Consider the following 115,343-nt stretch of genomic DNA (forward strand, 5'->3'; position numbering starts at 1 on the left):
AGCAGTGCACGAGTCAGCGGAGGCCGGGGCGCAGGCCCCGTCGCAACCCTGGCCGGCAACGGTGCCCAGCTGGGCGTCGTCGGCAAGATCGGCACCGGACTGCATCTGAACGGGACATCCGCATATGCGGCCACCGCCGAGCCGATGCTCGACACCACAAAGTCGTTCTCGGTATCAGCCTGGGTCAAGCTCGACAACAAGAACGAGAACTACACGTTTTTGTCGCAGGTCGGGGACCGTGCGAGCGGGTTCCAGCTGTACTACTCGAAGTACTACGACAAGTGGGTGTTCAACCGGCACACCAAGGACGCCGACGACGCCACCATCGTCCGAGCCTTGAGCAATGATGCGGCACAGTCGGGCGTGTGGACGCACCTGGCCGGTTCCTACGATGCTGCCAAGCAGACACTGTCGTTGTCGGTGAACGGTCAGTTACAGCAGTCGGTCCAGTTCACCACCCCGTGGCGAGCCGACGGCGGCCTGCAGATCGGTCGCGTGCTCTATCAAGGCGCCTGGGGCGAATACGTCGCCGGAGCCATCGACAGCATCCGGATTTCACAGCGGAGTTCCGCCGCTTCTTGCCTCCGCACATATGCCATCGGACACCGTGGTGCCCCGGAAATCGCCCCGGAGAACACGATTGCCTCACTGGAAGCAGCAGCTGATCGTGGCGCGGATTGGGTCGAGACCGATGTGCAGTTCACCAAGGACGATCACCCCATCCTCATGCACGACGCGACCGTGGACAGAACGACTGATGGATCCGGACGCGTCGACCAGTTGACCGCGGACGAAATATCTCGATTGACGGTGAAGGGGGGCGGACACGTACCCACTCTGGAGGAGGCATTGACCTCCGTGAAGAGCCGGTCGGCTCGTCTTCTCCTGGAAATCAAGGGGCCACAGACCTCGGCAGCGGTAGAGCGCGCCCTCAGGCTCGTGGCCGAAGCGGGAATGACCGAGCGCACGGTGGTCCAGTCCTTTGATGAGGACGTGGTGCGGGATGCAGCGGCCTCCAGCCACAAGACCAAGGTCGCACTCCTCCGGTCCCAGCTTGATCCGGATCCCGTGGCTACAGCCCGCACCTTCGCTCTCAGCGCGTACGCAGTGAAATTCAGCGGCCTTTCCCCCCGTCCCGCTGTGGTGGATCAGCTCAAGAGGGCTGGGGTCGAAGTGTTCGTGTGGACAGTCGACGGCGAGAGTGAATGGCAGCTCGCGACGTCATGGGGCGTTGACGGCGTCATCACCAACCGCCCGGAGCGGTTCCTGCCCTGGCGGCAGTCCCATTGTGCTGAAACAGCATCATCCGGGTGAATGACACCCCAACCGTGGCTCGTCAGCCTTTCAACACGTTGCACGCGAATCGAGTTGCACAAGCGATGGGGGCCGCGGCCCGCGGCCCCCATCGGGCCTTCTGAACACAAGGGTTGAACTGGGGCGGCCTGCAGCCGTCCCAGTTCGACCGGGCGCCACGGTCCTTGGCACGACACCGAATTGGCCATCTCGCAAGGCATGGCCTGGGCTCCTCCTCGCCCTCGCCGCGACGGTGAACTCGTCGGCTCTGTCTGCCCGGGTCGGCGAGCACACGTCCGACATCACTGTGAAAGAGAACGATGAAGATCGCGTTCCTCATCAACAATGCGTTCGGTATAGGTGGGGCCATCCGGTCCACTCTGAACCTGTCGAGCGCCCTCGTCGCACGCCACGATGTCGAGGTGGTGAGCGTGCACCAGGTGAGTGAGACACCGGCTCTCGCCCTCGACGAACGGGTGGCACTGACTTCCCTGATCGACATGCGAGAGGACACCTCTGGCTACGAAGGGCGCCACGAGCTAACTCGAAAGCCGTGCACGATGTTCCCTGACACGGGCGCCGCCGCGAACTCCGAGCGCCTGCCGTATTCGGCCCTGCAAGACGAACGCATCGGCACGTGGCTCCGGCACACAGATGCGGACGTGGTGATCGCCACCCGCCCCGACCTCAACGGCTACCTCGCCCGCGATGGACACAGCCGCTACCTACGCGTCGGGCAGGAACACTTGAGCCTTGACGCCCACGACCCGACCCTGCGCGGCTACCAGAACCGGGCCATCACCGACCTGGACGCCTTCGTGACCGTATCCGAGGCCGACGCAGTCCAGTACCGCGTGGCCCTGCCCCGCGTATCGACGCGGATCGTTTGCATCCCCAACGGCGTGCCCATGCCCACGGTCGAGCCCTCGAACCGTCGCTCGAACGTCATCGTGGCCGCGGGCCGGCTGGTCGAAGTAAAGCGGTATGACCGATTGATCGACGCGTTCGCGAAGGTGGCCGCAGACCACCCGGACTGGACTCTGCGTCTCTACGGACGCGGCCCGGTGAAGTCCCAGCTGCGCGAGCAGATTGACCGGCTCGGACTCTACGGTCGCGTCTTCCTCATGGGCCCGGTGTCCCCGATCGAGACCGAATGGGCCAAGGGTGCCATCGCCGCAGTCTCCTCGGACATGGAGTCCTTCGGTATGACCATCGTCGAGGCCATGCACTGCGGCGTACCGGTCGTCGCCACCGATTGCCCCCACGGGCCAGCCGAGATCCTCGATCACGACATCAACGGCATGCTTGTCCCCCCGCAGGGTGGCAGTGACGCGTACGCGGATGCCCTGAGGCATCTGATGAGCGACGACGTCCTACGCGATCGACTGGGCAAAGCCGCCCGCAAACGTGCCCGCGCCTTCGACCCCGCCGTGATCGCCCGCCATTACGAACAGCTCTTCGATGACTTACGGGCCGCCAACCGCCCATCCCTGCTGAGAAGATTGCGCTCAGCACTGCACAGAGCCGAACCAGCCGAGCCGACGCAGCATCAACGCCCGGCAGAGACCGCGGCCGAGTCCACTCCCGTGACCGCACCCCAAGCATTGGCGTACACGCGGGCCCTGCCCCAGGGCGCCCTCCGCATCCGATTGGCCGCCGACACCCTTCCCGTCGGTCCCCTCGACTTCGTGATCCGGCTGCGCAAGGACCCCAAGGGCCGCGAGGTACACCTGCCCATACCTGAGGCCAGAGCAGACGACATCGCCGACCCGCACATCACCCTGCCATCCGGGGCGGCACTCGCTGAGGGCCGCTGGGACTGCTACGCCGCCCACCGTGACACCACGACCGCTGCGGACCGCGTCCGCCTCACCGCAGCGCTCACCGAACAGACCGCCCTGGTCGGACGCCCCCCAATGACAAGCCGTAACGGGGTCAGCGCCTGCATTCCCTACACCACCAGCGACGGCTACCTCGCCCTGCGCACCTGGCACCGTCCCGCCCACGCTGAGGTCCACCACATCACCGTCGACGCCACACACACCACGATCACCGCGACACTCCTCGGCCCGAACACCGACACGGACCTGACTGCGGCAACCGTCGTGGCCGTCTCCCGCACCGCGCCCGAACACGACGTCACCACCTCGGTCACCCAAATCACCGACCGAAGCTTCGAGTTCACCCTCGACTACAACGACATGCTCACCCACCGGGAAGTTGAGCACGACCTGTGGGACCTCCGCCTGCGACTGAACTCCCCAGGCGATGCCGCTATACCCATAGGCCGCATCGGCGGAGATGTGGTTGACCGTAAGAAGACGGACAAGACCCCCGCGACACACCTTCCCCACCCGAAGCGTGGCATGACCCGCATCACGCCATTCTTCACCGTCGACAACAACCTCGCGCTCAGCGCCAAAGACATACCGGAGCCGACCGGCGAGCACCTCAAACGCGCTGAGACCGGGTGACGGCGAGCCGGACCGCTGCGAGGCAAAGCGAGTCAGTGAATTTGAGTCGCGTGCTGTTGAGCCGGTCCTCGAAGAACAGCGAGAATTGATTGAGTGCCTTCTTCCAGTGTGACGCGACATGACTGACGTCGCTGGCCTCGGGGCGATCAGGCTGCGTTCATCGGAACGGTCCGGAAGTCTCTTCGCGGCCAGCACACCAGAACTCGGATCGACGCGGATTAGCACCTTAGCCGCCCGCCGCCCTCTGTCGGCGGTCCGCCGAGTCGTTGAGTAATCCAGCAATGGTCACCGCATCGGCCACGGCAACCGTGAATGCACACCCATCGGAGAAAAGGAGCCACAGACCTTTCAGAGGCGTTCAGAAACCAATCTCTGCGGCCGAGGCCACGTGCTGGCACTCGCTGAATGAGAGCGAGGAGCGGTGCAAGTTCTGGACCGCGATCACCCCATCAGGGAGCTCCGCGCAGCTGCTCATGGATGGCAGCTTGGCACACTATTTTTCCACTCACGGCATGGTCGACAGATCTCCGCACTTGTCGGGAGAGTAAAGGGATCGCCGCTGGTCAGGCAGCAGATCAGGACCATTGTGGTCGGGTTGTGGTCGTAAGAGATTTCCTTTTCTTCTTAGACGCGATCCACAATGAAAATGCCGTGACAATTCCATGTCGCCGTAGAAGGTGATCGTCATGCGCGCCCACGAGAGCGTGGGGCGCGTCTACCGCCGGTGCGGCTGCCGCGACGAGCGGCGCCGCCAGCTCGGCGTTCACTGCCCCCAGCTGATGTCCGATCCCGCTCATGGGACGTGGACCTTCGCCGTCGATCTTCCTGCCACTGAGCCCGGCGGGCACAACCGCACTGTGCGCCGGGGTGGCTTCCCCACCGAGGACGAGGCCCGTACCGCGCTGCACCGCTACCGTGCCGGCCGCCGGATCGGCGTCAGTGCCGACCCGAACCAGACCGTCGCCGACTACCTGGTCCAGTGGCTCGCGGCCAAGCGGCTGCGGCTCAAGGCCACCACGTGGGTCCGCTATCGCGACTACGTCCACCACGATCTGATTCCGGCCCTCGGTCCGGTCCGCCTGGACGAGCTCGCCTACGAGCACATCCACCACTTCGTACTGGCTCAGCTCGCCGCCGGCCGCGGACGTCCCACCGTCTGGCACATCCTCGCCACCCTCTCCAGCGCGATCGGCGACGCCGTCCGCCAGCACCGGCTCCCCACCAATGTCGTCCGGCCCACGGTGATCCCGCGCCCGGTCTCCGGCGAGCGCACTATCTGGACCCCGGCCCAGGCGATCCGCTTCCTGCGCCACTGCCATGCGAACGATCCGGACTTCGGCGACCTGATCGAGTTCCTCATCGGCACCGGCCTCCGCAAAGGCGAAGCCCTCGGCCTGCACTTGGACGACGTCCACCTCGACGCACGCACCGTCTACGTCCGCTGGACCCTCTCGGCGATCGACAACAACAAGCTCGCCCTGACCAGGCCGAAGACCCGCAAGAGCAGCGACTGGGTCGCCCTGTCACCCCGTATCCACGCCATCCTCACCCGCCGCAAAACCCAGTGCTACGCACCCGGCGAACAGGGAGGCGGGTTCGTCTTCCATCGCGAAGACGGACGTCCCCTGCACCCGGAGTACGTCTTCAACCACTTCCGCTACCTCGCCCGCCAGGCAGGCGTTCCGCGCACCAGCGTCCACGATCTGCGCCACTCCACGATCTCCACCACCGCCAACATCTACGGCCACCTCACCAAACCCGCGGCCCGCAAAGCCGTCGACGCCATCGCCAAACAGCTCGACTGCGAGGAAAAGCGCTACGACCACACAACGACCACCAGCCCACCCGCCCCACGAAGCCAGCCCCACAGCGACCAGTACACACAAGCAGCGTGAAGCAGCATCAGCGCCAGAAGCGTGCCCGGGCCCGATCTACGACCACCCAACGACCACCAACGGAAAAGGCCGCCCCCGCCTTCCGGCGGAAACGGCCTCCGACCTGCGATAACACCGTCGGGACGACAGGATTTGAACCTGCGCCCCCTTGACCCCCAGTTGCGTCGAGGCTGAGCGGCGTGCTCCGGTCCATTCTCCCAGGTCACGCTGACGCACAATCAGCCGAGTAAAGGAGTCCACCTTCTTCGGCTTCTGCGCCCCGAGTTGCCTGGAAGCTGGCATCGTGACCGAGCGTCGCATATGTACAGTATACGCCCGAAGCCACACCCAGGCACAGGCTCAAACTCTCCACCGCACGCGCTACAGCTCACCAGACAGAAACACGCTTTTCATCAGGCTAGACGTATTTTTCGGCATCCGCAGGCCTTGCGCAGGCACCGACTCCCGCACTTGTCACCACGATCTTCGACACTCCGCCGCCACGCTACTCCTGGAGCAGGGCATAGATCTCGTCGTGATCAAGAGACTCCTCGAAGACGCCCATATCGGCGTGGCCGTCGGCGTCTACACCCGCGTACGGCTCCGCCTACAACGCCAAGCGATCGGCGCCCTGGGTCGCGCCTTCAGCCCGACCGACAACGATCCCGATGATCCCGACATACCACCCGCCGCAGCAGTCTTCCGCTGACGTTGCCTCACCATTACCGTCAAGCGCCTGGAGGCCGGAATCCCCTCCGCCCCGGCCTCCAGACTTTTGCGTGAGCAGATTGCTAAGCATTCCCCATTCGGCTGATCCATCGCTGGCACAGGTCCACATTGATCGGCTCGAACAGTTCAGGACTCGACGCCTCGAAGAGGAATTGACTGAGCATCTCAACGTCCGCTTCATCGATCTCGACACGATCCAGCATGTGAACCGCTCCAGCCCATCGCGGCAATTCGAGAACGTCTAGCTCTCCGGAAATACACCGCTGCAGAACATCTCTTACGGCATCACGATCCAGACGTACACAAGGTCCCTCGCGCAGATCGCATCGGTTGGCAGCGTCGATCAGGCCATCCAGCGATGATTTCCAGCGAATCAGGCTGGTCAGTGCCTCGCAAGCATCCGATTCCATCGGATCATCCTCACTTGAACTTGATGTGCGCAATGCTGCCACCGGGGAGAAACGTCGTCTTGTAAGCCAACTCAGTGCCCCCTTCAGCGTCTACCCGCTTCCGATAAACCGCATACGACCCGGGAACCCGTCCGGGGACCTTGTAACTGAACTCCGCACCGCCTTCGGGGAGTCGAATAATTTGCGGAATCTCGGCATCCCCAGGACTCTTCTTCATAAAGCCTGTGAGGTTCTTGCGCAATGCCGGCGAAAGATCATCGACACCCGCCGCAGCAGCAACCTTTTCACCTCGTGTCAGGTCTTTTCCGCAGGCCCCGTTCGAGTTATGAACAAGGACCGGAATCGAGCCCGCCGGCACATAGTACGTGTGGATTCCGCTGACTGTGAGGTCGTAGGTGCGTTGCGGCTTCGTGAAGTGGCGCACGGAGGTGACCGTCACGGCCTTGCCCTTGTCCATGCGGAGCCGCATGCCGGTGATGACGTCGCCGGCGTCCACCCAGCGGGCCTCGCTCGTTACCCAGAACGGGTGGGTGTCGGTGGCGATGATCGACGCGGGGCGGTCACCGGTCTTCACTGTGAGGTCAGTGAAGTCCTTGTCATCGTTGGTAACGATCGTCGCAACGACCGGGCGGGCCTCGCTCTTCCCGGTTTCGGGATCGGTGGCGAGGACCTTATCGCCGACCTTGATGTCCTTGATGTCGCTGTGGCCGCCGTCTGCGAGTTGGACCTGGGTTTCTTCGGTGAAGCTGTGGCACTTCTCGACCACCTTGGCTGCGTCGACCGCATCGTCGGCCTTCTTCTCGGCCTTCCGTGCCTTCTTCCAGATCTTGACGCCCTTGAGGGCCTTCCCCGGGCCCGGCAGATCAGCCGCAGCCCAAAGGCACCCGGAGAGTTTGAAGTCCCGGATCAACGCCCTTGCCGTCGGGTGTCAGTACGCGGTCGCCGTCCATGCCGCGCAGGTAGACAGTGACGGTCCTGGACTGCGTGTTGTCGCCGGCGCCGGTTCGGTGCACGACCTTGCCATAGCCTCGCCACTCCTGCGGGTCGGCCGCATCAACTCCGACCGCCCCAGCCCAACCATCCCATCACCGACCTCTCTCAAGAACCGATCAAACGCCGTCCCGTCCTCGGAGGACTTATCAACGAGTACGAAAGGGCCGGGTAAATTGGCAGGTCAAGTCAGCGGCCCTGTTTGGGAACCCCACAGGCGTCTACGCCCACGTACGACTCCGCCTCCAACGCCAAGCCATCAACACCCTCAACGACGCCCTCAGCCCGACCGAAGACGACCCCAACGACCCACCCGCCGCAGCCCCGTCGTCCACTGACGTTGCCGTCAGCGTTGCCGTCAAACCGCTGAGGAGCCCCACCGGAATTCTGCGGTGGGACTTCTGACTTCTGCGCGACTATGCCGAGAGGAGGCAGCAGAAAAAACCTAGACGCCGTCAGCCTGATGCGCCTTGGGTAACCTCGTCGGCTTCGTTCAGGAGACGTTCCACTTCAGCCTTCCACTCATCTCCTCGACCTGCATCGATCCACAGGCCATACGCCTCGGAATCCTCTTGCAGCACCCTGGAAAGAGCCGAAACAACCAGCGAGAAGATGGAGGATGGAATCTCGGGGACGACATCCGTCAGTTCTGCCTCTTCGAGGACACTTCCTCTTCCCTTGATCTTCGCCAAAGAGACAGCCGACGCAGCTACCGCCGGCTCGCCCAGGTCGCGATCCAGAAAGTCGCCGGGCTCCACTTCAGCCGCGGCCGATAGCGCGTCACGCAGCGCATCGATCACCTCGCCCTCAGCAAGTCCTCGCAGCTCATCAAGTAGATCCATCGCAGAGTCGTTCTCGAAGGGTCCTACACCGGAAGCGCTCATGTCGTCCACTCACCTCCATTGATCCAGAAAATCACGCGCAGATTGCAAGTATTCTTGGCGTCGTGGATTGTCGGGACGGATCGCCCGTTGATTGGCCAAGATCGGCGTGTACCAATTCTCAGCCATCTCCTCCAAGCCTCGCCTTGCAGCCCGATTATCCGTCCTATAGAGGACCACGCCCGTCAGACCGGGATAGTCCCGTCGGTGCGTGGCGAGGCGAGACTGCAGGTTCGTGGCCATACCCGTTCGCATCACCGTTCCGTCCTCCGACACCAATGCGTAGATGCCACCCCTGGCATTGGGATCACCGATCGCCTGGTGCGATGGACTGAGAAGGCCCACCGTCGGGCATCCACCGGAATTGTGGACGAGCACCGGTGTCTCGCCCGCCAGCACATAGTACGTGTGGATTCTGCTGACTGTGAGGTCGTAGGTGCGTTGCAGCTTCGTGAAGTGGCGCACGGAGGTGACCGTCACGGCCTTGCCCTTGTCCGTGCGGAGCCGCATGCCGGTGATGACGTCGCCGGCGTCCACCCAGCGGGCCTCGCTCGTTACCCAGAACGGGTGGGTGTCGGTGGCGATGATCGACGCGGGGCGGTCACCGGTCTTCACTGTGAGGTCGGTGAAGTCCTTGTCATCGTTGGTAACGATCGTCGCAACGACCGGGCGAGCTTCGCTCTTCCCGGTTTCGGGATCGGTGGCGAGGACCTTGTCGCCGACCTTGACATCCTTGATGTCACTATGGCTGCCGTCTGCGAGTTCTACTTGCGTTTCTTCGGTGAAGCTGTGGCACTTCTCGACCACCTTGGCTGCGTCGACCGCATCGTCGGCCTTCTTCTCGGCCTTCCGTGCCTTCTTCCAGATCTTGACGCCCTTGAGGGCCTTCCCCGGGCCCGGCAGATCAGCCGCAGCCCAAAGACACCCGGAGAGTTTGAAGTCTCCGCACTTCTTCCATTCCGATGTGTCCGGCCCGAAGAAGTCCACCGCCAGTTTTAAGGCACTGAACAGTCCCGTGCCGGCTTTCTCATCGTGATAAGGGCCGGGCACAGGTGGAGGTCCGGGACTGGGCGCGGGCGTCGGGTAGGAAGCTGAAGTGGACGCCGTGCCCCCACCTCCACCTCTGCTGCCTCCGCCACCGCCGCCGCCACCATGGTGCCAACCCCCACCGCTGGGGTAGTGGTTCTCCGGTGGGGCGTCTTTACCTGCGTCTCCGCCGTTGGTCGGCATGCAGTGCCCGTTGCCGGGGTCTACGCAGAGGCCCGTGGGGTCCGAGTCAGTGACCGGATTCTGGTTGGCATAGCTGTAGCCGTTGAGGGACTGCCCCTGGTCGGGAGTGAGGAGCGGGTCGAGGCTGATGAATTGGCCGGTGACGGGGTCGTATTCGCGGGCGCCGATGTGGGTGAGGCCGGTGACACTGTCGGCCGGCTTGCCGAGGAACGCCTTGTCGTCCGGCCACGTGGTGGGCTTGGTACCGCGCGGAGCGCCGAAGGGGGTGGTGTAGCGCTTGGTGACCGCGCGGGTACCGGCATCGACGGCCAGGGTGCCGGTGCCGTGGTGGTCGGCGGCGAGGAAGGTCAGCTTCGTGGTGGACTGGCCCTTTGTGCCGGTGCGCTCCGCGATGGTCTGCCCGGCGCCGGTGTAGTAGCGGGTGCCGGTCAAGGTCTTCGCCGAGCCCCGGGCAGTGAGACGGACCTCGGTGGCGCCCAGGTAGAGGACCGTGTCCCCGTCAGCCGTCGTGGCACGGCGGATGAGGAGCTCGCCGTCGGCGTCGTAGAGGTAGCCGGTCCCCGTAGCCGCTTTCCCGCCCTTCGCAGGTTCTGAGGAGGCCGCGAGCCTGCCTTCCGTGTTCCAGGCCAGGGTCTGTTCGGCCTGGGTGCCCGGCCGTGTGGTCGTGTTACCCGCGGCGTCGTACGCGTACGCGGCAGTGGCGGACGGTGTGCTTCCCGGCTTGGTCGTGCGGGTCTCGGCCAAGGGGTGCGGCTGCCCCTTGGCCGTGCCGTACGCGTAGGTTGTCGTCGTATCGCCCGCTACCGCGTGCTGAGTCTCGGATTCCCGCTGGCCCGCCACGTTGTAGGTGTAGGACGTCCAGTACGGGGCGGCGCCGCCGAGGTTCGCGGTGGTCCGGCCGGAATCCGCGCAGTCCGCCGCCTTCGGTGTCCACGCCTCGGCCAGGCGCCGATAGCCGTCGTAGCCGAAGCACTGGTAGTCGGCCTTGCCCGTGCCGCCGAGGTTCGTACTGTCGAAAATCGACGTCACGTTCCCGGCGTCATCCTGCGTGTACTTCAGGTCCTGAAGCAGGTATCCGTAGGTCTCATCACGTGTGAAGCCGCGTGTCAGGCGTCGAGTCCCGTCCTCGTACTCATAGCTCGTGTACAGCTTCTTGCTGTCCGAGGCGGGGGATGTCCCCAGCTCCAACTGGCGCAGGTCCCCGACGGGGGAATAGACGGCGTCCAGCAGATAGCTGGAAGCGCCCGAGGCGGTGAGCTGCTGACCGGTCGCGTTGTATGTATAGGAGACCGACTCGCCCGACAGCCCGCCCACGGCCGGCTCTCCGGTCTTCTTGACCGTGCCATCGAGCCCGTAGTCGGTGGAGAAGGCCAGTGTGGCGGGTACGCCGGCCTGTACGAGCGGGTCGTTCCCCGGCAGGAGGAGCTGGGACCCGGTCGGCTGGTAGAGACTGTTGTATTTCGTGACTTTACGGGTGTACGCCTTGCCATCGACACCGCCTTCATAGCGGGTCGCCGAGTCCTGCTGCCCCATTGCGACGGTGTCGAAGGTCCAGGACGCCAACTTGTTGGCGGCCGTCTTGGAGGACTGCCACATGCCGGTTCTGCGGCCGAGTTCGTCGTACTCGTACAGCAGGGTGTTCTTGTTCGCGTCGTCCGTGGATGTGATGTGGTCGAGCTCGTCGTAGTGCGTGGACGTCTTGCCCTTGTCGGGGTCGTCAGCCGTGCTCAGTCGGCCGAAGAGGTCGTAGGTGTACGTCCATGTGGCGTTGTCCGGGCCGACGATGGTCTTCTGGTCGCCGTCCGGTGTGTAAGTGAACTTCGTGCTCGTGTACTTCGTGCCGGTCGGGCTGGTGCCCGGGTACTCACGGCGCTCGGTGACCCGCCCCAGGGCGTTGGTGACCTCGGCGACGGCTGACCCGCCCGCCGGGGCGGTGGTCGCGGCGGTGTCGCCGGTGTAGGTGGTCGTCGTGGTCCAGCGGTCGGCGCCGCGCACCTTGGTGACCGCTTGGACCGGGCGGCCGGCGCCGTCGTACTTCGTGTCGGTCTGGGTGGGCGCCTGACCGCCGTCGGTTTCCACCGCCTCGCCCGACGGGCCGTTCTTCTCGTCCCAGATGTCGGCTTGAGAAGAGACGGCCAGACCACGGTCGTCGTACAACGTCTGCGAGATGACCCGCCCGCCGACCGGCGAGGGCTCCTGCGTCTGACGGGGTCGCAGCAGGCTGTCGAAGATCTCGTAGGTGGTGTTGTACCCGGAGCCGTCACCCTTGAGTGTGCCCGTGGAGATCCACGGCAGGGCCGCGTTGGTGACCTTGTAGCCGTATACGTAGTTGGGCTTCTCCTTGACGGCATTGGACCGGTTGGGCAGCCACACCTTGGTCACCCGGCCGAGGCTGTCGTACTCGGTCTCGGTGATCTTCTTGTTGGGGTCGGTGACCTTGAGCGGCGAACCCCGCGCCGGCTCGACCGTGGTGATGGTCGAGAAGCCCTTGGCATCGGCGGTCACGGTGGAGGTCAGCGGACCGGCCTTCTCGGGCGTGTAGGCGGTGGTGGCGGTGGTGCGGTCGAGAGCGTCCTTGACAGTCTTCGATCGACCCAGCGTGTCGTAGGTGGTGGTCTCGACCTTCTGCCAGCTGGGGTCGTTGGTGTCGGCGTAGCCCTTGGCGCGGCCGGTCCAGCGGATTTCTCCCCGGGTGGGAGTCTGGTCCTCCGACCAGGTGGTGCTGTCGTACGCGGTGGCCACATCAGAGACGACGTCACCGCGACGCGAGGAGTCAGCGGGAAGATCGAGGTCAGCGGCCGTGACCGAGCACTTCCGCGACACGGTCTGGGCACGCGCGATCAGTGAGCTGATGCCCGCCTTGTCGTTGCGCGCGTACCAGTTGCGGGTACAGGTCTCGTCACCGCTGACCGCGTCGTCGCCACCGTCCTCGACGGTGGCGGGCATGCCGAAGTCGTCATAGGTGGTGGTCTGGGTGCGGACCCTGTCCACCGGGCTGATGCCGCTGGTAATTCTGGTGCGATCGTGGGTGGCCCTGGTCCGAACGTAGTACGCCTCGGTGTCCGCGTAGGACTTGTGCTGGGTGGCGGTGCGCTTGGACCACGGGTCGCTGATGCTGCCGGATACCTCGGCGTCGCCGTTGTAAGTCACCGACTCACGTGTGAAACCGGCGTACGGGTCGGAGTCGGTGAGCTCGGCGGCCGTGACTCCCTTGACCGTGACCGTTTTCCGCTTGTCCGGATCGACGCCCTTGCCGTCGGGTGTAAGCACGCGGTCGCCGTCCATGCCGCGCATGTAGACGGTGACGGTCCTGGACTGCGTGTTGTCGCCTGCGCCGGTTCGGTGGATGACCTTGCCGTAGCCCCGCCACTCCGACCAGGTGCGTTGCTTCGCCGGCGTCATCGGGTCGTCGTTGTAGTGCCAGGCCGCGCCTCCCTCGTACGTGTAGGAGTGGGCAACGGCTTCGGAGCCGCCCTTGGGGTCGGTGGTCCGCACACCGGTCACCGGATACTTCTGGAACCAGTCGAGTTGCGGGTCGGCCGCACCGTTGGGTGACCAGTAGACCGGGAAGCAGCGCTTGGTGTTCTCATCCGCCTTCGGCATCGTCCGGCCCGCGACGCAGTCGGCTTCCGCGTAGTCGACGACGGTCTGGGCACCGGCCTCGGAGGTGATGGTCTTCACCCGTGGCTTTTCCAGCGACAGAATGTCGTCCGTCGCACCGTCCACACGGTTCGTGAGCCAGGTGTGAGTGAACTTCACCGGGTCCAGGGAGATGTCACTACCGCGCTTTCCGGTGCGCTTGATCTCGTCCAGCCACAAGGACTGATCGGACGAGTCGCCCGTGTCGCCCGGGTCGAGATAGGTCTGCTTGAGCGCCCAGGAGTCGACGGGTTCGTAACCGGGTGTGGCAGCGTCCGCGTTCCAGAAGTAGGTGGTGATGTCCGTCAGGCGCTTGCGCGTGAAGAAGGAAGGGCCGACATTGCCGGTGCACTTGTCACCGTCCTTGCACACCGCGTCGAAGGGGACGTCCGGCCAGTTGGCACGGTGATCCTCGTTCAGCGAGTCGCAGCCGGTGCCGGAGGCCATGCAGCGTTCCGCGACGGTGAACATGACTTTGTTCGAGGCATAGGGGGTCGCGGAGAACAGGGCATCGGCGCGCTGCCCGTAGCGGATCTCCTTGAGATAGCCGCCGCGTATGTAGTCGGTGCCGGGGTCGTCTTTGCCGTTCTTGGCGTAGTTGTTGTGCTCGGCGTTGTACCAGTACGTCATGGCGTTGTTGTGGGTGTCCTCGACGTAGTCGAGGTTCCAGCGCCATGCCTGCTTCTTGTCGCGCTCGCCGAAGGACGAGCCCGAGGAGTAGCCGGGCTCTCCTTCGTCGTCGCCGAAGACCGGCACGGTCCAGACCGACTCCGTGCGATCGTCTGCGGCCGCGCCGTCCAGCTTGTTGAGTCCGAAGACGTACTTGGTGCCGTCGCCCGTGGTGACGGTCCAGTACTCGCCGTTGTCGTCGCCGTTGTCGGCACCGGTCGAGTGCTGGACGGTCGAGGCGTCGTCGTTCTTCAGCCGCCACGTGCCGCTGGTGTCGTCCTTCACCAGTTCCGTCGCCTTGCCGTTGAGCACGAGCGAGGCATTGTCGTACTTCCAGCACAGATCGAACTTGTCGTCCTGCCCGTCGTCGTTGCAACTGCCGTACTTGCGCTCGATGTACGACGAGGTGAGATCGAATCCCTCACCGATCCAGGAGCCCTGGTTGTTGGTGTTCGCCGTTCGTCCGTCGACGCTGCCGGAGTCGTACGAGATCGACAGATCCGGTGCGGGCCCAGCCGCCGCGGGAGGCATGCCCAGCGGATACGTCCAAGTGAAGGAGCCCGAGGACCCGCCCGACTCCCATGTGGACGAGGCGGAGAGCGGCGTCGCCTTGTAGTCGCCACCGCCGGACTTGGCAGCGGCGGCCACCGCCAGGACCTTCACCTCCCCGCCCGGCTTCGCGGCGAAGGTGAGCGGTGTGGAGAGCTGCTCCTTGTGCCGCTTGTTGACCGCCCGAAGGGGGCTCTGCGTGCGGCAGCCGGCCTTCTGTGGTGTCGTCAGCGCGCACGCCGGGAGCTGCAGAAGGGTCAGGCGTCCCGCCCAGTCACCGCCGTATGCCGCGGCGAAGTCCGCGTAGCTGATGCCGAGCTTCGCGCTACCCCCCTCGGCCGAGGCGACGGCCTTGAGGAGCACGCCCTTGACCCCGGCCTTCCGGGCTCGGCCTTCGCCCATCACCTGGATGCTCAGGCCGGGAGTGGAGTCGGCCTTCCTGCCCTGGGCCTTCTTGCCCGCCGTTCCGAGGGTGACCGGCAGGCCGCCCGGCCGGGCCGTGGCCGAGCCGCTGCCGGATACCGCCAGGCGTGCGGTACCGGCCTTCGGCCAGGTCACCTCCCTGGCCTGGTCGCGGCGCGCCCCCTCGGCCGCCGAGCGGTCTGCCGCCTCGCTCTCCTTCACCAGGGCGGCAGTCCTACGGTCCGTCTTCGGGGAGAGGGGTATGACCTCGTCCGCCCGCGGGGCCTCCAGCTTGGGTCTGCCGAGTCCTTTGGCCTCTGACTCGAACGTGACCGGTGACAGCAGTCCCGGCACCAGCGACAAGCCGGCCACCGTGGCGACGCGCCCCAGCCAGCGGCCTCTCCGCGCTCTACTTCTGACCAATAAGACACCACGGGCCGACACGATCCGTTTCACTCCCCGTCCCCCTCGCGTGCGGTCCGCACCGCGCTCGTTGTCCCACCCTTTCGGCCGTCCGTCACGGCGGCCGGGTATCACGAGTTCTCCAGTGGGCCGGCATCCAGGACCTGCGAGCGAATCTGTTCGGCGCTCATGGCCCCCGCCCAGATCCTCAGCTCCTCCACGGCCCCGGGCAGATAGTGGCCCGTGCTGCCGCTCCCAGTCCCCCGGCCCAGGGCCAGCTCACCGGTGCCTTGCTGTTCGGCCGTGAAACCCGCCCGGTCCAGAGACGCCTGGTCGGAATCCCCGACGTACAGGTGCACTTTCCCGTACCGGGTCTCGGTCTTCTCCGGGTCATCCGGGTCGGTCCATTCCCATGCCTCCTGGGCGTCGAAGATCCCCGTCACCTGCACCCAGGTGTCCAGCTCGGCGTTTTCCTCTCCGGGTACGGAAGCGCTCTGAGTCGCCTTGCCGGTGCCATCGACGCTTGTACGGGTGAAGCGCCATCGATAGGTGTCTTCCGCGGGCTTGGTCACCCACAGCGCCCAGGACGATTCGGTGCCCGTCCGCTGCCCGGTCACCTGGGCTTCGTAGCCGATGGGCTTGCCGGAGAGCTTGGCGCTGTCGAGGCGTACGCGAGCCGAGGCCGTGAAGGAACCGTTCTCGTCGAGCACCGGCCCGGTCGTGGAGGCGTAGCCGGAGGTTCCGTCCAGGAGAAGCGCGTTGTCGTCTTCGTTCAGTGTCGCCCCGGTAGAGGACAGCTTCATCGCGGCCGCCGGGTAGGGAGTGCCTTCGGTGATCTCCGTTCCCTTTGCCGCGGAGGCGTCCCACATAGCCACCAGCTCGTTGGGCGGCGCCTCGCTCCCCATCAGCCGGGCCTCTGTGCGGATCTCCTCTGTGGTCAGCACGCGCTGCCAGAGGGCCGTTTCGTCGATGCGGCCGTGGAAGTACTCACCGTACGTACCACCCACCTTGGACCGGCCGAACTGCAGGCCACGATTGGCGGTCCACGGCTCGTAACCGGCCGCCGCTTTCGACAGCACCACGGGGTCGCCTTGCGGCCGACCGTTGACGAACAACTGGATGGTGTCGTTCGACTTGTCAGTATCACCCTTGGTGTCGAAGACTCCGGCCAGATGTGTCCAGACCTTGAGCGGAGGGTTCTGCGCGCTGGCGAAGGAGCGGATGTACGTGGGGTCGTTGCGGTCCTTGTCCGTACGGTTGAAGATCCACTTCTTGTACGTGGAGGAGTAGTACAGGGTGAAGCCGGAGCCATCCTCTCCCGGCTCGGTCAGCACCACCCTGTTCTCGGTGGAGTCGGTGAGGTACGCCCAGGTCGAGACGGTGAATGAGTCCTGGGTGTTCACTGCCGCCGTGGAGGTGGCGGCATATCCGCTGGTGGCCGAAGAGTCGTTCAGCCACAGCGAATAGTCGGCGTCGCCCCGCCGCCCGAAGGTCGACCAGCCCGTTCCCGCCTCGTCGTAGAGGGTGGCATCATGACGGGTCCCCTCCGTGGCACTGTCGACGGCCTTGGTTACACCCGAACCCGGTGCCCCGTCCGCGAAGTGCCATCGGCCTACAGGGCCCGCGGCCGGCGCCACGGCGAAGGTGAACTCCGCAGGGGTACCCCAGCGATTGCGTACATCCTTGGCCTCCACGGACAGCACCTGGGTACCCGACAGTGGCGGAGTGACATTCAAGGTGATCCGTGCTCCGGCGCTCTGTTTGGTGTTCGCGGCCGTCGTGGTCAGCAACCGCCAGCGATAGCCTGTGATGTCCGTATCGGCGGCGTTCGGCTTGACGGAGAACGTGCCGGACACACCGGGACCGCCCACCCCCACGCACTGGTTCGGCAGGCACTCGGTGTAAGGCTTGCCCGCACTGATCTGCGGTGCCTTCGGAGCGGTGGAGTCAATCTTCAGGTAGCACCAGGAGGAGTAGGACGAGAACAGATCACCCGACCTGCCGCTGTAAGCCCAGTGCGACTGCGTCCGCGCCTTGTAGCGGTATATACCACCGTCGGCCCGGTCCGTTGTACGCATCTTCTCCAAGGTGCCGTCCGGGTCCCAGCCGCTGTCCGGTCGGTAGCCGCTCCATACCTTGTCCCATGCCCCGTCGTCCTGTTTGCGCTCCATCCAGAACTCGGCCTGGAGCGAGCCCTTGTCCTCGCCGCTCTTCGGTTGCGTTCTCGTCTGGACGCGAGCCTGGACCATCGGATCCTTGCGGGTGACGACCAGCGGATCCGAGGAGGACGTCTTGCAGTAACCGGAGGTCCCGTCCCCCGGAATCACTCCCACCGAGGTGGGCACACCGGGTCTGGGAACGTAGGTGACCTTCAGGGTCGCGTTGTCCTCGAATCGCTTCCACGCGGTGGCGTCGGTTTCGTCCTTCGCACGCAACATCAGCGTGAGCCGAGAGATCTTGCCGTCAGCGAAGGACCTGACCGTGCTCGCGAGGTTCTCGTCCGGCTCGTCCGGGTTGTCGTTGAACTCGACCCACGCGTCAGGCTGCTCCGGCCTGCAATTCTTGCCCCGCCCGGCGGAAACGTAGCGATCGCCCATCTGATCGAGTTGCCTGGGTCCCGGCCAGCGTGTGCCCTCGGAGATGTTGTCGGTGCGTTCCAAGTCCACCCAGTGCGGATCGCAATCGAATGACCATGTCTCGTGAGCGCGGAAGGTCGCATCCAGCACGTACTTCCCGACGAGTTTCGATGGCGCGAACTCGAAGTACATTCGGTCCACGTAGCCGGCCCCGCAGTAGTAGCCATTGGCGCTACCGCACTTGCCGACCCCGAGGCTGCCGTCGAACTGCCAGAACCTGTCCCCGTCGGACGAGAGCTTGGTGCGCTCCGAGGCGCCGAGGCCGACTGGCGGATCGATGTAGACCGGGTAGACAGTCTTGTCGCCGCGCAGCAACCCGAGATCCGGCTTCACGATCACCGCACCGTCCTGCACTGTGACGGGCAGTACTGCGCTGGCATCGCCATTGCCGGGCCGCGTCTGCGGACCTCTCTCCTCCGGTGCCGTCGTCACCAGGGATTTCGGGGCTTTCGGACCATCCGCGGCGAGGCTCTCGGCACCTCCGGCCGAGTCCCACATCTGGCCGGCCGGGCCCTTGAACACCGCGTTGCCGTCATCATCCATCGCACGCAGCCCGCCACCCGCGCCGGGGGCGGCTTCAAGCCCGACCCCGGAAACCGACAACTTGATCTGCTCAAGGTCGGGATTGGTGGCCGCCTGAGCCGTCCGCACGACGAGAACCTGTCGATAGCCCTCTGCGGTCGCTGTCAGCTGAAGGTCCACTCCGTCCAGCACATCCGGATACGTGGCAGTGGACCCGTCCAGCCTCGGCACAGGAAGTTTCCCAGGCCATGAAAGCCGAATCGACTTGCCAGCCGTTCCCAGACGCAGGAGGTCCTCGGCGTCACCGCCCCCGGAGAACGCCAGGTCGACCACCGCACTCCTGGGCCCGACACTGCCGTCAGAGCGGCGCTCCAGCGTGGTGTCCACATCACGCCATGATCCGTCTTCCGCCCTCACTCGCTGCGGGACCGAGGACTGCTCCAGCGTGAATGTCCCGTCCGGGTTTGCGAACGTCTGCGAGTACTCGGCTCGCTGGGCAGTCACCTCCACAGGCTCGCCCGACGCAGCTGCTCGCTCCGACGCACTCATCGCCTGTGCCACGGGTAACGCACCCGCAGATGCAACCGGTAACAAGACCAGCGATACGGCGACGATCGCCGCGGCAGACGCCCCCGCGACGGCGCGACGCGCCGCACTCATCCCACCGCCGCGCACGCGACAGCTCCACCTCAACCCCACAGTCCCCACCCCGGAGTCACAGAATCTTCATATGTGCGGCGAAGTAGATCCAACATAAAGGCACAGCGTCAAGAGTGATCCGTGTGCCTCATGGCGCCTGGGAGCGATTTCAAGCTACCCAGCGCCCACGCGGGAAGCCTTCGGCTGGCCACCACATCTTTTCGTGCGGGCGACGTGTTTGATCATGTAGGAGCACAGGCGGAACTGGTGAGCGCTGCGGCGTGACGGTCCGCCGCGCGACTGGTCTATTCGCGCGTGGCCAGCATGTTCGCGGCGATGCGCCTGAGAACCGTCCTGCCATCTCGACCGACTGAGCCGCTTGGCACACTATTTCCTGGCAGTCACATTCACCCTGTCCGCGCACACGCCGACTGGCCCACGCCGCACTCGCCACGCAAGGGGAAAGTCCAGGTCAGTCACGCCGCGGCTCCTGGGCAGTCGCATGCTGTGCGCGAGACGGAGGATGCTCAACGAGTACCCGTGTGCCGCCTGAAGCGCAGCGATAACTTCTCGAGCGGCGCATGTTGGTCTCGTGAGGGCGCATGATCAGTGATCAGGGCCCTTCGATCCAGCACCATCCGGTGTAATGCCCAGGTGGCGAAGGTGCGCTTCGGCCTCTGCTGCTCTGCCGGTATCGCCCACCACACGGGCGCAGACGAGTTTCACCCAGTGTGCGCGCACGAAAGACGGAGCCCGTTCCGCGGCGCGGACCGCTGCGGCGAGCGCGTGCCAGCTCTCGCCCAGCTCGGGTGCCAGTCGCACCGCCTTCCGTCCGGCCCTATCGGCAGTCTCCAAATGCCCTTGGCACAGTGCTCCGTTACTCAGGAGGATCTAGGCGAGGGCGCCACCCGCGTCGGCGGGACGCTCCGTCAGGAGCTGCTCCGCCTCGGCCGACCGCCCGGCCATCATCAGGCTCACAGGATCGTCGGCGCGGGTACTGTAGGACACCGAAAGGCTGCGGAACTGTCCGAAGCGCATACGCAGCGAGGTTAGCAGCCTCTCGGTCGAGGCATCGGTCAGACGCTCCCCGGCTGGCGCCCCACCGTTTCCCGGTAGGCGAGAAACGCGGCCGACGCGAGGTCGGCCATGCCGCGCCTGAGTGCCTCAGCGCGCACGTGGCGGGCGAAGTGGGCATGGGAAGGCAGCGGACGCCAGCCCTGCACCTCTGCGATCCCCGTCGCCTCCCGCAGCATCGCCTCGTCGGTGACCTCCACCAAGAGTCCGACCAGGTGGGAGTTGTCGTGGAGAGCATGTCCGACCCGCTCGTTGACGCGCTCGGCCACGGCCGAAGGGACACTCTCGACCACCCCCGCACCGCCTGCATACGAAACGCTTTCCGGGAGAGCGGTTCGTCAAGATGTCGGATCCGCACTGGAGACAGCGCACCAGTACGAAGGGCGCGCTGCTCATTACAAGTCAGTGGAAGGATGTGGGGAGACATAATCGCAGCTTTTTCGATGGCTATCTCTTTGATGTCAGCGGCGTATGCCGGAGCGGCGTACAGGCTAAGTCGTCGCACAGAATTCGCAGCCATCGAACAAAACCGCCACGACCTCTTCCTAGCCTTGCATCAGAAGATGTCCAGCACGGAGCAGCAGCGGGGGCGAACAATTCTGCGTGACCAGATCAATTCCGTTAAGGACGCCGAGAAAATGCGGGAGAATGCACGGCACGACTACGACACGATGATGAGCGCCATCGCAATACTGGACATTCTTGGCCTCTATATGAAAAAGGGCTACATAGACGAGAGGCTCGCCCTTGACGAGTGGGGCTGGCTCTACGCTCGCGCCCATTCCAAGCATGGTGAGCATGTCCTCAAGGAGCGCGAGGAAAACGATGAAGGCGGGAGAGTGCCGTGGCCGCATTTTCGTGAGCTAGGAGAAAAAGCTACTGCCCGGCACCTGCCCCCAACAGGCATGCCCGGCAATTAGCCTAATATCCATACCATGATACACGTGGGCCTGTGCGAGCGGACCCTGGAATCACGCGGAATCTGCGCAAGTTCCTACGTCGCGCCGGCGTCTCCGAGGACGTGCGGCTGGATGACCGAAAGCTGATCGAGCGGCGTGACTGCGAGCCCGGCGTGCAGTGATCGCCGTCCATCGGCTCGAAGGGGCGGCTGCCTCGCCTCATCTTTCAGGGATCTGGAGTTCGGGCGGGTCTCGCAGCTCGATGTCGTTCAGGTCGATCCCGTGGGACTCCGCGATGTCATTCATCAGTTCAAGCCGGAACAGCATCGGCAGCTCGGTGTCGATGAAGGCGCCTAGCCACTCGCCGGTCTTGCGGTTGTAGGCGAGCATGCGAGTTGCCGCGTTACTCTGCCACACGCCAGCTCGGTCAACGGTGAAGCCTGACCCTTGGGCGGCTGCACGCGTACGGGCTTCGCATTCGGCGACGAACTCCGATGAGGGCTGTCCGGCCCCCGTGTGGAAGAACGCAGCGATCGCGTTCGGCTCGAAGTTGTCCTGCTGGGCGGTGATGCCTGCTTGCTGTATAGCGCTAAGGGCCCGGTCGAAGTCTTCCGCAGGGCCGTAGAGGGTCACGCAGACTGCTCCGCGTACGTCGTCCATCACCAGAGGCTATCCGGGTGATGGCGGGCCGGGCCATGGGGCCGGCCCGCCGCTTATTGCCTTAATCCTTCGCGGGCACAGTCCACTCAGCGATCATCTCGCTGGCGCCGCCCGGCGCGTACATCGCCTTCTCGGGCCGCTGGTCGCTCGGCACCGGGAACACGGTCTTCCCCCGGACGCAGTCCCCGGCGCGGACCTCGGTCTCGATGGGGAACTCCGGCTTCGGGAAGTCGTCCCACGTCGACGAGGACGCCTCGACGCGAGCGCCGTCCTTGTACGCCAGGGTCATGTCGGTGTTCGTGACCAGGAGCTTGCCCTTGTCGGTGCAGACCTTCACCTCCAGGGCGCCCCACACATAGCCTTTCTCGCCGGTCTCTTCCGCAGCCGACCCGACGCTGCTGATCGGCTGTTCGTAGCCGAGGACGGTGGTGGTGCCGGTGAGGCTGCCCGCGTCGTTGCCCCAGTCCATCGGGGTGCCGAACGAGTAGGGCTCGTCGGTCTCGGGCGATGTTTCGGCGGTGGACTCGGATGCTGTCGGCTTGGCCGCGCTGGGGCTGGTCTTGGTCTTGGCGTTGGTGTCGTCGCTGCTTCCGCATGCGGTGAGCATGGCTGCGGCGAGCAGCACGGTGACAGTGGTGGTACGGACGTGCATGAATCCCCCCAAGGATGGTGTAGGTGTTTTCTAGCGGGTTCGGTGGGGTCTGGCACAAGTTCCGTGGCCCGACTACTCACCGTGACTTCTGACCCGGCTCAGGGTGGTGGCGAACTCGCCTTGAAATCGCTCCTCGTGCGAGTGGTGCGGCTGACATTCGGTCGCCGTGAACGAGGAGTCCTATGCGCTACTGAACCTGTTCTTCCCGTCGGTGGCCGGGATCGCTGTCGCGGCCGTGGACCCCGACGGCGAGGCGATACGCATCGAGGTCCGGTGCACGCCGTCAGGTGCTGCCTGTCCTGGATGTGGCACCTGGACAGAGCGGGTCCATAGCTCCTACCTGCGGTTTCCAGCGGATCTGCCGAGTGGGGGACGACGGGTGGTGCTGTCCTTACGCGTCCGGCGGTTCGCCTGCGCCAACACCTCGTGCCCGAGGCGGACGTTCGCCGAACAAGTGCCAGGGCTGACCCGTCGCCACAGCCGTACCACCGAGCGACTGCGCTCGGCGATGGGCACGATCGGCCTGGCCCTGGCCGGCCGGGCCGGTGCCCGGCTCGCGCGACACATCGGGATCGCCACCAGCCGCAGCACGCTGCTGCGTCGCGTCATGGAGCGCCCCGACCCACCGACCACCCAGCCGCGGGCGGTCGGCGTCGACGACTTCGCCCTGCGCAGAGGCCACGTCTACGGAACCGTCGTGATCGACGCCGAAACCCACCAGGTCCTGGACCTGCTCCCCGAACGCGACACCGAAACGCTGGCACCGTGGCTGGCCCGGCACCCAGGCATCGAAGTCATCTGCCGTGATCGTTCCGGCGCCTACGCCGACGCCTCCACCACCGCGGCACCACAGGCCATGCAGGTCGCCGACCGGTTCCACCTGTGGCAGAACCTCGTCAACGCGGCCGAGAAGACGGTGGCCGCCCACCGGCGATGCCTGCGCGACCTCCCGCCCGTCGTGCCCGCCCCGGAGCCGGAGTGGGAGACCCCGGCCGAGCCCGACCAGGAGGACGACGAGCCGACAGGGAAGTTCGCCGAACGGGCTCGCGCCCATCACGCGCTCGTCCACGAGCTGCTCGGCCAGGGCATGGGACTGCGGGAGGTCGCCCGGCACCTCGGCTGGGGCCGGCATACCGTCCAGCGGTATGCCCGCGCCGCCCGCTGGCAGGACATGATCAAAGGGCACAAGCGCCCACGCGTCAGCAAACTCGACCCGTTCAAGGGCTACTTGGAGATGCGGTGGGCCGAGACCAACGGACGAGTCACGGTCCTCACGCTGCACCAAGAGCTCGCCGAACGCGGCTTCCGAGGCAGCTACTCCACCGTGTGTGAGTGGATCCGCCGGACCTTGCCCGCCGTCGACAGCGCGCCGCCAGCACCCGCTCCCCCGTCCATCCGAAAGGTCACCGGCTGGCTCACCCGGCACCCCGCCACGTTCGACCAGGAAGAACAACTGGCCCGGAAAGCCGTTCTCGCACGGTGCCCCAAACTGGAGAAGGCAGCAGCGTTGGTCAGCTCCTTCGCGGAGATGCTCACCACGCTCGACGGAGCCCGCCTGACCGAGTGGATCACCGATGCCATGAGAGCCGGCCTGCCAGGGATCAGTTCCTTCGCCGTCGGGCTGGAGAGCGACTTCGACGCCGTGACCGCCGGACTGACCACCCACTGGAACTCTGGACCGGTGGAAGGCGCAGTCAAGATCAAGATGCTCAAGCGGCAGATGTTCGGCCGCGCTGGCTTCCCGCTCCTTCGCATTCTCTGAACTAGCGATCTTGGTCTGCTGAGGTGTCTGGCCGTCGTGGGGACGGGATTCCGAGATCGACGGGTCGGGGGGATCGGCGGTCGATCTGGGCGAGTTTGTCGTTGGCTCCGGTGAGGCTGATCTGGAGTCCTTCGACCTCGCCGAGCCAGCCTTCGCGGTGTGCCTCGTCGATGCGGGCGAGGAGGTTGTCGCGGATCTCGACGATGCGAGCACGTTGAGTGGGGTCGGGCCAGTGCATTGGACACCGTAGACAGGCGTGTTCGTGGATGCAGGGGGTGGAGTAGGCCCGGCCGCAGAGCCCGGTGGAGACCTTGCGGCGTTCGAAGTGGCCGAGGAATTCCTCCCACTCCTCGTCGGTGGGTGCCCGATACTCTTCGGAGGGTCGCTGGCTGCGGCGCCGGGCCAGGAACGCCAGGTGCGCTTGGATGGCTTCGTCCGGGTAGACGGCCTTGTAACCGAGGGTGACGTTGATGTCCTGGTGTCCGGCGATCACCTGGGCGATGTGCGGAGGCAGCCCGTTCATGACGGCGTCGGTGATGAACATCCTGCGGAAGTCGTGGGGCGTGTAGTTCAACGGACGGCCGTCACTGGGGTCGAGCAGTCCGGTGCTGGCCAGGGCGGACTTGAGCATCTTGCGGACGGTGCCGTGGCTGATGGCGCGACGCTCGGTGCGGAATCGACGCTGGAACAGCAGCGGGGCCGGCGGCATCCAGATGCATTCGTGCCAGTCGTAGGCGGCGACCAGCGGGACCGGGCCGGAGGGTTCGCGGATTCTGCTGATGATGGTGGACAGGACTTCGGCCAGTTCGGGGCTGACGACCAGCAGTCGTTCCGCGTCGGTCTTGGAGGGAGCGATTTGTAGCAGCGGCACGATCTCGCCGGTGGTCGGCAGGCGGTATTGGACCAGGCCGTGGTGGCTGATCTCCAGCAGTTCCTCGATGCGGACACCGGTGAGGCGGAGGACTTCCACTACGGCCCAGGCCCAGAACGCGTATTCCTCCTCCTGTCCGAGGTCCCGGCGCTTGCCACCGCGCAGGTCGTCCGCCCAGATCCGGGCGGTGGCCGTGCCGGAACGCAGGACGGAGCGGACCAGTGTCTGGTCACCGATGGTGAAGGTGGTCCCGGGCTCGGTCTGCCTGGCCATCTGGAGGAGGGCCTGTGCGGTCCGGCGTCGCTGGTCGACCGTGCGGACGAGCACAGGGAGGACGGGGAGCCGTTCACGAGTGCGGGCGTCCATGCGGGCCTTGCGCTGCCGCTTGTGCTTGCGGGCCCCGATGTCTTCCCGGCCGATGGGGCAGGGGGCGACCCAGCGTGCCCAGCGTCCGGGGTCCTCGATGGCCCACTGCGACAGGTCCAGGTAGAAGACCCGCACCTTGACCAGGCACTCGCGGAAGCTGATCCGGGGGACGGGGACGACGGACTTCTCGCCGTCTCGCCCGGTGACCGTCTCCGGCTTGATCAGCAGGCGCTCCCGCCAGGCGGCGGCGACATCGGCGGGCAGGTGCAGGGTGTCGATGCCCGGATGGTGGACTTCGAGATCCCTCCAGAAACGACAGCCGAGGAAGTAGGCAAGGTCCCGAAGGCTGTTGTAGTCCAGCGCCGGCTGGCGTTCTCGCAGGTAGTCCACGAGCAGATCCCGGACGGGCCGGCACTCGATCTGGTAGCGGTCGATCAGCTCCTCCGGGCTGCGTTGCCCGCCCGTGCGCAACTCGCGCCAGCCCGTTGGAGCGTCGGGGCCGAGGATCTCCAGGTCCCGTAGCGTGCGATAGAAGATGGGGAGGTCTTTGGGCCAGGACGCACGTGTGGCCGTCTCGGTGTCGGCGAGCTCCAGGACGTCGCCGAGGGTGATGTCGCTGATCAGGCCGCCCTTGGCCGCGAGGATCACGGCGGTTCGCTGCAGCATGAGGCGCCGAGACGACGCGGACAGGTCGGTGCGGCCCTCGCAGTGCGCGTGCAGTCGCGCGAAGCCGTGCGGGTCCCGGACGAGGGCGAGAACAGGGGCAAGGTCTCCCTTTAAGGAGGGCACGGACACCAGCCACTCCAGCGAGGGACGAAGGACGTCGGCGCAGATCAAGACCTTCAGGCCGTTGGACAGCTCGGACGGCAGCCAGGCGGAGCATCGGCCGCGGCGGTTGAGCCATCGCAAAGGCGCCCGCCGCCACTGGGCGCCCAGGGCTTCGGCGCCGCTGGCCAGCCATCGCTGCTGCCAGGACTCACCGGGAACCGCGTGCAGCCAGTCCAGCAGGTGAGCCAGGCCGCGCACCCGCTTGCCCTGAACCACGGGGTTGGCCAGGACGAACGGCGTGCTCGTCGTCCGCTCCCATACCTCTGTGCGTCCGAGCCGGGTGGTGGGCCAGTCGACGGGGACCTCGCGTTCGGGGAACCGGTCGCGCGGCAGCCTCAGTGCCGCGCTCGTGGTCTCCGCCTTCGACGCTGTCGCGGTGAGGGTCACGGCAGGCCGCCGAAGAGGACATTGAGCGTCTCGGCTCGGTAGCCTTCGGCTGGCGCCGGAACAGCTCTCGCTGCCGCCTGCCGGGTTTGCTCGGCGTGATGTGCCAGGACCCGGCGGATCACTTCTTCCTTCCGGGGCGTGAGGTAGATCTGCGTAGTGGTCAACTGGGCGTGGCCAAGGACGAATTGGACATCCGTGAGTGGCAGGCCCGGGTCTTCGGCCATCCGGTAGGCGGCCGTATGCCGCAGCGCGTGCAAGGTCGCCGAGGTCCCGGCCAGCGCGTTGACCCGCTCGAACATCCGGTGGGCCGCGTGATAGGTCAGCGGGCGGGACGGAGTACGCAGCGTCCACCACAGCGGCATCCGCCGCCCGCGGGGAATCGCCTCCTCCATCTCCAACTGGTAGAGCCGCAACCAGACGAACGCGTCCGTCGATGCTGGAAGCTCCTGCACCTCCCCGGTGCCCTTGCGGACCACCGCGATCAGCTGACGGCCTGGATCGGCCCCGCCCTGAGTGGCGGACAACAGCTCGCTGGCGCGGGCGCCGGTGGACACGTAGAAGGCGACCAGGGCCCGGTCCCGATGGGAGGGCAGCCGCGCGAAGATCTCGTTGAACTCCTCATCGGGGACGCTGCGGGGTACCCGCTTGGGAACGGTCGGCCGATAGAGCCCGGCCTGTTCGTTGCGATGCGGCTCCATCGGGTTGTGATGCACGTGAGCACGGCGGCCCCGGCGCGATCGATGCAGCGGGAAGGGGTTGAGGATCGGTCCCGTGCCCGCATCGAGATGGAAGTCGTAAAAGCCTCGCAGCACCGTCTCGCTGTGCGCGCGGACCGACGCCGCGTACGGCTTCCCACCCGCAGCCCACAGTCCAACACCCCGCGCTCGCCAGTGTGGACGCCTCGGCTGTCCAGCTACCAGCAGCCACCGGGAGAAGTCACGGGCCTCGATTCGCGTCGCCCGCTCCCACGGGACACCGATAGCCCACAAGAACCGAAACCAGCGCAGGAGATCCATCCCGTACGAGCGTGCCGTCGCAGACGGCTTCCCGGCCGCCTGCAAGTCCCGCAGATAGGCAGCGGCACCCTCTACAGGCTCCCCGGCAGCATCGACAAGCCGGCAGGGTTCCCACAAGTCCTTCGTGACCACCAGCTCGCCGACCAGAGGGACGAACAGGGACTCCAGCTCTCTCGATGCTTCCACGGCCAGAGCAACGACGAATCCGCCATCAGGTCACTGACCTGTAAGAACTCTCCCGGTAGTTCAGTCAACAGGTAAACGCGTTCTCCTCGCGTGACGCTACGTGTCCGCGTCACGGAACTTGTGCCAGACCCCATCAGACGCGCTCATAGACACTGTGGGTGCCGGGAATTATGTCACCCGGGCCGACCTGCTGGTTCGGATCTGTCAGACCTCAAGAAGGGACTGCCGTTCTGAGGCAGCATGCCGGCCGTGGTGATACGGCTGATCTACCTGCTCGCCTGCCAAGCCTTCCGATGGCTTGCCCTGTTCGCCCGTTCGGATGCCTCGAAGGACGCGGAGATCTTGATCCTTCGGCATCAACTGACGATCACACGCCGTGCCCAGCCACGGCCGCGCTTCTCCTGGAGTGACAGGGCCGTCATGGCGGCACTGCTCCGGCTCGTCAGCAAGCAGCGGCGTTCACAAGTGGCCTTGTTGGTCTCTCCGCGATCGGTCCTGCGCTGGCACGCACGGCTCATCGCCTGGAAATGGACCTACCCCTCCCGTCGTCCGGGCCGACCAGCGAAACCAGAGGCCCTGCGCCAACTGATCCTGCGTCTGGCGCGGGAGAACCCGGGATGGGGATACCGCCGCATCCACGGTGAGCTCCTCGGCCTTGGACGTGACGTCGCGGCCTCCACCGTCTGGTCCATTCTGAAGCAAGCAGGGATCGACCCATCGCCGCAGCGTGTGGACTGCTCCTGGGCCACTTTCCTCAAAGCCCAGGCCTCCGCAATCGTAGCCACCGACCTGTTCCACATCGATACGGTCTTCCTTCGGCGCTGGTTCGTGCTGTTCTTCATCGACCACGGCACCCGGCGGGTGCACATCGCCGGCATCACCCGACACCCGACCGGCCCCTGGATCACCCAGCAAGCACGGAACTACCTCATGGACCTCGGCGACCATGCCGAGTCGATCAAGTTCCTCATCCGGGATCGCGGCGCATACTTCACCCACAACTCCGACGCCGTCTTCCAGGCCATCGGCGTGCACGTCCTTCCAACGCTGCCCTAGGTACCCCGGATGAACGCCATCGCGGAACGCTGGATCGGCTCATGCCGACGCGAGGCAACCGACCGCATCCTGATCACGGGAGAGCGCCACCTACGCCTCGTCGTCAGTGAGTACACAGATCACTACAACCAACACCGCCCACACCGATCCCTCGGACAACGGGCGCCGGACCTACTCAGTGAGCCCGAACCACCCACCGCCACCGACAACACTCGAGTCCTTCGACTCGATCGACTCGACGGCCTCATCCACGAGTACACGCAGGTCGCATAGAGTGACACCGTTTCCGGCACCCACACGCCGACGCCGCCGCTCGGTGCTCTCAAGACCAGCAGAAAGTAGCAGTGCCCCTCCCCCGTGGAGGGGTGTTGACAGCCCGACCAGGCTCACCGCCCATCGGCACAACGCTAACCGGACCCCTTATCGATAGAGACCAAGCTCAACGCCTGACGGGCAAAGTGCAGAGCAAGGCCGCGCAGAGCCAGGGCGCAGGGACATGGCTCTGGGTCGAAGATCACGGCGCCCTTACGCACACGCCCTTCACTCGGCTCCCGCTCGCCCACAAAGTCCGGGAGCTAGCCGACCTGTTCCGCAGCGTCTTCGACGAGTATCCGCATGTGGCCGGCATTGTCTACTCGAACGCCTCCCGTCGCCGCCTGCCGCTACCTGCCCCTCAGACGGAGGACATGACTGAGGGCATCGGGCTGGTACGCGGTGTCCCGCTCGACCGCGTGCGCGAGACAATCATTCTTCACCCCATGCTCGTCCGCGCTGACCAGACCAGTCTTATGGCGCGGCTGTGCGCTGAAGAACCGAGCTGGTTCGGCTGGGCCCTCCAACAAGAGCAAGTACCAATGGGACTGAATTCGTTGATCATCCAGCCACAGCAGCGACTGTGGACGCCCTGAACAGCAGAAATGGTGACGTGAAATGGCACGCGGCATCCAGCTTCTTGTGCCGCGTCACGGAATCACGTCTCCCCCTCCTCATCTGCCATACGGTCGGCGTCGCTGTACACGCGTTCGGCGAGCAACCGGAGGATCGGAACGGTGTAGGCAGGAATCCGGAAGCCGGTGGCCATCACTCCGTTATCGTAGACCGCGACGAGCAGCTCGTTAGCGTCTCCCGTCTCGTGCCCTGCGTCATGAAGGCGGCGGGTCGCCGTTTTCACCGGCCGGGTGAAACCGCGCAGCATGCGCGACGGGTCGTAGCCACCGATCTCATAGACCCGTTCCCGGCTGATCAAGCCGTCATTCAAAGCCGCCTCCAGGATCGCCTGCGCTTGAACGTCGGCGGTCTCCAGAAGAAGATCAACAAGGGCTTCCAGGCTCTCCTGCGACCATTGATCACCATCGCCAAGCTCGACGCTTTCCAACTGCTCCAGTGCCCGCACGGAACGCTCGTCCACGCGCCCCTCGAGACTGAGGATCCGACTCGCCTGCTTCATCAAGCTGCTGGGCTCCAGCATGAACAGGCGTTGAGCAGTCTCCTCGTACATCTCGTCCATCAATTCGACGCGCGGCTGACGTGGCGACCCGGACGGCCCTTTGCGCCACCAGTCCTCCTTGAGGTCCCTGGTCACGAACAGCACATCCACGCCCCGCCGTCGGCCCTCCGCGAGAAGTTGCGTCCACACAAGGTAGTCCCCGGCAGCTTCCTCGGGCGGCTTACCCTTCTCGAAGTCGCGGTAGCCCGGTGGACGCTTATGGGTCGCCCGTGTCTGTGCGACCAAGACCGCCTGATCACGTTGATCTTCCGGCATGCGGGGACCAACTCGGCCATCGAGCAGGGACTCCAGCCTGGTGATCACCGGATCTCGGTTGGTGTCGGCGGAGTCGGGGACCTCGTCGCTGGCGGCCTGGCGGTCGATCAGGGCGGACATCTCATCAATGACGCGGCTCAGTGAAGCGAGCCCCTCGTCCAGCTGCCCACGGATTGGCGCCTCCTGCCCAAGATGCACGTCGTTCGCCCAGCGGTTGACGGCCTGCCGCATCGTCTCGCAGGCCTTGCTGAGGGCGTCTTTGGCCTGCGTCGCACGATCCTGGTGATGACCCAGCAGCCCGTCATGCTGCTGGTTCCGCCAGAACTCTTCCACGACCTGACGAGGAACCCATATCCGGTTCCGCAGGCTTTCCAGAACGGTGAGCATGTCGCTGCGCACCCGGTGATTCATCCGGTAGAGATCGAGAAGGACGTTTGTATCCAGCACGATCAATCCAGTGGTCATCAACCGCCTGTAGTCGTTTTCCGTCGGCGTTCGATATCCCTCGAACCCATCGAAGAGCCCACCTGCGGTCCCGTCTGCCCCGGCCATGCCACCGCCCCCTCACGGTCCTCCGGCACAGCCTCATCCTGGCGAAACGCGTGGGCTTGCGCAGGCATCGTTTTCAAGTCGTTGTTAAACGTCGCGGCGGCACACCACCGTGAGGCAGGTGTCCGCAGACCTCAGCAGTCCTCCGAGGCTGTCCGTCGGCGCGCGACCGGGTCGTAGATCCCCCGGCCGCGAAGTTGCGAGAGGCTCCTCCTCCCGACCCCGGGATGAGCCCGGCCTTGCCTGGTCAAACCAGATCGGCGTGCCAAGCCGTGTCGCGGGTCAAGTACCGGTAACCAACCCACTCCTGTGCCAGGCGTCGGCCTGCCACCAGGAGGCCGACAGCCTTCGCCCTGTGCGGCCCGGGCATCCATTCAGCCAGGGCGGAAGCCTCTCCCGCCTCAATGCCCTTTTCCTTCGCATCACGTGCGCGTCCGAGCCCCAGCAGCGCGCCGTAGAGACGCTCAGTGGGCTGGACAGTTGGAAGGCCCCGGTCGCTAGCTGTCTTGGATGCCGCGTACGGAATGCGGATCCCGCTGAGATCGAGGTCGCCGAAGTAGCGGATCTCCGCGATGCGGTGCTTGGCCGCGAGCGTGTTGACCGATGCGCGGAATGTGCCGCCGAGTCCCCAGGCGACGTACCCCAGCCGGTGGCTCTCGGGAAGACTGTGCACGAGAGACCACCAGGTGGCCGAGTTCTCGACCACAAGCAGGATGTCTCCGGCGCCGACAAGCTGATAGTAGCCGTCCCCGATCTCGGTCAGGAACGTTTCCGTGAGCAGCGGCGGATGCGTCGTGAACGTGCGCAATGTCGCGTGCAACCGGTCGGGGTCGCCGAAGATCGGCCCCGAGCGCAGGGTATCGAAGGTCTTTTCCGGCATGGGAAAATCCGCTTCACTTCCGTACGTTCCGAAGATCTCCAGAGCCCGCTCCCGAAGCGGCACAGGGAAGAGGTCCGGATCGCTCATCAGCCACTGGTTCACGGCCACGTACGCGGAGCGCTGCTTCGAAGTCGCCGTCGGCCACTCCCGGGCGAGCCGGTAGAGGTCGGGGTGCCAGTGCGGCATGGGTGGTACGGCGGGTCGCGGTGGAGCGGTGGGACAGAGCCAGATCTTGAGAGGCAGGGACACTCTGTCCCGGGTACGTTGTTTCATCTGCTCGATCAGGCCGTGCTCTTCGAGTTCGTCCAACAGCCGCGACATGAGCAGGGGTTCGTATTCGCCGTCCGGGTTCCGGTTGTTCACCTTTCGGAATGCCGTCCAGATGTCGTCCAGCACGACGCGCGTCCTGCGTGCGCCGTTCCAGCCCGCCTCGGTGGCACCGGCTCGCAGGTGCCGGATGAACTCACTCTGCCTGTGCTTCACGGGTGTGTCCGTCTTCCGTCTCTCGCTTGAAGAGTCTGGTGGTGGTGACGTTGCCTGTGCCGTCCGGCTCGGCCAATGCGTCGAGCGCCTCCTGGGTCCGGTCGGTCACAGTGAGGTACTTGCGCCCCGCCCGCAGATCGGCGTCGTTGCGCAACCTCAGGATGAGGGGGAAGCGTTTCAGCGTTCCGTCGTCGGACAGCCCTGTGGTGTAGATGAGTTGCACGCCCAGCGATTCGGCGACCTTGCGTTGGAGGGCGAGCAGATAGTCCGCGTTGGCCCGGCCGATCGGGTTGTCGAGGAAGAGGACGCCGGAGTGCGTGTCCCTCTCCCTGCCCCGGTTGCTCACCCGCAGGGCGGCCATGGTGCAGTACAGGAGAATGGCCGCGGTGAGGTGCTGTCCGCCGGAGAATACGTCCTTGATCTCAGAGACTCTGATGCGCTCGTTGCGCAGCACGGCATCGGGCTTGAGCATGTCGATCCGGAACCCCTTGGGGACCGCTGCTCTCACACCCGCGAGCAGCAGCGACATCCCGTCTCTGCGCACAGTCCGCCCGTCTGCGGTATGTCCCTTCGCCGCATCGTCGATGACCTCTCCGATGCGCTGGTGCGCGGTGTCGTCCTGTGCCGGAGTGAAGCGGAAGCGGAGGAATTCCTGGGCAGCCCAGTCGTCCAGGCTCGCCGGCAGTCGTGACATCCGCTGCGCCTGACGCAACGAGGCCAATGCCTTGTCGACCTGTGCTTTGAGGTTCCGCACGATCAGTGTGCGGTGTCGCTCTGTCTGGTCGATCTCCTCGTTCAAGGCGCGCAAGCGCGGCCTGAGGGCGTCGGACCATTCGGTGGCGCGGGCCGCCACCGTTTCCCAACCCGCGATACGAATCTGTGTCTGCACGCGGACGTGTAGGTCTTTGAACTCCTGGGCGGCGGTGTGGTGAGTGATCTTCTCCGTTGCCGCGCGCAGGGTCTGCTCGTCGGTGCGGGCATTCGCTTCGCGTGTCGTACGTTCCTTGGTCAGCCGGGTGACGAGGTCCTGGGCCGTGTCCGCGTCTCCTTCGTAGAGCGCGGTGTCGGCGGCGTCGCTATCGCCTTCGTGCAGGTCTGTGGTGAGTCCGTCGACGATGAACTGGAAGGCCTTCGCCGACGCCTCGGCACCCTCCAATTGGTGTCCGAGCCGCGTGTGTACTTCCTGTTGGTCCGCCACCTTGCGAGCGCTTGACGTCTGCTGTCGGCTCGCTTCCTCGACGGCCTCAGTGCAGGACTCGATATCGGCTGGATACTTGGGAAGCGCAACTCTGGTTGTCAGTCGATTCTCCGCAGTTGCCAGGTCGTCCGCGCAGCGGGACTCGGCCACTGCTGCCTTCCGTGCCCTGGCATCGGCTGCCTGCGCCGCGTGGACCGCGCTCTCCAGGGCAGTCGCTCGTGCCGCTTCGTCGGAACCTTCGGGACTCTTCAGCAGTGCGGCCGCCCTATCACGGAGTTTCTCGGGGAGCGCGAAGTAGCCTCGTTTCGCTTTGGAGGCCCGTTCGTTGGCTCGCTCACGCTCCTCCAGCAGGTCGCTCCCGACCTGGACGCGTAGGTATCGCGCCGCGGCCTGGTCGTACGTGCTCCGCAGCAAGGCTGTGGAGAGTTCGGGAACAGGATCGGAACGACGGACATCCTCGCTTCCGGGAAGCTTGGCCCGTTCGTCGTTGACGATACGCACAGTGCGTTGGTGTTCGTCCGCTCTGCGCTGATGGTCTATGACGAGCTTCTGCAGTTCGGTGGCCTCATCCTCCGCTTTCCCGGCGGCTTCCTGGCGCTCCCGCATCCTCTCCTTTGCCGCCGAGGCCTGCTCTGTCCATTCCGGCAGATGGCCGTGACGGTTGGCGAGCTCCCTGAGGCGTTCCAGCCGTTTGGCGAGCGAGTCCCGAGTCTCACGCAGGGGCGGGAGCTCTTTCTTGATCTTCTGCCGCCGTTCCTGGAGCGTCTCGAGCACTTCCTGGCGTTCGACCACCTGCGCTTCGGCAGCTGTGTGCTCCCGCACCACAGCCGCGTGTTCTTCGGTCAGTGCGGTGATGCTGCCTTCCGGGTAGCGCGACCGCCAGTCCGTGAGGGCGTAGGTCAGGCTGCCGTCCTGCTCGATGCGGGTGGACAGCTCCTCGGCCCGGGCGCTGTGTACGGCGTGCCGAGCGTCGATCGCCTCGTGCTCGGCGGCCGCCGCGTCCACGTCGTACAGGGCGGGGTGAGGCGGGATCACTGCCTCGACGCCGCCCGCCAGTTCCGCCTCGGGATCGATGAAAGACCTGGTTGTCGAAACCGACACGAAGACGGTCGGCTGGGGACGAAGGGCCGTGAGTACTTCTCGGGCCCGGTCGATGTCGTCAGGATCGTGGAGGAGGATACCCGCGGCCAGGTGCGGCAGTCGCTCCACAATGTCTCGCCGTCGGTCGGCATCGGGTATGGCAGCGAGGTAGCGCCATCCCGGGACTGCGACCACTTTGGCGTCCTCAAGGGCCGTGCAGGCGTCGGAGATTACTTGGGCGGGCGGCAGGAGGTCGCCTGCGGCCAGGGCAAGGCGTGCCTGTTCGTCGATGGACTCGGCGACCTTGAGTTCGGTCCGCTCTCGTTCGGCCTCACTGCGTGCGGTGCTCAACGCGTCCAGGAGCGAGGCGATGTCGCGTTCCAGGTCAATGTCCGGCACGTCGAGGAGCGCGGCGAGCCGGGGATTCGCCTCCAAGCGCACTGTTTGTGTGCGGACCTCGTCCAGGCGGGTGGTGAGGCGATCACGGCGCCCACGCAGGTCGCCTGCCTCCGCCTCGGCCTTCCGCAACTCGTCATGCGCGAGGGTCTCTCGATCGGCTAGCTCCGCCCATTCTCGTTCCAGATCCGTGACGCGCTGGGCTGCGTTGTCGCATCCTTCCTGAACGGTCTCCACGGTCCGAGGCAATGCAGCGGCGTCATGCAGCAGACCGTCGGCGACGGCTGCGTCGATGTCCTCGCGCAAACCTGTGATCCACTGGTGAACTGGGCGGCCTCGTGTTCGGCCTTCGTTGCGTCCCGATGCGCCTCGCGAGCACGCTCTTGTGCCGCGCTCTTCTCCTTCTCCCCCGCCGCGACGCGCTTCAGCTCGTCGGAGGCTGTTTGGGCAGCCTCGTCAGCCGTCGCCCACAGGCTGCGGGCCAGGCGGCGGGCCGCTATGTCGCGCTCTTCCAGTGCTGGGCGCGCCTTCTCCTCCTCGGCGCCAATGAGATCGGTCAGCGCCCTTACCTGGGCGATGCTGTCGTCGTACTCATGCACGGTCGAGGTCTCTCGCCATGCGGCGACCAGGGCTTGGGCCTCGGAAAGTCCCTTCTCGCTCGCCGTCAGCTCCCGCTGGGCACTCTTGTGCTTCAAATCGGCCAGGCGACGGCGCAGTTCGGTCACAATCGCCTCGGCGCGGTCGGCCGCGTGTGTCAGCTCATCGAGTTCCTCTTGCGACTTGACGACCTTTGCTCGCTGCCCGAGCACCACGTCCTGCTCGTTTCGCGCGCGTACCCAAAGCCGTCTGCCCAGTTCCGCGACGTCACGGGCGGCCTGCTCCGCTCGGCGCCGCGATAGCCGGGCTGCCTCGGCCAGTTCTATGATCGGGCCCAGGAGATCGAGCGCGCCGGCGACGAACTCCCGCTCGGTGAGGAGCAACCCACGGCCCGCGAGCCGCTCCACATGTTCGGAGACCAGCGCCGCCAGGTCGTCCATCTCCTCGGACCTGACGATCGCCCGCAGCAGGAAGTCGACGAACTTGACGTCCGAATCGAGTTTGAGCCAGTTCGCCGCTTCGCCTTCGTCGACGTTCATCTCCCGTTGGTATCGGAAGAGTTCGGGGTCGATGCCAAGCAGCTGCAGCCGATTCGTCCAGTCGCCTTGATGCCGTGTCCAGTACAGGTCCAGGCTCTGGTCGGCCGCGTATGCCTCCTGGAGCTCGTCCCGGTATGTGTCCAGGGTGCACGACTTCGTGCCGACCGCCATCGGGAGGGTTCGAAGGTTGATCTCGTCACTGGGCCGCAGGCAGTACCAGCGTTCGCTGAGGTTGTCCGAGACTTCGGAGGCGACCTGGTTGCGCCAGGCCAGCACCTTGCCGGTGAGCAGCAGATCGCCGGTGAGCGGGTTCATCCACTCCAGAACGATGTGGGACACGTCCTTGGGCATGACGAACTTCTCCAGGACGCGCGTGTTGGTCGTGCCCACGGTGTGGCGACGCCCGGGAAGGACGACGGAGAAGACGAGCTTGAGGAGAACGGACTTGCCGCCCCCGTTTTCCAGAAGGACCAGGCTGGCGGGCGAGGGCCGGTAGGTCGTGGCGGTGGCGTCGAAGAGGGCTCCCTGCTCGGCACCCACCGGGCGTCCCGCGCCACTGAGGTCCAGGGTGACGTCGTGGAAGCGGGCACCGGCCGGTCCTACGGTTCTCAGCCGGACGCGGGACAGCTCGTACATGGCACGGTTCTCCTAGTCATACAGCGTCTCGGCGCTGGTGGTCCGGAGCGTCCCGGCCCCAGCGATGGGAGGCAGCACCCCGAGTTCGGTCAGTTCCGCATAGGCACGTGTGCTGGCCAGTTCGCGCACATGGACCTGATAGCGGTGGGTGGCGACGAAGATCTTCTCCCCGTCCTCGGAGTCGGCTCTGCCCTGGTGGAACATTCCGCGGTCGACGAGGTGCGCGAGAGCCCGGCCTATGAGGCTGCGGGTGGCCGATGCCCCTGATCGTCCACCCTTGGTGGGGGCGACTTCGGGTCGGCGCTCGTAGGCCCGCCAGGCCCTTTCCAGTTCCGGAGCTTGAGCCGGTGGATCCTGCGACTCCTCGCTCTCAGCGACACGTTCCGCAAGTACTCGGCACACTGATCGCACGAGCCGGTCGATGGACGACACCCGGACCTTGCCCTGGTAGCCGTCATCGGCCAAGTCCTCGGGCCGAGGGAATGCCAGGGCAGCGACAGCCAGGTGCGTGATGCCGTACAGGATGCGCTCGGTCTCCCTGCTCTCCCGCATCCGCACGTGCCGGGCGTACTGGTCCATCCGAGTCTCGAAGGCCGACCCCAGCAGCGCGGTATGCACCATGCCAGCACGCGAGGTGACCGCCATGACCCTCAGCCCCATGCCCACCGCGTATCGGGTGACGAGCGTCTCGAAGTCCGGATCCTCGGCATAGCGCTTCACGAGTGCCGCGTAGACACTGTCACGCGCGGGTCGGATCTTGGGCCTGAAGCCGTAACCGATGAGTCTGCCCGCGGCCTCCGCGTCCTCAGCCATGGTCTCGATGGTCATGATGGTCCGCTGTTCCTCTCCCGACGGTCGGCGTCCAGAGCCGCACGGTCGAATGCCGCATACGTCAGCAACAAGTCGTCACCCTCGAACCCTTGGCTGTCCAAGGGGAACCCTGCCGACACGGCGAGGAGGACGCGGTCGGCTCCCTCGCTCAATGCCGCCCCCAACTGCGGGCTGAAGGCCCGCAGTGCCAACAAGGCCAACAGGTCAGGGAGTTCCGGATCGAGAGCAGCGGCCTCCTCCAGCAGCTCGGACAACGGCATCGCCTCGTCGGCCAGATCAAGCAAGGACTCGGCCACGCGCTGCTGCTCGTCGGTGTACCCACGCACTTCCACGACCGGGACGAGCTCCGGCTCCTCCTCCTCGTCCGTGAACCGGGCTCGTTCGGGAGACGGGGCGAGCAACGCAGGAACCAGCGTGGCCAGACAAAGCTGGTCATCCGCCGTCGGCCCTACGGACTGCTCGTAGAAGGAGCGCACCGGATGGAAGGCATCGGCCAGCGTGAGCCCGAGCACCGGCTGAAGGAGGTCGCCGTACACGTCCACCGAAGCCCTGAGGGCGGTGCCGGAGAACTGTTGGCGGTCCTGTTCGTCGAGGAAGAGCGTGCGAGCGCCGCGCAAACGGGTCTGCAGCCGGGTGTGCCGGCGAATGCAGTCCTCCACGATGTCGACCAGGTCGGCGGCCTGTCTCCTACGGACCGGATCCTCGGACTGGTCACGCTCGGTGGAAACGGACCGGGCTATCGCGGACTCTTCCTGGAGCCGGTGGTCGACGTGGTCAAGAGCCTCATTGAGGAGGTCCGGTACCTCGTCGGTCCAGTCGACCGTCGTCACATTCCGGCTCGTGGCGTCGAGTTGGGCGCGGACGATCTCCGCGTACTGAATCGTGCGGATACGGGCCTGCTCGGCCACGGCCTTCGCGTCGGCCAGCCGCCCCCTGCCGATGAGGTTGCGCAACCTCACCTCGGCGGCGATCTGAGCTGATTCCACATCTGTGTCTAACGCGCCGACCAGAACGTTCAACGCCTCGTTGGAAGCACGCAGATACAGGTCCCCGTTGCTGTCCGAACGCTCTTCGATCAGCTTGAAGTCCCACTTCCTCAGCGCGTACGCGCCCGCGCCGTCCATCTCTCCGTAGAAGCGGCTGAAGCCCCTGTCCGTGTCCCGTACGTTGATCAGGGAGTCGAGCACCCATCCAGCGACGCGTGTGTGCTCGTCGGCCGGGCGATCAGGCGCCTGCCAGCCGACGAAACCCCCGGCCCTGAGCAGGACCTGTTCGTGGTTCGCCCCTGTGTCGTAGTCCATCGCGATGGCCACGTGATCGATGATCTGCAGAGCCACCTCGGCCATCTGGTATTGAGAGCCGTCCAGCCATGGCAGGTTGGCCTTGCGAATGTCGAGGTCGTGCAAGGGCGCGGTGCAGGCCAGGGCCTTGAGCCTGCGCGTGAGCCCTTCGTCGGCCCATACTTTCCGTTCGCCCCCCTGATGCATGGCGTCACTAGACATGCTGGAAGCTGCGGATGTCACCTGATCCACAAAGCATGGCGAGAATCGCGGAGGCCCCCTCCCCGATGACCCGACAGTAACTTCTCACCCTATGGGCTCATTTGCTGCGGATTTCCTCAATAAGAGCCTTGCCGCTGATGCATCACAGTCCAGAGAACATCTCAACATATTGGCTGATTCATGACCTACCAGAAAGACCTGGTGGGTTACCCCTCTTACTCCAACGGCACCCGTAGCGGCACCCCACCTTGCCCTGGCCGAGTAGCTTGATGCGGATCAGGTCGAACAGTTCGTCGGGCCCGGTTCGGTGGTGGCAGTCGTACTCCGGGGCTGCCGAGGGTCGTAGCCAGACATTAATGGGACCCTCACGGCGCAAGGCGTGGCCACTACCCCGCGCGGCCGGTCTCGCTTTCCGTGGCCAGGGGGATCGGCAGAACGCAGTGCCAGACGGTGCCAACGTCACGCCGGAGCGCGAGCGATGCAACAACGGCACCCTTATCCGGCTTCGACTGCTTCCTGGCGCTGAGCGGCGGCCCAGCAGGAGTGGCGCTTTTCGGCTCGGCCACCAGGTAGATAGGAACGAGGGGCCATCCAAGCAAGGCCCCAGCCCGTCCGGCCAGGACGCCGTCACCAACGCCCATGGACATCACACCTAGGCCAGCTAGCCGACCAAAGTCCCCGAAGCTCGCCATCCACGCTGGTCAGCGACTCATCGCCGCTGTACCGCTAGAGACGACGAACCTGCCGGTGCCAATCGTGGGCAGCTCCCGGTGGTGGGCAACTCCACTGTTCCGAGCTGCCGCCATTGGCACCCGGCCAAGGGAAACACGCTGGCCACGGCAGGCGTGGTGGTCGGATGTGATCGCACGAGACTGGAGGTGTCGGCTTCCTCCGCCTCCTGGAGGCGATCCTCATGCGTACCACCGCCGACCGCGGCCGCGTCTACCGACGGTGCGGCTGCCGCGACACTCACCACCGCCAGCTCGAAGCACACTGCCCCCGCCTGCCCACCGACAGCCACCACGGGACGTGGACGTTCGCCATCGACGTCCCCGCGCCGCACCAACGGCTGACGGCCGTCCGGCGGGGCGGCCACACCGCCCTCTACCGGTGCCTGGCCATGCTCTCCAATGCACTGGGGGACGCGGTCCGCCAGCACCGCCTCGCCCACAACCCCGCCAGCCCACCGGCCCTGCGCCGACCGTCCGCGCCGGAGCGCCGGATCTGGACCGCCGACGAGGCGGTCCGCTTCCTCAAACACTGCGACTGAGCCGACCCGGACATGGCCGACCCGTTCGAGTCCCTCATCGGCACCGGCCTGCGCAAGGGCGAAGCCCTCCGCCTGCACTGGGACGATCTCGTCGTCGCTGACCTTGACCCGGGTGTCGTAGGTGCTCGGGTCGGGTCCGGGTTGGACTCTGCCTTTCACGATCACTTCGTGGCTGGTTCCGGTCCACAGTCTGCTGGCGGGACAGCAGGCCGACCCAAACGGTCGGGTCTGCTGTCACCGGACGCACTGGCGAATCTCCTTGCCTGTGGTTCCGCAGGCAGGCGCGCACACCTGCGGAATCGAAGTCTTGGTACCTGCGAGATTGGCCCCCACAGGCCATCACCGCGATCAAGCGTCGTGCGCAGTCGGGCAGGAGCCACAACCAGGGAGTTCTGGCTGGCCGACGCGCTCTACCAGGCCGGGCTGACAGCCGAAGGGCGATCGGAATCAGTTTCCGCCGCATTCAGCACCCTGTCGGAGCGTGATGTCATCCGCCCCGCTGCCTGCACCCGCAGCGCCGGCATCGTTGAGCCGAACCGCTCCGCAAGCCGTGGCACCTTGCGCACATGGCTGGATCACGCCCGCCCTATCATCGGGAATCGTCCCGGACCCCAGGCTTGCCGATATCGCAAGGCACCGAAGGGGAGGGATACGTACGTGGACGCTCTCGCGGCGGCAGTACATACGCTTCTGGAAGATCCGGACGCATCCACGGAAGTGGAAGTGCCGACCCGGGAAGAAGCGGCACGCGCCGTCCGGCTTCTCGATCAGGGGCTGCGTAGCGGCCGTGGGGTCCACCGCAAGATGGCCGAGGGCGCGCTGCACGGCGCCAAGACACTCTCGACCGACCGGCTCCAGATCCTCTCCGAGTTCGTCCAAAACTCCGACGATGCGGGAGCCGGACAGCTGCGCATCCTGCTGCGGTCCGACGACATCCTGATCGCCCACGACGGAGTCGGCCTGCGCCTGGCTGATGTCCTCCCGCTCGGCATGCCCTGGCTCAGCGGCAAGACGGCCGACGCCGAAGCAACCGGCCGGTTCGGCATCGGACTGTCCACGCTCAGAGCCCTCACCACGGTGTGGGAGGTGCACTGCCACCCCTTCCACGTGCGCTTCTCCGGTACCAACCTCGAACCCACGGCGCCGCCGGAACTCCCCGACGGGATCTCCGGACCCGAGTGGACCGTCTTCCGCATCCCGCTGACCCCGGCACACTGACCGCGGCCCAGCTCCTTGAGTGGTTCGAGGACTGGAACGACGCTTCCCTACTCTTCCTGCGTCACCTCCGCGGTCTCGAGGTGACGGCAGGCGGGCACAGCACCGTACTAACCCTGTCCTGGGAGGATGTGACACAGCGTCGGCTCCTGATCGAGGGCGTCGAGCACGAGGTGAATGTGCAGCACGCCCGTGCGACCGACGGAGCGCTATGGCGTGTGTACACGGCGCAGGTAGTACCGCACTCCGACTGGGAACGGAGCCACAAGGCACTGGGCCCGGTCGTGCCCGTGGGCATCGCACTACCCCTGGAGCGTGGGGCGAACGGCAGCGTCCACGCAGGCCTGCCCGTCGCCCCATTGGATGTGGCGGCCCGCGTCCACACCCAGTTCGACCCCGTCGCCAGCCGCGAGGGTTTCGCCGGCAGCCGCCTCAACACACAGCTCGTCCCCGTGATCGCCGACCTGTGGGCAGCCGGTGTACGCGACGTCCTGGAGAAGGTGGATCACACAGCGTGGCACCTCATTCCGCTTCCCTGCCCGCCAGGTTCCGCGCCAGCGAACCTGCTCCAGGACCGGATCCGCACCGAGCTGCTCACCCGCGCACGGCAGTCACTCGCCGCCGAGCTGGCCTTGCCGGTCGCGGAAGGTGGTCCCGACGCCCCGCTGGCCGATTTCGCGGTCGAGGAGGCCGTACTGTCGGGGGTTCTCGACGACACCGACATCGCCCGGCTGGGCAAAGCCCCGTATGCCTTGCCTGCCGCCGTCCGCGACAGCGGCGGCCGCTGGCGGAAGGTCTTCGCTGACTGGCGTGCGGCAGGTGCCCGCGGATCTGCGCGCGGAGGTGCAGGTCATGGACGCACTCAGCTTGTTCTCCGACGACGAGCGGCAGGACGTCGCGCGGCTCGTACGGCTCGCCGCGGTCGCCCTCGAAGCGGGCCACGAGTATGTGCTGGCCGACCGGGCGTGCCTAGTCACCGCCGACGGGCGCCGACTTCGGCCGCAGCCCGCGGAGAACGCGTTCGCTGACGCGTCCGGCGAGGCCACCGGCCCCTTGGATGTACTGGGCGTCGTTCTGGACCTGCATCCCACCTACGCGCAGGACAACGCCTGGGCGAGGACCGTCACCGCATGGCTGCGTCGGCGGGACTGCCTGGTGCGCCGCGACGACACGGCAGCCGTACTGAAGATCGTCTCCCGGCTCGGAAAAGCCGGCGGACAACTTGCCGACGCCGACGAGGTGATGGAGGCCGCCCGGCTCGTCGCCCTGCAGCAGGCGCTCGGCGAGATGCCCAAGAAGCTACGCGACCCGCTCGGTCCGGGCATCGGACGGGCCATCCTCCTCAACGGCTTCGCCTACGACAAGGACGGGGCCGAACAGTCCCACCGCGTGAAGCCCGGCGCCGCCTATCTCCCCCAGGCATTGGAGACCGCTGACGGAGACCGGTTCGAGGTCGCGGCGCGCAAGACTCCCGGTCTCATCTGGGTGCGTCGCTCCTACGCGCGATCACTGCTCTCCGCCGCCCAGGCAGGCGATTTGAGCAGAACGGCCTTCCTGCGGCTACTGGGCGTGGCGGACGCCCCCCGGCTCACTCCGGTGCGCGAGGTCTATGACCCAGCTGACACCAAGAGGTACCCGGGCGATCCCCGTCTCGGCCTCGCACGGGACTGCAGGTGGTCCGTCACAGGCCGGTGGGTGCAGACGATACACAAGGGAGCCGACCACACCCTGGACGACGTGACCAGCAGCGACCTCTTCGCCGTGGTCAAGAACATCGCGGCCGAGAAGGACATGGACGAGCGACGACGCCGCACAGCAGCCCTGCTACGCACCCTCACCGCACTGCTGAACAGTTCGGACCAGGCCTGCGTCCCAATGGCTCGGGGCCACTACAAGTGGAACGTCACGGGTGAGACGGCGGCCATCTGGGTGTGGTGGCTCCGGGAGACCGCCTGGCTGGAAGACAGCAAAGGCCGGCTCCAGCCGCCGGCCGACCTCACCCTGCGTACACCGGATACGGAGGCCCTGTACGGGCCGGAGGATCCCGGATACCTGCACCCGGCGATCCACCAAGCCCTAGCCACCCGCACGGAGGTTCTCACCGCTCTCGGTGTCTCCGGCGATCCCGACGTCCCGCGCCTGATGGAACGGCTGCGCGAGCTTCGGACCGTCAGGCCGATGACGCCGATGCCGACGTGCCGGACAGCCTGAGGGCGGAGGCACTGCTGGTCTATCAATCCCTGGCGCGGCGTCTGACGCACCTTTCGCCAGATGCAACCCGGACGGCGGTGGAGAAGCAGATCCGCCACGAGTTCCGGTACGAGGACCTCGTCCTGACCGACCAGGGCTGGATGGAGTCCCGCAAGTGCTTCCAGGGACCTGCGATCCTGCGCGGGTTCCGTCCCTTCACCCTGACCGGGGTGGACATCGCCCCTCTGTGGCAGGTGCTGGGCATCCCCGAACCTGGGGTCGACGACCTCATCGACGTACTCAAGGAGATCTCCGGGACCGGTGCGGCCCCCGACGCCGACCGCGAAAGGGTCATGCTCGAGGCTCTGCGCCGCCTGCGGGACGTGATCTCCTCCGACGACAAGCCGATGCCGCCGGGGCTGCAGAGCAGGCTGCGGAGTCTGCCGCTGTGGACCACGGCCGGATGGGTCAAAGGCAAGGGCCGATCGGTGTTCGCCGTGGCCGACTCCAAGGTCGAGCGGGCCCTGACGGACCGTCTCCCCCTGTGGAAGCCGGGAGGGAACGTGCAGCAATTCACGGCACTGCTCGGGCGGCTGCATGTCACACTCCTGGACGTCGCGGGCGCCAAGGTCACGTACGAGACCGGAGGCGTGGACGGGGTCAGGAGCGCAGCCCTGGACCAACCGGCCGACGCGAGCCTCACGGAAGACTTCCGGCGAGGAGTCGCCGCACTACAGGACCTACTGGTGCGCGACGAGCCCGAGACGGCGGAGGCTTTCACTGGCTGGACCTGGCTGGCGGGCCTGGAGGTCCGGCTACTCCCCGGCCTGCGGATCCGCCTCGATCCGGGAGGCACGTACGAGCCCATCGAGCTCCCCGTCGACGCGCAAATCGACCGCGGCCGCCACACGCTGTTCCTGCGTTCACACACGGCGCTGACCACCAAGACGGGTGCGGGCGCCGCCATCGCCAGCCACTTCGCGGAAGAACGGTCGCGCGTGGGCCACAGCTGGCGGGACGTTTGGGAGGAACGCCTGGTGGAGGCAGGAGCCGGGACCGCGCTCACATCGGCAGGACAGCGGGACCGCGAGGAACGGCAACGGCTCGCCGAAGAACTACGCCAGCGTGCACAGCTGGCTCCAGCTCTGCCGATGCCGAACGGGAAGTCGACCGCTCACCGAGGCACGGGCACCGGCGCGACAGTCTCCGCTGGCCCGATCGGCATCGTCCCGCTACCCCGCACCGGTTCAACTCCCGCACCCGCGCCCGGAAGCCCCGGACCCGGCAACCAAACCGGCCCGCAGCACGCGCCGACCGCGCGCCCCCTTGTGGACGCGGCCGCCTTCGACGTGCTGCCCGGCAAGGTCACCCGTCTTGGAACGCCGTCCACACCGGGCAGCGCCCCTGCCCGTACGCCGGGGACGGCGGGACCTTCGCCCCGCCGACTCGGGACCCCACTACCCCAGCCCAGGCCCGGAGGAGCCCCCAGCCCCGCCCCACAGCCAGGCTTCACCGCTCGGCTACGCAGACGACCACAAGGAGGAGCTCGTCATCCAGGCGCTCCGCCGGATCCTGAAAGAGCAGAGTGTCGAGCTGGACGACCAGCGGGGCGCGTCGGGCATGGGCGCCGACGCATACGACTCGACCGGGCGCTACTACGAGATCAAGGCCCACGGGCGTGCTGTCCCGGGCGAGCTGACCCTGACGCGTTCGGAGTTCGTACGGGCTTGGTCTGAGGGCGAAAACTACACTCTCGTGATCGCCTCACACCTGGAGAAGGGCGCCGAAAAGCCGACCCTCCGCCTGGTGAACGACCCCGTGCATCGCTTCGAAGTCGAACCGCCAACAGATGTCCGTCTCAAGGGCGTACGGGACCTGTCTGTGGAGTCGACCGTGTACGAGTGGCCCGGCACGGAGTAGTACCCCGCTCGCCCTCGCGTTCGCAGACTCATCCCTGCGGACGCGAGCGCAGCCAAGCCCGGGGTGTGTGTCAACTACGGCCGTGGGGTGGTCCCCCGTAGGCGGAAAGCAGGCTCGCTGACCTGGCAACAGGCGATGCAAGAGTTGTGGGCGGAGTTCGGCAACCGCCGGTAGGTCGTTCGACACCTTGGTGAGATCCTCACCCAGTACGACCGTATGGTTTCGTGATCTACCCGGTTGATTCGTTGGCGGTTCGTCGTCGGTAGTGGTTGCGTCGGGCTGTTGCCTGGTGGCGTCTGCGCCAGGTGGACCAGTGCAGCAGTCTGGCGACGGCCACGGCTGGGGGTGAAGACAAGGGTGAGGAGGTGGCGGATCTCCGGGAGGGTCAAGGTGACCGGATCGCTGCTGCGGGCGGGGGGCGGTGCGGATCAGAGCGCCGGTTGGGGGCCGTGCTGGCGGCGACGGCGGTCAGAAAGGCCAGGGCGAGCATGGACGGCGTGATGTGCCGGTGCCAGCAAGTCCAGTTGCGTACTTGGTAATGGTCCAGGCCGACCTGGCTCTTGTCGGTCTGGAAGCACTCCTCGACGCTCCCGCGGACACCGGCGGACTTCCGCCAGGAACTGACGCGCCTCTCCCCATTCCCCAACGACCAGGCGGGGCAACGGCCCGGGGAATCCATCCCACCTCACCGGGCCCACGATCATGTTGATGGGCATTGCGACAGCGGGGGTACCGAGCGCATCGTGTCAGGGCTCCGTCATGCGCCGGGCGACCTCCGCGATGTCGGCGAGGAGCCCCGTCGGATCCTGGTCCAAGTCGAGGGCGTGCTGATGGATGACGATGCCCGCGTGGCGTACCCGGTGGGCTGCATGCGAGGCGTTGCCCTTCGCGTACACCAAGTGCCCCTCACGCAGGCCCAGGGCGGTGCAGTACGCCAGCATCTGGTAGAGGTCGGCGTCCGGGTAGCCGCCCCGTTTCTCCGCCTTGTACTTCGCGTCGGCCACCGCGCAGGGGCTGCCGTGCGGCCCGTACAGCACGAAGTCCGGCTTCATACGTATGGCGGCCCCATCATCGAGGTGGCAGGGGTCCTGAAGGCGGGCTGTATGGGCCGAACCGCGGAAGGTCTCGCGCAGGGCGACCGTCACGAAATCCTCGAAGAGCTTGTTCATGTCGAACAGGAACCCATCGATGTGCAACTCGCCGGGCATGTGCTCGGCCATGGCCCCGCTCAGCACGGCACGGGCCAGGTGCAGGGCATGGTGATAGCGGGTGTTGAGACGGGTGGGTCGCCAGTCCGGAACCGGTTGTCCACGCACGATGGTTGACACGTCGGCGAGCCGGGCACGCTGGCGCAGAAGCCTGCGCCTAACGTCCCGTGGTATGCCGGGCAGGCGCAGGAGACGTTCGAGGGCAGCGCGCAGGATGCGGTTCTCTGCGATGTCGGTGGTGAACTCGTCGTACGCCACCTCCACCGGCAACGTCACGCCGAACCGCCGACGTATCTGCTCCGCCTCCCGGATCCGGCCGCGCACGACGAGACCTGTCTCCTCGATCGCTCGGTATCCTTGCAAGAGGCCTTGCCGCAGGGCCCGGTCCACTTGCCGCTCCACGGCGTGCGCGAGCACGGGCAGCAGATCGCGGTGCTCGGCCACCTCGACGTCGCCGTCGCGCCACCAGCCATTCGGGTCGAGGCTGTAGCCGAGCAGAAAGAAGAGGCGGGCGATGGGCACCTTGGGCGTGACGCGTACGATGAACGCCGCGCCGCCGCCCTGGGGGGTGGCCATCACCGCGCCCACTTTGCTGTGGGCCCGCAGCGACCAGCGGTCCGCGGTGTACGGGTCGGGCGCCGCCTTCACGATGTCTCCGGCGGAGAGAGCTCGCCCGACGCCGTCAGGCAGGGCAAGGCTGATCGCCGGTGCATACTCGACCAACGTGACGGACGCTGTCACCCCATCGGCAGCGGCCGTCACGCCAAGGACTCCCGCAACGAGGTCAGCCCGTATTGCTTCTCGATGTCCACGCCTTCTCCGTAATGGTGCTCCTCCAGCAGGGGAAGGATCTTCGTCCGCCAGGTCCGCTCGAGACCGCCCTCCCGATAGACGCCCTTCTTCATCAGGTACGACGGTCCGATGTGGAAGTCGCAGTCTTCGATCCGGGAGTTGAGGGCGTCGAGAAGGTCGGCTGGTTCCGGATCCCGGCCTTCCTTAGTCAGCCAACGGCGCAACAGGCCGGTTGTCGGCTCGGCGCGCGGCGACAGCTCGACGAACGCGAAACGGCGGCGCATCGCTGCGTCGACGAGGGCGACGGACCTGTCCGCGGTGTTCATCGTGCCGATCACGAAAAGGTTCGGCGGTAGCGCGAAGTCCTCGCCGGAGTAGATCAGCCGAACCGACTTGTTGCGATACTCCAGCAGGAAGTAGAGCTCACCGAAGACCTTGGCCAGTTTGGCGCGGTTGATCTCGTCGATGATAAGGAAGTGCGGGAGGTGCCGGTTGCCTTCGCGGGAGGCGAGGTCGGCGAGTTCGCGCAGCGGCCCTGCGGTGAGCCGGAAGGCAACCTCCCGGGTCTGTGGGTCCTCCTGGGGGCGGAATCCCTCGAAGAAGTCCTCGTACGCATACGAGGGATGGAATTGTACGAGCTTGACCTGCTCGGGGCCGCCCCCGAGGAACTCGGCGAGCTTCATCGCGAGATATGTCTTGCCGGTACCCGGTGGTCCGTACAGCACCAGCTGCCGCTCGTCCCAAAGCAGATCACGCAGCTCGCGCAGCCAGTCCGTGTCGTGCACGAGGAGCTCGGCGGCCAGCTCATCCGTCGGCGCGGGCAGCTCCAGCTCGCGCCGGGCGGTCAGCGCGGGGCTCTCGACACTCGGGTCCTGCTCGGTGGCCTCAGCTTCCTCCACCAACTCCTGGTCGGTGAGACCGAGTCCCTCGATGTGAGCCTGGACGGAGGTGAGATCCACGACGTCGTGCTGGATCGACAGCTTCTGCTGTAGTTCCTCGGGCAGGCTCTCGTAGGCATACACATTCGGCTGCCACTCCACCGGCCTCCGCAGGTTGGATCGCCGGTTCTCGGACTCAATTTGCTCAACCTCGCCGGTGATCTCGCCTACGTGCATGTGCCCGCCGGAAATGGTGCACACAGTGTCGCCGGGCTTCATCCTGGAGAGGAAGGCGTGCAGTTCCTCGACGAGTTGCTGCTTCTGACTGTAGGTAGCGGTGGATTCGTAGTCCTCCTGCACGAAAGTGCGCAGGTCTTCCTTGCTGGTGCCCTGCTTGATCCCTTGCCGGAGCCGGGAGGCGGCGAGGGTGATGCGGCCTTCCGGGATCCAGAGTCGCTGGACCAGGTCAAGGCCAGCGACGTTCGACCCGCGGACGAGCCAGGGGCGGTTGGGGCCAGCCCCCACACGGGACATGAAGTCCCCCAGTGGCCTGTCGTCGCCCGTACGCCACTCATTCCATCCGTTGCGTGGGGCACCCACCAGAAGTTCTGCGGCGAAAGAGGGGGAGCCGCAGACCACGTCCTCGGTGAGTTCCAGCCAGCCCGGTCGGTGCGAGGACGGAACCAGCACGCTGTCCTTCTTCAGCTGCTCGCGTCGGCGGTATGGGCTACTTAGCTGCCGGGCGAACGATGGCATGACGTGATTGCGTGCGGGAGATCCTGCCTTGACCAGAAACTTCCTGCTGCCGTTCGTCCCGATCTCGTCCAGCAGAACTCCTCGTGCCCGGTCGATTCCCTCACCCTTGGGCAATCGCAGCCAAAACACCGGGTATGGGGCACTGCTGTTAGCCATCGTCTCCCCCGATCACACGCAGAAAGTTCACCGAGAACGATAGGGGGCAGCACTGACATTTAGCTTGGGGCGTGGCCCTCCGGGATCTTCGGGGGCTGCGTAGGGCGCGTCGGGTCCGGTTCTTCCGGCACAGCTGGATCACTGACCGAAGCGTCTCCTTGCAGGCGACTTCTTAACGCTGATCGACGGCTGGTCGAACCTCCCGACGCACGTGCGTCCCTGTTGGGAACCCGTGGCCACGGCCAGCGTGGACCACTGCTACCGAATGTCCGGTCAGCACAACCCTGCGGAACACGTGCCGAGCAGGTCGTGGCGGAAGGTCTGGACAACGGTCGACCTGCCGCTGCACCAGACGGGAGCCCTGTTGAGACTGCATCTGGGAATCGACGTGGCCTGCCGGGCCTCACACCGGGCCACCTGCACCGACGCCACCGGAGAGATCCAGTTCTCCGGCCGGCGCTTCACCACCACACCCACAGACCTGGAACGGTTATGGGACAGTCTGCCCACCACCGATGACGTCGTCGCCATCATGGAACCGACCAGCAACGCGTGGGTCCCGCTCGCCGCGTGGTTCCAGCGCCACGGCGCCAAGGTGGTCCTGGTGCCGCCAGAGCAGTCCGCTGACCTGCGCGACTACTACTCCAAGCACACCAAGAACGACCGGCTCGACTCCCGGGTCCTGGCCCGGCTGCCGCTACTGCACCCCGAAGGGCTGCGGGAACGGTCGGACACAGGACCGGCCAACGCACTGCGCCGAGCTGTCCGCCGCCGCAGCTCACTGGTCGAACGCCGCACGGCCACCTTCTACCGGCTCGATGCCCTGCTCGAACTCCTCGGGCCCGCCTGGGCAGACGCTCTGGGCACGGGCTCGTACTCCAAAGCCGCTCTGGCCGTGCTGGAGAAAACCGGCGCCGACCCCCACGCCCTGCGGCGACTGGGCCGCAAGCGCCTGGCCGCCCTCCTGATCCGGCACAGCCGCGGCCAGTGGCGCGAGGAACACGCCGAACGAATCGCGGGCGCCGCCCAGCAGACACTTCAGCTCTGGCCCGACGGCGCCCTCGACTTCGCCGAACTCGCCGAGGACATCGCCGGTGAGGCTCACATGGCCACTCACCTGAACGCACAGATCACCACCCTGGCGGACAGGATCACCGTCCTCTACGAAGAAGCCGACCCCGGTCGGATCATCGCCTCCGGCCCCGGTCTCGGCGTCATCACCGCGGCGGGAATTCTGGGCCGGCTCGGAGACCCGAACCGCTTCACCAGCCTCGCCGGCATCCGCGCCTTCACCGGCCTGGTCCCCCGGCTCAGTCAGTCCGGACTGACCGGCCGCGACGGACCGCCCACCCGCCAAGGAGATCCTGGCCTGCGCGAGACGCTGTTCAAGGCCGCGGACATCGCCCGGCACACCGATCCCACCCTGGCCGCCCGCTACCACGACCTCGTCGTCGGCAAGGGCAAACACCACAACTCCGCCCTCTGCACACTCGCCGCAACCCTGATCACCCGCCTGGCAGCCTGCTGGCGCGACGGCACTCTCTACGAGCTCCGCGACACCGACGCACGCGAGATCACCGAAGCCGAGGGACGACAGATCTGCGCGACCCGCTACAAGATCAACAAGGATGACCGGGCCAAAGTCCACGTCCGCCGCCGCTCGCAACGGCTGAAAGACCCGACGACGAGCCGGCGCGAGAAGGAGTCGCCAAGCGCTCCGGCAACCGGCCCGTCGAGAACCACCCTACGGACCAAGCCCCGAGATCACCACGAACCGCTTGACGTCCGTTAGGAACTCAACGGCTCACCGTGGTGAGCACCCACTGGCCGCGTGGACAGCGACTGGTTCGGACCCGCGCAGAGATCGTCGGGAAGCAGCGAGAAGGCCGATTGGCCGGGTGAGTGGACTCATCTTGCGGAAGTGGCCATTGCATCGTGGGCGGCCTCCGCCGCACGGTCTGTCGCCCGGCAGGTCGGACGCGTTGACCTGCCTAGGGCGAGCCGGTCCCGCCCCGCACTTGTGGCCACGACAAGGGGATTTTCCCAGGTCAGAGGCCTATGTAGCCTGACGGTGATCGCGTGGTGTGCCCGTCGACGGAGACTGGGATCGTCGGCACATCGCACCACCCCAGGAGGCGATCACCATGCGCTCCATCACCCACCGTGGCCGAATCTACCGGCGCTGTGGATGCCGCGACGCACACCGCCACCAGATCGGAACCCGCTGCCCACGATTGGCAACCGATTGTGACCACGGAAGCTGGACCTTCGCCGTCGACCTCCCCTCCCCCGACCACCGCCGTACCACCATCCGCCGCGGCGGCTTCCCCACCCAGGACACCGCCCAAGCCGCGCTGCAACGGATCCTTGAGGGCGAGGCCGGCGGGTTCAACGGCGACCCGAACCAGACCGTCGCCGACTACCTCACGACTTGGCTGGAGACGAAGGCGTACGTACTCAAGCCGACCACTCTCGCCCGGTATCGCGACTACGTCACCGGCGACCTGATCCCCGCCCTGGGCGCCCTCAAGCTGGACGATCTCGGCCACCGCCACATCGCCGGATTCGTTCACACCCAGCTGGCCGCAGGCCGCGGCCAAGTGACCGTCTACCGGTGCCTGGCCACGCTCTCCAGCGCCCTGGGCGCCGCCGTCCGCCAGCACCGCCTCACTCACAACCCCGCACGCCCCGCCGTCCTGCCCCGCCCGGCGGCGGCCGAGCGTCGGATCTGGACGGCCGAGGAAGCAGCCCGCTTCCTGCGCTACTGCCACCACACCGACCCACTCATCGCGGACCTGTGCGAACTTCTCATGGCACTGGCATGCGCAAAGGGGAAGCGCTCGCCCTCCACTGGCACGATGTCCACCTCAACGAAGGGGTGCTCTACGTCCGCTACACCCTCTCGGCCATCAACAACGCCCGCCTGGTCATCACCTCGCCCAAGACCCGCAGCAGCAAGAACTGGGTCGCCATCTCCCCGCGCGTGGCAGCCGCTCTCACACGCCGCGCAGCCGAGGCCCCGGATTCAGCTCTGTTTGACCGCTCCTCGGATCCCTTCACCGGACTGGTCTTCTGCCGACCCGACGGACGCCCACTGCGACCTCAGACCGTCCTGGACCGCTTCCGCCGACGCGCCGAGGAAGCAGGCGTCCCCCGCATCACCCTTCACGACCTGCGGCACCTCGCCGCCACTCTGTCCATCACCGCGGGCACCCCGCTCACCGTCGTCTCCAAGACGCTGCGGCATTCCACCCTCTCCACCACCGCGAACCTCTACAGCCACCTCACCCAGCAAGCCGCCCACGACGCCGTAGACGCCATCGACACCGCACTCGCCCAAGCCGACCCGGCCGCCGGTAGTCATCCGCACTGGCCAGACTGGGTGCGACCACGCCGCGACCACCCGAACGGACACCGGGCACGCCTCACGCTGCCCTACTTCGCCGCCCCGGCCGCCAGTTCACCCAGCGCCTCCACACTCCAAGGCGTGCGTGCGACCACCATGCGACCACCACGCCGCACAACACGGAAAAGGCCGCTTTCCCATCTCTGGAAAAACGGCCTTCGACCTGCGAAAACGCTGGTCGGGACGACAGGATTTGAACCTGCGACCCCTTGGCCCCCCACGGAGTTAGTCGGTGGGCAGGCGGAAATGATCACACATGAGGGGATGATGGTGCGCTAATCCTTCCGCAAGGCGATCCATGGTGCAGTGATGAGCACCCATATATCCGGCAGGTCGCCGACTACTGGCCGCGGGCCCTTGCGGCGAGGTCCTCCAGCCAGCTCCTGATGCGCCGAGACCGCTCCTGTATCTCGAGCGCAGCCCGCGATCCTTCGCCTCCGTTTTGGTCCAGCACCGCGAAGCTCGCGTTGACCAACCGCAGGGCGTCGTCGTGGTCTCCTGCGTCAGCGAGCAGGACGGCGAGGTTGTTCAGGCTCATGGCGTGGTCCATCCAGACACGCCGCGCCTCCTCCGAAGGCAAGGCCCCATAGATCTGGACTGCCTCAGCGACGGCTCTCCGAGCCTCACCCCACCGTCGCAAGTCGCCGAGGCGGCTGCCCAGGTTCGTGAGGCTCCTCGCCAGATCGTCCCCGACCGCCGACGTATCCAACTCCGCCCTTCGGCGTCCGATGAGGACAGCCTCCTCGATAGCCTGGAGTGCCTCGCTGTGCCGACCTGCCCCCGCCAGACGGTTGGACAGGTTATTCAAGGTCATGGAGTGGCCGAGGGCGAAGTCGCCGAAGTCCCGGCGCTTCAGCTCCCGGTACAGCCTCTCCGCTTCGGAGACCGCGTCGAGACTCTCCCGTGCTCTGCCGGCTTCGCCCAGCCGCACGGAAAGATTACTGAGAGACGCTGCGAGGTCAGCTGAGAAGGGCATGGAGTAGGCGTCGTCCTCCGCCGACAGCAGTTCCTGGTTCACCTCCACGCTCTCCCGAGCTGCGGCGAGCGACTCCTCCCGCCGCCCCTGGGAGGCCAGTTGGTTCGAGAACGTATGGAGAAGGCGGGCGAATTCCAGCCCGTAGGTGCTCATGTTCTGCCGTGCCGCATTCCGCATCCGCCGGACGTCCTCGGCGACGAGTTCCACCGACGTCGGGCCGGGCGCCGGGCCTCCGGATGCGTGGGCGAACGCCCCGACCAGGAAAGCGGCGGACGGTCTGCGGGCAGGGTCGTTCTCCAGACAACGCCAAAGAGTCCGCAGGAGCACCGGGGCGATCCCGGGGTTGGTCAATGGGCCTTGTTCCGAGTTGTCAGCCCTCGGGTCGCTCCACTGTCCCGAGAGGAAGGCCAGCAGCAGCGCCCCGACGGCGTACACATCGCTCTGAGGGGTGAGCGACCGCCCGCTGTCGCTCGCCTCCAGGTAAGTGTCGCTGAGGGGGAGTACGTCGCGGTGAGCGCTGTCCACTCGGTCGACCGTCGCCGTCGCCCAGCCGATCAGCCGGACGTCGCGGTCGGTCACGAGAACGGCCCGTGGTGCTAGCGAGCCGTGCACGAGCCCCCGGGCGTGGGCGAGTGCGACGGCCTCCGTCAGGCCGAGGCCGATCCGCAAGAAGAGCTCCTCGGGGACCGTTCCCTCGTGTTCATCGAGGATGGTGCGCAGGTTCGGCGCGGGTGGTGAGGACGGATCGTCTCCGCGGCGGTGGACGCAGCGCGCCGCGACCCACGGCAGCTCCCCGGTGGTGGGCGCAGCCACACCGAGGAGTGCGGGGGCACCCGTGCCCCGCATACGCGTCAAGCACTCGGCCTCCGTGCGGACGAGGGCCCGTGCTGTCTCGGGATCGCGGGAATACAGGGGGGCCGGCGCCCGGACCGTGGCGACGGTGCCGTCCTCGTCCTCGGCCAGGTACATCGTCAGATGGGGCCAGCCCCGGGCGCTACGTGCGCGGAGCCGGAACCGACCGAGCTGTACCGGATCCTCCGGTAGGAGCTCCACCCAGCCAGCTGGCTGGTTCTCACCCGGCGCGTCGTCGTACACCTCGTCAGTCCGGGCAGCTGCAGAATCCCGGAATCCGACGGAATCCCCAGCCCCGATGGAGTCCCTAGTCTCGCCCTCGTGAGCACGGGTCCGATCCAGCACAGGCACCGCCGGCCTGGCATCGGTGGACGGGATGCCTAGCCGCGTCAGCACCTGATCCCGAAGCCAGGCGAAGGAGCGTCCGGTGTCATCGATGACGGCCGCGCCGTCCGGGTGCCCGACCCACGCCGGGAAGACAGGCGCGCGGCCGACGGCGGCCTCGATGCGACGCGTCACGGCCTCGGCGGTCCGCAGCAGTTCCCTCGGGGAGACTGCGCTGAGGAGAACGCTCCGGGCGTCGTCCGTGAAGTCGAACCGCCAATGGTGTGGCAGCCGGTCCGCTCCGTCGGCGTCGAGCCCGTGCATCAAGCCCCCCAGGAACACCTCCATGAGGTGACCGAGGTCTGTTGGTGACCCAAGGGCGGCCTGCACCAGGCGCATCACGGGCGGCGTGACGGGGGAGACGGCCGCCACGTGGGCCGCGAGCCGATATGCCTCGGCGGACGCGGCCTCCCTGAAGCGGAGTACCGCTTCGGCAGCGTCGCCGTCCCGGGCGTCGACGACGGTCCGGCTGGAGCCGGGCCGGCCAGCGTCCCACAGAGGGAGGAGCGCGGTGCCGCCGGGTGAGGCGACGAGCCACGCCCAGTCGGCGACGGCCGCAGGGGTCGGTGCGAGGACCGGGACGGGTACGGAGTTGAAGCGGACGAGGTCCGGCGGCAGCTCCGGGTCGGTGACGTGCCAGTCGCGGGTGGGGCCACCGCGACGATGGGTGGTGACCTGCCAGCGCCGTGCGCCGATGCCGGTGCTCGCCCAGAGCCGGGACGGCAGTGCCTGGATGATCGCGGTGGGACCGCAACGTCCCCAGCGGTCCGTCACCCGACGCATCCCGCCGTCCCGCCAGGCTTCGCCCACACCGTCGCTGACGACCAGGACGAGGGTGTTGCCGGTCGGGTCGCACAGAGCCTCCGGCGTCAAGATCCGGCCGCGGTGGTGGTACGGGCTGGTCCGCAGGGACGGAGTACCGCTGCGCGTGTCGAGTCCGTACACACGCACGTCTCGGAAGGCCCCCGCACGTTCCATCAGCGCCCGGACATCGGCAGCGAGCCGCTGCCAGAGCACCATGGAGACGCCGTCGTCAACTACGAGGGCCAGGGACAGCCAGCGGGTACGCACCGCACGGGTGACGGTCTCGGGCACGCCCGTATCAGCGATGGCAGCGACGGTCCGTGTGACGTCGAGTTCCTGCTGGCGCCGGTCGGGGAAGCGCTGCCGCAGCGGCCGGAGGGACTTGCCGAGCCGGAGCTGCCCGGCGCCGAGAGTACTGCTGTCCGGGGCGCGAACTGCAACCGCTGGCGACAGGCCCGCGGGCGCCTGCGCGTCTTCGTCGGAACTGGGCTGCGCCGAGGCCAGAAGCGGGCGCGCGGACGGCTCCCCCATGGACTCCGCAGCGGCCGGCTCTGGCGCGGGCTCCGCAGTCTCGGCCTTCGACGCTTTCGGCCCGTCGTGGTGGGGCTCGCTGTGCCGCTCCGAGGTCGCAGCAGACACGCTGGTGGAGCGCGCCAGGGGCCCGGAGTCCCGAGGCAGCTTCCCGGCGAGCCACATGGCGTCGAGGAGTTCCTCGTGGGAGAGCTCCACCCCGCTCTCGGCCAGAACCTTCGTCACGCGCGAGATCACGGCGTCACACGGCTCCGCCGAGACGGTGCAGGACACCCTGGAGGAGGGAAGCCGCGTCGAGGTTCACGCCGCCCTTGCGGAGGAAGACGGCGTTGAGCAGCTGATCGGTGGCCAGTTCGCCCTCGGCACGGCGTTCGAGAAACTCCCGCAGCAGATCGTCGGTGTCGTCCAGAGCGTCGGGACCGAGGTGCGCGGCGACGATCTCCCGAAGCCGCCGCTCGTTGGGCTCGGGGAGATCGAGGCGGACGCAGCGCCGCAGGAAGGCGGGCGGGAATTCCCGTTCGCCATTGCTGGTGATGACCACGACCGGGAACTCACTGCAGCGGACGCGCCCGCGCGTGACCGGGACGGTCTCATCCAGGTCGTCGGTCCGAACGTGTACCGGTGCATGGCTCGCGGGCAGCCGGGTGAGTTCGGAGATGACGAACTCACCCTCCTCGAAGACGGTCAGCAGGTCGTTGGGTAGGTCGACGTCGCCCTTGTCCAGCTCGTCGATGAGCAGCACACGGGGGCGCTCCCGGGACACAAGCGCGTTACCCAGGGGGGCGAGTCGGATGTACTGGCCAATGTCCGGTTCTGTGCCGTCGGCGTCTCGCTGCAGGGTCGCCTCGCGCAGCCGGCCGACGGCGTCGTAGTGGTAAAGGGCGTCCTGAAGGGTTGAACGGCTGTTCACTGGCCACTGCAGGACGCAGCCGAGAGCGAGTTCGTGAGCGATGGCGTGGGCCAGCGAGGACTTGCCCGTGCCTGGCTGCCCGGTCACCAGGAGGGGCCGACGCAGGTGCAGCGCCGCGTTCACCACCTCCACCTCATCGGGGCCGATGAGGTAGGGCCGCGGGTAGGGAACCCGTTCGCCGGTCGTGGTCTCCTGTTGGTCGAACCGGCGCCACGGGGGCGCGGTGGGGAACGACACCTCACGGCGCTCGCCGTCTCCGCGGAACAGCCACCAGTCGTCGCCTCCGCCGTTGGAGGACGAAAGCACAGGGCTTGTACCGGCCGGGGGTTCTGAGGTGGTCATGACGCGCGCGATCCTCTCCAAGGGTCACTCAGTTGAAGCGACTCGGTCCGTGGGAGACTGCCTTCCGGTTCCCATGCGAGGGAGGGCCGGGCCCGCCGCTCCGCCGGGCAGGCCGCCGAGTCGCTCCGAAAATCCCGGACCCGCTCGGGAAGTCCCTCCAGGTCGCCGACGGGATCCAGAATCTCCAGTCTCCCTGCGTCCTCGTAGCCGTTGGCCTCACGGTCCCACAGCACGACCGGGACGCCCAAGGCGAGACAGGTCAGCAGCCACGACCGGCGCTCATGGGCGGGGCCGTGGAGGACCACCCGCGCGGTATCACGATGCTTGGTCTTCAGTAGATTCACGAGCTGCCTGGCGTCGCCGGACGCCCGGCCGGTGACGAGCACCGACGCGCGTCCGTTCTTCCACCGTCGTTCCTGGTCACCTTCGCGTTCCGGCCTCTGATCACTGAGTTCCGGGCAGCTCAGGGAGACACGGTAGTCCGCTCCGATCGGCCATGCCGGAACGATGTCGTCGAGCGATCCGGGCTCCCATTCGTCGACGGCCAAATCGAGCCCTGCCCGGTCGACCACGACGGTCACCCACGGCACATGGTCGCCCTGCCCCGGCTCCTGGGTCGCGGTGAAGACCGCCTCGCTGAGGCTGCTCGCCACCTCTCGCGGGGTCTTGGGCTCCGACTCCGTCTCTTTGAGCACTCGGTGAGAACCGTCGTCGCGGACGAGCAGAATCCGGACCCGGTACCGGTCGTCCCCCGCGGCGGGGTCGTGTGCCAGCTCCATCACGACCCGCGACACCAGCGACGCCGCGCGCTTCGCCCACCGGGCGGCGTCTGCACGCCGCTCGACCAAGGCCCCGGCGTGGATGCCGAGCCGCCGGGCGGTCGTCCCCGACCACGCGCGCAGGTCGTCGCCCAGCCCGTCGCCTGCGGCCGCCGCCACGTACTCGACGAGCCGCAGCAGCGCCGGCACCGGCGGGGCGCCCTCGGGGCCGCTCACACCGTCAGACAGATCCTCCAAGCCCTCGACTACGCCGCAAACGTCGTTCTCGCCGAGCTGCGGACGGGTGAGGATCTCCGGAAGAACGAGGTATCGCAGCGCCTCACTGGCTGTTCGGGGTAGCAGCGCTGGCTGCTTCTCGCAGACCCTGCGCAGCAGGCCGATCAGGGCGTCGTACTCATTCACGGAGAGCAACGACCCGCAGTCGAGTGCCCTGGCCCACGAGAACAGATGGGTCAGAGCGGCGCGGGCCGTCCCCTGTGCGCTGCTCGCGAGGGCTTCGCCGAGCGACGCGAGCGCCCGCGGATGCGCCATGAGGAGTGCCACGAGGTCGGCCACAGTGGGCTCATAGCCCTTGGCCTCGTAACCCAGTTCGCGCGCTAGGGCCCGGGCGTGATCGACACGAACGCCGGGGTACGAGAACAACGGCGCGATCAGCTTCTCCAGTTCGCGCTCGGCGGGCGTGCGCTCGGCGGCGGGACCGGCCTCGGGCAGGGACGCGCCGATCGCACTCAGCTCGGGAAACCGACCGGTTTGCTCCTCGATGTGGGACACGAAGTCGCCGTCCCCGGCGAAGGAGGACACCGGCAGGGCGATCAGCCGGCGGGCTCCGTAGGCTTGGTCCTCCTCGGTCACGACGCCGACGAGGTGGCCGCCGCAGAAGATCGCCGCCCCCGATGCCCCGCCCCAGGCGTTCCCACCGTCGGTGCGGGCGGTGGGCGCCGGTCCCTGGTCGAGGACGTAGCGGTCCTTGCCTCCGGAGAGGATCGGCAGGATGCCGCGCAAGTGCTCCGGCGCCCGGGTCTCCCCTTTGGCAGCCCAGGGGTAACCGAGGCCCTCGTACGGCAGCGGCGCGGTGCCCACGGGGCAGCCCCAGCAAACGGAGCCGGGCGGATCAATCTTGCGGTCAATTCGCAGCAGCGCGACGTCCAGTCCGTCCGGGTGGGTCCAGAGCAGTTCCGCGTCCGTACGCGTCGTCTCGCCGTCGAGGTGGTGGCCTACGCGTACGGTGATGATCGGCCACAGCGCTCCCGTGCCGCGGTCCTCCAGCACATGGCGGGCGGTCAGCACGAGCTGCGGGGAGATCAGATAGCCGGAGCCGATGGTGAAGCGCCCCTCACCGATGCCTCCGCTGCGGATCAGCGCCAGTCTGCGCGGATCCACGTCACTCCTCGTCCAGCGACCCGAACTCGTCGTCGCCGATCTCGGGGCGCGCGCCGTCGAGGGCCCGGTCCTTGACCGACAGCTTCAGCACCAGCTTGTGGGTACGGATGGTGGATTGCTCGCCCCCCGCGCCGACGGCAACCACGCCGAAGGAAAGCTTGCCGTCTCCCTTGGCGGACTTGCGCAGTTCGAGCTGCAGCTCCAGCTCCGCCTCTTCGACGCCGAAGGCGAACTGCTGGTTGGCGCCAAGCCGCTGCGCCCCGTACAGCTCTTGGCGCAGCTCCTCGATGGCTGCGGCAAGACCGATAGTCGACACCTTCGTCCCGCCCCCGGTTCAAGACAGTCAGAAAACAGTACGTTGCCGGTACGGTACAACGCTGGCGAGCCACCGCAAACTCGGTCATGGACAATGACCTGTGGAAGGAGTCGTCCACCGCATGCCACCGCGCGAGAAGAAGTCCACCGAGCAGGAGGAAACGTTGAGCTCCTCCACCCCCGAGGAGATCCAGGCGATCCTCTGGAAAGCAGCCGACAAGCTGCGCGGCTCCGTCGACTCCGCCCAGTATAAGGAGTTCGTGCTCGGGCTGATCTTCCTGAAGTACGTCTCCGACGCGTTCGACGAACACCGGAACAAGCTCGCCAAGGAGCTTGCCGAGGACGGCGTCTCGGACGACCGGATCGTTGACTGCCTGGAGGACCGCGACGAGTACACCGGCGCCCACATCTTCTGGGTACCGGAGACCGCCCGCTGGTCGTGGATCGCCGCGAACGCCAAGAGCCAGGGCGTGGGCAAGCTCCTCGACGAGGCGATGGACGCGGTCATGCGGGAGAACGCGGCGCTGACCGGCGTCCTCCCCGTGATCTTCAACCGCGACAACGTCGACCAGAAGCGCCTGGCTGAACTCGTCGACCTCATCAGCGATGCCCGCTTTGGTGGCAATGAGGAGAAGCCGGCGCAGGACGTGCTGAGCGAGGTATACGAGTACTTCCTTGTCAATTTTGCGCGGGCGGAGGGCAAGCAGGGTGGTGAGTTCTACACGCCGCAGTCGGTGGTCCGGCTGATCGTGGAGATCCTGGAGCCGTACAACGGGCGCGTGTACGACCCGGCGTGCGGCTCGGGCGGTATGTTCGTCCAGGCGAGCAAGTTCATCGAAACGCACAGGGGTCGCGGCCACAATCCTGACATCGCGGTCTACGGCCAGGAGATCAACCAGCGCACCTGGCGACTGGCCAAAATGAACCTCGCTATCCACGGCATCGACGGCAATCTGGCAGGCCGTTGGGGCGACACTTTGACCGACGACATGCACCCGGACCTCAAGGCCGACTTCGTCATGGCCAACCCACCGTTCAACATCAGTGACTGGGCACGAGACGAGAGCGACGTCCGCTGGCGGTACGGGGTCCCCCCGAGGAACAACGCCAACTTCGCGTGGCTCCAGCACGCCGTGTCGAAACTAGCCGACCGCGGGACGGCCGCCATCGTCCTCGCCAACAGCTCGCACTCCTCGCCCAGAATCGAGGCCGAGATCCGCCGGGCGATGGTGGAAGCGGACCTGGTCGCCTGCATGGTTGCACTGCCACCCCAACTCTTCCGGACGACCCAGATCCCGGTCTGCCTGTGGCTCCTGACTAAAGACAAGTCCCCCCAGGGCGCGAAACGCCTGGACGATCGGCGCGGCAAAACCCTCTTCATCGACGCCCACGGAATGGGCGAGATGGTTGGCCGAACCGAGCGGGCTCTGACAGAAGCTGACCTCACGAAAATCGCCGACACGTACCACGCCTGGCGAGGCACGGCATCGGCGAGGGAAGCAAACCTGTCCTACCAAGACGAGTCCGGCTTCTGCTTCTCGGCGGACATGGCGACTGTGCGCGAGCATGCGTACGCGCTGGCCCCGGCACGTTATGTCGACACCGGTCCTCCGGTCGCCCTGGAGCCACCAGAGGTCCCGCGGAGCGGTCCCGCCGCCCTGATGAAGGACCTGTACGCAATCTTCGGCTGAGAACCGTCAGCGAGAGAGCCCCCACTGGGCGTGGCGCTTGAGGCGGGTGAAGCGAGATCCCTGGTCGCACGCCGGTCAGCGTCGGTGGACTCATGACAGTGCCAAGCGCTTGGTGGGGCAGCGGGTGGACCGGCCGGTCGCTGGAAAAGGTGCAGGCCGTCACCGATCTGCCCCAGGATGAGGAAGTCGCCACCAGGGTCACGTCGGATCAGCTGCGACTGCCGACCGTCGGGCGGGGAGCCATGCAGGACGACACGACCCGGATACTGGTCAACCGGGCTCAGTTCGACCACTCCGAGCAGACCCGGGACCGGATGCGGGAACGCACGCCGGCCGTGAGGAAGATCGAGCACTGCCCTTGCCGGAAATCTCATCCGCCCTGGTGGGGGCAGGTTCATCTGGTTTCCCGAAATCTGGCCGCGGTCGCTTGAGCTGACACTCTCGCGCAGCTGCTGTCAGCGCGTCATGATTCGCGATGCTGCGCCTGCTGCCGATGAGCGACCAGGACAAGGACGCGGAGATCCACGCTCTGCGCCACCAAATCACCGTGCTCCAACGCCAACTTGCCAAGTACAAGATCCGGTTCATGCCAAGCGATCGGGCGTTCCTGGCGGCGCTGCTGCATCGGCTGCCGCTGCACGTGCTGCGAAGGTTACGGCTGCTCGTCCGCCCGGACACGGTGCTGCGTTGGCACCGCGACCTCGTCGCACGCCGCCATGCCGTCTCCTGCCGGCCCAAACACCCGGGACGACTACACACCGTGCGCTCCATCCGCACCCTGGTGTACCGACGCCTGCACGGCGAATTGCTCGTGCTGGGGGTCAGGGTGGGCGCGTTGACCGTCTGGGAGATCCTAAAGGAGGCAGGCATCGAGCCTGTGCCCGAGCGGAACTCCAGTACCTGGGCCACCTTCCTTCGCACTCAGGCTGATGCCCTGCTGCCCTGTCGGGAGCACGGATGTACGTGCTCGTGGTGATCGAACACGGCAGTCGCCGGATCCGCATCCTGGGCAGCGCAAGCGACGAAGAACCTCGTCATGGGCCTCGAAGACCTGGGCTGCCGCGCACGGTTCATGATGTTGAAGCGTCACGCCCCTCTGCGCGCGGCGTGCACGGTCTCGCTGCCCGACGGTCGCACGGCTTGGCGTTAATCAGAGCATCTTCCAGACAGGACCCCGGTGTTGAGGGCCGAGCGCGTGTGGGTGGGGACACACTCCGCACGGAATCGCATCTTCGGGAACCTACTGCTATCTAGGGTTGAGGCAGTTCGCTGGGTGGGATTGGAGCATCCCGCCCAGCGACCTATGTGGGTGGGGGTGTGTTTTGGGCGAGGCGGAAGCGGTGGCCTTCTGCGGTGTCGCCGAAGTCGCGTTCGTCGTCGTCACGGAAGCGTGTGTAGAACCACTCGGGTACTCGGGTGGTGTCCAGGCGGGTGCGGAGAACGCTGTCCTGCACGTCCCGCGCGACGTTCCGTAGGCGGTGCCATTCGTCGTCGGGGACGGGGCCGGGGCGTCCGTTGTGTAGCTCGGTGTTGACGACCTTGGTGAGTCGGTCGCGTTCGTCGGCCACCTTGCGTTGGCCGGACCAGATCTCGTAGGCGATCTGGTAGGCCGCCAGGGACGGGACAAAGAAGCTGAGGAGGGTGTCGCCCAGAGTGGCGTCCGCGACCACCAGACCGGCGACGAGGCCGATGGTGGTCCACAGGATCGCGGTGGCGGCGATGAGGTGGCTGTAGCGGCGGCGGAGGCGGGCATCCCAGGAGAGGTTCTGTTCCTGGGCAATGAATACGTCGTAGGGATGATGGACGTCGTTGGTGGGGTCGTACCAGCCGTCGGTGATGCGCTTGTCCTTCGCCGAGCCTCGGGGGAGCTTGCGCGCGAGACGGCGGACGTCGGGCTCGGGGATGGGATCGCCTGCAACGGTGGCGCGCCACGGCAAGTGGAACAGGACGATGTCGAACATCTCCTGGAGCAGGGCGCCCTGGCGCGCGGTGTTCCCGGCGAGGCCCTTGAGCAGGAACGCGGAGACGACGAACCAGAAGAACCCGACGATCGAGACGGCTGTCCGGCCGTGGCCGATCAGCGTGATCAGGACACCGGCGGCGGCGAGCGCGACGGCGGCGGTGACGCGCACGGCTTCGAGGAACTGGCCACGTTGGTGGCTCGCCGCCGCAGCGCGCTGGAGGAGCAGCATGTCGTCGTCGAGCTGCCGCTCGTGGATGGCCCGAAGCGGGATCCCGTGGACGCCGCCGGGGTCGCTGGAGAGATTCATGGCCTGGTCATCCGGTTCCCGAACAGCTTCTTCCACTCGTCGTAGGCGGCGCGTTCCTGGCCCTCGTCCTCCAAATCGACCGCCCGTTCTGCGATGGCGCGGGCCTGGTTGAGCGCGTTGGCCGCGGCGAGTTTCTGGGTCGCGTTCATGACGGCGTTGACGTCACCGCCCAGGCCGGCGGGGTCGGGCCATTCGTCGCCGATGCGTTCGGCGGCGGTAGCCAGGAACAGCACGATCTCGTCCTGGTATCGCCCGATGGGCGGTTTCACCAGCGACTGGGCCATGACCTCCAGCAGGAAGGAGGGCGACACGGGCTCGCCGAGTTCGCGGTTGATGCCCTTGACCATCTTGACGAGGGGTACGTACTTGCCGTCGCAGTCGGTGTTCCTGGCGATGCTCAGCTCGTGGTGGCGCTTGGGGTTGGTCGCGATCCAGTCGCCTGCCGAGGGGTTGGGGATGTAGTAGCCGGCGTCGTCTCGCTTGAACGCGGGCACCACGTCGATCGACATCACTTCGTCGTCGGCGCCGTAGGGGATGACGACGGCCATGCCGTCGCGGGCGGCGGCGCTCCACTTCTGACGGAGGAGGGTCTCCAGGGCGTTGATCACTTGGATGGGTGCCTGATCGCGGAAGCCTGCCTGGGAGCCGTTGGCGTCGAGGACCACGAAGATATCGATGTCCTTGAGCTTCTTCGTCTTGGTGTCGCGCCGGTAGCTGCCGGTGAGGAAGTCGTCGGCGAGGTCCCAGTGCGACCGTACGAAGTCGCGGATGGCCTCGTGCCGTGCCTTCGCCAGGTTCTGCTCGGTCTGGGTGATCTCCAGGTTGTGCTTGAGCTTGATGAAGGCGTCGTCGATGTATCCCATAGCGGTGTGTTCCTGCTCGTGGTCTCAAGTGTGGTAATACCGCATGCCGGTCGAGGCGTGCGGGGCGGATCCGAGGGTGCCGAAGGTGATGCCGCGCAAGCCGTCGGTACTTGCCCGATGGCCGGGGCCCCAACCTGGTTGCGGGGTGCGGGGCCCGTTGAACGTGCAGAACAGCCGGTAGGTGGTACCCGTGGGCACCCGGTCGAACTTGGCTCGGAACCGGGCGGCTCGGGCGCGGGAGGCGGTGAACTCGGCGTTGCCGTCGCCGGAGGTGGTGTAGGACACCGGGAACTCGATCACCGGTGCCACGGCGCCCGAGGGCTGGTGACACTCGAGGACGACCGTGTCGAGAGAGCTCTCCTCGATCCACGTCTTGATCGCGTTCTCGTTCTGCACCCAGTCGCGGTGCAGCCGGTCCATGTTGATCCCCAGGTCGGCGAGGATGTCGGTGATGGTGCCGAGGATGACGTCGGTCAGGTGCGTGGCGGTGTGAGTGCGGGTGTAGCTGTAGGTGTAGGTGGAGGTCATCGTTGAGTCACCGCCCGCCGCAGAGCCTCACGGTCGATCAACAGACCGGAGTTGGCAACCTTCGTCTCTGGAGCGGGCGGGGCAGCGTCGGACAACCGGGCGTGACCGTCGGCGGCTGCCTTCACCTGCTCCTGGAGCGGGGCCGGCGACGGCAGGTGGATCATGAAATCATCGGCTCCCGCCGCACCGGGGACGGGGCTGAGGTTCTCCTCCAACGTCAGCGCCGCCGTGCCGCACACCGTCGTGATCTCGCAGTGCACCTTGCCAGCCACCAGGGTGATCGACTGCCGCTGCAGGTGCCCTGCAGCGATCAGTATCCGCCCGACCGCCTCGGCAGCCGACATCGCCTGCGCCGCCTCGTCGCGAGACAGCACGGAGGACTGCGCCACGGTGTCCGCCACGAGGTCCGAGATCACCGCCCAAGTTCCGCTGGCGCTGCGCACGGGAGAGGCCGCCACCCGCCTAGTACGCCGCACGGGACACCTCCGACTGGCCCGTCTCCGCGACGGCGTTGTGTACCGCTGCGGCCAGGTCGGCTTCGGTGAGGCGGCCGGGGTCCAGCACCGTGTCCAGCCGCTGAGCCAGGGCTTCGAAGACCACCTTGCGCGTACGGCGGCCGTCCAGCCCGTGAGCCGCCTCGGCGATGCGGTCCATCGCCGAGGAGCGCGCCAGCTCACCCAAGACCGGGTACTTGTCGGCCAGCGTCAGCAGCGTGGAGACCAGGATCTTCCGCAGCGCCTCCGGCTCGGGAAGCGGGACGAGGATGGCTGCGTCGGAGCGGGAGAGGAACGCCTCGTCCAGTGCGGTGGTGAAGTTGCTGGTCGCGACGAAGAACAGGTGCGGGTGCTCGGAGGCGTTCAGATCCAAGGCAGTGAGCACCGCGTCAGTGGCACGGTGGACATCGGCCGGGTTGGCGGCCAGCGACGCCGCCGAACGAGCGACCGCCATCGACTCGACCTCATCGAGGATCACCACGGTCGGCACGCCATCCGACGCGAGACCCGGCACGTACTCGCCGAGCAACTCGCTGACCCGCTGCTGCGACTGCCCGTGCTCAGCGCTCATCAACCCGTGCGGGTTGATCTCGATCCGCCGGACCGCGCCTCCGCCGACGTAGCGGGCGACCTGCGCCGGCAGACCCCGTGCCAGGGTCGTCTTGCCGGTGCCGGGAGGGCCATAGAGCGTGCACAAACCGTGCAACGCCGTCACCGCAAACGGCAGGTCAGGCCGCACAAGCAGCGACAACACCGTCTGGTTGCGCAACCGCCCCTTGATCTTCTCCGGCACCATGATGGCGTCCCACAACGCGGCCTCCGCCGAGTCGGCGGTGATCACCTCGTCCGACAGCACGCACTGCTGAACCCTCATCCCCTCAACTCCATCCCCCCGCACGCGGGTTACCTCAGATCTGAACATCATCTTCCGAGTTGTAGGTAGAGTACACGACATGGCGGAGATGTAACTCGACACACTTCACTCAGACGTGTTCCGCTGAGGCCGGGTGATTTGACCGTCCGGTAACCAAGGTGTGCCTAAGATGCGAGCGGAGCAATCAAGATCGAGATTCGTCCGCTGATCGGTGGACGTCGACTGGCGCGGAGACGAGCGACGTGAATGACCCGCAACTGGACCCCGGCGACATCGCGGCCCTGTTCGATCGCGCCAGGCTGCGAATGGCGCGCGAACTCCGTGGGCTCACCCAGGTGCAGCTGGCCCGGGAAGTCGGCTCCGTCACCGCGGCTTCGATCAGCCAGTTCGAGAACGGACACACCAAGCCCGCCGCATCGACGCTTCGCCGGCTTGCGGTCGCCCTGCGGGTACCGCCGTCGTTCTTCGCCGCTCCAGCCCGCCCCCCTGCTCAGGATCAGGTCAACGGGTTCTTCCGCAGCCTTCGATCAACCTCCCCCCGAGATCGCCAACAAGCGCTCGCCTACGTGCACCTCGCGCGGGAACTCGCACTTGAGCTTGAAAAACACGTTGCGTTGCCCGACCTCAATCTGCCGCGCGTCCCAATCGACGAAGGACAGCCTCTTCAGTCCGCCGATATCGAGCAAGCGGCAGCCCAGGTCCGTGACCACTGGAACGTCCCACGCGGGCCAGTTCAAGATGTCGTGCGCCTGTTGGAAATGAACGGGATTGTTGTTGTCCGCTTCCGTGTCAGCATCGAAAAAGTTGATGCATTCTGCGTCGACTTCGCCGACAGGCCCGTTGTTGCTCTCGGGGCCGACAAGGGTCTGCGTGACCGTTCCCGCTTCGACGCGGCCCACGAACTAGGCCATCTGGTCTTGCACGGCCTCACTGGAAAAATTGGCGACAAGGTCACTGAGAGCCAGGCACACGAGTTCGCCGCCACGTTCCTCATGCCAGCCGACGACATCAGATCCGAACTACCGGAGGGGCTCAACTGGCCTGCTTTTCTCCGTTTGAAGGCAAAATGGCACGTCTCGCTTGCCGCCCTTTTGGTCAGGGCAAAAACGCTCGGCGTCATGAGCGAACACACCTACGCTCAAGGATGGAAGGCGTTGTCCGTCCGAGGATGGAGAAAAGTAGAGCCTGGTCCCCTGGGGAATCCAGAGGCTCCCGTACTCCTGCAGCGCGCACTAGAACTCATGGAAACAACGGGTATCTCCTTCGCCGATTTCATCAATCGTTCCGGCCTTCCGGAAGCCGACGTTCGAACCCTGCTCAGTCGGGATATCAGCGAACGACCCCGCGTGGAGTTCTGACCTTAAGGGTGTCAATATTCCGATCAGGCTGCCGAGCTGGGCGTTCTCTGTCGATGGTGAGTCAATCGGAGTGGCGTGGTGTGGTACTCGTTGGACAGTCCACCGAGTACCTGGCGGCGCCTGATTGTGCCAGCAGGTAGGGGGATGATGTTCGGGTCGTCGTCTGGGGCTCGTAGGTCCAGGCTGCGGTGGGGCCGTCCCGCGTTGTAGTGCTCGGCATACGTGGTGAGGACGGTGCGCAGATGTCGTTCGCCGGTGATGAGGAGGCGGTCGGTGCACTCGGCGCGGGCTGTACGTATCCATCATTCGGCGAACGCGTTTGACCGGGGACTCTGCGGCGGTGTTGGGATGACGGCTGTGCCGTTGCCAGCGAAGACGGCGTCGAATGCGGCGGTGAACTTACTGTCCCGGTCACGGATGAGGAATCGGAAGCGCCCGGCCCCGTCGCCGAGGAGGAGGCAGCCCAGCAGCCAGCAGAGGATCAGGTAGAGCAGTCGCATACCCACGATCACCGATCGTGCCCATACTTGGACGATCGCAAAGCTCCAGCTCAATCACCCTACGGCAATATAGACACCCTTTAGACAGACTGGGAGCTCTGCCCACCGTGATCGGGAGGAATCAGCCGGTGCCGTACGATCCCAGCCCTCTGTCACGGGACGCTGCGAAGACCCTGCGCCAGATCGCGGAGGACCTTGACAGCGGTAAGGCCGAGTACGACAGCCCCCGCAGCGCGGCGCTCGTCCTGCGCTCGCCGAGCACCTACCTCAGATCCTGCTTCAGACCTCCGCTGCGGTGGACCGGATGGCTCGCGACCGCGACGACGCCACCCCGGTGGCCCGCATCATCGGCGAGGCTGCTACTACCGCCACGAACCTTATCGACCAACTCCGCCGCGCACACGAGGCCGCCCAAGGTGTCCGAGCTCGCTGATGTGTTGGGCACTGTCATTTGATCACCTCAGGCGCCTTCGCTTGGGGCAGCCTCAGGGGGTCTGCGGGTTCTTCAAGCCATCGACGCAAGAGGGGCAGCAGGACGTCAGAGTTGACTGGCTTGGCCAGGCAGGCGGACGCGCCTGCCTCGACAGCCAGCTCCTGGCCGCCGAGCGGACCCCGCGAAGTCAGCGCGATAATGGGCATTGCACTGCGCTCCGGCGTCCGGCGAATCTTCGCGATCGTCGTCGGTCCGTCCACCGCTGGCGGCATGACGTCGATTACGAGAACCTTGATGTCGTCGCGCTCTTCCAGAGCATCGAGGGCCACGCTGCCGTTCTCGGCATAGCTCACGTCCAGACCATGGTGTTCCAAGAGGTTGGCCAGTGCGAAGACGCTGCGTATATCGTGGTCGACGATCAACACCTTCTCACCGTCAAAGCGGATGTCCCGTTCCAACTCCGAAAATTTCCGATGCTGAGTCAAGCCCCCTGACTGCCCTCGGGCGTCAGACAGGTCAGGCAGTGCCGTCTGCCAATGAGGCAGGGCTGCAGCCCTTTGACGGTGACTGATGAGCGCAGCGAATTCATTCTGTGCCTCTGCTACCTTTTCGTCGTCCCGTGATAGTCCGCTCGGATGCAGCGGCAAGTACAGCGTGAACGTCGAGCCGTGACCTGGTTCGCTCCGTGCATGGATCTCACCGCCGAGCAGCCTCGCGATCTCTCGTGAAATGCTGAGCCCGAGGCCCGTACCTCCGTACTTTCGGCTCTTCATTCTGTCCACTTGCTTGAACGCGTCGAAGATGACTTCCATCTTGCTGGCCGCGATACCGATCCCAGTGTCCATCACGGTGAACGCGACGACATCGGCGTCTGGGCCTGACAGCGCCTCGGCCTCAAGAAGCTGCTGCCGGATAGCCAGCGGCACCTCTATGCCAGCAGGGTGAATGGTCACCTCGATCTCACCGGAGTCGGTGAACTTGATCGAGTTGGACACCAGATTGCGCAGCACTTGCAGCAGCCGGTGTTCGTCGGTGAGTAGCGTGGGGGGCAGTTCGGGAGATACACGTACCGAGAAGTTGAGGTCCTTTTCCGCTGCCAATGGACTGAAGAGGGCCTTCAGGTAGTCGGCGAGCTCTGCGAGTGTGGCAGGATTGGTGGAGACCTTCATCTTGCCCGCCTCAACCGTCGACAGGTCGAGGATGTCATTAATCAGCTGCAGCAGATCGGAGCCAGCACCGTGGATGGTCTCGGCGAACTCGACCTGCCTCTGGGACAGGTTCTTTTCGTCGTTGTCGGCGAGTAGCTTGGCCAGGATCAACAGCGAGTTGAGCGGTGTACGCAACTCATGCGACATGTTCGCCAGGAACTCGGTTTTGTGGCGCATGGAGACTGCGAGTTGCTCGGCACGTTCCTCCAGGACCTGCCTGGCTTCCTCGATCTCGGCGTTCTTAACCTCGACCTTGTGATTTTGCCGTGTCAGTAGCTCGGCTCTCTGTTCCAGTTGAGCGTTGGACTCCTGGAGGGACCTCTGTCGTTCCTCCAGTTCCGCCGTCTGATGGCGCAGTTTTGCGGCAATCTCCTGAGATTGGCTTAACAACTGTTGGGTTTGCTGTTGTTCCAGGATCGCTGCACTGCTGAGCTGGATGAGATTGGCGACTTTATGCGGGATGTCAGGGCGGCGTTCACCTAGCCAGCGTTGCGCCTCGGCCACTCGGGTGGCAGAGAGCAGGTCTTCATCTCGGGCGCGTTCTTCCATGACGATGAGCCACTGCTGGAAATCGGCGTCTTCCTCGACCCAGACAGAGAGTCTGTCCCATTCCCGAATTAAAGCCTCGTGTGCGATCTCTGCTGTCTCGGGTCCGTCAGGTCCCAGGATGACAAGACGTCGGTCCGGTTCGGCAAGTAGCTGGGCGATGTACCAGTCAGTGCTGAGATGGGAGCGTTCGGCGGTGACGCGAACGGCGCTGGCCGCCCCACCGCGGGCACGGATCATGGAAAGCAGGGCGCGACGGATGCGTTGCTCATCCAGTCGGAGTTGTTCGTGCAGCCAGTAGTAGGCCTTCTCTGCATGCTGGTTCAGGGCTCCGGCAACGCCTCCGAGGCCGTGATAGCTGTCGAAACTGATCTGGCGTTCACGCTGTAGGGGCCATAGTTCGGTCAGAGTGAACTCCAGGAGCGGCAGACTACCTGCCGCCCTACTGGCTTCACCCGCGATCGTCTCCGCCAGTCCCGGGCTGAAGGCCACGCCAGCAAGCTGTGCCGGCTCCACGATCACCCGCGTCAGTGCTGCCTCGTCCAGCGGGGAGACGTTCAACTGCCGATCCTGTAGCCGGGAACCGATATTGGGCAGTTCCAGCAATTCGGGAAGAAAGTCGGCACGCAGTGTGCAGACCAGACGTACGTTTGCGTCTTGCACTGTGTCTGGGGGCGGTAGCAGATGCTGCAGGAACTCCAGCGCCTTCTCCGTTTCCGGACTCCCGCTAAGCACCTCCTCGAACTGATCCCCAATGAGGGCTAGGCGTTCGCCGGTTAACAGGGCAACCTTCGAAGCTACGGGCCAGAATCCGTCCTCGCGCAGTGCCCGGGCTCGATGGTCCAACTGTTCAAGGGAGTGGTTCGCTCCAGGATGCTCAAGATCAAGCAGGGCCCGAGCAACTGATTCATAGGGGGTCACTCCCGGTCGGAAGGACGCCACGGTCCATCCGTCGGCCGAGAGCGCAGGCTGCAGTCCAGCCGCAACTAGGGACGACTTGCCGACACCGGAAGGGCCGGTGACGACAACGAGCGGCTGAGCCCTCACCATCTCCCGGAGCCGCTTGACCTCACGCTCGCGCCCCACGAAGATGCCTGCCTGAGCGTCTGCGGCTGTGAACGCCCGCAGCCCTCGGTACGGACACGGAGGAAGTACCAACCGACCCAGGACCTCGGACCATGCGGCCGCTACCTCCGACAGGGGCACCGCATACGCATCTTGCGCTGCGCCTCCTTTGCTGGCGATGGCGAGCATTCCTACTGCTGCATCGCCCCAGCGATCCGTCGCCACAACTGGCGTGCCGCTGTATCCCGGCTGAGCTCGCAAGGCGGCCTCGGCGCGGGCATCGAGCTGGATCAAACCACCACCGACTGCTCCCCGTATGGAGCAACTTGCCCAGGCCCCCTTGTCCTTTCGGTCGGGGGCACTTGGATAGCCGAACACTGATACCTGCGAATCGGGGGTCAGGCCAATACGCGCATCGACTAACCGCGCTGGCCCGGCTCCAACGGGCAGAGTGTCCCCACCCACAACGACCAAGCCGGCTACATCGCGTCCAGAGCCGCTTGGCCCGGAGGGCGGATCCCACGCCTCCACTCGACAGATACGAAGCGGTGCGCCGTCGGTGTCGCCGAGCAACACGAACTCAACCTGAACTCGTGCGTCGTCACTGGGGCGTTCAAGGTGGTGCTTGTCGCGTCCGAGCGCTGCATTGACGACATGCGCGCATGTGACGATGTGCCGGTCTCCGACGACGAACCCGAGGCCGATGGGAGCGCCCGAGCCCGCTGACCGGATCTTTACGATGAACCCTTCCCGTCGAGCATGCATGTGGGTCAAGCGCGCTTCCAGACCACCCGGACGGCGAAGTTCACCTCTGCCGTCCCCTTAGCGATGATCACGCCGCTTTCGCCACCGATCTTCAGCCCGAACTCAATCTCCATCTCATCCGGCTTAAGCTCTCGGACCGTTTCAGAGACCTGCGACAGAGCCGGCCTCACGCGGTCCAGCGCTTGGCGGAGCGAGGTTTGGGCTCGGGCTACCACGCCGTCGTCCGCTGCAAGTTCCAGGTCAGAGCCCACCAAGCCGCCGTCAACCTCGAAGACGGCAGTGCCTTCGCCATCATCGTCCACTGTCATCATGACGAGTTCCGCCACAGTGCCCCCTTGCGCTCGGCGAGCCCCCAGCCATGGGGCCAGCAACAATGTCCCTCATCCTGTGACATCCAGTACTGTCGTCGCAGGGAAATCCAGGAGAGATTCCGAAGGTATCGAGCCACTCTCACGCTGTGCGGCGTATGGAGGACGGTGGACGTCCAGCATGTGTATGCATGGGTGGGCGGAGAGTCGGGGGGAGGCTCCGCCGCCCGTCACTCGTGTCCCGGCTGTCTCCCGCTGCCCTTCTTCGTAAAGACCGGGAGATGGCGGAGTGCGTCCCGCCGGGCGCGGGGAGGTCAGCGCCCGGCAGGGGCCTCGGGACTACTCGCTGAGCAGCTGGTGGAGGAAGACAGAGTTGGCCGCCACGTCGTGGCCGAGGGCCACGGTGTGCTGGAGCAGTTTGTCCAGGTGGTAGGCAACGCTCCGCCGGGCGTCGCTGCTGCCACTGCCGCCAGTCGGAGCGAGGCCGAGGATGTCGGGGTAGCGGTCCTCGGTCACGCCGTGCATGAAGTCAGCCTCGCTGAGCGTGCGGCGGCAGCCCCCGACGGCCGGGGCGGCGTCGCGCTCGATTCGCGGGAACAGCACCGCCTGCGCCAAGCCGCCGGTGGCCAGCTTCAGGCCGAACCAGTCCGCGAACTTGGTCGGGGTCCTGCACCTTGCGTTCCCGCTTGCCGCCGGGCTCCACAGCGGTTCGCGCCGCCCGGCCAGAACGGCCTCGGTGACCTGGGCGTGCTGGGTGGGGTGGAGGGACTTCCCCGCCAGCAGGCGCTTGCGGGCGACGTCGTACCACCCTGTGGGTGCCGGAAACTGCGTCACCCGAGGTGACCTGCGGGTTCGGATCTACCCGAGCGCGGGAGGCTGGCGGGTGCTGTGCGGCATCATGCTGGGTCGTGGCGATACGTCTGATCTATCAACTAACGTGCCAGCTCTTCGGGTGGCTTGTGCTGCTTGCCCGGTCGAGTGCGGCGAAGGACGTCGAGATCTTGACGCTCCGGCACCAGCTCGCTGTCGCGCAACGCATCCAGCCACGGCCTCGGTTTTCTTGGAGCGATCGGACTGTCATGGCAGCGCTGCTCCGGATGGTGAACAAGAAGCAGCGTGCACGGCTGGCGTTGCTGGTCACACCGCGGTCGGTCCTACGCTGGCACGCACGCCTCGTCGCCCGGAAGTGGACCTATCCACACCGCCGCCCGGGCCGACCTCCGAAGCCGGAAGCACTGCGGCACCTGATCCTGCGCCTCGCGCGGGAGAACCCGGGGTGGGGATATCGACGGACCCACGGCGAACTGCTTGGTCTGGGACGCAAGGTCGGCGCCTCCACCGTCTGGGAGATACATCGTGGCCACCGACCTCTTCCACATCGACACCATCCTCTTGCGGCGCCGGTTCGTGCTGTTCTTCATCGACCATGGCGCCCGCCGCGTGCACATCGTCGGCATCACTCGACACCCGACCGGCCCCTGGATCACCCAGCAAGCGTGTTCACTCGGCGAGTGGGGCCACCTTCCGCATCCACCGCCCCCGGCGTCACGGCGTCGGGGGCGGGGATCCGGCTCAGTCCGCGTCGAGCTCGCCGAGCAGGGCGATGGTGAGCTCGTCGACCGGGCGGGCCCCGGACCCGGTCTCCTGGCTGAAGGTGTTCACCATCATCACCACCGCCGTCCCGCTCTCCCGGCTGAACGCCGCGCAGGTGCTGAATCCGCCGGTGCTGCCGTTGTGCCAGGTCATGGTCCGGCCGCTGGGCAGCGGGCTGAGATGCCAGCCGAGGCCGAGCCGCAGGTCGCGGTCGACGGTGAAGTGAGGCCGCTGGGTCAGCTCGATGGCGGCCCGCAAGGGCGAGCGCTCCGGATGGAGTTGGGCGCCCAGGAAGCGCAGCATGTCATCGGCGGTGCTGTAGATCGAGGTGCCCGCCGCGCTGAGCACCCGGTCGTGCCAGTCGGGAACGGCCTCCCCGTCGAGATGCCCGACGGCCTTGCGGGAGGCCATATCCGGCCGCAGGGTCGTCGTGGTGTCCGACAGACGGAGCGGCGCGGCCACCCGGCGCCACAGCATCGCGTCCACGGCGTCGAAGGCCAGCGCCTGGCCCAGCAGTCCGAAGCCGAGGTTCGCGTAGGCGTATGTGCTGCCCGGCTCGCTGTCCAGGGTTGTCTCGCCGAGCCCGGCGGCCAGGTCGTCCAGCGTGTAGCGGGCGTACGGATCGTGGGGATCCGCTCCGGCGAGGAGGTTGGGCGGCAGCGAGGACAGACCGGAGGTGTGGGTCGCCAGATCGGCCAGGGTGATCCGCCGGGGGCCCTTGCGCGGGACGGGGAAGCGGGCGGGCAGGACGAGCGGTGCGTCGAGGCGGGTCTCGCCCGCGCAGACGGCGCGGGCCAGGGCGGTGGCGGTGAGTGTCTTGCCGATCGAGCCGAGCTGGAACACGGTCCGGCCGTCCGGTGCCGGTGCCTCCCCGTCCTTGGCCGCGCCCGCCACGTAGGGACGTCCGCCGTGGATAACCCCGCAGACCGCGCTCGGACTGCCGGCGGCGAGCGCCCGGTCCAGTTGACGCCGTACCCGCGCGGGCAGGGTCCCGTCGGCCGCGGCGGCGGTCCCGGGCAACAGCGATACGCCCGTCGCCGCCGTCGCCACGGTAAGAAATTTCCGTCGGTCCATGGGTCACTCCCCCGTCGTTCGGTTTCCTGTCGGCACCACGGTGGACAGCAGCACGAGCAGCGGCACCACCCTGCCCGGAGGCACCTGGTAGTGGCCGCGTCCCTCGGCCTGGAGCCAGCCGGCCGCCGTGAGCTGCTTGAGGTGGTGGTAGAGCTGGCCGGTGGTGTTCAGCCCGGCGGTCTCCTGCAGCTCGGCCGCGGAGCGGGTGCCGCGCAGCACCGCCCGCAGCAGGGTGAGCCGCACCGGGTGGCCCAGCGCGGCGTACGGCGCGGCGTGTTGGGACCAGTCCGCGTCGAGCAGCCCGTGCGCCGCCGCGCCCTGCTGCCATTCGTAGTGCTCGCCGTTGGGCAGGTCGACCGCGCCGGTGAACAGCACCTGCCCCTGCCCCGTGAGCCGTCGGCGCAGCCCCTCGAGCGCCCAGAACACCTCGTCCCGGTCTGCCTCCGGCGGCGCGGACTCCAGTCGCGTCACCCGCTCTTCGAGCGCGGCGACCCGCTCATCGAGGGACTCATCGGCCATGGTTCGAGGTTACGTTATTACGGAATAACAGAGCAAGGGGATCGTTACGACAGCACCGCGATCCCATCCAGCTCCACCAACGCCGCCTCGTCCCACAGGCGTAGGACACCGATGACCGACGATGCGGCCATCACTGCTGGTCAGGGCCCTGCGGCCACGCATTGTGGGTGCCGATAAATCATCCGCGCAGTTCAGGCCGCTCGCTGGTACTCGTGGAGGGTTCCGCCGAGTCGGTCTCGTCTGCGGACGTCCAGGTGGGCAAGCTGGGCTTGTTGCGTGATGGGGGGCGGGTAGCGGGCGGCAGGGAGCGGCTTGTTCCAGGGCTCTGTGCGGGCGGTGCTCGTTGTAGAAGGATTCATACCCGCGCAGGGCGTGGAGGAGATGACCCTGGTTCCAGATCAGGGTCCGGTCCAGGAGTTCGCTGCGGCAGGTCTGTATCCAGCGCTCCATGAGCGAGTCAATCCGTGGTATCCGAATGCCGGTCGTGACGACCTTGAGACCGGCATCGGTCATCAGGGTGTCGAAGGCGGCTGTGAACTTCGAGTCGCGGTCTCGGATCAGGAACCGTGCCCTGCTGCCCGCGTCCTCGAGGTCCATGAGGAGGTTGCGTCCGAGCTGCACGATCCAGTACCCGGTCGGATGCGCGGTGACACCGAGGATCCTGATGCGACGGGTGGTGTGCTCGATGACGGCGAAAACATACAGGCGCGCCCCTGTCAGCGCTCGGACTTCGAAGAGATCGCAGGCGAGAAGGGCCTCGGCCTGGCTGCGCAGGAAGTCGGCCCAGGTGGTGCTCTGCCGTTCGGGTGCGGGTGGGATGCCGTGCTCGCGGAGTATCTCCCAGACCGTGGAGGCGGCGACCTTGATCCCCAGCGCGGCGAGCTCGCCGTGAATCCGGCGATACCCCCACGAGGCATTTTCCCTGGCCAGACGCAGGACGAGGGCGCGGATCGATCGAATGGTGCGTGGGCGTCCACGCCGCTTGGACACGCAGGTCGCGGTATGGCACCGCCTGAGCAGCTCCCGATGCCAGCGAATCACTCCACATGGAAGACCCGCTGCGCCGAGGAACTGACCGATGAGGAGACCGGTCTCGCCCCCAGGCGTAGCAGATCTGGGACGAAACCGGGCTGGCCATCGAAATCGGCCGGACCGCACCAGCGTCACACCGAACTGGGCTGGTCCCCGACCGAACTCCTCCGCCGCGCCGGCATGACCAGCCCGCCATCGCCTGCCTGGAAACCAGCATCACCCTCCCCTCCACCCGCGCCCCGCCACGCGTGGCCACCGCCCTGGGCCAGCAACTCCACATCACCATCGGCTACGCAGTTTGACCAGGGGCGACGAGTTCCGAACAGCACACATCACCTCCTGGGTGCACTCCCGTCCGTGCTGTCACCCGGGCTGACCCCGTCCCTCGCGCTCGGGTTCGATGGAAGTCGTAGGGCTGACCGTTCTCGGGACGAGCCAAGGCCACGACTGGGACAGCGTTCCGTCGGCCTCGATGCCGTGGCGCTCGTAGCTGTCCACCTCCTCCCCTCGGGAAGAGGCCAGGTCGAACAATCAGCTGTCGTCTCCGGTGTCGATAGCCGCGAGGTACAGCCGCTCCGCCTTCTCAGGGTGCCCCGACTCTGCCGCCCACTGCGCCAGCTTCCGCAATGCCTTGGAGTTCCCCAACCAGGCGGCCGCCTGGTGCAGGCGTTCGGCCTCCTCGCGGTTTCCTTTACGTTCGTGCGCATCCGCGAACAGCTCGTGCAGACTGCCGTACTCCAGGAACCAGCGGGTCACCGGATCGACGTCCGGCCTGTTGTGGCGCAGCACATAGGAGTCGACGTCCTCCAGGACGAACAGGGCCGTGTCCTCGGCCCCGGAAGACGAGGGGGCTCCAACGCCTCTCGTCGCTCCGCATTTCGATCCGCTTCCCATCGCGCCTCCCAATCGAGATGCCTTCGCGCGGACTCGTTTCCCAGCTCAGCTGCGGCCAGGTATAGCTGCCTGGCCCGGACTCCGTCCCCGGACAGTTCATGCCTGAGTGCCAGCCTCGCCAGGGTGTCCGGGCACACGGCATCAGTAGCGCCTCGGAGGATCCGGTCCGCTTGCGCAGACTCCCCCGCCTCTATTCGCCGCCACGCAAGTTCGCCCGCCGCCTGTCCGTCACCCGCGGCTGCGGCGGCCTCGATGAGCCGGTGCGCTGTCTCGTGGTCTTCGGCCCGGTCCATCCGCATTGCGAGCGCGAACAGGGCGGACGGGTCCCCGGCGTCCGCACTGGCTGCGTACAGGACGGCAGCGTGGCGCAGCCTCGCCCGCTGCTGGGCGGCGTAGGCGAGGCGGTGGAGGTCCGTGGCGTCCGTGAGGTGCTCGGCCGCGGCGTCCCAGAAGGAGGCCAGCGGGCAGACGGTTCGGCGGGTCCGGTCACCGTGCTGCTGCAGGAAGTCGGCAAGGCGCACCACGCCCGACGCAACGCCCATCCGGCCTGGACGGGCGACGTCCTTTAGCGGGCTGGTGGTCTGCTTGACGATGGTACGGGCACGGGCGAGCGCCCGGGTTGAACCACCCGGGGTCGACGGCCCTTTCATCGTCGTCTAGGTAGCCCGGGCTGCGGCCTCCAGGAAGGCAAGCAGCACCGGGTGATCTGAGCCCTGTACAGGCTCTCCACCGCACCACGTCGATGGGAGTAGACCAGGTCAAGCAAGCACTCCGCGTCAGGCCCGCCACATGCCGTCAGACCAAATTGCGTGGTCGCCAGCGTGGTACCACTAGTCGCTCGTGCTGAACTTCTATGCTGTGGCCGGTGGGGAGAGCCGAGCAAGGAGCATGGGGGACGCTGGTGCGGTGGTGCGGGACCGGCCGACGGGCGGTGTCGTGAACGAAATGCAATCGGAACCGTTAATCCGGCTGGCCAGCCTGCGCCAGCTACAGCAGGCAATCACGAGGCTCAACACAAGCCACAGCCTCGCGGACACTTTGCAGGCCGTAGCCGACGGCCTCCCGAGCGCCCTCGGCTACGGATTATCGGTCGTGCACCTGGTCGGCCCCGCAGGCGACCTCCAGGTAGCCGCCATAGCGGGTAGCCCCGAGGCCGAGGTACATCTGGACGGGCAGACCGGTCCGCGCGACTCGTGGGAGCGCCGCCTAACAGAAGGCGACCGTTGGGGAGACCTGCGGTTCATCCCGTACACCCGTAGCGCCTTCTTCGACGACGGAGTACCGGAGTGGAACCATCCCGCGCCGGACCGTCAAGGGGAAGATGCATGGCACCCGGGCGATCGGCTCTACGCCCCGATGTACGCCGTTGGCAGCCAATTGCTCGGTATCATCGCGGCCGATGGCCCGCACGACGGGCTACGCCCCGGAGCATGGGGGTGCGAGGCGCTGCAGACGTACGCCTTCCATGCCGCCATCGCCATCGGGAACGCCCGGCTGCGCGGCAACATGCAGCGCGCCCTGCTGCGCCTAGAGCGCGAGCAGCAGGCACTCCGGGCCAGTGAGGATTCCTTCCGACGGGCGTTCGAATATGCGCACAGCGGCATGGCCATCGCCGAGATGGGCGGCGATGGCCACGGTCGCCTGCTGCGCACCAACGAGGCCCTGTGCCGGCTGCTGGGTCGCCCGGCCTCTGCGATGCGTCGCTACGCGTTCGCCGACCTCGTCCATCCCGAGGACATCGGCACCCTGCTACGCACCTCCGCCGAGGGCGGCCGCTCCGAACTGCGCCTTGCTCGCCGTGACGGCTCTTACGTCTGGGTTGCGCTGCACAACTCGGTAGTCGCCGACGCCGCCGACGGCCCGCGTTTTCTGCTCACCCACATCGAGGACATCGAAGAACACAAGCGCCATGAATTGCAGCTCACCCGCCGCGCCAACCATGACTCCCTCACAGGCCTGATCAATAGCGCCGAGCTGCGGACCCGGTTCAGCCAAGCGATCTGCGCCGGCGAGCGTGACAAGGGCGCCGACCGTACACCGATCGGCCACGTCCACATCGGACCGCCCTCCGAGAAGGAGGACGCCCTGAGCACAAGTGGCCGACTCGCGGTCCTCTTCTGCGATCTCGACGGTATGAAGCACATCAACGACCGCTTCGGCCGCCACATGGGCGATGTGACGCTGATCGAGGTCGCCCGGCGGCTGACCACTCAGGTGGGAGAGGGCGACACGGTGGCGCGTATCGGCGGCGACGAGTTCGTGGTGCTGGTCGCGGGTCGCGGCGAGTCGGAGGTGAACGACCTCGTCGCGCGGCTCCGTGCGGAGGTAGCCCAGCCTATCCGGGTAGGTCGGCGCCGGGTGAACGTGGGCGCAAGCTTCGGGGTCAGTTGGGCCGCCTGCGGGACGCCGATCGAGGAGGTTCTTAAGGCTGCGGACGCGCGCATGTATCAAGACAAGCAGGCCCGCTTCGCCGAACGTCAATCCGTGCGGGAGCCGGAGTCGCACCCTGACCAAGGGAATGTAGTGGCCAGCCGCCTACGGGACCAGTCGGCAGGGGTGTGGGTTCCGCACCGGCCGCCCGTCCACTGGCAGTTCGTCAACCGGACGCGGACGCACACCGCAGCCACAGAGGAACCGAGTGTCGTCGAGGTGAGCAACGCCGAGAGCCTGTACATACTCCTCGACGCCCCGCACGTCCACCACGTGATTCTCCGGGGTGACCTGGCCGATCCAGGCCCGCTGCACCGCCTCCCCGGGATGAGGTCGCTCACGGTCGCCGACAACGCCCTGCTCACCGACCTGACGGCTCTGGATGGTTGTGAGCGGCTGCGCGTCCTCACCCTCACGGGCTGCGACGCGCTGGCCAACGTGAGTGCGCTGGCCGGGACAGGGGTGGTCTTCCTCGACATCGCGCCTCTCCCTCCGGTCGACGTCCTGGCGTCTCTGTCCGCGGCCCGCTGGCTGCGGGAGCTGAGGCTGCCGGAGCCACCGGCCGAGGGGACAGACGCGCTGAGCCGTTGGCTGCCAGAGGTACGGATCGAGATCACCGGCCCGGCCGGGGCCGGTGACGCGGCGTCTACCCGCTGAAGCGCCTGTGCGTGCTGATCATGTCCTGTTCCTGTGACGGCGTGAGGAAATCCAGCCGCACGTGCCCGGGTTCTGAAGCTCCGGCATCCGCCTGGCCATGCGCGAAGACGAACAGCAGTCTGGGAAACGCTGTCTTGAGACGATCCACAAGCTCTCGGTCGGGCTGGAGGTTCAGCACGACGGTGACGGGCCCCTGCTCGTTTTCCTCCCGCGCCAGCACCCGCTCCATCGTAACCTCGTCGCACCCCCCGTAGAAGATCTCTTCGGTAAGGAAGGCCCGTATGTCCTCCACGAGGCCGTCGAGGAAATCCACCCCCGCACGAGGAACGGGCTTGTATGACACCCAGGGCTCCGGGGCCTCGCTGGCCCTGCGTAGATACATGTCGGCAGTGCCCGGGTACTGGGCCCGCAGGATGGCGATGCGTACGTCTGCGGAGGCTCTCAGTCCGTGCAACTGCTGCGCCGCCGTGCCAGGCACCCGGGCGAACGGCACCACCACATCCACCAGGTCCCGGCGCAGCTCCTTGTCCTTGAGCAGGGGCAGAAAGCGACTGAGCGCCTTGCGCATAGCGCACTCGTCGCCGAAATCCGTTACGGGGCGCTCGCTCAGGAGTCCGGCGGAGATGACGTAGTTCATGTGGTCCGCCGCGAAGTCCCGACCGGTAACGCCCAGCAGCTCGGCGGTGTCCATCAACACCGGCGTGTCCAGGGACTCGATTCGGTCCGCGACGAACTCGGTCACCCGCGGATACGGGAGGGAACCGCACCGCTCGACCAGTACGCGCAAGGGATCGGTGAGTTTCCTCGGGGGGCACATCGGCCCGGCCTCCGACGTCCAGTCAGCCATGTCGAACCTGTCCAACCTCACAGCGGCCAGGTCGCTGTCCGCCAGCTTCCGGCGGTTGACCCCCGGTAGCGTAACCGGGAGGAGGAGAAAACTGCTGTTGGTGGCCTCACACAGATACGTGGAGACGAACGCCTCCTCCAGGACGTAGCGCGAGGTGAGGGCGTGGGGAGAGAGTAAAAGCACAGTCGCCTGACAGCGGCGCAGCTCCCGCATGAGCTTGTGATGCCACATGTCGCCTCCGGTCAGTGCCCCCGATTCGCCCGCCGTGTCGACCACCGGGAGGCAGCCCAGATCGCGCAGGAGCTCCACCGTGGCGTCACGGTACGGGACGCACATGCAGTGGATACCTTCACATGACTTGGAGCTGTGGCTGACAAAGACGCGGGGACGGGACATGGGGCTACTTCTCCTGCGAAGATGGCGTTGATCGGACACGGATCGGGGCGGTCACCCCGACGAGGGAGGCCCGGTCAGCCGGAACCACATCACGGCGCCGGCGGCCATGGTCACAAAGACACCCGAGTCAGCGGACCGCGGCACATCGGAGCCGTTGAAGAGATCCAGCAGCCGGACGGCGCCGTGGTTCAGTAACCGGGCGGTGCCATGATGCTCCCCGTCGAGGCGCACCATGGTGGACGTCCACGCCAGGTTGACCAGACATAAGACTCGTTCGTCCCCGTGACTGCGGAGCACGCCCAGGATGCGATCAGTCCCCAGATCGAGGACCTGACACACGCCCCGCGAGAGTGCGAGGTGGTTCCGCCGCAGTTCGAGCATGGTGCGGAGGGGGGCGGCTGACCTCCATTTCGCATCCTCGGCCAGCAACTCCAGCGGCAGACAGGGACCGCCCGGCAGAGACAGCAGGATGGACGCTGCCAGTCGCCGGTCCTCCGCCCGGAGCCCCGGGGGCAGCGCGTAGCTCCACTGGAACGGGGCGTCGGCCTCGGCGAGCAGCGCGAGGGTACCGGAGATGTCGTCCCGCAACGCAGACACGACCTGGGCGAATCGCGTGTCGGGGAGTTCGCGGTTGCGGATGGTGAATCCGAGCGAGGCGACGAGTTCATTCGCAGGCTCCGTGTGGAACACGCTTGCGGTGTTCTCCTCCTGTGCCACCGCGCCCCCGGCCGGCGCGTACATGAGCAGTCGCTCGTCGTAGCCGTCCAGGAGATGGCGTATGTCCTCCAGGGTCCTCACTTCGATGACCCCGTTCCCGACCAGCCGCAGCCCGTCCACGCCCCGGTCCAGCCAGCGGCGCACCGTCTGCAGGGGAGACGACGACAATGGTTCGTCCCCGAGATCGAGCACGACGCGTACTCCGCGCTCGCGGGCGACGGCGAGCAGGTCAGCGAAGTTTCCCAGGTCCTCCGGCAGTTGTCCTACGGCCACACAGCCGACTCCCCATTCCTGGAGGAACTGAATCCACCGGACGGGCGGGCCGAGGCCATCCGCGAGCGAAGCCTCCACGAAGACGCAGCCACGGGCCCACAACGGCACCGAGTCGTCCTCAGGCGCGGGCTCCGGGTCCGGCGTGACGAGATATCTGCGGCCGTCTTCCACGCTCAGCTCGACCGGTCCACCCGCCCCTGCCACCACCCAGCCGCTGCCGACCGACGCGACCCGGTCGGCCCTGAAACGCAGCAGAGTCTCCGCCGCCGGCTGGTCCTGCTCCACGAGCGACCAGTCCATCAGCCGGTGGTCGCGACCAGCACCGGCCACCCTGGCTCGGTCGTCACTGACGGCCAACGACACCACGCGCCACGGCGCCCGCCCGACCAAAAGCGGCCCCCGCGTGGTATCGGACGCGGTCTCCTGCGACCAGACACGGCCGTCGTCGGTGGCCCAGACCAGGATCGAGCCGTTCGCCGTCCCGGACACGGCTGTCACCCGTGAGGCCAGGACAGTTGCGTTCCGCTCGCCGTCGACCAACCATGTGCGCAGTATCGTCGAGGGGTCGACAACTGCCAGCCTGGCACCGTCCTGAGAGATCCACAGCAGATCGACGGCCAGCCCCTGGAACGTCCAGGTGCGCAACTGCCCCTCGGCCAATGGGGCGTCGACGCGCACCAGGGTACCCGCGCTCTCGTCCGTCCAGTACAGGACGGTTCCTGCACCGGCCGCCAGATGATGTATTGCATCCTCCGACGCCAGTCGGCCGACGGCGCTCTCCGTATGACGCACCAAATGGAACTGGCGTACGACATCGCCCTCCACCCATGAGAGCACTGTCCCGTCCGTAGAGAGAGCCAGATTCCTGCGCGCTGTCGGGTAGGCATCGGCGGATAGACGGACTATCTCCGCGCTGTCATGCCCGTGGACAACGATGGTGCCGTCCGGGAGAAGTACCGCACACTGTGCGGACGGGGAAATGGGCATCGCCGGATCGGCGGTCGAGGAGACCGCGATGCCGAGCACGGCCCCCGGGTGTGCCAGGCTCGCGTCCACCACCCCCTCCTGTGAGACCCGCTGCACCACGCTGAAGGGCAGGTGCAAGGTTTGCTCCTCATGGAGTTCCAGACGCACCGGCTCCGAAGAGTGGCCCAGCGGGCTCAACGCATCCAGCCGTACCTGGCGCGTGCCCACGGCCCCGATCGTCCTAGACCCGTGGGACGGCGGCCTGCTGACGACGATGCCGTCGGAACGTGCCCTCACCCCGAGCTGCACCGAGCGCTGCACCAGCGCCCGGGCCTCGGCGGTAGCGTAGGAGGACCGTCCCAGAGGGTCCGGGGGCGGCTCCAGCCCCAGCCGTTCACAGGAGACCACCTGGAGGCGCCAGACATCCCCGCGGCGCAGCACTGCGGCGGGCAGGCGTGGCATGTAGTGGAGCACCCAGCGTCCCGCGTCGTCCGCAGCCGCGCCGTCCGAGGAGACGGCGTTCAGGACCGCACCCATCTGCTGCGCCAGGCGGTGTTCCGGCATCGGTGTGAGGGACAGGTAGGACCACAATAGTTCCTCGTACAGTCTGACGATGGCGGGGGCGCGGGCATGGGCTGAGGTGGTGAACTCGTGGATGTCCGCCAGCCGTTGGGGAGACTGACGCAACAGCCTGTCTCGCAGTGCCTGTGCGGCCTCGGGGTCAAGCAGCAGGCTGTGCACGCCCGCCGCCTCCACCAGGAGTGAGAACCACAGATCGGCCTCGAGCCCTGCCGCAGACTCGGGAAGGAAGCGCAACCGGGCACGGCGCAGGAAGTTCCGGTCGACGCCGGCAGCCAGCGATACGCACTCCGCAAGGCGGACCAGATCAGGCTGCTGACGTGCTAACGCGTCGACGAGGTCCGCCATTCCCTGTTCTCCTCGGAGCCCGGTCATGATCTCTCCATCATGTCGCGAGCCCTGCTCGTGGCCTGCCTTACCTCACCGAGCGTGATACGGCGGTCGAAAGGCACCAACGCAACCTTCTCGCGCAGGCCCGGGGGGTACCCCTCACGGTCATACGGTGTCAGACAGATCACCGGGCACCCGGCGTGCACCACTGCCTCGACGAAACGCCGCCACTCCTCTGCCCGGGCGGCGTAGGCTCCGGTGAAGGGTGGCCGGGCCCGGCCGAGGTCGGACACCAGGACCACTGGCGTGCCCGGAACAGGAGGCCTGTAGACCTGCGGGCCGGTCAGGACGGAACGGACCACACCCTGCGCAGGGCAGCCACGGAACCTGAGTACCTCGACCCTGTCCCGTCCCGCAACGCTTTCCACCAGGTCCCGCAGCCAGGCCCGGTCGAGATGGAAGGGCGCCATCCCGGGACCATGATCGGTCAGGAGCTGGACTCCACGCCGGGCGCTGGGCCGGTGCTGCCAGGGGACCGCACGTACCACCTGCTGACTCGATACCTTCCCGATCAGCCGCCGCTGGTCTAGTGTGCGGCTCTCCACCGGGGTGGACACAGCGGCGAACATCAACCCCCGCGCCCAGTCCGTCGTCCACGGCGGCTCGAAGGGGAGGGAGGCCTGGCCATCATTGCCATCCGGCTCATGGCCGGGTGCGTCAATCGGCGGGACCGCGGGGGCGGGAGGTACGAGAGGGACCGAGGGCGGCCGCAGGACGGTGAGCGAGAAGTCGACGTCCCGTCCCGCGAGTTCCGGCGCCCGTACCCGCACCTCGCTCGGAGGGAAATCGGCGGCGCTGGTGGAGCCAGGGTCCCTGAGACATCCGGGGCGGCGCGGCACCGGCGCCGGCGCCGGGAATGATGGTGCAGGCCGGGGGCCGCCGCCGGAGTCCTCTGCGAGGACAGGTGCGGGCAGGGCAGTCGGGACCGTCTCGCCACGACGTCCGGGCCCTTGGGTACGGAGGGTGGACGTGACCGCCGCACCGACAGTCAGACCGACCGTCGCCTCGTCGGGCTCCATGCCCAAGAGCCCCGCAATAACCGAGGCGGTCTCGGTGTCCCGCGGTCGCAGCCCCGACAGCGCCTTGATCAGATCACCTATAAAGATCTCACCCCGAGCAGTCACGTGTTGCGCTCCACGCCATCACGGCGCCTGTGCGGGGCGCGGCGCTTTTGGAGAGTGACGTCCTCCAGGACAGCCCACTCAGGTGTACCCGGCACTACCCCCAACCGCTGGCTCGCCTTGAGTGCGTCCAGGTACTCCGCAGTGCTGGGGCCGGGGCCGGATCCCTCCAACTTGGCGCGGACGTCAAAGACCTGGTCGGCGACATAGCCCGCGAGTGCCTCCTCGTAGTGCGTGCCCAGATGCCCGCGCGCGACCCGAAGGAGGTGCTCCCTGTCCGGAGGACGCAGCTCGAAGACGATACAGCGGCGCAGGAAGGGGCGGGGGAGCTCGCGCTCGTCGTTCGTCGTAATGACGACCAGTGGGGCCTCGCTCTCACTCACCGTCACCTGCCGTTCGTCGTCCCAGGGGCAAGGAAAAGACAGTGAACCCAGCGGGCCCAAAAGGCTGTTGGGCAGGTCAGGGTCGGCCTTGTCGATCTCGTCGATAAGCACGACAGACCGCCTCGTTCCCCCCTCCTCGAAGGCCCGCCACAGGGGGCCCTTTGCGTAGTAGCGTGAAACATCCGGGTCGAGCTGGTGCGCCTGGGCATCGTTGAGTCGCTTCAGGGCGTCGAACCGCCAGAGGAGGTCCTCCGGCTCTGTCCTGGCGGTCACAACGTGGGTATAGCGATTCCAGCCCATGATTCGGCCGACATTGGGTGCTAGGGAGGACTTGCCCGAGCCAGGCGGTCCGAAGAGCAGCAGCGGTCTACCCGTCTTAAGCGCGACGTTGACGGCCAGCACGAGCCGGTCATCGTCGAATACGTAGACCTCGTCGTCTGTGGGATAGCCCGAGCCGTCGGTCGGGGTCGTGACTCCGTCCGAAATCGGCGCGAATTCCTTGTCGTACGTCAGCAATCGGTCCCTCCCGGCTGCAGTAGGGCAGGTCTTTGATCGTCCGGTCATTCTGCCCTCGGCGCGGTGTTGGCGAGGTCCGAATGCTGCCAACGGTCGACCGATTTTGCAGTGGTTGGCGAGAAACCACGATCGAACATAGGGAGCATGTCACCGGAGCAGGCATGCGGGACGACCAGACTCTGGTCGCAGTTCAGCGGACAAGTGGGCGTGTACATGCCATACACCTAGCAGTCGGGCTCGTGCCGTCACTCGCCCTGCCACTTCACCATCCATGCTTCGTTCTGTACGGAGATCACGCCCTCGCAGTGCTCGATCAGCCGGTCCTCGTCCTCCGGGCTCATGGGCAAGTCGCGCAGCCAGCGTTGATACGTCCGCTCCAGCTCCGACGCTGTCCGCGAGAACTCGAGTTCTTGATAGTCGTACTTGCCCGTCGCCGCGTAGGCGGTCACCGCCGTCCCGGCCGTGGCCGCCACGGCCAACCACATCCCGGCGAAGGCCACCTCGAACGCGCCTCCCACGGCAGCCAGCACCGTGGTGAGAGCGCCGAACGTGAACTCGACGCGGCGCACCACGGCGAGCCGACTACGCATCTGCTGGGCACGCGGAAGGTAGTAGTTGTTGATCTGCCCCTTTACCCGCGTCTCCATATAGGACACAAGATCCCCGATGGCAGGCAGATCCCGCAGCACCGGAGACAGCTCGGCGGTGTACCGCGTCAAGTCAGCACTCTCGAATTGCAGTTGTTCGACGCGCTCCACGAGTAGCGCGTCCGGATCGGCAGCACGATAGACCGATCCCCCTGCCAGGCGGGCATACACCTCCGCCTTCAAACCCTCGGATATCGAACGCAACCGAGTCCAGTCCCGGACACGCTGCGGTGTGGCATGCTGGCCCACCAACGGCGTCAGCCCTGCAGCGATCGCAGCGGCGAAAGCCAGACTCCTCCCCCATGCCGGACTGTCGTCCATGACTTGAGCGGACGCCGCGCCGAGGACAGCGAAGCAGACCCCCAGGAGCAAGGCCAGCAAGCGTGCCCGGCTGATTGAGGTTTTCACGCGGTTTGCCGCTTGTGACCACACGCTCTGCTGACGCCACGCCTCGACGAGTGCGGAACTGCCGTTGTTTCCCATCGCCCCATTGTCACGTGCCGTTCATCGCCTCAACGGCAACCACGCCCGATCCAGCCCACAACGGTACGGCGGTCCCGGGGGACGAGTTTCACGAGCCCCACCACCCAGCACAGCCACCGCTTCCACGGATACGGCACGAAGACGACGCAGGTGCACTCAGCGCGTTCAGGTTACTGAATGAACGCCCGCCATTCTGATGGCATGGCGCGACGGGAGCCGGAGGCCGCACCGGACAACCCCAGATCACTGAGCACGAACGCGAGTCCCGCGTGCGGGAGGTCGGAATGCAGCCCAGGACAGGTCAGTACCACGCCCGACCCCGCACAGAGGCACGTTCTCGAAATAGATGACCAACACCTGAACACCGAACAGCAGAGTGCGGACCGGATACAGCGGAACACCTACCGGTAGTTCGTTAAATCCGGCGGTAGAGGTCAATGCCGTGTCCGGTGGTGACCGCGTCGATCAGGGCCTGGAGCTCGGAGGGTGGGTCCGTGTCCGTCCATGCTCGCCACCATCGGTTGAGGGTGACGGCGGGGGTGAGCCAGGAACGGATGGCTCGTAAGGCCCTGGGCCAGCAAGGCTGTTGGGGCCGGTGGGGTTCGGCTGGACCCCCTCTCTGGCCCCTCCTCGGGACATGGATCCGGCGCGGTGGCATCCAGGTGTCTGGCTGGGGCGAACCATTGGTCCCAGCAGAAGGAGAAGGCGCAGTTGACCAGGGTCTGATGGCGGCGGATGGCGCGGTCGGAGCGGACTTGGAAGTCGGCCCAGCCGAGTTCGTCCTTGATCTGCTTGTAGCTCTGCTCGATCCAAGGCCGCAGGCCGTAGAGGCGGACGATCTCGGCGACGTCGGCGGGCGGGTGTGGGCTCGTGGCAGCGTGCGGTGCGTCAGGGTGGGGCAGGTTGGTGGCCAGATACCAGGTTGCCTTCTCCGGCAGGCTGGCCGGGTCGGTGGTGGCCACGACCATCCGGCAGGGCGAGTCGGGGCCGTAGCCGCCCAGGCGGGCATCAGCGGCCCACCAGGTCTCGGTGTGCCCGTCGCGGAAGTGACGCTGAACGGGCGTCCAGTCGCCGGGACGCTTGGCATCGCGCCAGGCCAGGGCGTGGGCCGCTTCGATGGGGGTGTGTGGCTGGTCGGCCGGAGCCCAGGTGCCGCGGTGCGGCTTGAGCGCGACCACGTAGGCCAGGCCGGCCTCGCGCAGTGCGAGGTACCAATCGTCGCTGACGGAGTAGGCGCAGTCGGCGACCACCGCCCGGCAGCCGAAGCCCGCCTCCTTTCCGCGGGCCGCGAGGGCAGCAGCCAGCTGCGGTTTCGTGCGGAAGGCCGGATCGGACCGGCCGCGGGCGAAATGATGGGCGGGCGTGTAGGGAGTCGCGTGCAGAGGGTAGTACACGCGGCCGTCGGTCCACACCGTGGTCACCGTGACGATGCCGTTGTCCGTCTTGCCCAGCCGGCCCAGCCACTGCCGGCCCACGTGCGCGGTCGCCGTGCCGTCCTTGCGGTCCCCGGAATCGTCGATCACGATGACCCCGCCATCGTGCGGAGCAGTCGCCGACTCCTCGCGCAGCAGCTCAAGCCGCCGGTCGTTGACCCGCTCGACCTCCCAGGGAGACTCGGACAGGAAGAACTGCAGCCGCTGCACCCCCGGCATCCCCGCACCCGCCACCGGCTCCGCCCCTGCCAGGCAGGTGATCGTCTTGTTCCGCTCCCGCGGCGCCAGCAGCCCGGTCAGATACTCACGAAACCCCCGTCGCTGTGCCAGGCTGAAGAAGAGGTCGTCGAACCGGGCCGCATAGTCCTCCAACGGCCCCGGCGCGGGCGGACACGGACGGCGAGCGGTCATCTTCAGCCCCCAGCAAGGCAGTTGACTCCTAGCACCGGCCTACGACCAACCCGACCTGCCGTCAACCCACACCACCACCGAATTTAACGAACTACCGGTAGAGGGCCGGTTGTGGTATCTCGCCCCATACAATATTGCCGCCTGTGAGTTGTGCGCCGTCAAAGGTGACTGAGGCGCCTCCGGCTGACGCCCGCTCGAAGGTGACCGTGCCGTCGCTGAAATGGGCTTCGTCGAAGGTGACCGTGCCGCCACTGAACATCGCGAGCTTGAAGGTGGCCGTGGCGCCACTGAAGTGAGCTCCATGGAAGGCCACCGTGGCGCCGCTGAATTGAGCGCCGGTAAAGGCGACCGTGCCGCCGGTGAACTGCGCACGCTCGAAGATGATCCCGCCGTCGTTGAATTTCGCGAGCTCAAAGATGACCGTGGCGCCGCTGAACTCTGCTACATGAAAGATGACGGCGGCACCATTGAAGCGAGCGCCGTCGAAGGTGATCGTGCCGCCTCTGAAGTGCGCGCCATCGAAGTCGACTCTGCCGTCGTTGAAGTCTGCGAGCCAGAATGTGACGGTGCCGTCATTGAATTCTGCGAGATGGAAGCTGACCGTGGTGCCGCCGAACTCTGCGAGATGGAAAGTGACAGTGGCGCCGGTGAAGTGAGCTCCGTTAAAGGTGACTGCGCGGCCGCTGAAACGAGCGCCGTTGAAGTTGACCGTGCCGCCGGCGAAACAGGCGGCGTCGAAGTCGACCATGCCGCCGGTGAAACGGGCATCGTCGAATGTGACCGTGCCAGAGTTGAACTGCGCGCCGTTGAAGTTGACCGTACCGTCGATGAACTCCGCGCCCTTGAGGGAGACGTTACCGCAGAATGCACTACCGGAAAGATCCCCGCCGTCGAAGGTGGATCCAGTGAAGTCGAAGTCGTATGTGCGCCATGAAATGAGAGGGTCCAGATGGCGCAGGTGATCGCGGATCACGCGGAGGATGGTGTAACGAACTTCGCGTTCGCCTGCCTTGTGCCCGGCGGCTGCGGGATCGGGGTCATAGGGCATGCGGAGGTAGGCGCACAGCACATCGATGCAGACCTGCCGCTGCTCTTCCCAGTCGTCGGCGAGTCGAGCGAGGGCGTAGACACCCGCGAGACGGACGGCAGCCTGATCGTGACCGAGTTGTTCAGCGGCTGTGGTGTAGCGGTCGGCGAGTTGACTTGAGTCGGCGCGATGCGCATCGCCCTCAGCAAGAAGTTGTTTGCGGTATGCATAGATGCCGGCTAGGACGGCGCCAATCAGGGTGAGGACTGTAACAGTCGTTTTGATAACATCATTAATGTTGACCGGCTTGCGCGGCTTCTCACTGTTCGCCGCATGGTCGAGAAGGTCATACACATTCCGATAGAGGAAGAAGCTGAGGGCGCCCACAGCGAAGAGGGTCAGCGGTGCCACGAGCCAGACGGACCAGAGCTTAGGGGCGTGCCTGCCTCGTGGGGCCTCGCGTCGCCGACTGGGTAAGAATGCCATCCGTAGAGCATGAGGTTGGGGGACGGCCTCCGTCAGTCCCTCAGCGAAATAGGTCCGAACCCAGGGCATACGTGTTGTATGTGGCCCGCTCCGCCCACCCTCCGGAGCAGGCCACATGTTGTCAGAGCGCAGCGCCCACCCTCTACGCGACCCAGCCCCCACCCGCACGGGCAGGGGCTCCGATCCGGGGCTTCCGTCAGACCGTGGAGTGCCGCGGGATCCGCATTTCGATGGTTGTCTCCGTGAGCGGGTCCAACAGCTTGGTCAACGGCGACTCCCAGATCCGAGCCAAGCGGGAGCCGACCGACCTGCAGCCCACTGGTGGGTGACCACATCTTCGCCCGCGTCTCCCAGCTCACCGCCGGCGCCGTCGCGGTCTACGAACAGGCCCTCGCCGACGGCCACACGCCCGAGGCCGCGATGGCGCGGGTGCTGGACCGGGTGCTGCCGCTGTACGCCGAGGAGCTGGCGCAGCGGGTGCGGGCGATGGAGGGCGTGCGCGGCGCACCGCAGTTCATCGCTAACCGGTGATGTCGGGGAGTTGAACGCCCCTTCTCGGCAGAAAGCAAAGAGCGGTCCCGCTCGGTGGGATACCGAGCGGGGCCGCTTTTGTGTGCCTCGACGGTCGAAGATCGAGGTTTAGACGTACCTTCTCTCGGAGCACCAGTCGGGACCGATTTCGTCCTCACAGACTTGGATGGACCCCACTGAGCCGAATCCATAGCTCCGGTTGCTGCACGGAGAGGCGGAGCCGTTGGCGTCTCCGAACTCTTCGTAGCCGTCGTCGAGCCAGACCTTGACGTAGACGCCGTTTCCGTCCCTTTCCCGGTCACATACGGTGACGTACTCGCCGTATACAGAAGTGTCGTTGTCCCACTCGGCGTAGTCGTCCCCCTGGTAAACCCTGGCAGAGGCCGCCTGTGCGGGTGCCGCCAGGCCACCAATGGCCAACGCCGAGCCGATGCCAACGGCCGCGATGGCATTACGGATACGCATCTGTTCCCCCTGTGGTCCTCGCCTTTCGGTGGTGGAACAACCATGCGCGGCCGGGCTTGTCGAAACCTGCAACAAACCTTGAATCTGCTGATGGCAGCCCATGTGGTGCTGGTGGCGGGGATCATCGCGGTGTTCCTGTGATGCTCGGACTACGGTGATCTGGCCGAGTGGGGCGCGACTGGTCTGGGGAGATCGTGGGCGCGCCCCGTCGTCGTATCTGGTCAAGGATGGGTGATTCGGAGGGCTGGCCGCTTCGTCTTGGCTCGCTCCGAGATGACGGTGTATCCGGCTGCGTGGAGCAGCTGGGCGTACTGGTCGAGGTGCTCGGCCTCGTCGGGACCGTCGTGCCAGATCCGGACGGTGCGGGGGCTGGCCTGTGTGGCGCGGAAGCCGGGTCGCCAGCTGGGGCCAGTGGTGAAGTTGGTGTGGCGGCGGGCGGTGAGATGTCGGGCGACGTCTGCGGCGGCGATGCTACTGGTCATGGGCCGGGGGCTCCTGTCGGTGGTGGCTGGTGCCGGGGAGGCCGTGAGCGCCCCTCCGTCATGCCTACGGTCAGGCAACCGTCCGGGCGCTCTAAGGGTGAATCCAGCGATCACGGCGCCAAGTTGGCATACCGGCCATGTCGGTACCTAGTTGTTGCGGGTCATGAGGTTGTAGACGCTGGGGCCGGTACCAAGGGGCGGGTCCTTGGGCGGCAGGATGAGAACTGCCAAGTCACCCATCCGCCGTCGCAAAGGACCCGCCTGGTGTCCCACCGTAATGCCCCGTTGTCCGTTGAAGGCCGCCGTCGCCTGGTGCGGCGGTGCCAGGAACGTCCCATCGCCCACGTCGCCGCGGAGATGGGCATCTCACGTGCCTGCGCGAGCAAGTGGGTCAACCGGTACCGCCATCACGGCGATCTTGGCCTGCACGACCGGCCCAGCACTCCGCACCATCAGCCCACTCGGACACCGGGCCAGACCGTGGGCCGCATCGAGTTGATGCGGCGTGAGCACAAGTGGTCCGCAGCCCGCATCACCTTCGAACTGTGGGCCGAGGGCACTCGCGTCAGCCGCCGCACCGTCACCCGCCACCTGCACCAGCTCGGGCTGAACCGTCGCCGCTTCATCGACCCCGCCGGCGGCACCAACCGCATACCCCGCACAATCTGTGCCCGCTGGCCCGGGCACATGCTCCACCTCGATGTGAAGAAGACCGGCCGTATCCCCGACGGCGGCGGATGGCGTGCACACGGACGCGGCAGCGACCAGGCCAAGCGTGTCGCCCGTACCAAAACCCGCGGCAACAAGCCCGGCTACATCTACTTCCACTCGGCCATCGATGGCTTCTCCACACTGGCCTATACCGAAGCACTGCCGGATGAGAAGGCCACCACTGCGGTCAGCTTCCTCCACCGGGCCCGGGCCTTCTTCGCCGCTCAGGGGATCGACCGCATCCAGCGGGTCGTCACCGACAACGGCGCTTGCTACCGCGCCGGCGACTTCGCCCGAGCCCTCCTCGGCTCCCGCCACCAGCCGATCACGCCCTACACGCCACGGCACAACGGCAAAGTCGAGCGCTACCAGCGCATCCTCACCGAGACGTTCCTCTATGCCCGCCTGTGGACCTCAGAAGGACAGCGCACCCAAGCCCTGACCACCTGGAACATCCACTACAAATACCATCGGCCCCACACTGCCGCCGGGAACCAGCCCCCAGCCTCCCGGCTCCACGCAGGCGTCACCAACCTCATGGCCTCATACACTTAGGTGCACCGTGCCCCCCCATGGACAAGAAATACGTCAGTAGTCATCATCGCTCCCGATACTGACAACGCCCGGCCCTTGAGCTCATTTGCGGTCTGAATGTTGCCCGGTTGTCCTTGTGGCGGTTGTTGCTCGACGTCCATCTGTAAGCCAGTTCCGCACCGTCTCCGGCGCGCCGACGCCCAGTTTCGCGATGTCCCCCTTCATCGCGGCCCACTCGGTCGGATGGTTCGGAATCTCCGCGACCATGCGCACTGCACGCTCACGGAGCTCAGCAGGGTCGGGGGACGGACGTGCCATGACTCGGTCCTTCCAGGGGATCGAGTGTCCATCAGACCCAGAGTGGTTCAGTTCGTGCGCGCTCTGCTGTTCCACCGTGCGAGGCCCTCGAAGGCATCCAGTGTCCGGACGTCGTAGGGGCCGAAGAAGTCCTGGCAGTCCCTGGCGAGCTGGTTGTAGAGGGCTGCTGCTCCGCGGGTGTCGCCTGACTGGCCGGTGAGGTCTGCGTGTTCGGCGCGTGCATCGATCAGCGGTTGATCGCTGGGTTGGAAGCGGAGTTCCAGCTCGAAGATGCGCGAGTCCAGTGCTTCGATGCCTCTGGAAAGACCGGCATTGCTGCCGTGTGCGTCGGGTGCGTCGGCTCGTCCGGCGAGATCGTCCGTCACGTCCAGGACGTTGAGGATCTCGCCCACCGTATGTGCGACCTTCTGAGCGCTTCCGGGACGTTCTGCTGGGGCCTTGGCCAAGAGAGCCCGAACGAGGTTGTCGAGCTGGGCGGGGACGCCGGGGCGGTGGGCGCTCGGAGGCGCCGGGACTTCGTCCTGGTGCATACGGCCCACGGTCATGGCGTCGTCCTGGGGGGTTCCGAAGGGCGGGCGTCCTGTCAGCATCTCGTACAGGACGCAGCCCACGGAGTACAGGTCGCTGCGTTCGTTGCCGGTCTCGCCGAGCCATCGCTCGGGTGCCTTGTACAGAGGGGTGCCCGCGACGGTGTGGGTCTGGGTGGCGTCGGTCAGGTACGCCAGCCCGAAGTCGATGAGTTTCACGTCCCCCTGTCGCGTGATCATGATGTTGTCGGGCTTGATGTCGCGGTGGATCACCTCAGCGGTGTGCGCGGCGCCGACTCCCTCGCAGATCTGGCGTGTCCAGCGCACGGTGCGCTCGAGCGGAAGCCTCGGCCCGGCCCTGAGGTGCTCGGCGAGGGACCTGCCCTCGACGTACTCCATAACGATGTAGAACTCGCCGTCGTGTTCGCCGCCGCCGTAGATCTGCGCGACACGCCTGTGGTTGAGCCGGGCCATGGCATGGCCCTCCCGCTGAAACATTCTCGCGGTCGACTCGGCGAACTCCGTAGGGACTCCCTGCTGCATGAGACGGCGCCTGGCAAAGAACTTCACGGCCACGGTACGGCCCAGCCTCGTATCCTCGGCTGTCCACACATCGCCCATGGCGCCACTGACGGGGCCGTCCTTGAGCCTGAGATGGCCACCGATCAGTGTGGAGCTGTCCACCCCTCACCCCTTGTGCCTTGTACGCGTCGAATCGCGTCGCCCTTGTGGTCAGCGCTGCTTTGAGGTGCCCGCCCAGAGGGCGAGGGCTGCTAGCTTCTGCATGGACTCGTGCCATTCCGCGAAGAAGTCCTCCCGCTGCTGCAGTGCGTTGGCCAGCGTCGCGACGGCCTTATGGCGCAACTGGTCGCCCTGCTCGCGCACGTGTCTCTTCCGCAGGGAAACGCCGCAGACCTCCCACAGGACCCACACGACCACGGCGAGAATGAGCAAGAGGAACACTCCCCGCGCGAGACCATCGACGAACGGCACCACAAGCGCCCCGGTGACGGTCCCGAACAGCAGGACGCCGCAGACGCGCGGCCAGTGGCGCACCACGGCGTCCGACCGGGCCTGGGTCTGTTGCTCGAGGCGCGCGGCGAGGTCGTCAATGAGTGCCCCCGACTGCACGCGCTGGTACGGATCAGTCGGCAGGTTCCAGGAGTATCCCGCCACGCTCAGGGTGATGTGGTGGGGGAGACGACGCCGGGACTCAGCGACGGCTTGGTTGGCGGCGCTCTCCAGGCTTGGCCAGATAGCGCGGAGGGCCATGCGGCGGGCCGGAGGGCCAAGCCGCGCCGCGTCCGGTGCGAAGACGGCCTGATCCAGGAGCACCATGAAGGTCACCGGCTCGGCTTCCGGGCCCAGAGACGAGTGGTGTGCCTGCCTGGCCGCTTCCAGATCTCCCTCATGTTCGATGATGCGCTCGAGCCGTCGCATCTGCTCAAGCAGGTGTGCCTCGTCAGGTTCGAGCTGGTTGATCAGCCGCTCAAGGGCGCTCTCGACGTGGCGGCCGTCACCAACGGGCCGGTCGGCTCCGTCCGGGCCGTCGGGGAACGTGCGCCGGAGGTAGTCCAGAGTGCTCCCGGGTACGGTCGCTAGTTCCCAGCCGTGGCGGAGAGCGTCCCACTGAGCTCCGCATGTCTCGCGCAGTGCCGTGTACTGGTCTTCGGATGTCCGTCGGCGTAGGTTGCGCATCTGGGCTTCCCACTTCGCGGCCGCTGACGTGCGGTGCATGCTCTGGTTCCATCTTGCCATGGCCTGCCGGGTGTAGCTGAGTGCCTTCTCTCCCAGTTCGTTGCTTGCGATGGCGTCCAGGACGACGTAGAAGTCCTGGCCGAGTTCGCCAGGGTCGAGCGTCTGGAGGTAGGTGTCCATCCAGGCAGCTGCTGCGGCCTCGTTCCCCAGGCGCGAAGAGGTCAGGGCGAAGAAGAGGTTGGCCTTGGCGGCGTCCAGGGTGCAGGCGTGCGACTGGGCGCGCTCACCCTGATCGGTCTCGTTGCGGAAATTGGCGGCCACCGCCATCATCGCCGGGGCCAGCCAGTAGGCGGGCTCAAGGAGCATCCGTTCCTCAACGCAGGCCCGTACCGTGGCGGTGTTGACCACCTTCCTGTGCACGGCGTGTGCGGTGAGGGTGTGGACGAGCCCGCGGGCCAGGGCGCGAGTCTGTTTGCGCTGGGCGAAGTCCGTTTGAAAGACGGTGGTCAGACGGGCCAGTTCGGCCTGAGCCCGGGCCACCTCCCGGTCGCGGCCGTACTGCTCGATGAAGGCGTCCAGAACCTCGCGGGTGCCGCTGACTGCGTTCTCCAGTTCCGCGACATCCTGGCGTACTTCGGTGACGTCACCGCGCAGCCGGACGACATCGGCGCGGACGCCGTGCAGACCGTCTTCGAAGGTGTCCAGCCTTCCCCCGTGGCGGGTTTGTTCTTCCCCTACGTCCTCCAGCCGTTCGGTCAGGCGGTGCAGGGCTGAGTCGGTCTCGTTCCGGTCCTCCATGACGTCCCCCGAGGTCATCGCGGCGTTGTGGCGCGTGCTTGCTCATTATCGAGCGTCCACGCACCTTTTGCGGTCAACTGGCCGGAAATGAACGGCGGTTGGGCGACGGCGGCCGGTGTCGGTGCGGGGTGGGAATATGACGTGCCATGGAGCCAGCACACCGGACGAGGATGCCCCTTGCGTGAGATCGCTTATCTGTCAGAAGGAAAGCTGAGGCAGTTCATACCTGAGCCCCGGCGTCTGCCGCGGGCGAGCGCTCTTCGTCTGACCACGCCGTTCGGCGGCATCGACGTGGACGCGCCGGCCCCGGAGGGGGAGCTGGGGCAACTGCGGCACCTGCGGGAGGTGCACCAGCATCTGGAGCTCGTTGCGGAGTGGTATACCGAGCCCCAGCTGCGTCCCGGTCAGTGGGTACAGTTCGAAGCCCCATTGCGGTGCGTGACACTCAGTGGCGCCGACCAGGATCTCGTACTGTTCGTGGACTCGGTGCGGGCATGGGGCGCAAACCGCGCGACAGCCGGAGACTGCCGGTTGTTGATGCACGGGTCGGCCCGGCATCTGCGGGGCTGGACACCGATGCCGGTGGACGGCCCCGAGCTGGAGGCAGTGAACTCCGCATCCAGTCTGGGCGCCTCCTTCGTCACCCGGGCAGGACAGGTCGTCGATGAACTCACCCGGCACCGCGAACCGCCGCCCGGGAACCAGCCCTCCCCTCGGGCAGCCGCCGACCTGCACGGTCGGGGCGTCCAGGCGCTGCTGCACGCCCTGGACGAGGAGGACACCGGCATCGACACGTCCGCGATGATGACCGGATACGCGCGCGTCACAGGGCTCCTTCCAAGCACCAACACCACGTCCCCGTGCTTGGTGGCGAGCCCGCTCGTCGTGGAGTACGCGGCGGCCATCGCTGAGCAGCGTCTTGCGTAAGGGCGTAGCGACGCCGCTAGTCGCGTCTGACAAATGATTTCTGCGAAGCTTCAGCGTCCGAGGCCGTTGGAGCAGTCATGGAGATTGAGCTGGAACTACACTCGGGACGACATCCGCGAAAGGGGCCGTCCCGGGACACCTTACTGCGGGCTCTTACGAGCACGGTAAAGCGTTAGCGAGGGTGCTGAGCACCCTCGAGTGGCATGGGTGGGGCAAGCTCTGCTGGGCCGGTCCGTACGGCGACCCGCGGGATCGTGGACTTGCCACATCGCCAATCAGGGGCGCTCTTCCAGCGTGCGACCTGACGGCTCGTCGCCCCGTCGGCTGCCCCGGGCCCACACGCTGCTGTCTGGCAGATCTGGGGCGGCCGGGCACAGTCGCAGGGCCCGGTCCGGACGGCATACACCGCACGCGGCGCCCTCTCCGCGCAGACGGAGGTGACCCGTGAGTCGACCATCCAAACCCCTCGAGTCCTGCAGCGGTCTCCGTGACAGTAGCTGATTGACAGACCTCCTTGTTGTGAAGTGGCCCGCCGAATCGGCGGGCCACTTCACTCAGGCGCGGGCTGTCGCTGTTCGCCCTCGCCGAGAAAATCCGCTCAGCTCCCCCCACCCACCCGCCTGCTCAAGACATGATCGCCTCGGCGGCATCCTCCGCGAATATCAACGTGTGGCGTGACCTACACGGATGAGGTTTCCGGCAAAGGCAACGTCGGCATAGGGTTCTCGTCGATCAGCGCGCCAAGCTCACTCACCGATGCCATCGCTCTTGCCCGCTTGGCGCACTTTTTCTTCCAGCGAGACACCTCTGCGGACTGTCTCGCTGCGGCGCCGCAGAGCCGGATACGGCGCTCACACTCTGGGAGTGCCCTATCTGCCGACGGACGCCAAGGGGCTTTGCCACCCCTTGACGCAGACCCTCCACAACGACCAGGACACCCGCACGCGAGCTGCCTGCGGAAACCGGCCCGGAGAGATCACCAGTGATCAGCCCCACCCCTGTCGCATGGGGAGCACGGTGCCGTGCTCCCACCCCGAAAGAGGGGCAGGAGCCGACAAGGGGTTCTTATGCCTCTCGATGCAGAGAGCATCCAGATCGATGGGGTGACCTCAGGGGCCTACGGTTGACGACGGCACGCAGGGGCTCGGTACGGCGCTGTAGGTCTACCGGACCGGGTGACGGACGAATCGGGCACCGTTGACACGTCTGCGAGTTGGGAGCACGAGGGCTCCCAAAGGGCTCCCACTTACTCCCAGCCCGGAAACGGTTAAGGCCGCCCCCGCTACCTGCGGAAACGGCCTCCGACCTGCGAAAACGCTGGTCGGGACGACAGGATTTGAACCTGCGACCCCTTGACCCCCAGTCAAGTGCGCTACCAAGCTGCGCCACGTCCCGGTGCTCGTTCGGCTTGGGCTTTGCCTCGCCGACCGCGCATGAAGAACAATACCGCACTTCAGGGGGTGGTCGCTGCCACCCCGGGGTGAAGATCGGGAGTGCGGTGGGACCAGCTGGGGTGTTCACCTGGCGGGGTCGAGTCGTTGCCCATTGTTACCAGAGCTCGAGTGGGGGCGGTGTGGACGGGGGCTTGACTTCAAGTTTGGTTTAAGTCGCACGCTCGCGGTATGACCTTCACCGACGTTCACACCAGGTATGGATACGACGATCTTCCTCGGCTGATGAGCCTGATGACCGGGGACGAGAAGCACGGGCCGGCTGCCACCTCGACGCTGGATGTGGTCTGGGTGCTTTACGACCGTGTGCTGCGAGTTTCGGCCGAGGGCACAGAGGCGCCGGGGCGGGATCGGTTCTTGTTGTCCAAGGGGCACGGGCCGATGGCGTACTACGCCGTGCTTGCCGCCAAGGGGTTCTTTCCCGAGTCGCTGCTGGCGGGGTTCGGGGCGTATGACTCGCCGCTGGGGCACCATCCGGATCGGGTGCTGGTGCCGGGGGTCGAGATCAGCAGTGGGTCGCTCGGGCATGGGTTGCCGTTGGCTGTGGGGAGTGCGCTCGGGTTGCGGGCGCGGGGGCTCTCCGGGGCGGCGGTCTGGGTGCTCCTCGGCGATGCCGAGCTGGACGAGGGCAGTAATCACGAGGCGATCGCGTACGCCGGGGCCATGGGATTGGAGCGGCTGCATGCGGTCGTCGTCGACAACGCCTCCGCCGGCCATCGGCGGGCCGGGGGCATCGCCGCGCGCTTCGAGGCCACGGGGTGGTCCACGGCGACCGTGGACGGGCGTGATCACCAGGCGCTGTACGAGGCGTACACCGCGCCGCACCCGGGGCGGCCGCATGTCGTGGTGGCCCGGGTCGAGGCCAAGGTCTGATGCGATTCCAGTGTGAGAGGGACTGTTCTCATGGACACCATGCGTGAGCGTTTCGCTTCCGTCGTCTCCCGTCTTCTGGACGACGATCCCCGGCTGGCCGTCGTGCTGGCCGAGATCGGTAAGGACGGCTTCACGGACGCGGCCCGGGCCCATCCCGACCGGGTGATCAATGTCGGCATCCGCGAGCAGCTGCTGGTCGGCGTCGGCGGTGGACTGGCCCTGACCGGGATGCGGCCGATTCTGCACACCTTCGCCAGCTTTCTGGTCGAGCGGCCCTTTGAGCAGGTCAAGCTGGACTTCGGGCATCAGGGCGTGGGCGGGGTGCTGGTGAGCGCGGCCGGTTCATACGACTGGCCGGCGGGCGGCTACACCCATATGGCGCCCGGCGATGTGGCGCTGCTGGACACGCTCGACGGCTGGACCGTCCATGTGCCCGGCCATCCGGACGAGGCAGAGACCCTGCTGCGGGACGCGGCCGCCGCCGGTGACGACTCGGTGTACGTAAGGCTGTCGGCGCACTCCAACTCCGCCCCGCGGGACATCGTCCCCGGACGCTTCCTGACCGTACGGGAGGGGCGCCGCGGTGTGGTGATCGCGGTCGGGCCGATGCTCGACGGCGTCCTTACGGCCGTCGCGGGGCTGGACGTCACCGTGCTCTACGCCACGACCGTGCGGCCCTTCGATGGGCCGGCGTTGCGTTCCGCGATCGGCGAGGTGGGCGATGTCGTGCTGGTCGAGCCCTACCTCGCGGGCACCTCTGCCGGCGCCGTGAACGACGCGCTCGCCGATCGTCCGCACCGGGTGCTCGGCCTGGGCATTCCCCGGCGCGAGCTGCGCCGTTACGGCACGATCGACGAGCATCTCGCGGGGCAGGGGATGGACCCGGTCGCGTTGCGCGAGCGGATCTCCGCCTTCCTGCGGTGAGGCCCGGATTCGACGTTCAGAAGTTCAGATGTGCTTTTCCAGCCATGTCAGCAGGTCCTGCTGGACCTCGTCCCGGTTGGTCTCGTTCAGGATCTCGTGCCGGGCCCCCTGGTAGCCCTTCCAGGTCAGCTCCCGCGTGCCGCCGTAGCGGAAGTCCTCCAGGAGTTCATAGACGAGCGTCATCCCCTGGTTGCACGGGTCCTCGGTGCCCACCGCCACATGCACCGGCAGCGCGGCCGGGACACGGGCCTGGTGGCGCGGGTCGTTGATCTTACGGACGCCACGGACCCAGTCCTGGGACAGTCCGGCGCTGAACGCGAAGCCGCACCGCTCGTCCGCCGCGTACCCGGCCACCTCCGCCGCGTCGCGCGACAGCCACTCGAAGCCCGTTCGGTCCTGGATGTGCTCGTACGGGTCGTTGAACGAGGCGAAGAGGGTCGGAGTGAAGGTGGACTGGCCGTTCCGGCCCCGTTCCGCGATCTCCTGGGCGATGCCCGCCAGGGCCTGCTCGGTCTCGGTGCCCGGGAGTGAGCGGAAGGTGCCGGAGAGGATCAGCCCGGCCAGTTCCTCGCCGTACTCCTGGGCGCAGTCGCGGGCCAGCATCGAGCCCATGCTGTGGCCGAGCAGGACCAGGGGCGCACGGGGGTGCGCGGCCCGCGCGCGGTCGCCGATGGCGCGCAGGTCCGAGACGATCGCCCGCCAGCCGTCGCCCTCCTCGCCCACGACGCCGAGGCCGCCCGTCGACTTGGCAGTGGCTCCATGGCCGCGGTGGTCCGAGGCGACCACCGCATAGCCATGGGCGGCGAGGAAGCGGGCGAACCGGTCGTAGCGCCGGGCGTGTTCGGCGGCGCCGTGGGCGATCTGGACGATCGCGCGTACGGCGCCGTTCTCCGGCAGCCAGCTGTAGGTCACGACCCGCACACCGTCGGGCATGGGCAGATGGTCGGTGCGGTGGGTGATACCGCCGTCGGGCATGCCGTCTCATCTCCTGGCTCGAATCGGTCTGGCGCGCATGGATCCGGTGCGGATGGATCCGGTGCGAATGGATCTCGTGCGGATGGAAGCCCACTCTCCCTTTGCCTGGCCCGCAAGCCAAGGGCATCGACGCGGTCCTGTCCTCCGGGGCGCGGGGTGTGTAACGATCAAGCGCTTGGTACCGCGTATCGACTGCCGATCCATACAACTCCCCTGCTCCAGGAGGACCGTTGGACTCGCACGACGCTTCGCTCTCCACCAGCTCCCCCGACTTCGCCGACTCGAACGGCACTTCGGGATCGACCAACTCCCCTGATTCGGCCGGCTCTTCCGGCTCCCCCGCCCCGGCGGATCTCTTCGCCCTGTCGCGGCGGCGCTTTCTGCAGGCCGCCGCCGTGGGCACCGCCGCCGCCACCGCGGCCACCCTGCCCTTCGAGGCGGCCGCCGCCGCGCCGGCCCGGGCGGGTGCGCTCTCCTTCACCGCGGCCACCAACGGCGCGGCGACCCTCTCCCCGTCCGGCGACCGTCTGATCGCCGAGGTCCAGAACGTCCTGTGGTCGGTCGCCCGTAAGGGCGGCGAGGCCGTCGCGCTCACACCTGCCGATCTGGAGCCCACCCGGCCGGTGTACTCCCCCGATGGAAAGCAGCTGGCCGTCTGCGCCTACCGGGGCGGCGGATTCCATATCTGGACGCTGCGACCCGACGGCTCCGGTCTGCGGCAGCGAACGGACGGCCCGTGGGACGACCGCGGTCCGGCCTGGTCGCCCGACGGCACCCGGATCGCCTTCGCCTCCGAGCGCGGCGGCGACCCCGTGGCGGGCAGCCCGTACCGGATCTGGGTGCTGGAGGTGGCCAGTGGTGAGCTCACCCGGCTCACCGGGGTGGACGGCCAGGACGGGCCGCTCCAGGACGGCGCCTGGGAGGACTTCGACCCCACCTGGTCCGCGGACGGCGAGCGGGTGCTGTTCGTGCGCGGAGCGCTCGCCGGGACGGCGCTGAGCGCCCGTACGGTCGCCTCCGTACGGGCCGACGGCACCGGCCCCGTCACGGCCGAGCACACCGATCCCACCGCCGACGCCCAGGTGATGGCGCCGGCCGTGTCGGCGGGTGGCCATCTCGCCTATCTGCGCACCACGGCCGCTCCCGCCCCCGCCTGCAGGCTGGTCGTGGACGGGGAGCCGGCGGCGATCACGGGCGATGTGCAGCCCGTGCCGCCCCGTTGGGTGTCGCGGGACGAGCTGCTGCTCACCGTGGACGGGCGGTTCCGGGTGTTCCGGGTGTCCTCGGCGACGCGGTCCGGCGGCGGGGGAGACACCGCCGGTGAGAGCACCACCGGTGAGAGCACCGCCGGGGCCGGGCGCGCCGGTGACGATGACGACCGTAAGGCGCTCGCGTACGAGGAGATCCCCTTCTCCGCCACCCTGCCCGTCGACCGGCCCCGGTATCGCGTCAAGCGGTACGACTTCGACGGTGGCGGGGCGCGGCCGGTGCGCGGGCTGCATCTGCCCGCGCTCTCTCCCGACGGCCGTAAGGTGGCCTTCGCCGCCCTCAACTCCCTCTGGGTCGCCGATGTCTCCGGCGGCCGGGCCCCGCGCCGGGTCGTACGGGCGGCCCCCACCCGGTATCTGCTGGCTCCCACCTGGACGCCCGACGGACGCGCCCTGGTGTACGCCGACGACCGCGACGGGCTGCTGGCCGTGCGCCGCCGGGACCTGGCCTCGGGCGAGGAGACCGTGCTGGCGTCGGGCGGCCGGGTGCATCCGGCGCTCTCCCCCGGCGGGGGGCATCTCGCCAGTGTCGACATGTCGGGAAACCTGGTCCTGCGCGATCTCGACGCCGGTACGGAACGGGTGCTCGCCGCGCCGATGGGTGCCGGAGGGCTGCCGGGCCGGCCGAGCTGGTCGCCCGACGGACGCCATGTCGCCCTGTGCGATCGCAATCGCCTGAACCAGCGGTTCCGCGAGGGCTACAACCTGATCCGGGTGATCGACATCGGCACGGGTGCGGCCAGACTGCACGCCGTCGCACCGCACACCTCCCTCTCCGACCGCTATGACTCCGGACCGGTCTGGTCCCCCGATGGCCGCCATATGGCGCTCATCGTCGAGTCCGCCCTGTGGCTGCTGCCGGTAAGGGCGGATGGCACCCCCGACGGCGCGCCGCGCCGGCTGACCGACGAGGCCGCCGACCACCCCTCCTGGTCCGGGGACTCCCGCAGCGTCCTGTATCTGTCGGCGGGCCGGCTGCGGCTGCTGGACGTCAAGAGCGGCACCGCCCGCACGGTCCGTATCCCGCTGGACCACCGGCGGCCGCGCCCCGCGGACACCGTCGTCCACGCCGGGCGGTTCTGGGACGGCACCGGCGGCGACGGCGGCGGTGCCGGTCGTGACGGCCGTAAGGGCGGCACGGTTCGCGAGGACGTGGACATCGTGGTGCGCGGCGGACGCATCGCCGCCGTGGAGGCACACCGGGCCGGGCGGCCCGCGAAGCGGCGCGTCGACGCCTCCGGCCGCACCGTGATCCCCGGGTTGTGGGACGCCCATACCCACCCCTGGCAGTACACCTATGGCGGCCGTCAGACCGCGCTGCAGCTCGCGTACGGCATCACCACCGCGGTCTCCCTCGGCGGGTTCGCCTATGAGCAGGCGCGCCTCCGGGAGGCCGTCGCGGCGGGCGCCCTGGCCGGGCCGCGGCTGCTGGCCACCGGTGAGCTGCTGGACGGGCCGCGCGTCGCGTACAGCATGGGCCGGGCGCATCGCACCCGCGACGGTCTGCGGCGCTCCCTGGCGCGCGGTGCCGCCCTCGACTGGGACTTCGTCAAGACGTATGTGCGGGCGCCGGGTTGGATCATGGAGGAGGCGGCCCGGTTCGCGCATGAGCGGCTCGGTGTGCGCACCGGCAGCCATCTGTGCTCACCCGGCATACAGCTCGGGCAGGACCTGACGACGCATCTGCAGGCCACCCAGCGGCTGGAGTACGGCCACGCCACGACGGCGACCGGGCACTCCCAGCAGGACCTGACGGAGATCTACACCGCGACCTCCGACTTCCGGCTCATCGCCACCCCGTTCACGGCCTCACCCCTGGTCGGGGCGGACCCCTCGCTGGCGAAGGACGAGCGGGTCACCCGGCTGATGCCGCCGTGGGACACCGCGCTCGTGCGGCAACTCGCCGGGGCGCCCCCGACCTCGGACCAACTGGCCACGCTGCGCACGGAGATCGGGGTGTACCAGCGGATCCTCGCCGGGGGCGGGGTGGTGGCCCTGGGGACGGACCAGCCGCTGGTGCCGGTTGGCCTCCATCTGCACATGGCGCTGCGCGCCCTGCACCGGTTCGGGCTGTCGCCGGAGGAGGCGCTGCGCACGGCGACCGTCCTCCCGGCGCGGGCCTTCGGCGCCGACCGCGACCTGGGCACCCTGGAGGTCGGCAAGCTGGCGGACCTGACGGTCGTGGACGGCGATCCCTTCACGGACTTCGACACGCTGGTACGGACGGTGTCGGTGCTGCGGGGCGGGATGCCGTACGAACAGCGCGAGCTGGTCGAGTCCTTCCCGGTGCCCGGTGCCGCGGCGGCACCGCACGGGAAGTCGGCGGACGAGTGGCTGGAGGTGGGGCGGCTGCTGCGGCGCGACTCCTGCTGCTCGATGGACGGCTGAGGGTGACGCGGGGTGGGGCGGGGGCTTCGGCCCCCGCCCCACCCCGTCGAGGCCATCAGGTGTGCGGAAAGGTCAACGGGGGACGTCAATCCTGGCCAGGGCTCCCGTCTCCAGTGCGCACCACAGCGCGCCGTCGTGCGCGGCGATGCCGTGCGGTTCGCAGTCGGCCCGGGGCAGGTCGTACGCCGTGATCCGGCCGTCCGTGGTGATGCGCCCGACCCCGCCGCGGCCCCATTCGGTGAACCACAGCGCCCCGTCCGGACCGCTGGTGATGGCGTGCGGCCTGGCCTGGCGGTCGGGCAGCGGGTACTCGGTGACGGCCCCGTCCACCGTGACGCGGCCGATCTGGCCCGCGCCGATCTCGGTGAACCACAGGGCGCCGTCCGGCCCTTGGGCGAGGCCCACCGGGGCGGCGGCCTCGGTGGGCAGGGGGTGGGCGGTCGTATGGCCGTCCATGGTGATCCGGCCGATGGCGTTGCCCTGGTTGAGGGTGAACCACATCGCGCCGTCGGGCCCCGCCGCGATGGCGGACGGGAAGGCTCCGGGCGCGGGGTACTCGGTGATGTCGCCGTCCTCGGTGATCCGCCCGATGCGGTCGGCGGCCGACAGCGTGAACCATATGGCCCCGTCCGGGCCCGCGGCGACCCCGTACGGGCCGCCGTCGGCGGTCGGCGGGGCGAAGGAGGAGGTCGTGCCGTCCACCGCGATCCGGCCGATGCGGTGGGTGCCGTACTCGCTGAACCACAGGGCGCCATCCGGCCCTTGGGCGATCACCGTCGGCTTGGCTCCCACGGAGTGGACGGCGATCCGGCCGTCGGCGTCCCTGCGGCCGATCGCGCCCTGGTGGACCAATGTGAACCACAGGGCGCCGTCGGGGCCCTCGGTGAGCGCGTAGGGGCCCGCGTCCGGGCCGCTGACGGTGAAGACGCGGACCGGGTCGGCGAGCCACCGGCCGATCCGGTCCAGCAGCACCTCGCCCGGTTCGGACAGGTGGAAGGCGTGCGGCATGCCCTCGTACTCCTCCAGGCGCACGCTCACCCCGGCGGCGGCCGCCGCCTCGGCGAAGCGGCGGGCGTCGTCCAGGAGCACCTCGTCCGTGCCGACGGCGATCAGCAGCGGCGGCAGCCCGCGCGGATCCCCGTACAGCGGCGACTGCGGGGCCCGGTCGGCGGGCGCGCCGGCCAGGTACTGGGCGCTGATGGAGGCGAGGGCGGCCCGGCTCAGTACGTCCTTACCGTCGTTGGCGGCGATCGACGCACCCGTAAGGGCGAAGTCGGTGACGGGTGAGACCGCGATCGCGGCGCCGGGCCGCGGACCGCCGGTCCGCTCGATCTCCAGCAGGGCGGAGAGCACCAGCGTGGCACCGGCCGACTCGCCGGCGAGAACGACCTCGGCGGCCGGGACGCCCTCGTCCAGCACGCCGTGCCAGGCGGCCAGCACGTCCTCGAGCGCCGCGGGATAGGGGTGTTCGGGCGCCGGACGGTAGTCCACCCGCAGGGCGGGGCGGCCGGTCGCCTCGGACAGGCGATAGGCCATCACCCGCTCGGCCTCGGGCATGGTGTGGGCGAACCCGCCGCCGTGTACGTAGATCACCGCGCCGCCGTGGGCGCCGGGCGCGCGGACCCAGTCGCCGCGCACCTCGGCGTCCTCCGGCAGCGGGGCGGCGATCAGCGCGTCGGGCCGGTCGCGGACCGCTCGGGCCGCCTCGGGCGCCATGGGTACGGCGATGACGTTCAGCAACGGTCCTCCGTCGTGGGTGGTCGAGACTCGCGGGGCGGCGGGCTCATCTCCCTCGCGAAGATCCCTCGCGAAGAACCCCCGCGAAGAACCCCCGCGGAGAAAAGTTATGACGGGGACAAGTTAGCTCGGGGCACACCGACCCGCCCGGCCCTCATACAGTCAGCGCGGCCGTAAGGACGGCGGGCGCCTCCGCGAGCGAGGGGCCGTACCAGGTGAGGTGACGGCCGCTGACCAGGGCCGCCGGGAGGCCGGGGAACGCCTCGGGGCCGTCATCGGCCGTGAAGCGGTACGGCTCGTCGGGCAGCACCACCAGATCCGCCTCCCGCGCCGTCAACTCCTGGATCGGGATCCGGGGATAGCGCTCGGGATGGGCGCTGTAGAGGTGCCGTACGCCCAGCCGGGCCAGGATGTCACCGGCGAAGGTGTCCCGGCCCAGCACCATCCACGGACGCCGCCACACCGGTACGACGGCGTGCCGCACCGGGCCCCCGGCCCGCACGTCCGCCCAGGCGGCCTCGGCCTCGTCCAGCCAGCCGGGCCGGGCCAGTCCGCAGCCGCGCACCAGGACCCGGTCCAGCTCGGTGAACGCCTGCTCCAGGGTGCGCACTTCGGTCACCAGGACCTCGAGACCGGCGGCGCGCAGCGCGGCGAGGTCGGAGGGGCGGTTCTCCTCCTCGTTGGCGATCACGAGATCCGGGGCGAGGGCGGCGATCCGGGCGGTGTCGGGGTTCTTGGTGCCGCCGATCCGCTCCGCGGTGAGGCCCGGCGGATGGATGCACCAGTCGGTCGCCCCGGCGAGCAGCTCCGGCGCGGTGGCGGCGACGGCCTCGGTGAGCGAGGGCACGAGGGACACCACGCGCCGTACGGGGGTGCGAGGGCTCATCGCTCCACCGTACGGCGCGACGCCCCGCGCCACAGCCCGAAACGGCACCCACCGCTGACAACACCCGCGGCCCGGAGCATGTGCTCCGGGCCGCGGGTGTTGTGCGGTGCGGACCGTGGGTCAGGAAGCCACCGGCGCCATCTTGTCGACGATGCCGGGGTGGGCGTCAATCCACTTCTGGACGCCCTTCTCCTCATTGCCCTTACCGGCGTCCTGGATGGCCTGCTCCAGGGTCGCCAGCTCCTTCTCGGTCATGTGCCACTTCTTCAGCCACCCGTTGAACTCGGGGAACTTCTTCGGGAAGGACTTGTTGGCGAGGGTGTGGAGCTGGTTGCCGGCCCCGAACGCCTGCTTCGGGTCGGCGAGCTTGGTCAGCTTGTACTTGCTGTAGGCCCAGTGCGGGGTCCACAGGACCACGGCCACCGGCTCCTTCTTGGCGTACGACCGCTCCAGCTCGGCCAGCATCGCCGGCGAGGAGCCGTCACTGACCTTGTACTCCTTGTCCAGGCCGTACTCCTTGAGCACCTTGCCCTTCAGGAGCTTCATCTCGCCGGTCCCGGGCTCGATCCCGACGATCTTGCCGCCGAAGGTACTGGACTTCCCCTTGAGGTCGGCGAGCGACTTCACGTCCTTGACGTAGGACGGCACCGCGAGCTCCAGGGAGGTCTTGTCGTACCACGACCCGACATCGACCAGGTTCTTCTTGTATTTGTCCCAGTACTGCTTCTGGGCGACCGGTAGCCAGCCGTCGAACTCGACGTCGACCTGTCCGGTGCTCATCCCGGTGAACATCGAGCCGACGTCGTACTGCTTGATCTCCGGCTTGTAGCCACGCCGTTCGAGGACGTTCTTCCACAGGTAGGTGGTGGCGATGTCCTCGTCCCACGGGAAGTAGCCGATCATCGGCGCGGCGCCCGCGTCCTTGCCCTTCTGGTCGGCGCCGCCGGGCACCGGGGCGAGCTTGTTGGCCATGCCCGGGTTCTGCTTCAGCCAGGCGCGCACGCCCTGCTGCTCCTTGCCCTTACCGGCGTCCTGGATGGCCGACTCCAGGCTGGTGAGCTGCTTCTCGTCCAGCTTGAAGTTCTTGATCCACTTGGCCACCTGCGGGTTCTCCTTGGAGAAGCCCTTGCGCGCGAGCGAGTCGATGTGGTCGCCCTTGCCGAAGGCGCCCTTGGGGTCCTTCAGCTTGGTGAGCTTGTACTTGTCGTACGCCCAGTGCGGGGACCACAGGGTGACCGCGATCGGCTCCTTCTTGGAGTAGGAGCGGTCCAGCTGCGAGAGCATGGCCGCGGTCGAGCCCTTGACCAGGCTGAAGTTCTTGTTCAGCCCATAGCCCGGCATGACCTTGTCCTGCATCAGCTTCATCTCACCGGCACCGGGCTCGATGCCGACGATCTTCTTCTTGAAGGTGCTGGACTGCTTCTCGAGGTCCTCCAGGGTGTTGACGCCCTTGACGTACGAGGGGACCGCGACCTCCAGGGAGGTGGGGCCGTACCAGGAGCCGAGGTTCTCCAGCTTGCTCTTGTACTTCGACCAGTACGAGGCGTGGGTGGTGGGCAGCCAGGAGTCCGTCTCGAAGTCGATGTTGCCCGCCGCCATACCGGTGTACAGCGCGCCGACGTCGTACGACTGCACCTTGGGCTTGAAGCCGCGCTGCTCCAGGAGCTCCTTCCACAGGAAGGTGGAGGCGACGCCCTCGTCCCAGTTGATGTAGCCGATGTTGACCGACTGGCCCTTGCCGACGTTGGCGGAGACCTTGGGGCCCTCGTCGTCGCCGCCGAACATGCTCATACCACCGGCGACCAGCGCCAGGACGACCACGCCGACCATGGCGACGGAGGTCGCGGGGCGCCAGCGCAGCACCTTCAGGCCGCTGAGCGCCTTGGCCTTCTCCTTGGCCAGCGCGCGGCGGGCCAGCGGGGAGACGCGCTGATTGAGCGCGCTGGTCATCCGGTCCAGGTACATGGCCAGGATGACCACCGCGATACCGCCCTCGAAGCCCATGGCCACGTCGACGGAGCTGATCGCCTGGAAGACGGTGGAGCCCAGGCCCTCGGCGCCGACCATACCGGCGATGACGACCATGGACAGCGCCAGCATGATGACCTGGTTGACGCCCGCCATGATGGTGGGCAGGGCCAGCGGGAGCTGGACGCGCAGCAGGGTGCGGCGCGGATGGGTGCCGAAGGCGTCGGCCGCCTCGACCAGCTCCGCGTCCACCTGCCGGATGCCCAGTTCCGTCATGCGGACGCCCGGGGGCATCGAGAAGATGACGGTGGCGACGACACCGGGGACCACCCCGAGGCCGAAGAAGAAGATGCCGGGGATCAGGTAGACGAAGGCGGGCATCGTCTGCATGAAGTCCAGCACCGGACGGATCAAGGCGCTCACCGCGCGGTTGCGCGAGGCCCAGATGCCGAGCGGCACCGCGAACACGACGGTGATCACACCGGCGACCAGCACCAGTGCGAGGGTGTTCATCGCCTCGCCCCACAACTCGATCGAGTCGATGAGGGCGAATCCAAGGAAGGCGAGCACGGCGGGCAGCAGCCCGCGCAGCCACCAGGCGAGCAGCGCCAGGATGCCCGCGAGCAGCAGCGGCTCGGGGCCGCTGAGCACCGTGTTCAACCCGTCGTACATGCCCTGGACGACGCTGGAGATGAAGTCGAAGAGCCAGCTCAGATTGTCTCGGAGCCAGTTGACGCCGGAGTTGATCCAGTCGCCGAGCTGAAGCCTAGGCACCGGTGATCACCTTCTTGGTGGTCTCGGGCGCGTCCGGGGTGTCACCGGCCGGCGGCTGGTCCCCGTCGGGCGCGACGTCCGGCTCGCCGAGGGCGGCGAGCAGGCGGGCGCGGGTGACGACGCCGGTGAGCGCGCCGTCGTCATTGGTGACGGCGACCGCGACTCCGCTGCGCGAGCAGGGCTGGAACAGCTCGATGATGGGGGTGCCCTCGGTGACGGTGGCGGGGGCGGCGGCCAGCACGTCCTGCGCGGTGCGGAGGGTGGTGCCGTCGTCGGCCTTGGTGCCCAGCGCCTCGTCCGGCTCGGACATGATCGCGCCGGCGGTGAGCACCCGGCTGCGGTCCACGTCCTGGGTGAAGGAGGCGACATAGTCGTTGGCGGGGGTGACCAGGATGTCCTCGGCGGTGCCGATCTGGACGATCCGGCCGTCGCGCATCACGGCGATGCGATCGCCGAGCCGCATGGCCTCGTTCAGGTCGTGGGTGATGAAGACGATGGTCTTCTTCAGCCGCTTCTGGAGCTGGAGCAGCTGATCCTGCATATCGCGGCGGATCAGCGGGTCCAGGGCGCTGAAGGACTCGTCCATCAGCAGCATGTCGGCGTCGGTGGCCAGGGCCCGCGCGAGGCCGACCCGCTGCTGCATACCGCCGGAGAGCTCATCCGGCCAGGACTTCTCCCAGCCGGCCAGGCCCACCATCTCCAGCGCCTCGGTGGCGCGCCGGACGCGCTCCTCGCGCGGGACGCCCTGCACCTCGAGGCCGTAGGCGGCGTTCTCCAGGACGCTGCGGTGCGGGAAGAGGGCGAAGTGCTGGAAGACCATGCTGATCTTGCGGGACCGGACCTCGCGCAGACCCTTGGGGGTGAGCGCGGTCAGGTCGTCGTCGTCGAAGAGCACGCGCCCTGCGGTCGGCTCCAGCAGTCCGTTCAGCATCCGCAGCAGGGTGGACTTACCGGAACCGGACAGACCCATGACGACGAAGATCTGGCCCGCCTCGACGGCGAAGGAGGCATCGACGACCGCCGCGGTCGTACCGTTCGCTCGGAGCTCCTCGCGGTCCGCGCCGCCTTCCATCTGCGCCACCGCCTCATCGGGTCGTCTGCCGAACACCTTGTACAGGTGCTCGGCTCGCAATTTGGCCACATGTACCTCTCAGATCGCACGAAAAAGCGACCCGCCACCCCCGCCGGCGGGTCGTGGAGCGGAACGGCATCGGACCGCTGACCGCCGCAATAGTTGAATCACTGAACGGGTTCGCTCCGGGGGCGCGCCTGCCCCCAACCGTTTGGCGTAAACCAAACGGTGATCCACTTCACATTATCCTCGGGGTCGATGTCAGTGGGGTAGTGCATAGTCGGATCGTGACGCGACGCCTGATGCTCCTCGACACCGCCTCTCTCTACTTCCGGGCCTATTTCGGGGTCCCGGATTCGGTCCGGGCCCCCGACGGCACGCCGGTGAACGCCGTGCGCGGGCTCCTGGACTTCATCGCCCGGCTCGTCCAGGACCACCGCCCGGACGACCTGGTGGCCTGCATGGACTTCGACTGGCGCCCGGCCTGGCGGGTCGCCCTGATCCCCACGTACAAGGCCCACCGGGTGGCCGAGGAGGCCCCGGCGGGGGCCGGGGTGGACCAGGAGGAGGTGCCGGACACCCTCTCCCCGCAGGTCCCGGTGATCGACGAGGTGCTGGACGCGATCGGCATCGCCCGGGTCGGCGCCGCGGACTACGAGGCCGACGATGTGATCAGCACGCTCACGGGCCGGGCGGCCGGCCCGGTCGACATCGTCACCGGCGACCGCGATCTGTTCCAGCTGGTGGACGACGAGCGCGGGGTGCGGGTGCTCTACCCCGTCAAGGGCGTGGGCACCCTGCAGCTCGTCGACGAGTCCTACGTACGCGAGAAGTACGGAGTGACCGGCCGGGGGTACGCGGATCTGGCGCTGCTGCGCGGCGACCCCAGCGACGGGCTGCCGGGGGTGCCCGGTGTCGGCGAGAAGACCGCCGCCAAGCTGCTGGCCGCCCATGGCGACCTCGCCGGGATCATGGCCGCCGTCGACGACCCCGCCGCCAAGCTGACCCCCACCCAGCGCAAGCGGCTGGCCGAGGCGCGGGCGTATGTCGAGGTCGCCCCGAAGGTGGTGCGGGTCGCCCCGGACGTGGCGCTGCCCGCCTTCGACCCCGCGCTGCCGCGGTCGCCGCGCGACCCCGGAGCCGTGGCGGCGCTGGCGGAGCGCTGGGGATTGGGCGGATCTTTGCGCAGACTGCTGTCCACTCTTGAGGAATGAGCTGTTAGGTTAGGTAAACCTAACTCTTGTTGATCAGGGAGGTCGCCATGGCGGACCGTCCGGCCCGTAAGACGCGCACGCCGCATCGCGCACAGGTGGTGCGCACCGACCGGCTGACCCCGCATATGGTGCGGGTCGTCCTGGGCGGCGACGGCCTCGCGGACTTCCATGCGGGCGAGTGGACAGATCACTACATCAAGCTGCTCTTCCCGACCGGGGGTGCCGTCTACCCCGAGCCGTTCGACCTGGAGCGGATCCGTGCCGAGTTCCCGCGCGAGCAGTGGCCGGTCACGCGGACGTACACGGTGCGGGCGTGGGACCCGGCGGCCCGCGAGCTGACCGTGGACTTCGTGACCCATGGCGACGAAGGGCTGGCCGGGCCGTGGGCCGCCCGGGTCCGGCCCGGCGAGGAGATCCACTTCATGGGGCCGG

The 115,343-nt window shown here is 67.1% G+C and carries 78 protein-coding genes, 1 tRNA gene and 11 pseudogenes (1 of these 90 running past the window's edge); 32 read left to right on the top strand and 58 right to left on the bottom strand.

The window, feature by feature from the left end; all coding sequences use genetic code 11:
* The 4 genes and pseudogenes from NP777_RS17900 to NP777_RS17915 all read left to right on the top strand — a co-directional run.
* The coding region (locus NP777_RS17900; RefSeq protein WP_256651156.1) for a glycerophosphodiester phosphodiesterase family protein at window positions 1-1,314 on the top strand (1,314 nt) is incomplete at its 5' end.
* 299 nt (window positions 1,315-1,613) lie between these two features.
* Window positions 1,614-3,767: a glycosyltransferase family 4 protein gene (locus NP777_RS17905; protein ID WP_256651157.1), complete on the top strand. Its 2,154-nt coding sequence runs from the start codon at window positions 1,614-1,616 to the stop codon at window positions 3,765-3,767.
* Window positions 3,768-4,453: 686 nt separating this feature from the next.
* Window positions 4,454-5,662, top strand: a complete 1,209-nt coding sequence (locus tag NP777_RS17910) for a site-specific integrase (protein WP_256651158.1) — start codon at window positions 4,454-4,456, stop codon at window positions 5,660-5,662.
* A 457-nt stretch (window positions 5,663-6,119) separates the two neighbouring features.
* Window positions 6,120-6,350 (top strand): annotated as a pseudogene (locus tag NP777_RS17915) (site-specific integrase); the annotation flags it as partial.
* Between the two features lie 82 nt (window positions 6,351-6,432).
* On the opposite strand, the gene NP777_RS17920 reads toward NP777_RS17915, so the two are convergent.
* The 7 genes from NP777_RS17920 to NP777_RS17950 form a co-directional block, all read right to left on the bottom strand.
* Window positions 6,433-6,780: a hypothetical protein gene (locus tag NP777_RS17920; RefSeq protein WP_256651159.1), complete on the bottom strand. Its 348-nt coding sequence runs from the start codon at window positions 6,778-6,780 to the stop codon at window positions 6,433-6,435.
* A gap of 10 nt (window positions 6,781-6,790) precedes the next feature.
* Entirely contained in the window at window positions 6,791-7,690 is a 900-nt protein-coding gene (locus NP777_RS17925) for a polymorphic toxin-type HINT domain-containing protein (RefSeq protein ID WP_256651160.1), read from the bottom strand.
* A 535-nt stretch (window positions 7,691-8,225) separates the two neighbouring features.
* Window positions 8,226-8,654, bottom strand: a complete 429-nt coding sequence (locus NP777_RS17930; RefSeq protein ID WP_256651161.1) for a DUF4259 domain-containing protein — start codon at window positions 8,652-8,654, stop codon at window positions 8,226-8,228.
* A gap of 9 nt (window positions 8,655-8,663) precedes the next feature.
* Window positions 8,664-15,140 (bottom strand): polymorphic toxin-type HINT domain-containing protein, encoded by a 6,477-nt coding sequence (locus tag NP777_RS17935; protein ID WP_308405158.1) that lies wholly within the window; start codon window positions 15,138-15,140, stop codon window positions 8,664-8,666.
* A 533-nt stretch (window positions 15,141-15,673) separates the two neighbouring features.
* On the bottom strand, window positions 15,674-19,249 hold the full coding sequence (locus tag NP777_RS17940; protein ID WP_256651316.1) for a LamG domain-containing protein: 3,576 nt from the start codon (window positions 19,247-19,249) through the stop codon (window positions 15,674-15,676).
* 981 nt (window positions 19,250-20,230) lie between these two features.
* Window positions 20,231-20,377 (bottom strand): hypothetical protein, encoded by a 147-nt coding sequence (locus NP777_RS17945; RefSeq protein WP_256651163.1) that lies wholly within the window; start codon window positions 20,375-20,377, stop codon window positions 20,231-20,233.
* A gap of 38 nt (window positions 20,378-20,415) precedes the next feature.
* The gene (locus tag NP777_RS17950) at window positions 20,416-20,682 is read right to left on the bottom strand and encodes a hypothetical protein (RefSeq protein WP_256651164.1); all 267 of its coding nucleotides are present in this window, start codon (window positions 20,680-20,682) and stop codon (window positions 20,416-20,418) included.
* 294 nt (window positions 20,683-20,976) lie between these two features.
* On the opposite strand from NP777_RS17950, the gene NP777_RS17955 reads away from it, so the two are divergent.
* Window positions 20,977-21,333 (top strand): hypothetical protein, encoded by a 357-nt coding sequence (locus NP777_RS17955; RefSeq protein WP_256651165.1) that lies wholly within the window; start codon window positions 20,977-20,979, stop codon window positions 21,331-21,333.
* Between the two features lie 198 nt (window positions 21,334-21,531).
* Here NP777_RS17955 and NP777_RS17960 read toward each other — a convergent pair whose 3' ends face one another.
* Both NP777_RS17960 and NP777_RS17965 read right to left on the bottom strand, forming a co-directional pair.
* The gene (locus NP777_RS17960; RefSeq protein ID WP_256651166.1) at window positions 21,532-21,972 is read right to left on the bottom strand and encodes a hypothetical protein; all 441 of its coding nucleotides are present in this window, start codon (window positions 21,970-21,972) and stop codon (window positions 21,532-21,534) included.
* Window positions 21,973-22,033: 61 nt separating this feature from the next.
* Complete coding sequence (locus tag NP777_RS17965; RefSeq protein ID WP_123098885.1) at window positions 22,034-22,624, bottom strand: hypothetical protein; 591 nt, start codon at window positions 22,622-22,624, stop codon at window positions 22,034-22,036.
* 211 nt (window positions 22,625-22,835) lie between these two features.
* Between NP777_RS17965 and NP777_RS17970 the strand changes: the two genes are divergently transcribed.
* Entirely contained in the window at window positions 22,836-24,386 is a 1,551-nt protein-coding gene (locus tag NP777_RS17970) for an ISL3 family transposase (protein ID WP_256651317.1), read from the top strand.
* 1 nt (window position 24,387) lies between these two features.
* On the opposite strand, the gene NP777_RS17975 is transcribed toward NP777_RS17970, so the two are convergent.
* Window positions 24,388-26,838 (bottom strand): tyrosine-type recombinase/integrase, encoded by a 2,451-nt coding sequence (locus tag NP777_RS17975; protein WP_256651167.1) that lies wholly within the window; start codon window positions 26,836-26,838, stop codon window positions 24,388-24,390.
* Window positions 26,835-27,650 carry a tyrosine-type recombinase/integrase gene (locus tag NP777_RS17980; RefSeq protein ID WP_256651168.1) on the bottom strand — a complete coding sequence of 272 codons (816 nt, stop codon included), beginning with the start codon at window positions 27,648-27,650 and terminating at the stop codon, window positions 26,835-26,837. Before NP777_RS17980 ends, NP777_RS17975 begins: the two co-directional genes overlap by 4 nt.
* A gap of 639 nt (window positions 27,651-28,289) precedes the next feature.
* Between NP777_RS17980 and NP777_RS17985 the strand changes: the two genes are divergently transcribed.
* From NP777_RS17985 to NP777_RS17995, 3 genes are all read left to right on the top strand, one after another.
* The gene (locus NP777_RS17985; RefSeq protein ID WP_256651169.1) at window positions 28,290-29,096 is read left to right on the top strand and encodes an integrase; all 807 of its coding nucleotides are present in this window, start codon (window positions 28,290-28,292) and stop codon (window positions 29,094-29,096) included.
* Between the two features lie 9 nt (window positions 29,097-29,105).
* Window positions 29,106-29,369: a transposase gene (locus NP777_RS17990; RefSeq protein WP_256651170.1), complete on the top strand. Its 264-nt coding sequence runs from the start codon at window positions 29,106-29,108 to the stop codon at window positions 29,367-29,369.
* Between the two features lie 185 nt (window positions 29,370-29,554).
* Window positions 29,555-30,004: a hypothetical protein gene (locus tag NP777_RS17995; protein WP_256651171.1), complete on the top strand. Its 450-nt coding sequence runs from the start codon at window positions 29,555-29,557 to the stop codon at window positions 30,002-30,004.
* Between the two features lie 62 nt (window positions 30,005-30,066).
* Here NP777_RS17995 and NP777_RS18000 read toward each other — a convergent pair whose 3' ends face one another.
* The 5 genes from NP777_RS18000 to NP777_RS18020 form a co-directional block, all read right to left on the bottom strand.
* A complete protein-coding gene (locus NP777_RS18000) occupies window positions 30,067-31,323 on the bottom strand; it encodes a PIN-like domain-containing protein (protein ID WP_256651172.1) in 1,257 nt (418 codons plus the stop codon).
* A 331-nt stretch (window positions 31,324-31,654) separates the two neighbouring features.
* Complete coding sequence (locus tag NP777_RS18005) at window positions 31,655-32,770, bottom strand: DUF2220 family protein (RefSeq protein ID WP_256651173.1); 1,116 nt, start codon at window positions 32,768-32,770, stop codon at window positions 31,655-31,657.
* The gene (locus NP777_RS18010) at window positions 32,751-35,750 is read right to left on the bottom strand and encodes a hypothetical protein (RefSeq protein ID WP_256651174.1); all 3,000 of its coding nucleotides are present in this window, start codon (window positions 35,748-35,750) and stop codon (window positions 32,751-32,753) included. Before NP777_RS18010 ends, NP777_RS18005 begins: the two co-directional genes overlap by 20 nt.
* Window positions 35,751-37,228: 1,478 nt before the next feature.
* On the bottom strand, window positions 37,229-38,044 hold the full coding sequence (locus NP777_RS18015) for a hypothetical protein (RefSeq protein ID WP_256651175.1): 816 nt from the start codon (window positions 38,042-38,044) through the stop codon (window positions 37,229-37,231).
* Window positions 38,041-39,534: a hypothetical protein gene (locus NP777_RS18020; protein ID WP_256651176.1), complete on the bottom strand. Its 1,494-nt coding sequence runs from the start codon at window positions 39,532-39,534 to the stop codon at window positions 38,041-38,043. Before NP777_RS18020 ends, NP777_RS18015 begins: the two co-directional genes overlap by 4 nt.
* Before the next feature lie 928 nt (window positions 39,535-40,462).
* On the opposite strand from NP777_RS18020, the gene NP777_RS18025 reads away from it, so the two are divergent.
* Window positions 40,463-40,819, top strand: coding sequence for a hypothetical protein (locus tag NP777_RS18025; RefSeq protein ID WP_256651177.1), 357 nt, complete (start codon window positions 40,463-40,465; stop codon window positions 40,817-40,819).
* A gap of 723 nt (window positions 40,820-41,542) precedes the next feature.
* Window positions 41,543-42,037, top strand: a complete 495-nt coding sequence (locus NP777_RS18030) for an ATP-binding protein (protein ID WP_256651178.1) — start codon at window positions 41,543-41,545, stop codon at window positions 42,035-42,037.
* Window positions 42,038-42,336: 299 nt separating this feature from the next.
* Here the strand turns inward: NP777_RS18030 and NP777_RS18035 are convergent, their stop codons facing one another.
* A complete protein-coding gene (locus NP777_RS18035) occupies window positions 42,337-42,543 on the bottom strand; it encodes a hypothetical protein (protein ID WP_256651179.1) in 207 nt (68 codons plus the stop codon).
* Between the two features lie 102 nt (window positions 42,544-42,645).
* Window positions 42,646-42,888, bottom strand: coding sequence for a hypothetical protein (locus NP777_RS18040; protein ID WP_256651180.1), 243 nt, complete (start codon window positions 42,886-42,888; stop codon window positions 42,646-42,648).
* Between NP777_RS18040 and NP777_RS18045 the strand changes: the two genes are divergently transcribed.
* The 3 genes from NP777_RS18045 to NP777_RS18055 all read left to right on the top strand — a co-directional run bounded on the left by NP777_RS18045 (window position 42,887) and on the right by NP777_RS18055 (window position 46,144).
* Window positions 42,887-44,245, top strand: a complete 1,359-nt coding sequence (locus NP777_RS18045; RefSeq protein WP_256651181.1) for a hypothetical protein — start codon at window positions 42,887-42,889, stop codon at window positions 44,243-44,245. The genes NP777_RS18040 and NP777_RS18045 overlap by 2 nt on opposite strands.
* Before the next feature lie 77 nt (window positions 44,246-44,322).
* On the top strand, window positions 44,323-45,960 hold the full coding sequence (locus NP777_RS18050) for a hypothetical protein (protein ID WP_256651182.1): 1,638 nt from the start codon (window positions 44,323-44,325) through the stop codon (window positions 45,958-45,960).
* Between the two features lie 19 nt (window positions 45,961-45,979).
* Complete coding sequence (locus tag NP777_RS18055; RefSeq protein WP_256651183.1) at window positions 45,980-46,144, top strand: hypothetical protein; 165 nt, start codon at window positions 45,980-45,982, stop codon at window positions 46,142-46,144.
* 229 nt (window positions 46,145-46,373) lie between these two features.
* Here the strand turns inward: NP777_RS18055 and NP777_RS48810 are convergent.
* The 3 genes and pseudogenes from NP777_RS48810 to NP777_RS18070 all read right to left on the bottom strand — a co-directional run.
* Window positions 46,374-46,748: pseudogene (locus tag NP777_RS48810) on the bottom strand (IS701 family transposase); the annotation flags it as partial.
* Window positions 46,749-46,890: 142 nt separating this feature from the next.
* Window positions 46,891-48,114: an McrC family protein gene (locus NP777_RS18065; protein WP_391858534.1), complete on the bottom strand. Its 1,224-nt coding sequence runs from the start codon at window positions 48,112-48,114 to the stop codon at window positions 46,891-46,893.
* Window positions 48,111-49,934, bottom strand: a complete 1,824-nt coding sequence (locus NP777_RS18070) for a DUF4357 domain-containing protein (protein ID WP_256651184.1) — start codon at window positions 49,932-49,934, stop codon at window positions 48,111-48,113. The genes NP777_RS18065 and NP777_RS18070 overlap by 4 nt, the downstream gene beginning before the upstream one ends.
* A 364-nt stretch (window positions 49,935-50,298) precedes the next feature.
* On the opposite strand from NP777_RS18070, the gene NP777_RS18075 reads away from it, so the two are divergent.
* The 3 genes and pseudogenes from NP777_RS18075 to NP777_RS18080 all read left to right on the top strand — a co-directional run bounded on the left by NP777_RS18075 (window position 50,299) and on the right by NP777_RS18080 (window position 53,619).
* A complete protein-coding gene (locus tag NP777_RS18075; protein WP_256651185.1) occupies window positions 50,299-51,726 on the top strand; it encodes an IS110 family transposase in 1,428 nt (475 codons plus the stop codon).
* A gap of 352 nt (window positions 51,727-52,078) precedes the next feature.
* Window positions 52,079-52,447 (top strand): annotated as a pseudogene (locus NP777_RS48510) (hypothetical protein); the annotation flags it as partial.
* Between the two features lie 308 nt (window positions 52,448-52,755).
* Window positions 52,756-53,619: a site-specific integrase gene (locus NP777_RS18080; RefSeq protein ID WP_256651186.1), complete on the top strand. Its 864-nt coding sequence runs from the start codon at window positions 52,756-52,758 to the stop codon at window positions 53,617-53,619.
* 61 nt (window positions 53,620-53,680) lie between these two features.
* On the opposite strand, the gene NP777_RS18085 is transcribed toward NP777_RS18080, so the two are convergent.
* Genes NP777_RS18085 through NP777_RS18100 form a run of 4 tightly spaced genes read right to left on the bottom strand, consistent with a single transcriptional unit; the run spans window position 53,681 to window position 60,614 of the window.
* Window positions 53,681-57,112 carry an SAV_2336 N-terminal domain-related protein gene (locus NP777_RS18085; protein ID WP_256651187.1) on the bottom strand — a complete coding sequence of 1,144 codons (3,432 nt, stop codon included), beginning with the start codon at window positions 57,110-57,112 and terminating at the stop codon, window positions 53,681-53,683.
* Between the two features lie 16 nt (window positions 57,113-57,128).
* Complete coding sequence (locus NP777_RS18090; RefSeq protein WP_256651188.1) at window positions 57,129-58,139, bottom strand: AAA family ATPase; 1,011 nt, start codon at window positions 58,137-58,139, stop codon at window positions 57,129-57,131.
* Window positions 58,136-60,298 (bottom strand): VMAP-C domain-containing protein, encoded by a 2,163-nt coding sequence (locus tag NP777_RS18095; protein WP_256651189.1) that lies wholly within the window; start codon window positions 60,296-60,298, stop codon window positions 58,136-58,138. The genes NP777_RS18090 and NP777_RS18095 overlap by 4 nt, the downstream gene beginning before the upstream one ends.
* 1 nt (window position 60,299) lies before the next feature.
* Window positions 60,300-60,614: a trypco2 family protein gene (locus NP777_RS18100; protein ID WP_256651190.1), complete on the bottom strand. Its 315-nt coding sequence runs from the start codon at window positions 60,612-60,614 to the stop codon at window positions 60,300-60,302.
* A 121-nt stretch (window positions 60,615-60,735) separates the two neighbouring features.
* Between NP777_RS18100 and NP777_RS18105 the strand changes: the two genes are divergently transcribed.
* The 4 genes and pseudogenes from NP777_RS18105 to NP777_RS18120 all read left to right on the top strand — a co-directional run.
* A complete protein-coding gene (locus NP777_RS18105; RefSeq protein WP_256651191.1) occupies window positions 60,736-62,304 on the top strand; it encodes a class I SAM-dependent DNA methyltransferase in 1,569 nt (522 codons plus the stop codon).
* A 46-nt stretch (window positions 62,305-62,350) separates the two neighbouring features.
* Window positions 62,351-62,395: pseudogene (locus tag NP777_RS18110) on the top strand (hypothetical protein); the annotation flags it as partial.
* A gap of 1 nt (window position 62,396) precedes the next feature.
* Entirely contained in the window at window positions 62,397-62,735 is a 339-nt protein-coding gene (locus NP777_RS18115) for a DUF6192 family protein (RefSeq protein ID WP_256651192.1), read from the top strand.
* 44 nt (window positions 62,736-62,779) lie between these two features.
* Window positions 62,780-63,391 (top strand): annotated as a pseudogene (locus NP777_RS18120) (integrase); the annotation flags it as partial.
* A 214-nt stretch (window positions 63,392-63,605) separates the two neighbouring features.
* On the opposite strand, the gene NP777_RS18125 reads toward NP777_RS18120, so the two are convergent.
* Genes NP777_RS18125 through NP777_RS18145 form a run of 5 tightly spaced genes read right to left on the bottom strand, consistent with a single transcriptional unit; the run spans window position 63,606 to window position 67,333 of the window.
* Window positions 63,606-64,574 (bottom strand): S-4TM family putative pore-forming effector, encoded by a 969-nt coding sequence (locus NP777_RS18125; protein WP_256651193.1) that lies wholly within the window; start codon window positions 64,572-64,574, stop codon window positions 63,606-63,608.
* The gene (locus NP777_RS18130; protein ID WP_256651194.1) at window positions 64,571-65,437 is read right to left on the bottom strand and encodes a CBASS oligonucleotide cyclase; all 867 of its coding nucleotides are present in this window, start codon (window positions 65,435-65,437) and stop codon (window positions 64,571-64,573) included. Before NP777_RS18130 ends, NP777_RS18125 begins: the two co-directional genes overlap by 4 nt.
* Before the next feature lie 24 nt (window positions 65,438-65,461).
* Complete coding sequence (locus NP777_RS18135) at window positions 65,462-65,965, bottom strand: hypothetical protein (RefSeq protein WP_256651195.1); 504 nt, start codon at window positions 65,963-65,965, stop codon at window positions 65,462-65,464.
* Complete coding sequence (locus tag NP777_RS18140; RefSeq protein ID WP_256651196.1) at window positions 65,962-66,381, bottom strand: hypothetical protein; 420 nt, start codon at window positions 66,379-66,381, stop codon at window positions 65,962-65,964. Before NP777_RS18140 ends, NP777_RS18135 begins: the two co-directional genes overlap by 4 nt.
* Before the next feature lie 46 nt (window positions 66,382-66,427).
* The gene (locus NP777_RS18145; protein WP_256651197.1) at window positions 66,428-67,333 is read right to left on the bottom strand and encodes an AAA family ATPase; all 906 of its coding nucleotides are present in this window, start codon (window positions 67,331-67,333) and stop codon (window positions 66,428-66,430) included.
* 242 nt (window positions 67,334-67,575) lie between these two features.
* Between NP777_RS18145 and NP777_RS18150 the strand changes: the two genes are divergently transcribed.
* Window positions 67,576-68,691, top strand: a complete 1,116-nt coding sequence (locus NP777_RS18150; RefSeq protein WP_256651198.1) for a helix-turn-helix domain-containing protein — start codon at window positions 67,576-67,578, stop codon at window positions 68,689-68,691.
* A gap of 23 nt (window positions 68,692-68,714) precedes the next feature.
* On the opposite strand, the gene NP777_RS48515 is transcribed toward NP777_RS18150, so the two are convergent.
* The 10 genes and pseudogenes from NP777_RS48515 to NP777_RS18200 all read right to left on the bottom strand — a co-directional run bounded on the left by NP777_RS48515 (window position 68,715) and on the right by NP777_RS18200 (window position 78,628).
* On the bottom strand, window positions 68,715-68,990 hold the full coding sequence (locus tag NP777_RS48515) for a transposase (protein ID WP_256651319.1): 276 nt from the start codon (window positions 68,988-68,990) through the stop codon (window positions 68,715-68,717).
* 3 nt (window positions 68,991-68,993) lie between these two features.
* Window positions 68,994-69,191 carry a hypothetical protein gene (locus tag NP777_RS48520; protein ID WP_256651199.1) on the bottom strand — a complete coding sequence of 66 codons (198 nt, stop codon included), beginning with the start codon at window positions 69,189-69,191 and terminating at the stop codon, window positions 68,994-68,996.
* Window positions 69,192-69,638: 447 nt separating this feature from the next.
* Window positions 69,639-71,231 (bottom strand): annotated as a pseudogene (locus tag NP777_RS18165) (ATP-binding response regulator); the annotation flags it as partial.
* A gap of 192 nt (window positions 71,232-71,423) precedes the next feature.
* Window positions 71,424-73,208 (bottom strand): annotated as a pseudogene (locus tag NP777_RS48525) (serine protease); the annotation flags it as partial.
* Between the two features lie 5 nt (window positions 73,209-73,213).
* A complete protein-coding gene (locus NP777_RS18175; protein WP_256651200.1) occupies window positions 73,214-73,534 on the bottom strand; it encodes a CU044_2847 family protein in 321 nt (106 codons plus the stop codon).
* 321 nt (window positions 73,535-73,855) lie between these two features.
* Complete coding sequence (locus NP777_RS18180; protein WP_256651201.1) at window positions 73,856-74,350, bottom strand: hypothetical protein; 495 nt, start codon at window positions 74,348-74,350, stop codon at window positions 73,856-73,858.
* Between the two features lie 738 nt (window positions 74,351-75,088).
* Entirely contained in the window at window positions 75,089-76,183 is a 1,095-nt protein-coding gene (locus NP777_RS18185; RefSeq protein ID WP_256651202.1) for a serine hydrolase domain-containing protein, read from the bottom strand.
* Between the two features lie 3 nt (window positions 76,184-76,186).
* Window positions 76,187-76,702: an ArsR/SmtB family transcription factor gene (locus NP777_RS18190; protein ID WP_086885955.1), complete on the bottom strand. Its 516-nt coding sequence runs from the start codon at window positions 76,700-76,702 to the stop codon at window positions 76,187-76,189.
* Window positions 76,703-76,893: 191 nt separating this feature from the next.
* A pseudogene (locus NP777_RS18195) lies at window positions 76,894-77,752 on the bottom strand (integrase core domain-containing protein); the annotation flags it as partial.
* Window positions 77,753-78,265: 513 nt separating this feature from the next.
* Window positions 78,266-78,628 carry a tetratricopeptide repeat protein gene (locus NP777_RS18200; protein WP_256651203.1) on the bottom strand — a complete coding sequence of 121 codons (363 nt, stop codon included), beginning with the start codon at window positions 78,626-78,628 and terminating at the stop codon, window positions 78,266-78,268.
* Window positions 78,629-78,798: 170 nt separating this feature from the next.
* Between NP777_RS18200 and NP777_RS18205 the strand changes: the two genes are divergently transcribed.
* On the top strand, window positions 78,799-79,197 hold the full coding sequence (locus tag NP777_RS18205) for a hypothetical protein (protein WP_256651204.1): 399 nt from the start codon (window positions 78,799-78,801) through the stop codon (window positions 79,195-79,197).
* A 319-nt stretch (window positions 79,198-79,516) separates the two neighbouring features.
* A pseudogene (locus tag NP777_RS18210) lies at window positions 79,517-81,094 on the top strand (diguanylate cyclase domain-containing protein); the annotation flags it as partial.
* Between the two features lie 610 nt (window positions 81,095-81,704).
* Here NP777_RS18210 and NP777_RS18215 read toward each other — a convergent pair.
* The 6 genes from NP777_RS18215 to NP777_RS18240 all read right to left on the bottom strand — a co-directional run bounded on the left by NP777_RS18215 (window position 81,705) and on the right by NP777_RS18240 (window position 92,315).
* On the bottom strand, window positions 81,705-82,871 hold the full coding sequence (locus NP777_RS18215) for a hypothetical protein (protein ID WP_256651205.1): 1,167 nt from the start codon (window positions 82,869-82,871) through the stop codon (window positions 81,705-81,707).
* A 138-nt stretch (window positions 82,872-83,009) separates the two neighbouring features.
* The gene (locus tag NP777_RS18220) at window positions 83,010-85,868 is read right to left on the bottom strand and encodes a hypothetical protein (RefSeq protein WP_256651206.1); all 2,859 of its coding nucleotides are present in this window, start codon (window positions 85,866-85,868) and stop codon (window positions 83,010-83,012) included.
* Between the two features lie 1,135 nt (window positions 85,869-87,003).
* Window positions 87,004-87,903, bottom strand: coding sequence for an AAA family ATPase (locus NP777_RS18225; protein WP_256651207.1), 900 nt, complete (start codon window positions 87,901-87,903; stop codon window positions 87,004-87,006).
* A 245-nt stretch (window positions 87,904-88,148) separates the two neighbouring features.
* On the bottom strand, window positions 88,149-89,033 hold the full coding sequence (locus NP777_RS18230; protein WP_256651208.1) for a DUF4231 domain-containing protein: 885 nt from the start codon (window positions 89,031-89,033) through the stop codon (window positions 88,149-88,151).
* 434 nt (window positions 89,034-89,467) lie between these two features.
* Window positions 89,468-90,877: an IS701 family transposase gene (locus NP777_RS18235; RefSeq protein ID WP_256651209.1), complete on the bottom strand. Its 1,410-nt coding sequence runs from the start codon at window positions 90,875-90,877 to the stop codon at window positions 89,468-89,470.
* A gap of 91 nt (window positions 90,878-90,968) precedes the next feature.
* Complete coding sequence (locus NP777_RS18240) at window positions 90,969-92,315, bottom strand: pentapeptide repeat-containing protein (protein WP_256651210.1); 1,347 nt, start codon at window positions 92,313-92,315, stop codon at window positions 90,969-90,971.
* 396 nt (window positions 92,316-92,711) lie between these two features.
* Between NP777_RS18240 and NP777_RS18245 the strand changes: the two genes are divergently transcribed.
* Window positions 92,712-92,921: a hypothetical protein gene (locus NP777_RS18245; RefSeq protein WP_256651211.1), complete on the top strand. Its 210-nt coding sequence runs from the start codon at window positions 92,712-92,714 to the stop codon at window positions 92,919-92,921.
* Window positions 92,922-93,029: 108 nt separating this feature from the next.
* Here the strand turns inward: NP777_RS18245 and NP777_RS18250 are convergent, their stop codons facing one another.
* Window positions 93,030-93,386 (bottom strand): hypothetical protein, encoded by a 357-nt coding sequence (locus tag NP777_RS18250; RefSeq protein ID WP_256651212.1) that lies wholly within the window; start codon window positions 93,384-93,386, stop codon window positions 93,030-93,032.
* Window positions 93,387-93,607: 221 nt separating this feature from the next.
* Entirely contained in the window at window positions 93,608-93,868 is a 261-nt protein-coding gene (locus NP777_RS18255; protein WP_256651213.1) for a hypothetical protein, read from the bottom strand.
* A 264-nt stretch (window positions 93,869-94,132) separates the two neighbouring features.
* Between NP777_RS18255 and NP777_RS18260 the strand changes: the two genes are divergently transcribed.
* Window positions 94,133-95,134, top strand: coding sequence for an IS481 family transposase (locus NP777_RS18260; protein WP_256651214.1), 1,002 nt, complete (start codon window positions 94,133-94,135; stop codon window positions 95,132-95,134).
* A 144-nt stretch (window positions 95,135-95,278) separates the two neighbouring features.
* Here NP777_RS18260 and NP777_RS48530 read toward each other — a convergent pair.
* The 3 genes and pseudogenes from NP777_RS48530 to NP777_RS18270 all read right to left on the bottom strand — a co-directional run.
* A pseudogene (locus tag NP777_RS48530) lies at window positions 95,279-95,431 on the bottom strand (IS3-like element ISMyma3 family transposase); the annotation flags it as partial.
* Between the two features lie 47 nt (window positions 95,432-95,478).
* Window positions 95,479-96,642 carry a serine/threonine-protein kinase gene (locus tag NP777_RS18265; RefSeq protein ID WP_256651215.1) on the bottom strand — a complete coding sequence of 388 codons (1,164 nt, stop codon included), beginning with the start codon at window positions 96,640-96,642 and terminating at the stop codon, window positions 95,479-95,481.
* Window positions 96,643-96,690: 48 nt separating this feature from the next.
* A complete protein-coding gene (locus NP777_RS18270; protein WP_256651216.1) occupies window positions 96,691-98,472 on the bottom strand; it encodes a hypothetical protein in 1,782 nt (593 codons plus the stop codon).
* A 159-nt stretch (window positions 98,473-98,631) separates the two neighbouring features.
* On the opposite strand from NP777_RS18270, the gene NP777_RS18275 reads away from it, so the two are divergent.
* On the top strand, window positions 98,632-99,381 hold the full coding sequence (locus NP777_RS18275) for an SAVMC3_10250 family protein (protein WP_256651217.1): 750 nt from the start codon (window positions 98,632-98,634) through the stop codon (window positions 99,379-99,381).
* A 1,318-nt stretch (window positions 99,382-100,699) separates the two neighbouring features.
* Here the strand turns inward: NP777_RS18275 and NP777_RS18280 are convergent.
* Window positions 100,700-100,776 (bottom strand) — tRNA-Pro (locus NP777_RS18280).
* 227 nt (window positions 100,777-101,003) lie between these two features.
* Here NP777_RS18280 and NP777_RS18285 point away from each other — a divergent pair.
* Window positions 101,004-101,705, top strand: a complete 702-nt coding sequence (locus tag NP777_RS18285; protein WP_256651218.1) for a transketolase — start codon at window positions 101,004-101,006, stop codon at window positions 101,703-101,705.
* A gap of 30 nt (window positions 101,706-101,735) precedes the next feature.
* Entirely contained in the window at window positions 101,736-102,629 is an 894-nt protein-coding gene (locus NP777_RS18290; RefSeq protein ID WP_256651219.1) for a transketolase family protein, read from the top strand.
* Window positions 102,630-102,653: 24 nt separating this feature from the next.
* Here the strand turns inward: NP777_RS18290 and NP777_RS18295 are convergent, their stop codons facing one another.
* Window positions 102,654-103,604 carry an alpha/beta fold hydrolase gene (locus NP777_RS18295; RefSeq protein WP_256651220.1) on the bottom strand — a complete coding sequence of 317 codons (951 nt, stop codon included), beginning with the start codon at window positions 103,602-103,604 and terminating at the stop codon, window positions 102,654-102,656.
* 362 nt (window positions 103,605-103,966) lie between these two features.
* On the opposite strand from NP777_RS18295, the gene NP777_RS18300 reads away from it, so the two are divergent.
* A complete protein-coding gene (locus NP777_RS18300) occupies window positions 103,967-107,260 on the top strand; it encodes an amidohydrolase family protein (RefSeq protein ID WP_256651320.1) in 3,294 nt (1,097 codons plus the stop codon).
* Window positions 107,261-107,332: 72 nt separating this feature from the next.
* Here NP777_RS18300 and NP777_RS18305 read toward each other — a convergent pair whose 3' ends face one another.
* The 5 genes and pseudogenes from NP777_RS18305 to NP777_RS18325 all read right to left on the bottom strand — a co-directional run bounded on the left by NP777_RS18305 (window position 107,333) and on the right by NP777_RS18325 (window position 113,766).
* A complete protein-coding gene (locus tag NP777_RS18305; RefSeq protein ID WP_256651321.1) occupies window positions 107,333-108,229 on the bottom strand; it encodes a Vgb family protein in 897 nt (298 codons plus the stop codon).
* 33 nt (window positions 108,230-108,262) lie between these two features.
* A pseudogene (locus NP777_RS18310) lies at window positions 108,263-108,976 on the bottom strand (alpha/beta hydrolase fold domain-containing protein); the annotation flags it as partial.
* 175 nt (window positions 108,977-109,151) lie between these two features.
* Complete coding sequence (locus tag NP777_RS18315) at window positions 109,152-109,883, bottom strand: helical backbone metal receptor (RefSeq protein ID WP_256651221.1); 732 nt, start codon at window positions 109,881-109,883, stop codon at window positions 109,152-109,154.
* A gap of 120 nt (window positions 109,884-110,003) precedes the next feature.
* Complete coding sequence (locus NP777_RS18320; RefSeq protein WP_256651222.1) at window positions 110,004-112,625, bottom strand: ABC transporter permease/substrate binding protein; 2,622 nt, start codon at window positions 112,623-112,625, stop codon at window positions 110,004-110,006.
* Complete coding sequence (locus NP777_RS18325) at window positions 112,618-113,766, bottom strand: quaternary amine ABC transporter ATP-binding protein (protein ID WP_256651223.1); 1,149 nt, start codon at window positions 113,764-113,766, stop codon at window positions 112,618-112,620. The genes NP777_RS18320 and NP777_RS18325 overlap by 8 nt, the downstream gene beginning before the upstream one ends.
* Window positions 113,767-113,999: 233 nt before the next feature.
* On the opposite strand from NP777_RS18325, the gene NP777_RS18330 reads away from it, so the two are divergent.
* Window positions 114,000-114,911, top strand: coding sequence for a 5'-3' exonuclease (locus NP777_RS18330; RefSeq protein WP_256651322.1), 912 nt, complete (start codon window positions 114,000-114,002; stop codon window positions 114,909-114,911).
* A 47-nt stretch (window positions 114,912-114,958) separates the two neighbouring features.
* A protein-coding gene (locus NP777_RS18335) for a siderophore-interacting protein (protein WP_256651224.1) crosses the window boundary here: on the top strand, window positions 114,959-115,343 show its 5' portion. Its footprint extends 497 nt past the window's final position; the window shows 385 of its 882 coding nt (coding positions 1-385); its start codon is at window positions 114,959-114,961; its stop codon lies off the right edge, out of view.

The sequence above is a fragment of the Streptomyces rugosispiralis genome (genome assembly GCF_024505145.1).
Taxonomy (GTDB): Bacteria; Actinomycetota; Actinomycetes; order Streptomycetales; family Streptomycetaceae; genus Streptomyces; species Streptomyces rugosispiralis.

What these genes read in the sequence shown, in the direction of transcription:
- NP777_RS18295 (WP_256651220.1), bottom strand. Translation starts at nt 103,604, where the DNA reads ATGCCCGACGGCGGTATCACCCACCGCACCGACCATCTGCCCATGCCC.
- NP777_RS17955 (WP_256651165.1), top strand. Translation starts at nt 20,977, where the DNA reads ATGTCCAGCACGGAGCAGCAGCGGGGGCGAACAATTCTGCGTGACCAG.
- NP777_RS17935 (WP_308405158.1), bottom strand. Translation starts at nt 15,140, where the DNA reads ATGGGCGAAGGCCGAGCCCGGAAGGCCGGGGTCAAGGGCGTGCTCCTC.
- NP777_RS17960 (WP_256651166.1), bottom strand. Translation starts at nt 21,972, where the DNA reads ATGGACGACGTACGCGGAGCAGTCTGCGTGACCCTCTACGGCCCTGCG.
- NP777_RS18190 (WP_086885955.1), bottom strand. Translation starts at nt 76,702, where the DNA reads ATGGCCGATGAGTCCCTCGATGAGCGGGTCGCCGCGCTCGAAGAGCGG.
- NP777_RS18020 (WP_256651176.1), bottom strand. Translation starts at nt 39,534, where the DNA reads ATGCATCAGGGGGGCGAACGGAAAGTATGGGCCGACGAAGGGCTCACG.
- NP777_RS18000 (WP_256651172.1), bottom strand. Translation starts at nt 31,323, where the DNA reads ATGACCACTGGATTGATCGTGCTGGATACAAACGTCCTTCTCGATCTC.
- NP777_RS17905 (WP_256651157.1), top strand. Translation starts at nt 1,614, where the DNA reads ATGAAGATCGCGTTCCTCATCAACAATGCGTTCGGTATAGGTGGGGCC.
- NP777_RS18315 (WP_256651221.1), bottom strand. Translation starts at nt 109,883, where the DNA reads ATGAGCCCTCGCACCCCCGTACGGCGCGTGGTGTCCCTCGTGCCCTCG.
- NP777_RS18080 (WP_256651186.1), top strand. Translation starts at nt 52,756, where the DNA reads ATGCGCAAAGGGGAAGCGCTCGCCCTCCACTGGCACGATGTCCACCTC.
- NP777_RS18130 (WP_256651194.1), bottom strand. Translation starts at nt 65,437, where the DNA reads ATGGGATACATCGACGACGCCTTCATCAAGCTCAAGCACAACCTGGAG.
- NP777_RS18135 (WP_256651195.1), bottom strand. Translation starts at nt 65,965, where the DNA reads ATGACCTCCACCTACACCTACAGCTACACCCGCACTCACACCGCCACG.
- NP777_RS18235 (WP_256651209.1), bottom strand. Translation starts at nt 90,877, where the DNA reads ATGACCGCTCGCCGTCCGTGTCCGCCCGCGCCGGGGCCGTTGGAGGAC.
- NP777_RS18285 (WP_256651218.1), top strand. Translation starts at nt 101,004, where the DNA reads ATGACCTTCACCGACGTTCACACCAGGTATGGATACGACGATCTTCCT.
- NP777_RS17920 (WP_256651159.1), bottom strand. Translation starts at nt 6,780, where the DNA reads ATGGAATCGGATGCTTGCGAGGCACTGACCAGCCTGATTCGCTGGAAA.
- NP777_RS18090 (WP_256651188.1), bottom strand. Translation starts at nt 58,139, where the DNA reads ATGACCACCTCAGAACCCCCGGCCGGTACAAGCCCTGTGCTTTCGTCC.
- NP777_RS18125 (WP_256651193.1), bottom strand. Translation starts at nt 64,574, where the DNA reads ATGAATCTCTCCAGCGACCCCGGCGGCGTCCACGGGATCCCGCTTCGG.
- NP777_RS18040 (WP_256651180.1), bottom strand. Translation starts at nt 42,888, where the DNA reads ATGACCTGCACCTCCGCGCGCAGATCCGCGGGCACCTGCCGCACGCCA.
- NP777_RS17940 (WP_256651316.1), bottom strand. Translation starts at nt 19,249, where the DNA reads ATGAGTGCGTCGGAGCGAGCAGCTGCGTCGGGCGAGCCTGTGGAGGTG.
- NP777_RS18025 (WP_256651177.1), top strand. Translation starts at nt 40,463, where the DNA reads ATGCGTACCACCGCCGACCGCGGCCGCGTCTACCGACGGTGCGGCTGC.
- NP777_RS18255 (WP_256651213.1), bottom strand. Translation starts at nt 93,868, where the DNA reads ATGACCAGTAGCATCGCCGCCGCAGACGTCGCCCGACATCTCACCGCC.
- NP777_RS18070 (WP_256651184.1), bottom strand. Translation starts at nt 49,934, where the DNA reads ATGGCTAACAGCAGTGCCCCATACCCGGTGTTTTGGCTGCGATTGCCC.
- NP777_RS18185 (WP_256651202.1), bottom strand. Translation starts at nt 76,183, where the DNA reads ATGGACCGACGGAAATTTCTTACCGTGGCGACGGCGGCGACGGGCGTA.
- NP777_RS18290 (WP_256651219.1), top strand. Translation starts at nt 101,736, where the DNA reads ATGGACACCATGCGTGAGCGTTTCGCTTCCGTCGTCTCCCGTCTTCTG.
- NP777_RS18270 (WP_256651216.1), bottom strand. Translation starts at nt 98,472, where the DNA reads ATGACCTCGGGGGACGTCATGGAGGACCGGAACGAGACCGACTCAGCC.
- NP777_RS18220 (WP_256651206.1), bottom strand. Translation starts at nt 85,868, where the DNA reads ATGACCGGGCTCCGAGGAGAACAGGGAATGGCGGACCTCGTCGACGCG.
- NP777_RS17945 (WP_256651163.1), bottom strand. Translation starts at nt 20,377, where the DNA reads ATGCGCTTCGGACAGTTCCGCAGCCTTTCGGTGTCCTACAGTACCCGC.
- NP777_RS18115 (WP_256651192.1), top strand. Translation starts at nt 62,397, where the DNA reads ATGACAGTGCCAAGCGCTTGGTGGGGCAGCGGGTGGACCGGCCGGTCG.
- NP777_RS18105 (WP_256651191.1), top strand. Translation starts at nt 60,736, where the DNA reads ATGCCACCGCGCGAGAAGAAGTCCACCGAGCAGGAGGAAACGTTGAGC.
- NP777_RS18145 (WP_256651197.1), bottom strand. Translation starts at nt 67,333, where the DNA reads ATGAGGGTTCAGCAGTGCGTGCTGTCGGACGAGGTGATCACCGCCGAC.
- NP777_RS17990 (WP_256651170.1), top strand. Translation starts at nt 29,106, where the DNA reads ATGAACGCCATCGCGGAACGCTGGATCGGCTCATGCCGACGCGAGGCA.
- NP777_RS18230 (WP_256651208.1), bottom strand. Translation starts at nt 89,033, where the DNA reads ATGGGAAACAACGGCAGTTCCGCACTCGTCGAGGCGTGGCGTCAGCAG.
- NP777_RS18330 (WP_256651322.1), top strand. Translation starts at nt 114,000, where the DNA reads ATGCTCCTCGACACCGCCTCTCTCTACTTCCGGGCCTATTTCGGGGTC.
- NP777_RS18250 (WP_256651212.1), bottom strand. Translation starts at nt 93,386, where the DNA reads ATGCGTATCCGTAATGCCATCGCGGCCGTTGGCATCGGCTCGGCGTTG.
- NP777_RS17910 (WP_256651158.1), top strand. Translation starts at nt 4,454, where the DNA reads ATGCGCGCCCACGAGAGCGTGGGGCGCGTCTACCGCCGGTGCGGCTGC.
- NP777_RS18045 (WP_256651181.1), top strand. Translation starts at nt 42,887, where the DNA reads ATGGACGCACTCAGCTTGTTCTCCGACGACGAGCGGCAGGACGTCGCG.
- NP777_RS18015 (WP_256651175.1), bottom strand. Translation starts at nt 38,044, where the DNA reads ATGACCATCGAGACCATGGCTGAGGACGCGGAGGCCGCGGGCAGACTC.
- NP777_RS48520 (WP_256651199.1), bottom strand. Translation starts at nt 69,191, where the DNA reads ATGCGACTGCTCTACCTGATCCTCTGCTGGCTGCTGGGCTGCCTCCTC.
- NP777_RS17930 (WP_256651161.1), bottom strand. Translation starts at nt 8,654, where the DNA reads ATGAGCGCTTCCGGTGTAGGACCCTTCGAGAACGACTCTGCGATGGAT.
- NP777_RS18200 (WP_256651203.1), bottom strand. Translation starts at nt 78,628, where the DNA reads ATGGGAAGCGGATCGAAATGCGGAGCGACGAGAGGCGTTGGAGCCCCC.
- NP777_RS17965 (WP_123098885.1), bottom strand. Translation starts at nt 22,624, where the DNA reads ATGCACGTCCGTACCACCACTGTCACCGTGCTGCTCGCCGCAGCCATG.